Here is a 115,343-nt window from a genome sequence, read left to right as displayed (position 1 = left end):
GATGTTCGAGGAAGGGGCCGGCATGATCATTCGCAAGGATAGGACCTCCCCACTCCACTGAGCTACTCGGCCTCCATCTTGGCGACGAGGAGAAAATTAAGCGGGAACGGGACCGATTTCATCGCGGGCGGTTTCCAGGGCGGGGCCGCTGTATTCCATCCTGCCGGCCCACGCAGACAACGCACTCTCATCGCCCTCAGGCGCCTTTCGGGCGATTTCTTTTGGCATCAATAAATTAGCAACCCGACAAGGAACAAGGTCTGCATCGGTGAGTTGAGACTCCGAGAAGGAGTTTGCTTATGATTTTTATACGACCTGAATTCGATTGCCGGGGCGGCGGAGGGGCTGACGTCTCAGGGCTGATCGCCTCGATCAAATACGCTCTGGCTTCCGAAGCGCCCTTCGATACGCAAAATCTCTGCTTCAGAGTGCTCGGAACATCCGTCGTCATCGAGGGTCAGGTCAGCCATAGCAGTGGTGACGATTTTGTCCGCCGTATCGCCGAGGATATTGCCGGGGCTGACCGGGTCCTCGTGCGCGTCGGTTGTCCTCGAAGCAACGGACTTTCGACGATCGGCGAAAGCATACGCAAGGAGAACGGTGATGCCTAACACAGGCGGTAATAGCGAGAGCCTCGCGAATAGGCTGACAGCACACGGACGCGAACCGACCGATTTCCCCGACGATAGCCCGCTCGGCAAGGGCGATTTGCGCGAACCGCGCGAGCCAGTGCCGGAATTTGACGAACCCGATGACGAAGACGATCTCGACGAGATCGAGGAAATAGAGCTCGAAAGCATCTTTGATCCGGACAGATACGACCCCGACGACGACTTTCCTCCTCCGGGATAGCAATGGTCTGGTCCAACTTTTCGGAAGAGAAGATGGAACCTGTTCGAGGCATCTGCGTTTTCGTTTCGTGGAACCCTGAGCCCCCGATCAGGGTGACGCCTTCACCATCCCTCCGGAAGTGAAGCCCCGATAAGCCAATGGCCTCGTCGCCGCCCGACGGGGCCATTCCTTTTCATGGCCCTTAATTCGGGGGTGCATTTTCGCTCCTGGGGACCACAATGGGGCTCGTCGGAGGCGCACGCACTTCCTGAGGTTGCCCAACTTTGCACCATCAAGGGCAAAACGGGGAGATTGGTTAGCCTGCCTGTCTCGCGCCTGCGTTACGAAACTTTCATTTTATCATCATGCAGATTGTCACGGACTGTCACACGCAACTGTTAGCAAGCGCCCCGGCTTCATCGTGCCACCGATCCTGGTGTCCGCCATCCTGCAAGGAGCGTTTTGCAAATGAGAGTCTCCGTCACTACCTCCGTATTCCTCGGCCTGATGGCTAGCGTCGCGTTTGGCGCGCCAGCCGCAGCCGCCGAAAAGACGAAATTCGAGTTCTGGTACGGCCTTTCGGGCGATCTTGGCGAACGCGTCCAGGATGCCTGCAAGAAGTTCAACGAGAGCCAGTCAGAATTCGAGATCGTCTGCACCTCGCAAAACGGTTACGACACCACCCTGCAAAACACGATTGCCGCCTACCGCGCCAAGAAGCAGCCGGCGATCACCCAGATCTATGATGCCGGCACGCTCGACATGATGCTGTCCGGCGCCTTCGTGCCTGCAAAGAAGCTGATGGCCGACAATGGCTACACCATCGACTGGAACAACTATTTCGGCGGCATCGCCAACTACTACGCAACGGCGAAGGGCGAGCTGAACTCCTTCCCGTTCAACTCCTCGACCGCGATGTTCTACTACAACGTCGACGCCTTCCAGAAGGCCGGCATCGACTTCAAGCCGGACACCTGGGAGCAGGTCGAGGAAGCAGCCCGCAAGCTGAAGACGGCCGGCTTCGAATGCCCGCTCGCATTCAACTTCGACACTTGGCCGCTGATGGAGCAGTTCTCGGCGATCCACAACCAGCCGATCGCAACCAAGGCGAACGGCTATAACGGACTGGACGCCGAGCTTGTCGTCAACAAGACCAAGTTCGTCGACCACGTGAAGTTCTTCAAGAAGATGGCTGACGAGAAGCTCTTCGTGGTCAAAACCAAGCAGCTCGGCATGGACATCGTCCCAGCCTTCACGTCCCAGACCTGCCAGATGATCCAGACCTCGGTCGCCGACCACGGCACGATCGGCAAGACCCTTCCTGAGAATGTGAAATGGGAAGTCGCCATGTTGCCGGTCTGGAAGGGCACCGAGCGTCAGAACTCGCTGGTCGGCGGCGCATCGCTCTGGGTGCTCGCCGGTCGTCCGGAAGCCGAATACAAGGGTGCAGCCGCCTTCCTCAACTATCTTGCAACTCCGGAAATGGCCGAGTGGTGGTCGACGGTGACGGGCTACATCCCGGTGACCAAGACCGGCTTCGACGCCATGAAGGCCAATGGCTTCTACGACAAGGCTCCCTATAAGGGCCGCGAACTCGCCATCCAGAGCCTGTCCTTCACCCCGACCTCGGAAAACACCCGCGGTATTCGGCTAGGCGGCTTCACGCAGATCCGCAAGGAGTTCGAAACCGCCCTTGAAGCAATCTTCATGCAGAACGCAGACGTACAGGGCGAACTCGACAAGACGGTGGAACGCGGCAACGCAGTTCTGCGCCGCTTCGAAAAGACCTACGCCGGACAGACGCTGAACTAAAATCTGATCCGCCCGGAGCCTGCCACAATATCGGTGGGCTCCGATCGCTCTTCTTGCGCATTGGAATTTCGACATATGGACAAGCGCGCGGCCTTTCGCAGCTGGTGGCTGCCCAGCCTATTCGCCCTGCCGCAGATCATTTTGATCCTGCTCTTTTTTTATTGGCCCGCTGTCGCCGTTTTGCGATGGGCCTTCACGTTGGAGCCCCCATTCGGCGGTGCTGCCGAGTTCGTCGGCCTTGCCAACTTCCAGGAAGTCTTTGCCGATCCGCTCTATTGGAACTCCGTTGGCGTCAGCCTGGCATTTGCGCTTTGTGGAACGCTTGCCACCATTTTCATCGGTCTTGTTCTTGCCCTTGCTGTCGACCGGCAATTGCCGGGCTCCGCGCCGTTCCGGTTCCTCTACATTCTGCCCTATGCGATTGCGGGACCGGCGGCCGGTATGGCCTTCCGTTTCATCCTGTCGCCAGAGCGCGGGCTGATGGCCTCGGTCAACGCGACCTTTCCGGACTTCTGGAACCCGGCCAAATACGGCAGCCACGCGCTCATCCTCGTCATCGTCGTCTTTGCCTGGAAGTGGGCGGGCTACACCTTCATCTTCCTGCTCGCCGGCCTGCAGTCGGTCCCGCGCTCCCTGATCGAGGCAGCCGCGATGGACGGCTGCGGCCCTATCCGCCGCGCGGTCGATATCCAGATCCCGTTGCTGGCGCCAACGCTCTTCTTCCTGCTGGTGATCATGATGACCGAGGGTTTCGTCGGCGCCGATACCTATGGCATCGTCGCACGCACGACCGATGGGGGCCCGAACCACGGCACCGACGTGATGGTCTACCGCATCGTCGAGGAGGCGTTCCGAGGCCTGAACTACTCGGGTGCCTCGGCCCAGAGCCTCGTGCTCATCGGCCTCATCATGATTTTCACCTTCATCCAGTTTCGCTTCATCGAGCGCCAGGTCCATTACAAGTGAGGCTTCCATGATCCAGCGGACACCCTTTGCCAACGCGCTGACCTATGGTGTGATGATCTTCGGCTTCCTGCTTTTGATCGGCCCCTTCATCGTCATTTTGTCGGGCGCCAGCCAGACCTTCCAGCAGGTCAACGCCATACCCTTCAGTTTCGTGCCGCAGGATCGCCTCTTCGAGAATATGGGTGCTGCCTGGTCGCGCGCCAGCCTCGGCACGGCGATGCTGAACAGCTTCGTCATGGCGAGCCTGGTCACGGTCGGCAAGGTAGCGCTGTCGGCGCTGACGGCCTTTGCCATCGTGTTCTTCCGAACACCTCTGAAAGGCTTTTTCTTCTGGATGGTGTTCATCACCCTGATGTTGCCGCTCGAAGTGCGCGTGGTGCCAACCTATGCCGTCGCCGCCGACCTGTTCCAGCCGATCCGCTTGCTGATTTCCGCCGTCACCGGCTTCGAGGTCTCCGTCGACTGGAACCTTCTCAATTCCTATGCCGGCCTCACATTGCCGCTGATCGCCACGGCGACTGGGACCTTCCTCTACCGCCAGTTCTATCTGACCCTGCCGGACGAACTGGCGGAGGCTGCGCGCATGGACGGGTCAGGCGCAATCCGCTTCTTCATCGATATGCTGCTGCCGCTGTCGCGTACCAACATGCTCGCACTGACCACGATCATGTTCGTCTACGGTTGGAACCAGTATCTCTGGCCCCTCCTGATGGTGACGGACCCGCAATACAAGACCACGATGATGTCGCTGGTTGCACTCCTGCCAGCTGACAACGGCACGCCGGACTGGAACGTGACGCTTGCCGGATCGCTGATCATCATGCTGCCACCGCTCATCGTCGTCGCCGTGCTGCAGCGGTGGTTCGTGCGCGGCCTCGTGGCCACGGAAAAATGACCCCGCTTTCCCCAAACAGAAGAAACAGAGAGGTCCGCGCTCATGGCTGACATCGCAATCCGCGCCGTGCGTAAATCCTACGGCAAGAACCCCACCCTGCATGGCATCGACCTCGCCTTTGCGTCGGGAGAATTCGTCGTGATCCTCGGCCCGTCCGGCTGCGGGAAATCGACGCTTCTGCGGATGATCGCCGGGCTGGAGGAGATCACCTCAGGCGAGATCGCGATCAACGGGAAAGTCGTGAACCGGCTCGAACCGCGCGAACGCGGCTGCGCCATGGTGTTCCAGAACTACGCTCTCTATCCGCACATGACCGTTGCGGGAAACATTGGCTACGCCTTGAAGGTGGCGGGCGTCGCAAAGGCGGAGCGCCTGCGCCGGGTTGAGGAGACCGCAAAGATCGTGGGGCTTTCCGATTATCTCGATCGCAAACCGGCGGCGCTTTCCGGCGGTCAGCGGCAGCGCGTCGCGATGGCACGCGCGATCATTCGCGAGCCGAACGTGTTCCTGTTCGACGAACCGCTTTCGAACCTGGACGCCAAGCTCCGCGTCACCATGCGGGCCGAGATCCGCAAACTGCATCAGCGCCTCCAGGCAACGTCCATCTTCGTCACGCATGACCAGGTCGAAGCAATGACGCTGGCCGACAAGCTGGTCGTGATGAACGGGGGTGTGGTCGAACAGGTGGACCAGCCGCTCGACATCTATCACCGTCCGGCAAGCATCTTCGTCGCATCCTTCATCGGCTCTCCGGCAATGAACCTTTTCGATGCCGTGGTCGAGGTCGACAACGCCTGCCTCACATTCGGCGGTACGAAGATGCCGATCGAAAGAGGTCTTGCCACCCGACTGGGCGCAAGGCAGATCACGGTCGGCATCCGCCCCGAACAATGTGTCGTTGCGCCTGAAGGCGTCTCGATCAAGGTGGATTTCATCGAGGAGCTCGGCTCCGGCCGCGTCATCCACTCGGAACTGAACGGCTATCCCTTCGCGGCCACAGTCGACGAGCACACGCGCGTGCGGCCGGGCGAGAGGATCACACTGGAACTGCCGCTCGCGCACCTGCATCTCTTCGACAAGGAGACCGGCCGAAGGATCGAGGTCGATCTGGAGCCGCGTGCCATCCGCAATTCCGCTAGCCAACCGACACTCCAAGCAGTCTGATCACTTTCATAAATCAGGAGAACCGTGATGAACGATATCATTTCCGCCGTAGGATTCTGCAACCGGACGGGCAAGGGTGACCTTTCGACCCTTGATGCTTCCCTGCGTGAGATTGCAGAGACGGGCGCTGACGCCTGCGAGATCGGGATCTATGGCGAAGAGATCGTCAGCGGCGGCCGCATCATCGAAGACCGCGTCCAGCGCGTCGCCGAGATCACGAAGGGGTACACTTTCAACAAGCTATCGCTGCACGGCCAGATCGTCTCCAACTTCATGGATCGCCAGCACCATCATCTGCAGAAGAAGGTCGTAAGAGCGATGCTCGAGTTGTGCGACCGGCTTGGCGCGGGGATCCTCGTCCACCACTCCGGTGCAGCACAGCTTGCCGCCGGCGAGAACGCCGCTGACCTCGACAAGATGGAACGTGACGCGCTCGCAGAAATGGCCGAGATTGCCAAAGGCTACGGCGTTCGCATCGCACTTGAGAACATCTTCACGACGGAAAGCGGCCAGTACCGCCAATCCCCGAGCCAGGTTGCCGAAACGGTGCGGGCGATCGGTTCCGACAACGTGGTCGCACTCATCGACTTCTCGCATGCCTATATCGAGGCCACGCATCGCGGGCTCGATTTCCGTGATGAACTCAGGGCCATGGCCCCGGTGACCGGTCACCTTCATGTTCACGACAGTTTCGGCCTGCCCTATACCATGAACCGCTTCTATCATCCGGCGGAAGCAACCGCGCTCGGCATCGGGGACCTGCATCTGCCGATCGGCTGGGGCGACATTGCTTGGGATGACATCTTCTCAGAGCTGACCTTCCTTCCCGATACGACGCTGATCATGGAAATCAGCGCCGAGCGCTTTGCCGATCAGCAGCTGGCGTGCCTGGAGCAAGCCAGGCGACTGGCGGCGGGCGTGGGGCTTCGGCGCGCTGCTTAACGTGCCACCGACGGCCCTGGCGAACAGCTGAATGGTGCTTCCGGCTTGTCGCAAGCAAGGACACCGGCAGGATCAAGTGTTACCGAGGCGCGCCAATCGACGAGAAGTGCGCCTCAACGTGGCAAACCTGCGCGCAAGCGCATCTGGTCTGCACCTCTCAGCTGCCGGGCGTCGCCAGAGACCGGCCATATCGATGACGTCGTCTCCTGGCGATGACGTGAGCGGGGACCGAAGCTTTTTCCTTCGGCTTTGTTTGCACAGCAGTGTTTTCGCGGTCGACCACCGCTAGCACTTTCATGCAACGAACAGAACCGGCGATCAGTGTCCCAATCGCCGGTTCGACCGTCTCACCGGTCGCGCGGTGGACAACAGGGGATACTAGCGGGTCTTCCTGTCATCGAGATCCACACCTTCAAGCCTCGCCATCAGTGTAGCGCGATCCTCGACTGACCTGAGGCGGACGGTCAAAGCGGTACTCTTGACCGGGACCTGCGGAGGCAGGGACAAGGCGATACCTGGGATGTTCTCGGCGGCCCACTGCTTGAATCGGGGCAGCTTGTTTGCGCCGCTGATCGGCAAAGTATGACTGTATCTGAAGCTCATTGCTTATTCTCTCTGTATGCGGATTTGGCCGGACAGGTCGGCATTTGAGGGATCAACCCCGGGAGGCTCCTGGCGCCGCTCTTGCCGTCGCAGGTAGTGGCGCCAGGCATTCATCGTGCGCGACTGACCCTATGGCTGCAGACGGACTTAACTGGCCGCCGATACTTTTCGAGGTGCGGGAACGTCGACACTTGTCTAGCGCCTCAACATGAGGATCTCGTCGAGCGCCGATTTTTTCCCGGTTGCGCCGGTCGGTGGCTCCAAACATTCAGACGCGGCATCCAGGGTGCGCACGAACTCCGAAAGTTCGCGGTCATCAAGCTTGTCCGCCGCCGCGGCGAGCGAAAACCAACGCCGCTGCCTTTGTGCTTTTTCCCGCCAATCAACCAGTGTCCCGCGCACGTTCAGCCCAAACACGGCCACGCGGCAGGCAACGTTTGCACCGTTATCCAGGCGTTTCATGTAGCGATAGGTCGTCACCGGCGCCTTAGAGAGGACGCCAATGACACCGCCCTCCTCCAACGCTTCCCGCGACGCGGTCTGGCGGGGCGCAAAACCCTTCATTGGCCATCCCTTGGGCACGATCCACCGCCCGCGGCTCCGCGACGTAACGAGCAAAATCCTTGCCTCACCATTCTTGGCGATGCGCCAGGGAAGAGCTCCGACCTGCTGCATCTCTTCCGGGGCAGCGTCCTCAGCGGCGCAACAGTTCTTATTGGTGTCCTTCATTTTCCGCTCCCCCTGCCAAACGCGCAGAGAACTGGCGGATGCGCGCTCCGTTCGCGCACGACGCACGAGTTGCGGCAGGTGGCAGCGCAGTGCGTCTTGCACCACGGGCAACGGCGAGCAGAACGGGGAAGGTGCCGGTTGCAAGCGATGCAAACGGGGCGGGCTGGAGACGCGGGCATAGATACACTCCGTCAATAATGAACCGCACTGTTGGTCAGTGGATTCCCGGAGCGGCGGGGGCTATGGCGGCGTTACAGGATCAGGGTAGCCGGCTCCGGGTAAGGGAGCGTGCTTGCTCGATGAGCCGCGATATCCTGATGAAAGTTTCCGTGTGCATACCCCTCACATCGCCCTTTCGTGCGAGCACATCAATGGGCAATTTTGTCGCGCCATGCCCAACACAAGAGCGCCATAGAAATCGCGCGTTCAGGTAAGCGGCGCTAAAGGCTCAGTTTCGGATAACTGGTTTTCAGAACACGGCTCAATCTTTTGACGAAGACGGACATGAGCCCCTTGCCCCAAGATCGCTCGGGCGCCGCTCACCCGGCCGGAATCCGCACCACAGGCTAATCTTCGGCGACGGCTGAATGAATGCATCAGCGGTAGCACAAGGTACCCAGTGCCTTCGGGGTTGGCAAAGGAGCGATGCAACGCAGCTTGACGGAAACCCGCCAAACTCCTGAGACAATTATGGCGTTGCCTGTGAGGCGTCCGACGTTCGCCAGAAGGGGCGCTTGATTTCGACCAGCTGGCGTCGTGGATCGCCGGCTTTGGCTCTGTCGCGAATGAGCGCAACCAAGTCTGTCTTGATGGTGGCGTCGGACAAGAAGTAGCTGTGCCCGATGAAGCCGCCGCCACCCGAAAATTCGACGAAATCGACCAGCCCGCCCATATGCGACCCTTCCCATTTGGACGCCGCCTCATTCCTGCCCCTGGGAAGATTGCCGACGGCAAGCTGTCCAAGCCGCAAGACGCTGCCAGAGATTATCGTTGACGCTTTCAACGCCTCGTCCCTGGGAGACGAATAGACCGTAAGGTGCAGGAAGCCTTGAGAGGGCAAGGTGCTTGGCCTAGATTTGCTCCCGAAGGCAAGGTCCGGGTCCGAGACCCAGGCGAACAATTTGGACGACGCTACATCGAGATCGATATCGGGAGCGAAAAACACAGCGTTCGCGATCTTGTAACGCTGCCAAAGCGAGGATCGACTGACATAGGCTTCGATGGCAAGCTGCTGCATGACGCTTGCGAGCACATCGGTTCCACGGCTATGCGCCAGCAGGTGCAGCCTCTCTACACCCTTCGTTTCGGCAATGGCGCGAACGGCCTTCTTGAAGTCCGCAACCGCAAACTCGCTCGACTCGCGGTCAATGTTGTAGCCAAAGAACGAGCCGCCAGTGCCTCCGGCGGGCCAAGTCAGGATAATGCAGACAAACTGGTTTTGCAGCGATCGGCAAATCTCGTCTGTGGCGAGTGCGGCATCGTCGAAGCTGTTGTTGTACCCGTGAACGAAGACGACGACTTCCTTGCGTCCGGCTGTCGCGAGACGCCGGGCAATTTCAGCCTGCAGCGATGCGACAGCCTGTTCATGTGCCGCAACGGCCTCAGGCGTGCGGCGTAGCCCGCTCGCAGTCGTTACGACGCCGTAAGGCGTTGCCGGAAACCGGCCAGTCTCGGAAACGGCGTCGACACGAAATTCGCTCTTGCCGGCGGAAGAGTTGCGTTTTGGGAGGATCGATACCGAACCGAAGCTCAAGAATATGGCACGCTTGGCACCGTACGACAGCCTGTTGCCGGACGCGACTGTCGGCTCCCGGTTCGTGATGTAGAGGAGATCGGGAGCCCCTAAAGCTTGTGGCGTTCGAGCAGCCTGCGAGCTTTGCGGCGCCGGCGACGTGGTGATGGTCTGCGGTGAGAGCTCGGCACGCTGCGTGGAACAGCCGACAAGGCAGACAAGCATGAGGAGCCCTGCCATTGCCCGACAAAAATCCATCTAGAGACCGGCCTTGTCCAACCCGTAGACCTTGTCGGCGGAACCAGGAACGGTGCGGGCAGCGACACTGATGCGGTTCCAGGCATTGATCGCCATGATCCGGAACGTGAGATCGGAAATCTCCTGCTCGGATAGTTCACCCCGCACGCTGTCGTAGATTGCATCGGGAACACCGCCGTCTGCGAGCTTCGTCAACGCTTCCGTCCAGGCAAGTGCGGCCCGCTCACGTGGCGAGAACAACGTGGACTCACGCCAGGCTGAGATATGGAATAGGCGCAACGGCCGCTCGCCGTGGATAATCGCTTCCTTGGCGTGCATATCGATGCAGAACGCGCACCCGTTCATCTGGGACGCCCGCATGTCGACGAGGATCAGTATGCTCTCTTCAATCGCGCCATTCTTGATCTCGTTGCCGAGCGCCATCATGGCTTTGACCATGCCGGGGGAAAGCTTGGAGTAGTTGAACCGCTGGGTCATCGATGTTCCATCCTCCGCCTGGCACTCTTGACCGAGATGGTCGCCTGTTATCGTGCCGGAAACGCATCGAGTGCGGCAGCTATACATCCGTTTATGCGCCGCTCGACCACGGGCCGCCGGCCAACGGTGGGTCAGATTGAAAACGAAGGCCTTCGGGATATAATGCGGCCATTCTTTCACCAAGGCTGCCGGTCCACCGCCGAGCTTCGGCGTCAGTCATTTTGTTGACCGTCGTCTTCTGCGGAGCGACAGATGTTGAACGACGATGGACTGAGGAAAGATGCCCACTTTCGCGAGCATACTCGCGATATCGCCGAGCTCGCGCTTGATCTTCTCGACAACACACCCGGCCACATGTGGTCGATGGATACTACCGGCCGGTTCATCTATCGCAACCGGAGCATGGACGCCTACTTCGGCAGCAGCCTGAAAGACCACGGCGCATGGCTTGAACGCATTCACAAAGACGATCAACGTTTTGTGGCGACGACTTGGCGGCGGAGCGTGGAAACGGGCGAGCCGCTCGACAGCGCTCACCGTCTGCGTGGCGCGGACGGCGAGTTTCGCTGGTTTCGCGCATCGGGGAGGCCTTCAAGGGACGCCCAGGGCCGTGTCGCCGTCTGGCATGGGCAAACCATCGACATCGAACACCAGAAGAAGGCTGAGGAGAGCCTTCGTGCCCGTTCCGTCGAACTATCCCTGCTGGTCGATATGGTTCCAAGCAATCTATGGCGCCTGACACCCGACGGCACAACGACGCTCGTTAACAGGCGCATGGCCGACTATCTGGGTCTTGACCTGTCAAACGTCAGTGACATTGCATCCGTCATGGACACGATTTTCCATCCGGACGACGCCGACGCCGTTTATGCCGAGCTAACCCGCTGCCTTGCGACCGGGGAGCGATTTTCGATGCGATATCGATTGCTTCGAGCGGACGGCGCCTATCGCTGGATGTCTGGCCGCGCGGAGCCCCTGCGCGACCAGGACGGCAACATCGTCCAGTGGTTCGGCCTTTGCCACGACATAGAGGATCAAGTGCAAACAACGGCTGCCCTGCGCCGTTCGGCCGAAAAGCTTGCGCGCGCGACCCAGGCGGCCAATCTTTCGCAGCTTTCCGCCTCGATTGCGCACGAAGTCAACCAGCCGCTGGCGGCGATCGCCGCGGACGCTGACGCGTGCCTGCGCTGGCTTTCGGCCGATCCTCCGAACGTTAATCGAGGCAAGCGTGCGGCAGAGCGAATTACCCTGGACGTCGCGGCGACCGTCGAGGTCATCAGCCGCATGCGCGCCCTTTTCAAACATCAGCCGCAGGAACGGGCGGTCGAGGATGTAAACCGGCTTGTCCATGAGGTTCTTGATCTGATGTCAGATGAAATCGCGGCAACAACGACGCGCATCGACCTGGCCCTGGACCAGCATCTTCCCAGAGTTTCGCTCGATAGGGTCCAGGTCCAGCAGGTCCTGGTAAACTTGATCCGCAACGGCATGCAGGCCATGGACACGACGAACCCACTGCGTTCGCTGAAGATCATGTCCAGCCACGATCACCCCGACACCGTCAGGATCTCGGTTGAGGACACCGGAAGCGGTTTCAAGGATCCCGAGCGCGTGTTCGAACCGTTTTTTACGACGAAAAGCAACGGCATGGGAATGGGTTTGCCGATCTGCCGATCGATCGTTGAAGCCCACGGCGGCCGCCTGTGGGTCGCCAACAACGAGGCGTTAGGCGCGACGGTGGCATTCACTTTGCCTGTCGCCTCGACCGACTAGGGGTGTCAGCCTAAGTCGCCGAATTTCGGAGCCGGTCGGCCAAGCGGTCTCCGTGAAAAGCGCGTGCGACGATGGAAACGGCAAGGGCCCAGGCGACGATGGTCATGGTGACGCATACGGTTGCCAGGCTTGCGTATCCCGAAGCTGCTATCACTGCGCCGGTAAAGACTGGCCCGGCAGCAAATCCGAGCAGGTAAGCCGACCCCGCTGCTGCCGCCCAGCGCCCGCTCTGGTCCAGTGCTGCGGCCAGGCCAAAAAGATACGGAAGTGAAAAGTAGTAAAGGACAGCGGATAGGATGACGGCGACACTGTAGGCCACCGGGTTCGTCCAGAGGCAAAGGACGAGTGCCACCACGACGTAGCCAAGGCAGAATGCGGAGATCGGGACCGCCCTGCCCCAGCGAACATTCAGTGCCGTGGCCGCGCCGGCGCCGGCAAGCCCGACGACCGTCGACAAGGTGAGAATGTACCCTACCGCGGCCGTGTCCAGACCGATGCGCTCGCCCATCGGTCCGCTGAAGGCAAATAGACCGGCGGAGACCGCGACGTAAAGAACAATGGCAGCAAACAACAGGCTTCCAAGCAGAGGCACAGAAGGTGGCGTCCGGGTGGCGGTCTGCTTCAGAGCTCGAAGATCCGGTATGAGAAGAAGAAACGGAGATAGGCCCAGCGTCAAACCCGCCAACAGCGCAAAAATCCCTCTGTGGCCATAGGCTGCGGTCACCTCGCCGCCTATGCCGAACAGCACCACGCTGCCGATTGCCCAGACGAGCTGGAACAAACCAAAAGTTTTTACCGGATTGCAGCAATGAGACGCGACAAGGCTGAGCGACATGGCATAGAGCGGTCCCTCGCCGATGCCTGCAGCGCCGCGCAACAAGACCAGCGACGTCCATCCATCTGATACGATAGAGGCGGCTTGAGCCGCCACGGTCAATACCAGCGCAGACATCCCGGCACGTCGGTAGGATAGCCGCGGTAGCACTGGCGCAATGAGGATCGCCGATACGGCCAAGGCAAGCAATTCGACCGACGCTACGATACCGGCGTCACGTTCCGACAGTGCAAGACCATCAATCAATCCCGCGACCACGAAGGGCGACATCTGCGGAACGAGGCCACCAATCACCTGACAGGCCGTTGCGCCGATCACAAGTGAAAGCGGATCGCCAGACGCGACAGAGGCTGTTGAAGGATTGGCCATGGCCCGGTTTCCCGACCGATTCCTGTTTGTTGAAAATCACCTTTGCATTTCACAACATGGGCGCCGGCGATTTGCCGACGCCGGTCCCGTATGTCGCACATCAAGTTTGCACGAGCCGTCATTTGCGAGCTTCGGAACGGTCGCCGGCTGCCATTTCTATCATGATCGATGAAGGTGTGGACCGTAAACTTGGCTTATCTCTTCCCTTCAAGCACAAATCCTCGACAGGACGTCAGCCCTGCGATGGGCGGAACATCCGATCGTGCGTGGTCGCACTAGAGACAAGCGCGTCGGGGACGGTGGGCGTTTTGTCGCCGCATCGCCCCCTCCGCAAAGACCTCAAGCGGCGGCCTGAGGATGTTTGGCATTCCAAGTCCTGAAGTCGAGCTTACCCAGCTTGGCGGATCCAAGAGGAACCAGTGCCTGATCATCAACGCGCGTGCCGAAGTACTTGGCGTCCGGGTCGGCAACAACCTTGCGGCTATCGCCGACGGCTGCCAGATACTCGGAAATGAAATCGCTCATGGGCTTCTTTTCAGGGCCAGCGATTTCGATCGTCTGGTTCTCGGGTTTGCCGATCGTCGCTTCTGCAACAAAGGCTGCGACGTCGTCTGCAGCGATTGGCTGGAACGCGCCGGATGAGACACGGACAGTCCTGTCGACCGTTGCCTCGTCGGCTATGCCGCCGAGGAACTCCAGGAACTGCGTCGACCTTACAATGGTGTATGGGACGCCGCCCTTTTTGATCAGGCTCTCCTGCGCGACCTTTGCGCGGAAATAGCCGTTATCGGGCGACCGTTCGATGCCGACGATGGAGAGGGCGACGTGGTGGCTGACACCGGCTGCACGCTCCGCCGCGAGCAGGTTCGAGGTCGATCGTTCGAAGAACGAAAGTACGGCACTCGGTTCGAAGGATGGCGAGTTGCTGACGTCGAGCACCACCTCGGCACCGACCAGCACATCGGCCAACCCTTCGCCCGTCAGCGTATCAACGCCGGTGGACGGCGCCGATTGCACAACGTCATGGCCCTTACTTCTGAGGCGCTCTGCGACCTTAGAGCCGATGCGGCCCGTGCCGCCGATAATAACGATTTTCATGGTTCTGCTCCTTGCAGGCTCGTCGATGGATCACCGCATCCCATTATGAAGAAGGGCTTCACTTTGCGGGCAACACCATCTCAGTTTCGGTGGTATCGAGTACGAAAACGGCCAAGATCTTTGCCGGCTCCCTGTCGCTTGCGTTCGCGCTCACGCGGTGGTGATCACCCGGGACTTCGATCCAGTTCTCGCCGGTCTTGTAGACTTTCACTGCAGCGTCGTTGATCTGGCTCTTGATGCTGCCTTCGATCACCGTCGCATAGATAAAAGCGCTCTTGGGGTGGGTGTGTGACGGGTTGTGCCCGCCGGGGCCGTATTCGACCAGAACGCCGCGCATGCTCTTGCCCGGCACATTCGGAAGCGCGTGGTCGAACACCACTGTGACCTTGGCATTGTAGGGCTCGTCGGAGGCCGCCACCGGTCCGGTGATCAGCGTCGCAAACAGCAAGCCAATCGCTAATCTTCGCATGGATTTCTCCTCCATTCACGTTGTTGGCAACGGGTGGGATCCTATGGCCGGCCTCCGGGGAGAAACAGATATACGTAGGTTTGCCGCAGCGGCGATCTTCTCCCGGCAGATGTCGTGGCCGCGTCCGAACCACCGCGCAACCGCTTCAGCTCTTCGCGCTTTCACGCTGGCTTCGAAAAATGGATCGGATGGCATGAAGCAGGTCCAGCTTGCGTCGCTCGCGCTGGTTTGCAGGCAATTCCGAACTTGCTCCGATCGCCTCGCGTTGCGCCAGGTGAATTGCCAGATCCTCCGCAATTTCCGGACGCTTCGACAAAAGCGGCGCGAACGCTGCCTGATCGACTTCATAGACGGTAAGGCGGGTGACGGCATGGAGGTCGTGCTTCTCCTTCATTCCGGCCAGCAGGCCGTCTTCGCCGAAAAAATCGCCGGGGGCCAGGCGCGCGATTTCCACCCCGCCGCTCTTCATCGCCACTACGCCGTTCTTGATCATCATCAGGCTTTCGAGCGACCTCCCTTCTCTGACAATCTCCGCGCCGGCGGCAAAGCTGCGCGGCGTCGCCGCGGCCGCAAGCGTATCGCGTTCTTCCTGGCTGAGATTGGAGAAAATCGGGATCGCGTCGATCAGGTCCTGCGCCGGTGCGACGGCGTGCTGCGGGTCGGACCTGCCAGGGTTCTGCATGAGCAGGCTCCCGGCAGGCAGAGCCAGTTGCACGCCGTTCGCCCTGCAATGCCGATAGACGAGGTCGATGACTTCGTTGCGCGCCGGGCCGCGCTGCGCCGGACTGGTGACCCTAAACTGGAGTTCGACGGTGATCGCGCTGGCATCAATCCCCACCAGTCCGACAATGGGAGCGGGCTGCTTCACGATCGCATTGCAACTGTCGAGAACAGCTTGCATGACGTCGACGATCATGTGCGGCATGCGCGTCGGAGCCACGCGAACCGAGACAATGATCTGATGGTTCTCGTCCGGCTGGCTGATGTTGGTCAGCCCCACCTTTGCCAGAACACTGTTCGGCAGGACCACGAGATTGTGCGCTGCGGTCAGTAGATGCGTCGAACGCCAGTTGCTTGAGACCACCCGCCCTTCCGTTCCGTCACTGAGGCAGATCCAGTCACCAAGGACATAAGGTCGCCCGAGGGTCAGGGCTATGCCCGAGAACACATCACCCAACGTGCTCTGCAATGCGAGACCGAGAATGATCGCAATGACGCCCGAAGTCGCCAGCAAGCCCCCGATCGGCACGCCGAAGACGAATGCCAGGATCGACAGCAGCACGCCGAGGTAGACGACGGCAACGACCAGATCCTGGATCAATCGTGCTTCTCGCGGTCGGCCATCGAGGACAAGATAAAGCCGGACGAACCCGATCACCGCCCAGGACAGATGAACCCACCAGAGGGTCTTTGCCGCCACGAGCAGTGTCTGCGCACCGTCGAGATCGGTCCGGTCGTAGCGAAACGGATTGAGGTCGCTGTGGGCGAGCGCCGCTGTCATCGACGCGAAGAAGGCGATCTGCACGATCAGCCGCGCCGTGGGGCGCGCCCTGCCCTGCAGATACCAGACGACAATTCCGGCAATGCCCAGAACACAAACGAGGGCGCGGAAAAATTGCATTTTCTGGTCCATTTCCACTCCCCTGGTGAGCCCTACGCGCCCTTCAACCGAGTAGCGAAGAGGCCTATGGAGGAAAACGCCGCCGTTCTACGGACAAAGACAGGATTGCTGCTGACGATGCCGGCTGGACGACAGCTCTCCCTCCGCTACAGCCGGCGGGCGGCAACTTCGTCTGACAAGGACAAGCGCGAGCCTGACGCCCTTGTTGCCATGCAACGCAAAACCATCGGCCATTCTCTGCTCTGGGCCGGAGAGCAAGGCGGACCGATGGTTCCTGCGAGGCTGGCGCTTAGTTGGAAACGTCAGTAGTCCCAGAACACCGGAACCCACCGGAAGCGATCGCCATCGATCGCCACATGCCCAACGGACGGGAAAGGCAGGTGCGTGGCCACCAGCGACGATCCTGTCTCGGCCAGTTCCTTCATGAGACGCACCCGAACGCGAGCCGCCTCCTCGGGGTCGTGTTCAAAGCCGTTGTACCAGTCGGGGTGGTCGAAGGCGACCGCGAACAGGGCGTCGCCGGCAAACATCAGCCTGTCGCCTCCCGAGGCCACGCGGACCACGCAGTGCCCGGGCGTATGGCCGCCGGTGCGCTCAGCAACCACGCCCGGCGCGACCTCGCACTCGTCCTTAAACGGTCGAAGATGATTGCGGTACTCGTTCGCAAAGCGCTTGGCAGTTGCCCTCAACGCATCCGGGAAGCCCTGCGGCATGACCGCATGGGAGAAATCAGGCGCCTCCCAGAATTTGATCTCGGCGGCGGCGACATGGATCCGCAAGTCCGGACGCAATTGCTCCTTCACGCCATCAACGAGCAATCCGCCGATATGGTCCATGTGCATGTGCGTGAGAACCACATCGGTCACGGACCCAAGATCGATGCCTGCAGCCGTCAGCCGCCTGATCAATTGGCCTGCTCGCGGCAGGTTCAGGTCCGGATCCAGGCCAAGCCCGGCGTCGATGAGAATGGTCTGTGCGCCGCTTCGCACCACGACCACGTTCAGCGACCAGTCGAAGGCATCGGTTGGCAGGAACATGCCGTCGAGCCAGGCTGCCCGATCGGCGGCGTCTGCATTATGTCCCAACATCGTGGTTGGCAATGGCAGCACGCCATCACTGACCACCAGCACCTCAATGTCACCGACCCGCACGGCATAGCGCGATGGGACCAGCTCTTCCGGAGCCGATCTGCCGGGCGGGGCAGGCTCCAAGGTCGTGTTCGTAAGAGATCTTGCTTCTAGCGGCGACATGACGCCCTCCTGTTTGCCTGATCGAAGAATGCTTTTTCACAGTTCACGGCCTGGACTCTAGGTTCGAGCGATATCGAGGGTCGAGCTATACCTCGGTTTAGGTCGGCCCGTTTGGTCAACGGTCGGCGAATGTCTGGCGTGCTTTGGCGCGCCGGGCCAATCCGACCTTGATGGCCACGAGCATGGGCGCAGCGATGACGAAGAGCAGTGCCACGGCATTGAACGCCGTGTCGAAGGCGATCACGATGGACTGCCCGGCAACGGTCCGGCCGAGAAGCGCCATCGCGGCCCGGCTGGCGGGAACGGCTTCCATGCCTCGCGCCGCCAGCATGGCGGTCGTTGCGGCCAGTCGTTCGATGACGGCCTGACCTCCCGCATTGACGCTCGCGCCCAGGACCGCGACATTTGCAGCGACGTTGTGGTCGATAAGCGTCTGAAGCCCGGCAACGCCAACAAGGCCGCCGAGCTGGCGACCGGTGTTGAACAGCCCGATCCCGGAGGCGAGGTTTCGTTTGTCGAGATTGGTAAAGGCAATCAGCGTGATCGACAGGAACAGGAAACCGAGGCCAAGGCCGCGAAAGAGGATCGCGGCCATCATGTCGGCGGCACCGCTTTCACTCGTCGAACCGGACAGCATCCACATGGCCAGCATGATCAGCAGGATACCGAAGGGAACGGTTGCGAATGGAGGAAGCCGACGGACCTGCATGAGGAAGGCAGCCAGGATGAGGGCCCCGACGAAGAGAGCGCCGCTTGGCAGGAGCAGCAGGCCGGCATCGGTCGGCGTGAAGGCCAGAACGGATACGGCGAAGGACGGGATCAGCAACGCGCTGCCAAAAAGTGCCGCGCCGGCGACGAAACTGACGATGAAGGCGAAGGCGAAGTCGTCGGATCTGAACAGGGTAAAGTCGAGGAGACCGGTGCCCTTGCGCAGCACCTGCTGCCCGAGAAACAGGAACAGCGAAGCCATCCCTGCAACCGAGAGCCAAAGGATGCGCGGCTCTTCGAACCAGTCCCAGCGGCTTCCCTGGCTGAAGACATAGCTGAAGCAGAAAAGCGCGACCGAAACCAGTGACAGCCCAACCCAGTCAAGGGGACGGTGCCTCGTCGTGGCGGGCGCCGGATCATCGACCATCAAGAGAAGTCCGGCGGCGCCGAGAGACAGAACAACATTGCAGTAGAAGATCCAGGTCCAGGACTGGCTGTCGAGCAGCCACCCCTGAAGCGCGGGGGCGAGCGTAGCGGGTGCGACCACCGCGCCCATGGCAAAAAGCGCCTGAAGGATTGGCTGAAGGGCGCTCCGAAAGGCAAAGAAGATGGTGGTCTGCCCCGCAACGAGAAGGACGCCGCCGGCAAGCCCCTGAATGACCCGCAGCGCAATCAGGAGATTGAGCGACGTCGTCGCGCACGCCATTCCGGATGCGATCCCCATGATGAGCGTCGATCCGATGATGAGACTGAGCGGCCGGATGCGGTTCAGCATCGAAGCGGCGACCATGAAGCCGATGAGCTTGAAGGCGGTGTAGCCGACGTCGAGCCAGGCGAATTCGTCGGGCGTGGCATAGATGTCGCCGATGATGTCGCCGCGGCCGAGCGAAAGAACGGTGCTGGCAATCGCCTCCGTCAACGCCGCGAGCACGATGCCGGCGACAAGCAACATGTCTGATGCAGACGCCTCGCGATTTACCGTGGCGGGCAGGTGCGTGGTCATGACCCTCTCCCGAGATCCACGTCGACCCTTGCGGACAGTCCCGGTACGAGACGTCCAGTCAAGGGGCTGCGGGCAAATCGGATCTTGACCGGCACCCGCTGGACGACGCGAACGAAGTTGCCGGTTGCATTGTCCGACGGCAGCAGGCTGAAGGCTGAACCGCTCCCGGGCGCAAAGCTGTCAACCGTGCCTTCAAGGACTTGCCCCGGATACCCGTCGATCCGGATCCGCACGCGCTGACCCGGCTGGATGTGCTCGAGTTGCGTTTCCTTGAAATTGGCGACAACCCACACGTCGTCGACCGGAACGATGTCGAGCAGGGAAGTGCCGGGGACGACGAAACGGCCGACACGAACCTGACGGTTGCCGATGACCCCACCAACCGGGGCACGCACGACCGTGCTTTCGAGGTCGATCTGGGAAAGGTCGCGCGCAGCTTCGGCCTGGGCCACGGCTGCGACGGCGGCCTCACGCTGTGCCGCAAGGACGGCAATGCGTTGCTTCTGCGCTTCGATCGTTGCTGAGGCCGCAGATACGCCTGCCTGCGTTTTCGACCGCGCCGCATCACTTTCGTCGACATGCGCCTGACTGATGGTATTGCTGCGGATCAGTTCGCGCCGGCGTTCATATGCCTTGGCGGCGAGATTCATCTCTGCGACGGCCGACAGCTTCTGGGCTTCGGCCTGGCGAATAAGGGCGTGCTGAAGCTCTGTCTCGGCATCGACATTGACGAGCCGGGCCTTGGCAGCTTCGACATTGGCTGCAGCCTGCGCGAAACGAGCCCGATAGTCCCTGTCATCGATCCGGAAAAGCACATCGCCCGCCCGAACACTCTGATTGTCCTGAACCTCGACGGCTACGACATAGCCGGCGATCTTCGGCGCCAATGACGTCACGTCCCCACGAACATAAGCGTTGTCCGTCGACACTTGGTCGCCTGGACGGGCCCACGCCCAGCCGCCGGCGATGGCTACCGCAGCGCCCAGGCACAGCAACATGCCAATCTTCTTTCGTTTGCTGGATCGCTTTTCGGCGGCGCCGCTCGAGGCGCTTCCCGTGGCGGTGGCAATCCTGTCCTCGATCGTGTCCATTGTCTTGGTTCCCGTTGATTTTCGTCGGCTGCGGCGCCAGGGCAGGGAGAATGTCAGAGCCTCCGCCACCTTGCGGATATTGATGCTTGCGACTTCAGACCCCGGCCTGTGTGCCGACCCAATCCTCGAAGCGGATTGCGCCGAGCCGCGGGTTATTGCCGGGGGTCAGCGATCGGTCATCGAGCAACGCGCCGAAATAGCGAGCGTGAACGTCGGGAACGACCTTTCGGTCATCCTTCGTTGCCCGCAAAAATTGCCTGACGACCTCATCGAGCGGAATGGCTTCCGGTCCGGCGACTTCGATCGTGCCGTTGACCGGCGCTGCGAGCGCGATATCGGCAAGCGCCGCGGCAACGTCGTCGGAAGCGATGGGCTGGAACAATGCAGGGGAAAGCCGAACCTCGCCGTCGACGGTCGCCGACTGCGCAATACCGCCGACGAACTCAAAAAACTGCGTGGCCCGCAGGATGGTATAGGGAATACCGGATGCCTTGATGAGGCTTTCCTGCGCGATCTTCGCTCGAAAATAGCCGTTGTCGGGCAACCGCTCGCTGCCGACAATCGACAGCGCGATGTGGTGGCGAACGCCGGCTGCAGCTTCCGCTGCCAAAAGATTGCGCCCCGACGTCTCAAAGAATTCGAGAACAGCCTCGTCGTCCCAAACCGGCGCGTTGGCGACATCGACGACGACATCTGCCCGATCCATCGCTGCAGCCAGACCTTCGCGCGTAATCGTGTTGACGCCAGTATTTGGTGCGGCAGCGAGCACGTCGTGTCCGCGCTCGCGCAGGCTCTTCACAAGTTTCGATCCGATAAGGCCGGTGCCTCCGATGACGACGATCTTCATGGGTTCACTCTGCTTTTCTCGACCGCACCATTGCTGTCGATCTGCGCTGAGAGTGCCCCTATGCTCAAGGGAAGTCCTTGGGCCTGTCTTGAATTACCCTTGTGGATAGCTTGATTGTCCGTCCAAGCGATTGTGTGATCGTGGCGGGATGTTCTAACGACGCAATGGCGTGTTGGTTATCCGCGGATGGCAATCGCCAGCCGGGGAAGTCGTCCAGGAGACCTCAAGGTGCAATTCAAGTTCGCAGATTATCTGCTCGATCCGGAACGCCGTGAATTGACGCTCAACGGGCAGGTTGTCGCCGTCGGTCCGCAGGTCTTCGACCTGTTGGTGCATCTCATCGAAAATCGAGAAAGGGTCGTCGGCAAGGATGATCTGCTGCTCGCCGTCTGGGGCGGTCGGATCGTGTCGGAATCGACGATCACCAGCCACATAAACGCAGTTCGCAAGGCGATCGGCGACAACGGCGAAGACCAGCATCTGGTGCGCACCATCCCCCGCAAAGGCTTCCGCTTCGTCGGCGATGTCAACCTTGTCGACGTTGGAAACGAGGCCCCTGCGCGAGGTTTGAGCGTCGCCGATCACAATAATGGAGAGGCACGCGTGCCGGCGCCGGCGCTCCCCTTGCCCGAAAAACCCTCGATAACCGTCTTGCCTTTTCAGAACCTCAGCGGCGATCCGGAGCAGGAGTATTTTACGGACGGGGTGGTGGAGGACATCATCACCGCACTCTCGCGCATTCGGTGGCTGTTCGTCATCGCACGCAATTCGAGCTTCACCTACAAGGACCGGACCGTGGAGGCGGCCGAGGTCGGTCGCGAACTTGGCGTGCGTTACGTACTGGAAGGGAGCGTGCGCAAATCGGGAAACAAGGTCCGCATCACCGGCCAGCTCGTCGACGCGACGACCGGAGCGCATCTCTGGGCCGAGCGCTTCGAAGGCACGTTCGACGACATCTTCGAGCTGCAGGATGGGATAGCCGAAAGCGTCGTCGGCGCGATCGCGCCGCAACTCGAACGGATCGAGATCGAACGCGCCAAGCGCAAGCCGACCGAAAGCCTCGACGCCTACGACTACTATCTTCGCGGCATGGCAAAACTGCACAGCGGCACCCGAGAGGCGCTCGAGGCGGCACTACCTCTCTTTTACAAGTCGATTGCGCTCGACGATGAATTCGCCGCAGCCTATGGCGGCGCCGCCTGGTGCTTCTTCTGGCGCAAGCTCAACGGCTGGATGGTCGACCGCACGGCAGAGATCGCGGAAGGCACACGACTGGCGCGGCTCGCGGTCGAGCTTGGCCGGGACGACGCCGTGGCGCTCACGAGAGGCGGGCATGCGCTCGGCCATCTCGCCGACGATCTCGACGCCGGCATCGCTTTGATCGACAGGGCCCGGCTGCTCAATCCGAATTTCGCACTCGCGTGGTTTTTGGGCGGTGTGCTGCGCGTCTTTCGGGGAGAGACGGAGAGCGCGATCAAGGATCTGACCCATGCCGTTCGCCTGAGCCCACTCGATCCGGAGATGTTCCGAATGCAGACGGGAACGGCGATCGCCCATTTCTTTTCCGGAAATTACGACGATGCGGTGGTCTGGGCCGAGAAGGCACTTGCGAACCTGCCGAGCCTGCTGGCCGCGGTCGCACTTGCCGCAGCCAGCCATGCGCTTGCCGGTCGTCCCGACGAGGCAAGGCGGTACATGGAGCGCCTGCGGCAGCTTGATCCGGCCTTGTGCATATCCAATCTCCGCGATTGGCTGCCGATCCATCGACCAGACGATTTCAAGCGGTTTGCCGAGGGATTGCGGCTTGCAGGCTTGCCGGAGTGACCATGGCCGCTCGCGGCGCGCAATGGACGAGCGCGCGCCGTGCAATTGTCCAGCGCCTGGACCACCACAGGCTCTGGGGCGTGGGTTCGGCACGGCAACTGTGACGAGTCGCTAGCGTGCACGCATTCGCCGCTCTACGATATTCATCTGGAGTTCGTGGCAGGACGCCTGTCGCCCAAGGAGCAAAAGCAGTCTCCGCTCTTCGGCTTCGCAGATGCCCGCGCGCCGGCAGTATTCCGATACGTCCAGCAGTGGCTGCGCACCGGACAGGGCGATCAAGTTAACCTCTTTGGCTGTCATGGAGTGCAATCCGCCTGCGGGTGCGCCAATCATCGCGTTCGCGATGTCTCGGGCCGAGCAACGGCCGCCTGCGCATACCGGACCTAGCCTAGGCAATTGACTGGACCGCTGAAACTATACGCAGGTTTGGGGAGACCCACTCCACCCACCGCTGACCGGGGCAAAGCGCGCGCGTGGCGCGCTGATTGAGGCGCATGGACTCGCTTCACGGGCCCGGGTGCGGGCAGCGGCCCATACTCAGGTGTAGCTCGACCGCCCAGAAACTCGAACCTAGACTTCGCGACGTAACCTTGACCCACATATTTCAACCACGACGACAGGAGCACATCATGTCGAATGCTCAAACGAGTTCCCGAAAGATTATCCTGCAGGAAAGACCCGCACCGGATGAGCTGGTTCCTTCACGCTATGCGGTACGGGTTGGGGACATCGACGTCTTGATCATTAGCGATGGCATCTTGACCCCGCCGGCCGAGTCGATGGCCACCAATGCCGACCCCGAGGTGCGAGGCGCCTGGCTGGACGAGAGGTTTCTTTCAAAGGTTGCCTTCGATTGGGCGCTGAACGCCGTTGTCGTACGCAGCGGCGACCAGACGATCCTCATCGACAGCGGCCTGGGCGAGGAGTATCCCGATTTCCCGCGGGCCGGACAGTTTGTCCATCGATTGGAGGCCGCCGGCGTTGATCTCGCGGCCGTGACCGACGTGGTGCTGACGCACATGCACTTTGATCATGTCGGCGGGCTCCTCGTCGAAGGCGTCAAGGAACGGATGCGCCCGGATCTTCGCGTCCATGTGTGCGCCGCCGAGACCAAGTTCTGGCAGGCGCCCGACTTCTCGCTTACCGCCATGCCACCGGCGCTCGCGGATCTCGCGCGCAAAGCGTCCCTTGAGTTTCTGAATGCGTATCGCAGCCATCTGCGGACTTTTGACCAGCAGGCGCAAGTGGCGCCGGGAGTGGTGGTCACCCGTACCGGTGGTCACACCCCCGGGCACAGCGTGGTGCGCATTTCGTCCGGCGACGAGCGGCTGATGTTCGGCGGCGACGCCCTGTTCCCCGTCTCCTTCGACCACCCCGAGTGGCACAACGGCTTCGAACACGATCCCGACGAAGCGACCCGCGTTCGACTGCGGCTCATGAAAGAACTTGCAGAGACCGGTTCCTGGCTGGTTTCCACACACATGCCGTTCCCATCGGTCGGCCGTGTAGCGACCGCCGGCGACCTTTACCGCTGGGTTCCGGCCTGGTGGGACTACTAACGGAAGGCTTCCGTTGGGAACGAACCGGACGACTGCTCTAATTCGAACAACCGGTCGATTGCTGCTCACGGCGCGCCGTGAGGCATCAATCGGCCGTTGGTTGGATTGCAAGGTCGGCACAAGACCACGGTCCCCCCTGAACGGGCCTTCGCGTCGATGGCTGCAATAGCAGCAAGGAGATCAAACTTGCCGCATAGCGTACTCGATAATCCCGAAAATTGCCGCTTCGAACTCTCCATCGACGCGGATGCGATTGCAGCCGCCTACTATCGCTTGGAGGCAGACGTGCTGGTGCTGATCCACACGGAGGTGCCGTTCGAATTCTCCAGAGCAGGATTTGCCACGAAGCGGGCGAACGGCGTCTTTGCCATCTTGCGCGAGCGGCAACAGAAGGTCGCGCCCCGATGCGTGTTCATGGCCAACTATGCCGTTCATCATCCGGAATACAGTGACCTGATCTGCTGATCGCCAAGCAGATCAGGCCGGACCGCAAACACCGGCGTATTGGGCAAAACATCTCGGGGTTCGCACTCTCACCGAGCCTGCCCCTCCTGGAACGCTCGTATGCCTCTCTCGCGGTCACATCAGAGCGTATGTTGAAGGCCATGGGACTAGAGCTGAAAACTGAAGCGCGCGATCAGATTTTGCACTGGCTCGCGACCGGGATCCGCGACGAGCCCTTGGCAGAGAAGGTTTTTGTCGAGCTCTGCGGTCGGCTCGTGCGCTGCGGCGTCGCGCTGAGCAGAGCAACGCTTCATCTGCGCGTGCACCATCCGCAATGGCTGGGTACGCGCATGACCTGGGTGCGCGGACAATCGACCGCCAACATCCAGACCATCGCTTATGACGTCGAGGCAACCGTCGCCTTCCTTCGCAGCCCCTTTCAACTGGCGATCGTCAGCGGGCTGCGGGTTCGGCAGAATTTGCAGATCGTCGGTCCACATCATTTTGCGGTCTACGAAGAACTGAAGCACGCCGGCCACACGGACTACGCCGCGTGGCCTCTCGATCATACGCAGGGCCGCCGCCACCTCCTCACCTTTGCGACGGACCGGCATGGTGGCTTTTGCGCAGAGGAACTGGAACTGTTCGACGCGCTTTTGCCCTGGCTGTCCCTCGTCACCGAAATCCGCGTCAAGAGCCAGCTGGCTCGCACGTTACTGGACACCTATGTCGGTTCACATGCCTCTGCAGAAGTGTTGCGTGGCGCAACCAGACGAGGGACGGGCGCCACGATCAATGCAGCAATTCTCGTCTGTGATCTGAGGGACTTCACCCATCTCTCCGACCGATTGCCGCGTGACGAGCTGATCGAAATCTTGAACGGCTTCTTCGACGCTCGGAGAGCCGATCGAACAGCATGGCGGAGAAATCCTGAAGTTCATCGGAGACGGTCTGCTTGCCGTTTTTCCCATGGACCGGCCGCAGGCCTGCATGCACCTCATCGCGGCGGTCCAGGAGGGGTATCAGGCGGCATCCCGGCTTTGGCCGCAGGACGACCGAATACGCTTCGGCATGGGCGTCCACCTCGGCAAGGTCAATTATGGCAACATCGGTTCAAGACACCGTCTCGACTTCACCGTGATCGGGTCAGCCGTCAACAGGGCCTTCAAGCTCGAGGCGCTGACCAAACGCCTGCGCCGTCCCGTCCTTCTTTCGGGAGAATTCGTGGACGCGGCAGCCTGCCACGAGCAGACCGAACACCTCGGGCGACACGTGCTCGAGGGCATAGCAACTGCCGTTGAGGTCCATGCCCTGCGACTTTAAAGTCCCGAGACATCGCGTTGACGTTCAGGCCCTTGAACGGCCGCGAATGGTCGCCGAAACCAAGGTATACCTTTCCCGCCATGCGCCAGCTGCTAGCGTCTTCACGTCGCATGCCGGCCGTTACTCCCGGAGAAACAGGGTCCCGCAGGGCGTCGAAACGGTCCTCCGTTAACGACGGCGCCCACCGCAGGACCGCGCTTCGAGAGCTGAGGATCGCGGCCCGAAACCACCATTTGATGCGGCACGACCAGCACAGAAAGGAATGGCCATGACAGCCGAACAACCCGGTCACGGATACGTAACGACAGAAGACTCGACCAGGATTTTTTACAAGGATTGGGGTCCGCGCTACGCGCAGCCGATCGTGTTTCATCACGGCTGGCCATTGAGCGGAGATGACTGGGATAACCAGATGCTCTTCTTCCTCGCAAAAGGCTATCGCGTCATTGCCCATGACCGTCGTGGCCACGGGCGATCGGAGCAGGTGAGCGGTGGCCATGACATGGATCACTACGCCTCCGACGTGGCCTCTCTCGTGCGGCAATTGGATCTGCGCAACGCGATCCATATCGGGCATTCGACGGGCGGAGGCGAAGCGACCCGGTACGTCGCCCGTCACGGCAAGGGGCGTGTGGCCAAGCTCGTCCTGATCGGCGCCGTGCCACCGCTTATGCTGAAGACGCCGAACAATCCCGAGGGGCTTCCGATCGAGGCGCTCGACGGCTATCGCGAGGCCCTTGCGGCCAACAGGGCGCAGCTCTATCACGACATCGCAAACGGCCCTTTTTACGGCTTCAACCGGCCAGGCGCCACGCCGTCCGCAGCGGTCAGCCACAATTGGTGGCGACAGGGGATGATGGGAGCCGCCAACGCCCATTACCTTGGCGTCAAGGCCTTCTCGGAGACCGACTTTACCGAAGACCTGAAGATGATCGATGTGCCGGCGCTGGTGCTGCATGGCGATGACGACCAGGTTGTTCCGCTCGCGATTTCCGCCCCCCGTTCAGCTCAGCTCCTGAAGAACTCCACCCTCAAGATTTACAAGGGCTTCCCTCACGGCATGGCGACCACACACGCGGACGTCATCAACCAGGACATCCTCAGCTTCATCACCAAGTAGCGTGTCAAAGGGCGCCTCAGGCGCCCTTTTTCCACTAGACGGTGGGGGTTCGTCACACTCAGAAGTGCCCGCAAATCCGCCGCCGGCCGCCGGGAGCATTTTTCCGGCGAACTGCTCCTCGATGCCAAGTGCATTTGGATAGCCAAACTTCAGTTACTTTCGGCAAGGCCGGCCCGGCCGTATGGGTAGAGCGACGTCATGAGAGGTCTAACCGACCGGACTTTGAAACGGAAATGAGCTTCGAGCGGTTGAGGCCACCGCCCGCCCGGAAGGAATGGAGGATTTCATGTGTTCCCCGATCAAACGGACCGCAAACTTCGGTGTGCCATGGGAAAAAGCCTACGGCTATTCCCAGGCCGTGCAGGTTAAAGACATCATCTATGTCTCCGGACAGCTAAGCCACGACAGGGCCGGCAACCTCGTGGCCCCGGCAAAGCTGGACCCAGCCGGAAGACCAGTCGATTTTTCGAGCATGGAAGAGCAGATGCGGCAGACCTACGCCAATGCCGTCACTGTCCTTGCCGAATTCGGCGCTTCACTCGACGACGTGGTCGAAGAGACACTCTACGTACTCGATGTGGACGCCGCGTTTGCGGCCGCTGGCAGGGTCCGCAAGGAAATGTATGGAGCGGAGATTCCGGAGTGTGCGAGCAACCTGATTGGTGTTTCCCGCCTGGCATTTCCCGAACAGCTGATCGAGGTCACCTTTCGGGCGATCGCACCGTGTGTTTCGCTTTGTAGCGTCTGACTGCAAACCATCGAGTGCTGACGGAACATACGGAACGGTCTTCGAACCCGCGGGAGGGCAAACCTTCGTTTTATAGCCAGCAAAACCACGGCGGATAAAATGGGCGGATGTTGGTTCTTGACGATCAAGGGAGCTAAGCGATGCCCGAACGTTCAAACCCCATCGAAACCGCCACCGACGTCAACGTGGTCCACATCATCGACGACGATGAGAGAATTCGCTCGGCGCTGCTTGAACTCTTTGGTTCTTCCGGAATACCGGCCGAAGCGTTCGTCGACACTGCGGATTTCGACGAAAGGGGCGATCCAGAGGCCGTAGGATGCCTGTTGCTCGATGTGAAACTGCCAGGCATGAGCGGTATCGAGTATCAAAGGAAACTGTCGGATGCGGGCTTCGACCTTCCGATCGTTTTCATGACCGGCGATGGAGACGTCCCGACGAGCGTCACCGCCATGAAGGCGGGAGCCGTCGATTTCCTGTTGAAACCCTTCGAGGTGGATGATCTGCTTTCTGCAGTGGCCGCGGCTATCGAGGAAGGGAGAAAACAACGCGAAGTGGCTGCAAGGAGAAAACATGCTCGCCAGTGTGCGGACAGCCTCACCCCCCGTGAAAGACAGGTCATGAAGCTCGTCACGGAAGGTCTCATGAACAAGCAGGCGGCATACGAACTGGGAATCAGCGAAATCATGGTCAAGCTTCATCGCGCAAGCGCTATGAAGAAGATGCAGGCCCGGACCTTCAGCGACCTCGTAAGGAAATCGGAACTGCTGCAGTGAGGTCTCGGCGGGGGAGCTAAAAGACGGAAATGATCGACCACGCCTCTTTTCCGGCCGCCCTGGTTAGGATGCATGCATCGCCTGTCCTGAACGACAACCGGCTCCGCGCCGCGAACGGCCCGCTAAACGAATGTATAGTGATGCGGATGTGTGAAAGACCGTAAGCTTTCATCATCATCCTTCGCCGGCACCTTCTTTAGGAGGTGATGATCTAAGTGTCGCAGCCCCCTCCCCGCGGCACGACTGCCAAAGGCCGGCACACCTAGGGGCCGTTTGCCCATGGGCAGGCGGCCTCCCTTTCCCTGGCAAGGGTCGTCACCTGCGGAATTATGTAGAAAATACCACCAACCGAAAACGATGAGGCGTTGTCAGCTTTGCGCCAGGAGCGGTCATCCGGCTTTTAGACAAGGTTATTGACAGATCAGTCAATAACAGCTACTACCCTTTCCCATGGCAAGACCAAGAGAGTTTGACCGCGACACGGCTTTAGACAAGGCCTTACGGCTGTTCTGGGCGAAGGGATTTGCAGCGACGTCAACCGACGATTTGCGCGAGGCGATGGGCATCGGCAGGCAAAGTCTATACGGCGCATTCGGCGACAAGCGTACCCTATATATCGAGGCACTCGACACATATCAGCGGCGAACCAACTCGGGCCACCTCGAGAGGCTCGGCGAGCCGACCTCGCCACTGAAAGGCATCGAGGACCTGCTCACTGGCCTGGTGTCTGATGACGATTGCGAGCGCGCCCTTGGTTGTATGGGCGTCGGTTCCGTTGGCGAGTTCGGCATTACGGATGAAGAACTGAATTTGCGCCGAGAGAAGGCGAGCGCCCTGCTTGGTCGACGTATCGTCGAACGGATCGAGGAAGGCCAACGGTTGGGAGAGGTCGATCCCGGGCTTGACCCGGTAGAGGCGTCGGCATTCGTTCAGATGGTGATGGCGGGACTTCAAGTGGCAGCACGCAGCGGTGCTGCGGCTTCAGACCTCAAGTCGATGGGGCGCTTCGCGATCCACAGACTGAAACCGTGAGTTTGCCTCTTCAAACGAAGAGGCTTTCTTTTGCCCAATAATGGACTAATCAGTCAATAAAGGAGAATGGCATGACGATCAATCAGCGTAAAACCGCACTCGTCTTCGGTGGTTCACGTGGTATCGGCGGGGCAGCCGTCGAACAACTGGTGAAGGACGGCTTCGACACGGCCTTCACCTACGTGTCGCGTCCGGACAGTGCCAATGCACTGGTCGCGAACATTGGGTCCATCGGCGGCCGAGCTATCGCCATCCAAGCCGACAGCGGTGACCCCGAGGCTATTCGCGCGGCCGTGGCAAAGACTGTGGACCTCCTTGGACCAATTGATGCTGTGGTGGTCAATGCAGGCATATTGCGTATCAACACCGTTGATTCTGTAAGCCTGGAAGAACTAGACATGATGCTCAACATCAACGTTCGGGGTGTCTATCTGTCGATACAGGCCGCCGTGCCGTATCTTAAGGATGGCGGCCGCGTCATCACGATTGGCTCCAATGTGGCCATCAGCACTGGCTCGCCCGGAGCGAGTGTCTACCAGCTCACCAAGGCCGCCGTCGCGGCCATGGTCAAAGGCCTTGCGCTCGATCTTGCGCCTCGGCGAATCACGGTTAACAACATCCAGCCAGGCCCAACAGAAACCGACATGAATGCCGGCGCTATCGAAATGCTGTCGGCCCGGAGCCCGTTGAAGCGCGTCGCCGCTCCAGAAGAGATAGCAGGCGTGGTGTCATATCTCGCCAGCCCAGCTTCATCCTACATGACTGGATCAAGCCTGACGATCGACGGTGGAATGACGCTCTAGGTCGGCGCGAACGCATCCATGTGCGGGACCCCGACACTGTTGGCCGCGGTTCCGCACGTTGAACTCCTGTGTTCGTGGAATGCAAGCTCCAGTCTCGAGCGATTGTCGCCGGATGTCCGCTTCGGGCCTAAAAGCGGCCATTGGTGACAGTTGCTACATAACTCCGGATTCCTGCAGGCCTGTGAGTTGCTCAATTCCGTCGTAGCTGTTCAGTCTTTCGCACGAGATCTGCCAGCGAACGGCTCTGCATCTTGCGCATGAGGCTCATTCGATGGAGCTTCACGGTCATTTCGCTGATGCCGAGCTGGTAGGCGACCTGCTTGTTCATCAGGCCACTCACGACTGCAAACATCACTTCCTGCTCGCGAGGAGAAAGAGTATCTGCCAGCGCCCGGATCCGGTCGCGTTCCGCCTCGACCTTGCGGCGCTCGGCGTCGAGCTTAATGGCACGATCCACCGCCTCGAGCAGATCGTGATCGGCGAACGGCTTGGTGATGAAGTCCATGGCGCCAGCCTTCATCGCCTTTACGCTGGTCGGGACATCTGCATGCCCCGTCAGAAAGATCACCGGCAGGCGACTACCAGCAAGAGAAAGATGCTCCTGAAGGTCCAGACCCGTGCCCCCTGGCATGTTGAAATCAAGAACAAGGCAACCGGGCGCCCGGATGTCTGCCGTCTCCAAAAACTCAGGCCCGTTCGAGAACGCAGTCACCCGCTTTTGGGTCACCATGAACAAATCGAGCAGCGCTTCCCTCATGGCCTCGTCGTCGTCGACGACGTAGACGATCGGTTCCGCAGGCTCTTCCGTCTTGGTTTGAGCGTGTTGCATCAGATTGGCCTCTGTTTCGTCCCGCATGCATCGTCGACGATCACGACGGGCGGGCGTTCGCTTTGACAATGTGCCTGCGAAACGACCGTCGGCTCTAGCGGCATCTCAAGTTTCATCGTTTCCCTCCATGTGCCGGTCACCCAATGCGGCGGCCAGCGTCGCTAGCAGAACCTGCGCGTCGAAGGGTTTTCTGAAGCAGCTCGTCCGGTCGCGCGCACTCAACTGATCGGCGATCTCGTGCCGGCCAGTCATCAGGAAAACAGGAAGGCCCGGCTCTTTCGTCTTGACCAGGTCCCTCAGTTCGAACCCGTCCATTCCCGGCATCCCTATATCCGTAATGAGCGCATCCAGACCCGGGAGCCCAGCGGAAAGCAGCGATCGGCCAGACGAGAAGCTGCGAGCCGAGTAACCGGCCGACTCCAACAGATCCTCCAGGGACTCCAGCAATCTCGGATCGTCGTCAACGATCGCGACGACCTGCCGATGCGGCAAAGCCATCGATTTCACGCCTGTCTTGCGGGCATGGGTAACGGGTATCTTCAAACGTTCGGCGATGCGCACGAGGTCGGCAAAGGAGTCTGCCTTCATCTTCTGCATCACATTTCGCCGGTGGATCTGCAGGGTCACCTCGCTGATGCCAAGTTCTGCGGCCGCCTGCTTGTTGAGCAGCCCGCTTATGACCAGCGGCAGCACCTCCCGCTCGCGCGGTGTCAGGTCAAGGTAGCGTCGCCTCAGCTTTCCGAACTCTGCGCGCTCGGCCCGTCTTTTCTCATCCTCGGCTATGGCCGCATGAATGGCGGCCATCAAATCCGCGTCGGTAAACGGTTTGGTCAAGAAATCGACCGCGCCATCCTTTATGGCCCGCACCGACGAACGGATGTCTCCGTGACCGGTTATGAATACGATCGGCGGATGCTCCCCTTTGGCTATTTCGCTTTGAAGGTCGAGACCGTTGATGTCCGGCAATTCGATATCCAGAAGCAGGCAGGCAGGCGCATCCGGTTTTTCCGAATTGACATAGTCTCCGGCCGAACCGAAGGCGATCGCCTGGATACCGTGTGAGGCCAAGAGCTCGCACAGGGCCTCGCGGATCCGATTGTCGTCATCGACGATGAAAACTGTGTATTCCTCGTTCGTCATGCCGCTGCTTCCACTTCGATCGGCAAGGTAAACGTGAAGGTTGCGCCATTTGTTTCATTGTTTTGCACCCACAGCCGCCCCCCGTGCGACTCGATGATCGAACGACAAATTGCCAGGCCCATCCCCATTCCGTTCACTTTCGTCGTAAAGAAGGATTCGAATATTCGTTCCGGAAACTCGACCCCCGTGCCAATGTCGCTGACCTCCGTCGCGACGAAATCCCCCACGCGACGGACCTGGACACGAACGACGCGGTCGCGGGCCACAGCGTCCATCGCATCCATGCCGTTGCGAATGAGGTTCACCAGAACCTGTTGAATATGCACCTGATCCACCGCAACATAGGGAAGGGTTTTCTCGATATCGACGTCGACCCGAACGCGACGGCGCATGGCCTCCTCCGCGATGAGATGAACGGCTTCGGCGATTGCGCTCACGAGATCGCTATCGCTCTGAGGCTCGACACGCTGCTTGAACAGGGCGCGGATGCGGCTGACGACTTCCGCGGCGGAGTTGGCATCACGGATAATGCGTTCGGCAGTTATCTTTGCCCGCTCGAGATTGGGTGGTTCAGCCAGCAACCAACGGTGACAGGCATTGGAATTGGCCACGATCGCTGCCAATGGTTGGTTCACCTCGTGGGCGATTGACGCCGAAAGCTCGGCCAGGCTCGCCGATTGACTGGCTCTGGAAAGTCTCTCTTGCGCAAGTCGCAATTCGTCCTCAGCCTGAACCTCGCCATCAATATCAAGGCAAATTACGTTCCATTGGACGATCGCACCCTCCAGATTGCGCATGGCAGCCGCTCTGGTCTCGACCCACCGATAAACGCCGTCAAACCTCCGTAGGCGATGCTTGCGCGCATAGGGTTCGCCCGTGGCCAAGGAATGCGCATACCTCTCCTTGACGCCTGCGACATCGTCGGGATGCACCCCGGCATCTAGCGTTGCGTCCAGCCGGGACTTCGCCGTTCCGTCCAGGTCCTCAAGATTATACCCGAGAAACTCCCGCAACTGTTGGCTGCGATAGACCGGCTCGCCGTTTGGTGCGGCGCAGTCGATCATCGCCGGCAACGTCTCAACCAGTTGCCACAGTGACCGCTCCCGTTCACGCAGCGCATCTTCGACGCGCAATTGGTCGTGGATATCATGTGACAGCCCGTACCATTGCACGATCTGCCCGCTATCGTCGCGCAAGGGTTCTGCATTGCTTTCAACCCAGCGATAGACGCCATCCGACCGGCGCAGGCGAAACCGTTTTGAGAAGTTCTCGCCGGTCGCGACAGACCGGCCCAGTGCCTCCTCGAGGCCTGAAGCATCGTCCGGGTGCACGGACGCTCTGAAGGCGGACGCCAGACGGCCCGGGTCTGGCTGTTCGGAATTGGCAGCGTCGAGACCGAGAAAGCACATCAGCCGCTTGTTGAAAAACGTTGGCTCGCCCTGACGGTTCAGGCGCCAAAGCAGGCTGGGAACGATGTCGACGAGCTGTAAGAGTTCCCTTTCTCGGTCGCGCAACGCGTTCTGCGCACGCATCTCGTCATCGATGTCGATCGAGATCGCATACCAGTTTACGATCGCCCCTTCCTGGTTGATCAGCGGCACCGCGCGTCCTTCGACCCAACGATAGACGCCGTCCGAGCGGCGCAAACGATACTTCATTCCGTAGGATTCGCCTGTCGCCACGGAATGGCGGACCGCTTCCAGGAGACGCGCGGAGTCGTCCGGATGCACGAGCATTTCCATCGCCGTCGCCAGCCGGCTGCCAGCCGCTGTTTCCAACTGTGCAAGATCTTTCCACCCATAAAAATCAAGCAGGCGCTTGTTGAAAAAGGTCGGTTCGCCGTTGGGCCCCAGTCGGCGGATGTGAACTGGGACCATGTCAACAAGTTGCGAGAGTTCAAGCTCTCGGCCACGCAAAGCTTCAACGGTCTTCTTGTAAACATCGATGTCGAGCGCGATGCCGAACCAACCCAGGATGCGGCCTCGGGCGTCGCGGGCGGCCCGGGCGGCAGTTCTGGCCCAGACATAACTTCCCGATACGCGGCGGAAGCGAAACTCGACATTGAAGTCATCCCCCGTTTCGAGGCAACGGTTCCATACCGCTGCGGTCCGCTCATAGTCGTCCGGATGCAGCAATTGCTTCCAGGCCGTGTGACCTTCGTCAACGGAAATGTTCAGTTGCTCAGGCGTGACGCCGAGCGAGTTCTGCGCAAATGGATGCAGGTAAATCCATCGTCCGCGCGCATCGAAGGCCCAGCCGTTGCCGAATATGCTCTCGACAGCTCTCGCAGACCGCAGTGGTTCTGGTTCGCCAGCGCTATCGGATGCCGCAACCATGCGAGGCTCGCGATCCGTCACCAACTCATCGATATCGACGCTGACGCTGTATCCGGGCTCGGCGCGTGTTTCCGTCCACCGATACTTGCCGTCGGGCTGGCGCTTCCTGTGCCTCGTCACCTGCGGAACGCCCGTCCAGAATGCACGCGCGGCTGCATGCGCCGCTGCGGTTCGGTCGTCGGGGTGAATTGCGCTCAATGAGCTTGGCAATTCCTGTACGGCCGCCTCCGCGGTATCGACAAAACGAGCGGCGGCGGCAGACGTTTCGATGTCGATGATCGCGCCGTACCAGCCAAGGATATCATCCTCACCATCACGCAAGGGCTGAGCAGACGTTCGACTCCAACCGTAAGCGCCGCTTGCGCGCAGAGTTCGGTGTTCGATGTTGAAGTGCTGGCCAGTTTCAAGGCACCAGCGCCAGAGCGCCATAGACCGCTCGTAATCATCCGGATGGATCATTCGCCTCCAGCCCAGCGGACCACCATCCGACTGGTAGCCGAACTCCTCAAGCGTCAAGTCCAGCCGCGACAGTACCGCAGGGCTGACGCAAACGATCTCGCCGGCCGAATTCGCCGCCCAGGCGTTGCCGACCACGCTTTCGATGATCCGCACCGCCTGCATTGCTTTCAGCCCGATTTCGTCAGGTGAATCGAACGCCTTCGTCATTGCCTTCTCCTGCAGGACGAGGAAAGCCACTATCAGCGCTCTGCATAGCAGTTGTTCTCGAGAGTCGGACTGCGCAAACTATCCGCCATCCTATTCTCGCCGCGTCTCGCCTGCATCCTATGGAAATCTATGACAACTGAGCGGTCTATTCTAAGCTGTACTTGAGCATAGGCGAAGAGTAGCATCCGGACTCGCCTGGCAGCACGCCTTCTCATAGACTTCCATAGGCTGCGGTATGGCCGTGATTGCGATAGGGTTAGAGGAATGGTTGGTTCGCCCCGCCAGACTTCGTTTACAGCGCCTTGGTAGACCCCCCACGGTGCCCAGGCTTTCTCTGTCCGATCGGAGCAGCCGATGGAATCAGCTTCTAGAGCAATTAGCGACAGCCATTCAGAAACAGTCGATCATCCGGTGCAAGGGCTCGAGCGAACGTCGCCAGGGCCGGCGGGGAGCGCGTTGCCGTGGGCGCCGACCGAACGACCATCCGTCGAGCGAGCTTCCCACTGGCGGCGGTTCCGATCAAGCCGACCGCAGGTTTTGCATCTCGTTGCGTTTTTCGCCGCCTACGTGCTGGGCTGCGGATTTGCGAATGTCCTTGCTATCGTCCCGGGCATCACCGTCTCGATCTGGCCTCCCGGCGGCGTGTTCATGGCGACACTCATCCTCACGTCTCCTCACAGCTGGCCCTGGTGGATCATCAGCGGCTGCTTTGCCGAGATGTTTGCCCAGCTCGTGTGGTTTCACAGCCCGCTTCCTGCAGGTTTCTTGATCTTCGTCGGCAACGCGCTCTGTGCCTCCGCCGGAGCGATGCTGCTCAGCAGCGCCATTGGCCGTCCCGTGCGGCTGGAAACCCTTCAACAGGTCCTCGCTTTCGTCGTTTTGGGTGCGGGAGTAGCGCCCCTCGCAAGCGCGACCGTCGGGAGTGCAACCCTTGCCTGGTTCGGCGTGAAGTCCCAGACATTCGCATCGGTGTGGCCACTATTCTGGATCGGAGATGCAACGGGCATCCTGCTGGTTGCGCCACTGGTGCTGGTCCTCGTCCGCTCCTGGCGGGGTGAAACCGGCCTGTCCGTGGCACACTGGACGGAGGCCGCCGTTCTCTGTTTCATCTTCCTCGGCGTTGCTGTGCTTTCCTTGAGCGCTCACTTCTTCCCCTCGCCCTACATCATTTTGCCGCTTCTGCTTTGGGCCGCCGCACGTTTCGAATTTCGAGGCGCTGCTGTCGCCTTGACGCTCCTGACACTGATTACCATGGCGCTCACGATATCCGGAGACAGCCAGTTTATCGGTGACGCCGCATCGCAAAGGCAGCAGCAGGTCATGCTGCAGCTCTTCCTCGTGATTTCCGCATTCTCGGCGCTTGTCGTCGCAGCCATTTCCAGGCAACACCAGCTGGCGCTGCTCACCGCCCGGCAAAGTGAACTGCGGCTGCAACGCTTGGCCGACGCCGTTCCGGCTCTCATCTGGAGCGCCACGCCTGACGGAACGCCGAGCTACCTCAACAAGTGGGCCACCGACACGACCGGGTTGGCGTTGACGGATCTGATTGCGGCCAATGGCAAGCGATCCCTGACGGACATTCACCCGGATGACCGCATTGCCACCGACGAAGCGCTGAAACGCGCGTTCGAAGCGGGTACGACCTTTGCAGGAAGGTACCGTCAGCGGCGGGCAAACGGTCCCCATCGATGGGTCGAGAGCCGGGCAACCCCTTTACGTGACGAAGCCGGAACGATTCTGCAGTGGTACGGCGTTTCCGTCGACATCGAAGACGCAGTGAGCGCTCAGGCTGCACTGCGCGAACGGGAGCAGGAGCTGCTGCAGCTTGTCAACATGGTGCCAAGCCACGTCTGGCGCTTGACGCCGGATGGCGAGCCCACCTTCTTCAACAAGCGCATGGTCGACTTTCTCGGCCTGGACATCTGTGACACGGACAAGCCGGGAAAAACCCGGCTGGCAGCCATGGTCGAAGCCTCCGTGCATCCCGCCGAGGCAGGCGCGTTCGTCGATCTGCTTCGCAATTGCCTCGAAACCGGTGAGGCCTTTGCCATGCGATATCGCCTGCGCCGGGCCGACGGCGTCTTTCGCTGGATGTCGAGCCGGGCAGAGCCAATGCGGGATCACTCCGGGAAAATCGTCCAATGGTACGGCATGTGCCATGACATCGATGATCTGACGCACGCCGAGGACGCATTGCGCCGCAGTCAGAGGCAGCTACAACGGATGATCGACGCAGTGCCGGTCCGCATTTGGAGCGCGACGCCATCGACCGGCTCGGTATACTTCAACAAACAGTTCAGGGACCGCTTCCGCTCGGTTGTCGCAAGCTTCGAAGCGCACGGAGAGCAGAGTATCGAAACTCTGCTTCAGAAGCTGATCCATCCCGACGACGCCGCAGCCGTCGGAGACACACTGCAAAGATGTTTCAAGACCGGTAGCAGCGCAACGTTGCGCTTTCGTTGGCTTGAAATTGAAAGCGGATATCGCTGGGTGGAATGCCGAGTCGAACCTCGCCTCAATCAGGAAGGAGAGATCGAGGAGTGGTATGGCGTTTCGCTCGATATCGACGATCAGATGCGCGCTCAAAACGCATTGCACGATCGCGAGCGCGAGTTGTCCCTGCTCGTCGATATGGTACCGGCCTTCATAGCCCGGCAGACCTCCGGCGGTGAACTCAGCTTTCTGAACAAACGGTTGATAGACTTCCTCGGATTCGATGCCATCGACGTGGACAAGCCGGGCATGACCCGCGCGGGCGCGATGATGCGTTCTGTCGTCCATCCGGACGATATCGCATCCGTACGGGAGAACGCCACGCACGGCTTCGCCGCCGGTGAACCCTTCTCCAACAGATATCGCATGCTGCGCGCTGATGGGGCGTACCGCTGGGTCGACGGGCGCTGCGAGCCATTGCGCGATCAAAACGGGACGATCGTGCAGTGGTATGCCGTTGCCATTGATGTCGACGATGAAGTGCGTGTCCAACAACAGCTCTTCGATCGGGAGCGCGAACTCTCGCAACTGGTCGACATGGTACCCAGCCCACTCTGGCGCTTAAACACGGACGGGGAACCGGTCTTCTTCAGCAAGAGCCTGATCGAGTTCCTCGGACATGACGTGAAGGACTATCAGGAATCGGTCAGCGTTCGCGCCGCTGCAATTACAGCCGCGCTTCACCCGGACGACGCAGCGAAGATGGATGCCACGCTGAGAGAGGCCTTCGCCACCGGCGAAAACTTCTCCTTGACCTACCGGCTGCGCCGTTCCGACGGCGTCTATCGCTGGATGTCGGGCCGCGGCGCTCCCTTGCGGGACGCCAACGGTCAGATCCTGCAATGGTTCGGCATTTGTCACGACATCGACGATCAGCTCCGCGTCGAACAGGTCTTGCGCGAGCGTGAGCGTTCGCTTCAACAACTCATTGAAACCTTGCCTGCGATGGTCGAATGCACCGACCCGAACGGCGATCCTGTCTACCGCAGCGAACAGCTTCGCGAGTATCTGGGATACAAGTTGGAAGCGCCCGATGGGTGGGGAGAAGCACGACCGTCGGGCGCGCTTGGTGCTGCCGTCCATCCCGACGATATGCCTCAGGTCCATGAAAACTGCGCCCATGCCCTGGCCACCGGTACGCCCTATGCGCAGAAGCATCGGCTTCGCCGGTCGGACGGAGAGTATCGCTGGGTGGAGACCCGGGCAGCGCCCATGAGGGACGCCGATGGGCTGATCGTCCAGTGGAACGTCATTTGCATCGACATCGACAGCGAAGTTCGAGCCCAGGAGGATTTGCGGGCCGCGCGCGATGGTCTTGCGCGTGCGTCTCAGGCCGCCAGCCTCGCCGAGCTTTCCGCCTCGATCGCCCATGAGGTGAACCAGCCGTTGGCAGCGATCGTGACAAATTCGCATGCGTGTCAACGTTGGCTTTCTGTTGAGCCACCAAACCTTGCGCGAGCGCAAAGGACCGTGGAACGCATTACGCGCGATGCAAACGCCGCCGCAGACGTCGTGAGCCGCATCCGTGCGTTGTTCACGAGGTCGGTAGAACCTGGGATGAGCACAACGGTGGACAGCGTCGTTGCCGAAGTGCGCAGCCTTATGGCCGAAGAGGCTATGCGGCGCCGCGTTCGCATCCAGCTTGACCTCGAAAGCGACCTTCCTCCGGTCGCTATGGATCGCGTGCAACTTCAGCAGATTCTGGTCAACCTGATCCGAAACGGCATAGAAGCGATGACATCCACGGCAGATCGGCGCATCGTCAGCCTGCATGCGACGCGTATCGAAGACGCAATCCGCATCGCCGTGAGCGATTGCGGCACGGGGGTCAAAAACCCCGACAGGATATTCGAACCTTTCTTCACTACGAAAAACGACGGCATGGGCATGGGATTGGCGATCTGCCGTTCGATCGTCGAGTCCCACGGCGGACGCCTGTGGGCACAAAAGAACGAGCTCCAAGGATCGACGTTTGTTTTTACACTGCCGATTGAAGCCAATCTAACGGCGTGACGATTGCCGCATAGGACCACCTGCAAAACGATCTCGGTCGCGTATGGCGCTATGGGTCTTCACCGCCGCCAGCCGATAGCGTTCGCATGCAATTCCGGTAGCGGTAAGGAGTCCGCTGTCCGCACAAGGCCAATAGCTGCCAAGGCGACCGTCGTGTCCTGGTCGACACGCCGCCGTGCGCGATGGGCGCATCAATAACGTCGCTAGTCAAAAAGATGAGGTTGCCCGCAGGCCGATTGCCCATACTCCCCGCTGTCACATCTCCGGTAGGCCAGCCTTTCGGAAGCCGTCTGCAAAGTGGTCCCGTACAGATGCATCGCGCAGCGGCTGGGAGTTGAGCCAATGGCCGATCGTAAAATGAGGGTGGGCGATCAGGAACAATTCTGCTTCTCGCCGCGCCTCCTCAAGGTGGCCCAATTGCGCAAGCGTAGCAGCCAGGAATTTGCGTGAGTTGGTACGATACGTGTCTTTCCTGCGCAGTGTAGCCGTTGCCGCCTCATAGTCACGCGCGGCGTATTGCGCCTGCCCAAGATGACAAAGATACCAGCAGGCTGGATAGGGATTGAGCCGCAGAGCTTTTTCAATCTGTGCCAGTCCGTCGGCAACCCTGCCGTCCAGCACGGACATGTCCGACATGGCGGCCCAGGTGTCGGCGTGGTTGGGGTCTAGATCCAGGGCCTTGGCGAAGGCGGCTTCTGATTCCTCCCATCGCCGTTCATAAGCCAAAATAGTCCCCAGAACGTAACGGCTGCCGGCATCGTTGGGGTCCAGGTCGACGGCCTTCTGCGCGAGCGTCACCGCCATCTGACGGTTAGGATCTTCGGGCTCGCCGAAGTGAGTCCAGGCCAGCCAACGATTATAGGCGAGCAGACCGAGCGCCTCGGCATATGATGGCTCAAGCTCAACCGCGCGCTGAAGCAACACATAAGCCTCACGCGCAGTTTGCGGCGACTCTTCCGTCAGCAGGCGGGCGCGCACACACAGATCGTACGCCTCAAAATTCTTCGGCCGATTGCGCTGCGTCGAGATGGTCAGTCGGCCGATGAGGGCTTCAACAATCTTGGCGTTAACTTCATCCTGTAATTCGAAAACGTCTTCCACCGTCCTGTCAAACCGGTCGGCCCACAAGTGCTGGCCGCCAAGCGCGTCGATCAATTGTGCATTGATGCGGACACGGCCCATTGCGCGTCTGGCGCTCCCCTCGAGGACGTAGCGCACGCCGAGATCCTGGGCGACGAGCCGTACGTCAACCGGCTTGCCCTTGTAGCCGTACACGGAATTGCGCGCGATGACGAACAGGCCAGCTGTACGGGAAAGGTCGGTGATCAGGTCTTCGGTCAAGCCGTCGACCAAAGGCGCGTCCGCTTCATCCTCACTCGTATTCGTGAACGGCAATACAGCGATCGAGGGACATTCGGGCAGCGGCAAAATGCTCTGCAGCGCATCCGGCCAATGCCACACGTGGACCGGGCGAGCCAGGTTCTTTAGGTAGCGTTCGCCTGCATCAAAGAAACGGTCGCCGATCTTGCCGACGATCTCGCCGTGAACTTTGGCTGAAATGCAGATACCTCCCGGTGCGGCCAGCGTCTCTAGGCGCGCCGCGACATTGACACCGTCGCCGAGAACGTCTGAACCGTCGTCTATGACATCTCCCAGATTGACCCCTACACGCAAAAGCAGGCGCCGGTCTCCGGCAGCTTCGACAGCAGTGGTGGCCCGTTGCATTTCCAACGCTGCTGCGACCGCGTCCACCGCGCTACCGAATTCGATTAAAAATCCGTCGCCCATGACCTTGAAGATGCGACCCGTGTAACGCATCACAGCCGGCTCGATAACGCCAGAACGGAGTTTCCTGAGGTCCGCCAGCGTTGCGACTTCATCAGCCTCCATCAGGCGTGAATATCCCACCACATCGGCAACGACGATGGCGGCAAGGCGACGCTGAAGAGATTGATCCGTCATGTTGAGGACAAGCCTAACGACCGAGCTCGCAAGGTATTGTTCAACCGCGAGTGAGTCAACAAGTCGCAAGAGGTAATGCCAGGCGACCTCCGCCTCCATCGAGGATTGAGCGACTTTATCGGCGCCCTTTGTCTTCGGATGGGAGACCTACATCCAGTCGAGCCGCAGGCGCGCGTGTGCGATATCGGCCACGACCGAGACTGCGAGTGAACGTGCATCCCTCGCCTTGTCGAAAAGGCCGATCGGCGCCTTGATGCGAGAAAGCAGACGCTCATCTCCCCCGCAATCACGCAGGAGCTGGCAGCGTTTCGCATGGGTCCGGCGGCTGCCAAGGGCGCCGATGTAGAACGCATTCGACGTCAGCGCCACATCGAGCAGCGGCAACTCGCGATCAACATCGTGGAAGAGGAGCGCGACGGCGGTGTCGCCGTCTAGTTCGTCAGGCGAAGGCACTTGCCCGCGCTCGAGCACAACTGTCTCGTAGCCGGCCGCAACAGCAACGCGGGCAACCGCATCGATCTCGAGCGGAGTGCCGGCGAGAATGATCCGCGGCCTCGGCCGGTAGGCGCGCACAAAACTCTCGCCGTACCAGCCGCTTGCCTCGCTGCCGTGCTGCAGCGAAAGGGCGCGCTTGCCAGGATGATAGCGTAGACCCACCGGCGAGCGACGTTGGAGGGTGGAAAGCGCCTGGCGCAAGACGGCCGCGTCGGCCAATACATGGATCGCAAGGGTAATGCCGCCGCCACAGGGCAGGACAATATCAAAAAACGGGGACCCTTCGCCAAGTCGAAGCGTGCGATCAAGGCCCTTTCCAAGAGCGGTGATGGTTTCGGCGGCCACGGCCGCTTCGGTGCAACCACCGGAGACGAAACCGCAATAGAGACCGTCACTGCGCACGACCATTTGCGCGCCGAGGGCGCGCGCAGCGCCGCCACGAATTTCGACGAGCGTGATGAGGGCCGTTGACTGCCCCTCTTCGAGCGATCGAGCGGCGAAAGACAGTACTTCGATTGCATCGTCCGACAGGAAGGCAGCGCGCGGTTCTGGCGAAAGCGTTTCCGGATCGGCGGCGATGCGGATCGTCATCTCACTCCACTCCCTGCGTTCCCCGCCAGCGGCGCACGATACCCGGATCGAGATCAAAGAGATCGAGCACGCGGCCGACGGTGTGGTCGACCATGTCTTCGATGCACTGAGGTTTCGCGTAAAAGGCTGGGACAGGCGGATAGATGATGCCGCCCATCTCGGTCACATGCGCCATGTTACGGATATGGCCGAGATGAAGCGGCGTTTCTCTGAGCATCAGGACGAGGCGACGACGTTCTTTCAGCACCACGTCGGCCGCACGGGAAATGAGGTTGTCCGTCGTGCCCGTGGCGATCTCGGCCAGCGTCTTGACCGAACAGGGGGCGACGATCATGCCGAGCGTCTTGTAGGAGCCAGAGGAACAGACGGCGCCGATATCCTTGTTGGAATGGGTGGTCGTCGCCAACGCTTCGAGGTCCTGTCTGGAAAACGTCGCCTCGGCCGCAAGCGTGATGCAGGCCGCACGCGATATGATCAGATGTGTCTCGATCTCGAGGTCACGCAGCAGTTCGAGGATGCGCTTGCCGTAGACCACGCCCGACGCGCCCGAAATGCCAACGATCATGCGTCTTGGATGCGTCATCGCCCTATCCCGCGCTTTTCAGGAGTGCTGCGGCGCGCGCGCAGGCCTCGTCGCTGATGCGGGCGCGCACGCCATGGAAATTCGGGCCGCGCGTCGCATCGAGCCCCATCCGCGAGGTCGTGCCGATGCCGCTGGCGGAGGGGTCGAGCGCATTGCCTGGCAGGCCTTCGATGATGACGACGTCCTTGTGCGGCTGGAAATGAGTGGCTAGCGCCCAGAGCACCTCACTGTCGCGGGTAATATCGACATCCGCGTCCACCACGACCACGGTTTTCAGGTACTGGTCCCAGCCGAGAAGTCCGAGCATGACCTGCCGCGCCTCCCCCTCACGCGTCTGGTTCATGGCGATGTAGGCGTGAAAATGCGTGCCCGACGAGGGGTAGTGTACCGCGGTGATCGAGGGAAAGCGCGCCTTCAGCTTCTCCACCACCTCGGCCTCGCGCGGCACGCGGCCGAGATTGAGGTGTTCGGCCGAATTGCCGCCGGCGACGCTGACGAGGATGGCATTGCGCCGGCGCATGACGGTTTCGACGGTGAAAAGGTTGTTGGTCGAGCGGTCGGAGGAATAGCCTGTGAACTCGCCGAACGGCCCCTCCTCCACATGCGCCTCGGGATCCAGCACGCCTTCGAGCACGATCTCGGCATGGGCGGGAACACGAATGCCGTACTTTGGCGTCCGCACCACCTGAAGCGGCTCGCCCATCAGGCCGCCGGCGACATCGCGTTCATCTTCACCGAAGGCAAGTCGGGCAGAGGCTGCGATCATGAAGAGCGGATGGCCGCCGATGACCATCGCGACCGGCATCGGCCTGCCCTTCTCCTTGGCCATGTTCATCAGCCGCCAGAGATGGCCACGCGAATGCAGCGAGGTGGCGAGCGAATTGTTCGAATGGATCATCGCGCGGTGGTAGCTGAGATTGCCGACGCCGGTTTCGGGATGCTCGCCGATGATGATGCCGCTGGTGATGTATTTCGCCCGGTCCGTGTCGAAGTGCTTGAGCATCGGCAACGCGTTGAGATCGACGGCATCACCCGAGACGATCTCCTCGGTGATCGGACCTTCCTTCAGGACTTCCGGCGTGAACGGCCGGTTGGCGCGCGCCTGGTAGGCCTCGTGCAACCTGTCGGCGGTCGAACCGAGCAGACGGGCGATACGATCGCGTGAGGCAAAGATGTTGCAGAGGACCTCGCTGCCGACGCCGCTGACATCCTTCAGGTGCAGCATGGGATGTCGCCCCCGCTCAGCCAGGTTCCAGATCAGCGCTGTCGCATCCTGATCGTCTAAGACCGGCTGGTCGATGGTGATGACATCTTCGGGGTGCTCCGCCCTGTAGTCGGCGAGGAAGCTGCGGACATCTTGCTTGTGGTACTGGGTCATATCTTAGCCTCGACGCGACTGGGGGGTGACGGCGCCCGGAATGGGCGCCGTCGTCTTTACTCAGGCAAATTCCTTGTGCTTGCCCGTGGCCCGGTCGACACCGGCATAGCTATCCTTCAGACGCGCCTGAGCGTCCCTCAGGTCGCGCGGCGGCGGCGACGGATCGATGCCGACGAGCTTGGCGATGTTGTTGCCGAGATAGCCTTCGAGATCGTCCTCGGAGAGGTTGATGCCGTGCGGCGGATCCTTGCAGAGCACTTCCAGTTCGCGCAGCCACATGCCCGGATCGTTCGGCGGGCTGTCCGTGCCGAAGACGATCTTGTTCTTCGGCAACTGCTGGGCGAACTCCACGATGCGCGACTGGAAGCACCAGCCGGACTCGCAATAGACGTTCGGGGTATCCATCGCCATCCAGAAGGACTCGAACGAATAGTTGCCGCCGGTCTGGATGCCGAAGTGACCGATGATGAAGTTCACCATCGGGAACTCGCGAATGATCGGATAAAACATCGTCGGGATGGTGTACGGGCCGTCGCCCGTGTGGATGAGCACGACGACGCCGAGTTCGGCACACTTCTTCATCGCCGGGCGCAGCCAATCAAGCGCGCGGTCGGGGCGATAACCGTGCATGTTGGCGTGCAGCTTCAACATCTTGAAACCGTATTCCTTGACGTGGAATTCCAGCTCCGCAGCGCCGTTTTCAGGTCCCCAGCGCGGGTTGTAGTTGAAGTTGCCGATAAAGCGGTCCGGGTACTTCTGGCAAAGCTCGGCGCAATAGGCCATGTAGTCGCGAATGCCGTCGCGACCCTTGCGGTTGCCGTCGCGGTAGCCGGTGTTGCCCGGCGGCGGCTGGATGAAGCCCATGTCGATCCGGCGCGGCTTGCCGTTGATCATGTAGGGACCGTCCATCAGCTTGAGCATGCGCTCGCCGGTGAAGGGCTCGCCCGTGTGACGCCACGCCTCGTCGACGAGGTTGGTCGGGTGAAGATGGGTATCAATGATCATTGTTCACTCCGTTCAAATTTACGCGGCAAGGGCGACGCCGTGCTGGCGCAGATACGCCTCGGCTTCCTCGACGGTGGCCGGTGGCTTCGTCGCTTCCAGCCCGATCATCCGGGCGACGTTGTTGCCGAGGTAATCTTCGAGCGTATCCTCATCGAGGTTCAGGCCCTGCGGCGGCTCGTGGCAGAGAACCTCCAGGAGGTTGATCCACATGCCCGGTTCGTTCGGCGGCGTATCCGAGCCGAAGAGGATCTTGTGCTTGGGCAGAACCTTGGCGAATTCGACGATGCGCGACTGCAGGCACCAGCCGGATTCCACGTAGACACTCGGTGTGTCGAGTGCCATCTGCATCGGCTCAAACACGTAGACGCCGCCGGTCTGAACGCCGAAATGCGCCAGGATGAAGTTGACCTCCGGAAACTCGCGGATGATCGGATAGAACTCCGTCGGGATCGAGTACGGTCCGTCACCGGTATGCACCTTCACCATCAGGCCGAGATCCGCGCACTTCTTCAGTGCCGGTCGCAGCCAGTCGAGCGCGCGGTCCGGGCGGTAGGCGTGCATGTTCGCCTGCAGCTGCACCATCTTGAAATCGAACTCCTTGGCGTAGCGTTCGATCTCTTCGGCGCCGTTCTGGGTGCCGTAGCGCGGGTTGTAGACGAAGCAGCCGAGGAAGCGGTCGGGGTGCTCGGTCACCATCTTTTCCGTGTAGGCCATGTACTGGCGGATGGCGGCCTTGCCCTCGAGATCCATCACCTCGTGGGTGTAGATGGTGTTGCCTTGCGGCGGCTGAATGAAGGCCTTGTCGATCCGGCGCGGCTTGCCGTTCACATAGTAGGGGCCATCCATCATCTTCAGCAGCTTGTCGCCGGTGAACGGCGGTCCGTCGTGTCGCCAAGCCAGGTCCACCAGATCGGTGGGATAGCAGCTCAGGTCAATAATCATAGGTTTCTCCTGTCGTAGAGGGTCCGGTCGATGCGGGGCCGCGCGATGAACGCCATGCCGGCCAAAGCCAGGCCTGGATCCGCGATCTCAGGAAATGCCGAAGACGGAGGGAACAGGCCGGCGCATAAGCTCCCAGGGCGGGGCAACCGGGTGTTCCTTTGGTGATCAGCATCGACATCGCAGCCTCATCTTCCAACAGACGGTGAGCAATTGTCGGTGCTTCTACTCGCCTTCAAAGGAACCACTTCGCGCGATTCTTGTCAACTCAAAAAATGAGCTAAACAATTGTTTTTAAAACGATTTTTGTCAGTGAAAGCAGCAGCAACCGCCCGCGCTGGAGGGGCGCGGGCGGCTCAGACAGAAAGGCTTACGCAAGCGCCGTCCGGCGTGGAGATTCGCTGCTAAGGCACCAGGCATGCACGCAAGTTTCTGTCGATACTTTCGCGGTCGAGATTGCGGCCGATGAACACGAACTTCGACTTCCGTTTGTCTTCGCCCCAGGCGTGGTCCGGGCGGAAATCGACGAGCTTGTGCACGGCCTGAAGCACGAAGAAGCGGTCGTCTCCGGCAACGGAAACGATGCCCTTTGTGCGGAAAATGTCGTCGCCGTGCTCGCCGAGGTAGCCCTTGAGGAAACCTGCAAGCTTCTCGCCGTCGAAGGCTTCGGGATAGACGAAGGAGTGGGATTTCACCGTCGCGTCATGCTGGTGCGGCCGAAGGGGGGTCGCGTGCGCGCGTCCATGGTCATGATGATGGTGGTGCCCATGGTCGTGATGCGCATGGTCGCAACACGGCTCCTTGCAATCATGGTGATGATGGTGCTCGGCATCGCGATCGTCATCCATGTCGATGTCGAGAATTTCCGCCCGCTCTCGCACATAGGACGGCCGGAAGCCCTTGACACCGAGAATGTTGGAGAGATCCACCTTGCCGTAGCTGGACCTCAGGATGGGTGCTGTCTGGTTCAGCCTGCGCAGAGATGTTTCCAGCGAACCGAGGGCATCCTCCCCGGCAAGGTCTATCTTGTTGACGAGGATGCGGTCGGCCGCGACGATCTGGTTGACCGCCTGGTTGTCGCTGCCGTCGAGCACCGGATCGTAGAGATGCTGGTCGATGTGCATTGCGTCCACCAGCGTGACGACGGCGTCGAGCTCCACCTCGTCGGCCACGCTACGGTCGACGAAGAAGGCGGTGGCGACCGGCGTCGGGTCGGCAAGACCCGAGGTCTCGACGATGATGTGATCGAACTTGTCCTTGTGGCTCAGGAGCTTCTTCATCACGTCGATCAGGTCGTTGCGCACGTCGACGAAGCAGCAGATGCAGCCGTTCTGCATCTGGAAGATTTCCTCGTCTGAGGCGAGCACCAGGTCGCTGTCGACGTCCACTTCGCCGTATTCGTTCTCGATCACCGCGATACGGTGACCGTGACGCTCGGTGAGAATGTAGTTGAGCAGTGTCGTCTTTCCTGATCCGAGGAAACCGGTGAGGATCGTGATCGGGAGTTTCTGCTGGCTCGCAGGTTCGATATGCATGTTCATGCGCCCTTCTCCCTCAAGGCTTTCAGGATGTCTTCCGGTGTGATCGGATAGTGGTGGAAGCGAACGCCGATGGCGTCGTGGATGGCATTGGCGATGGAAGGGCCGATGGCGATGATGGGATCTTCGCCCACACCCTTGGCGCCCCAGGGACCACCCGGGTCGGGCGCTGACTCGAGGATGATCGTCTCGATGTCGGGCATGTCCATCGACAGCGGCATCTTGTAGTCGACCAGGCCCGCATTGAGTGAGCGCCCGGTCTTCTTGTCGATGACGTAGTCCTCGGTCAGCGTGTGGCCGATGCCCTGCTGGATGCCGCCCTCGATCTGGCCTTGCGCCGCGATCGGGTGGATGACGCGTCCAACGTCGTGCACAGGCACGACGCGCTTGACCTCGACGATGCCCGTTTCCGTGTCGACGTCCACCTCGGTGAAATGTGCGGCGAAGGAGTAGGATTTCGTCGGCTCGTAAGTGCCGTTGGCAACGATATTGGCGGCAGGAATGCCACGTGAGGGCCCCATGGCCTCCGACACCGTCATAGAGCGATCTGGCTCGGCAATGAGGAAGACCTTGCCTTCGGAAAGGTCGATCTCGTCGGGCGAGACCTGAAGTTTCATCGCTGCCCTGGCGAGCACGGCGGCGCGGACCTTTCCGGCCGCCATCTTGGCGGCCGTGCCGACCAGATAGGTCGTGTGGCTGGCAAAGGCCCCAATGTCCCATGGAACCACGTCCGTGTCGCCATGGATGACGCCGACGTCCTCGAAGCGGACCCCGAGCTCTTCGGCAACGATCTGCGCCAGCGCCGTATGGGCTCCGGTGCCAAGTCCGGCAGCGCCAGTCAGCAGCGTCACCGTGCCGTCCTCGTTGACCTTCACCGTGGCGTTGCCCTGTTCCTTGATGCCGGGATAGGCAGACGAGCCGTGCATCTCGCAGCCGATGCCCCACCCTTTGCGGATGTGCGGGCGCTTCGGATCTGGAGCCCGGTCGCGGTTCCAAAGCGCCTTCCAGTCGAGCACGTCGATGCCGTGCTTGAGGCAGATTTCAAGCCCGTGGCCGAGGATCGGATGGCCTGATGGCGCGATGTCGCCGGCGCGCACCACGTTCTTCAGCTTCAGTTCGGCCGGATCCATGCCGAGCCGTTCGGCCGCTTCGTCCATCTGGATGTCGAGCGCATAGTAGCTCTGCACCACGCCGTAGCCGCGGAAGGCGCCGTTGATCGGGGTGTTGGTGTAGACGCACCGCCCCTCCAGCCGCACGTTCTCGCAGCGATAGAGCGAGGTAGCGGCGGTGGTTCCAACGATGGTCACGCCCGGGCCATGGGACCCGTAGGCGCCGGAATCGTAGACCAGCTTCATGTCGCGGGCGACGAGCGTGCCGTCGTTCTTGAAGCCCTGCTTCAGCCAGATCCGGCAAGGGTGACGGGAACGACCGGCCACGAATGTCTCATGGCGGGTGAACTCCATCTTCACCGGCCGGCGGGTTTCCTTCGCCAAAAGCGCACAGAGAAACTCGTGCTGGAACAGGTCCTGCTTGGCCCCAAAGCCGCCGCCCATATGGTCGACGAGCACGCGCACCTTGGTGAGCGGCAGGCCGAGCACTTCTGCAAGGATGCCGCGCACCATGAAAGAGGTCTGGGTCGAGGTCCAGAAGGTCAGCTTGTTGGAACCGTCCCAGTCGGCGATGCAGACGTTCGGCTCCATGTAGGCCGGGTGCGGCCGCCCGCCGGCAAATGTGCCCTCGAGAACGAAGTCCGCCTCGGCAAAACCCTTATCGATGTCACCGCGGTTGACGCGCACCGGGTCGAGCACAAGATTGCCGCCCGGCCCAACGTCGTGGATCAGTGGTGCGCCTGGCTGCGCGGCGTCCTCCGGCTCGAAGACGGCCGGCAAAGGTTCGTATTCCACCTCGATCAGGTCGAGCGCCTCGTCGGCGATCTCTTCGCTGATGGCGGCGACGGCGGCTACGCCCTCGCCCCAGAACCGCACCTTGTCGTCGAGAATGTACTGGTCCTTGGTGCAGGAGGCCGAGCGTGGATGCGGCGACCCATAGTGCAGCACGCGTGGCACGGTCTCGTGGGTCAGCACAGCCTTGACGCCCGGATAGGCGAGCGCCTTGCTGACGTCGATCGACTTGATGCGCGCATGGGCGATCGCCGCGCGCTTGATCTTGCCGTGCAGCATTCCGGGCAGCTTGATATCGCCGGTATACTGCGCCTCGCCCGTGACCTTTTCGAGCACGTCGTCGCGCTTGACGCTCTTGCCGACGATCTTGAACTCGCGCTGTTCAATGGGGGTGGTCATGTTCATGGTCTTGCAGCCTCCATCTCGCGCGCGGCCGATTTGATCGCGTCGAATATCTTGGTGTATCCCGTGCAGCGGCAGATGTTGCCGGAGAGCCCGAAGCGGATGTCTTCGTCAGTCGGGTGCGGATTGTCGTCGATGAGCTTCTTCGCCATCATCAGGATGCCGGGCGTGCAGAAGCCGCATTGCGAGGCGCCGTGCCGCATGAAGGCATCCTGCAGCGGATGCAGTCGATCGACACCCGGCTGGAGCCCTTCGACCGTCTCGACCGCACGGCCTTCGGCTTCCACGGCAAGCATCAGGCAGGCGTTGACCGGCTCGCCATCGACGAGCACGGTGCAGGCGCCGCAGTCGCCGACATCGCAGCCCTTCTTGGTGCCAGTGAGGCCGACCTCGTCGCGCAGCGCATCGAGCAGGGAGCAGCAGCCATCGACGGCCATCTCGCGCGCCTCGCCATTCACGGTGAATTCGACCATCCGTTTCATGCGAAAGTCTCCAATGCCTGTTTGATGGCGCGACCGGTCAGGACGCCGACCATGTCGCGGCGGTAGTCTGCGCTGGCGCGCACGTTGCTGATCGGCGTGCATTCCTCCATCGCCCTGTCGGCAGCACTCCTGACCGTCTCAGCATCGAGCCTCGTGCCACGCAGCATGGCTTCGGCTTGCGGCGCGCGCAGCACAGTGGCGCCGACCGCACCGAGCGCGATGCGGATGTCGCTGCAGACGCCATCGTCCATCGCCAGGCTGACGGCGACGCCGACGGTGGACAGCTCCATCGCCTTTCGACGGCCGTGCTTGAGATAGGCCTTGCCGGTATTGTCACCCGCCGGCGGCACGGTGATGCCGGTAACGATTTCGCCCTTGGCGAGAACGGTCCTGCCGGGACCGGTGAAGAACTCGCAGATCGGCACCACACGCATGTTGGTGCGGCTGTAGATGTGCACGAAGGCGCCGTCCGCCACCAAGGGCGGAATGGTATCGGCCGACGGTGAGGCGCGACAGATATTGCCAACGACGGTCGCGCGGTTGCGCACCTGGATGGAGCCGAGCGAGGCGAGTGCTGAACGCAGGTTCGGATATCGCTGGCGCACCAGCGACAGGTTCTCCAGCCGTCCGACGGTCACCAGCGCACCGAAGGTCAGTCCGCGCGTCTCGTCATAGGTGATGTCGGACAAACCAGGGATCTGCTTGATGTCGACGACGTTGCGCACGCGGCGCAGCCGTTCGCGGATCTCGACCAAAAGGTCCGTGCCTCCGTTGAACAGGAATGTGTCGTCGCCGAGCTCGGTGAGAAGACGGGAGGCATGCTCCAGCGTTTCCGCCCGATGATAGTCGAAGCGTCTCATGGAATCCTCTTGGGGTTGGGGCTCCGGCGGCGCGCGGCCGCCGGACTAATGGTGTTGTTCTCTAGGCAGGGTCGGCAGCCGGCGCTCCGTCCACGAGTTCGGCCTCCTCCGGCTCTTTCGCCGGAACGCCGTTGAAGAGAATGTTGAGCAGTGCCGCCGCAAAGGTGCCGACGAGCACGCCGCTGTGCAGGAACTTCTCGATCGCCGCCGGCAGCTGATCGAAGATGTTTTCGGCAACGACCGGCACCATGGCGAGGCCGACGCTGACGGCGACGATGTAGAGATTGCGGCGATTGGCCACGAAATCCACCTTCGACAGGATCTTCACCCCCGTCGCCGACACCATGCCAAACATCACGATTGCCGCACCGCCGACGACATAGCTCGGGATCGATGCGCTGACGAAGGCAACCTTCGGCAGCGAGCCGAGCAGGATCAGGATGGCGCCGCCCGCTGCCACCACGAAGCGGCTGAGCACGCCGGTGATCTGCAGCAGTCCGACGTTCTGCGCATAGGTCGTATAGGTGAAGGTGTTGAGCAGGCCGCCGATAATGTTACCGACACCGTCGGTTCTCAAACCCCGGGTCAGTTCTGCCTCGGTGATCTTGCGTCCGGCCATGTCGCCGACAGCCAGGAACTGGCCGGTCGATTCGATCATCATGACGGTCATGACCGCACAGAGCGACAGGATCGACCAGAACTCGAAGATCGGCCATCCGAAGGCGAGCGGGTGAATGATGCGCACCCAGTCGGCCTCGGCAACGCCGTGGAAATCCACCTTGCCGGCAGCGATCGCGACCACGAAGCCGATCCCGATCCCGATCAGGACCGCAAGATTGGCCATGAAGCCCTTGAGAACGCGGGTGAGAAGCAGGATCGACATGAGCACGATGGCAGCCACGGCGAGCGCGAACGGCGCGCCGTAGGCCGGGTTCGGGATCATGCCGTCCGGACCCTTGATCATCGGCTGGCCGCCTGCCGCCCAGTTTACCCCGACGCGCATCAGCGAAAGGCCGATCACCAGCATCACCGTGCCGGTGACAACAGGCGGGAAGAACCGTACCCAGCGGCCGAAGAACGGCGCGACCAGGATCGTGAACACCCCGGAGCCGATGACCGCGCCGATGACGCCCGGCATGCCGAGATCGGGATTGGTGCCCGTCGCGATAATCGAGGGTACGGCGGTGAACGAAATCCCCATCATGATCGGCAGGCGAATGCCGATGTTCCAGATGCCGAGCGCCTGGATGAGGGTGACGATGCCACAACAGAAGAGATCCGCGCTGACGAGCATCGCAATCTGTTCCTTGGGCAATTGAAGTGCGCTGCCGACAATGAGCGGCACGGCGACCGCTCCGGCATACATGACGAGAACATGCTGTAGGCCAAGGGCCATCAAACTTGGGATCGGGTAGGTTTTTTCGACAGGATCAGTCGTATCGGATTTATGCATTCGCTTTCCTCCCAGCGAACAGCTTCCGGCGCGGTGGGAGGGCAACTTCGGCCTCATGATGTGGTCACCGCACGCCGTACAAAGCGGATCATGCGGCTGGCCAAATCAGCAAACAATCGGCACAATCATATTTATTCATATAGTAATTGAATGAATGGACCGGCATGGACATCACGCTGAAACAGCTTCGAGCCTTCGTCACCGTAGCCAATCTGGGGCAGTTCACCCTCGCCGCCGACAGGCTCGGCTCCTCGCAGTCGGCGGTGAGCACGCTGGTTCGGCAGCTGGAGCAGAATTTGAAGCTGCGTCTCTTCGACAGGCATACGCGTCTTCTACGGCTTACGCAGGCCGGCATGGACATCTTGCCGGTTGCCGCACGTGCCGTCGCCGACATCGATGGCATGGTGGAGAGCTCGCGCGAGTTGAATGCGCTGAGACGTGGCAAGGTCTCGATTGCAGCGGGCACCGTGCAGGCGGCTTTGATGCTGCCGCAGCTCGTCAACGCCTTCACCCGGCTCTACCCCGATATTACCGTCGCTCTCCATGACGTGGCGGAGATCGCCGTCCTGGAACAGGTGACCAACAGCTCGGTCGACCTCGGGATCGGAACCGTGCCGGAGGACGATACCGAATTGATGGGTACCCGGCTGACGACCGACGAATTCCTCATCGTCCTTCACCCGGACGACCCGCTGGTCAGGCTGCGTGAAATTCGTTGGACCGACCTGGTTGACCGCAAGCTGATCGGTCCGCACCGCGGCAATCCGATCAGGGACCGCCTCGAAAACGAGCTGGCACGCAACGGTATCGTGCTGCCCTTCGACAAGGCGATGCAGGAGGTGGCCTTGCCGCTGACGATTATCGGCATGGTCGAAGGCGGGCTCGGCGTCGCGATCATGACATCGGCGGTCACACGGCTTGCGACCTCCATGGGCCTCGTCGTGCGCACGCCGACCGAGCCGCACATCAAGCGCGAAGTCAGCCTGATCCAGAAACGCACGCGCTCCCTCTCTCCGGCCGCCCGGCGGTTTCGCGACTTCCTGCTGAAATCCGTGCACTGACGTTTCCATGGAAAGACGTCTTGTATTCAGACGCGACCTTGCGTTTGACCACGCGCATTTTCCGGCGTTATCTGGGCGCGCTGCTGGACCGCGGAACGGCGGGCAGGCAGGGCGCAGCCTTCGCTGCGCGCGGCGGGCTTTCGGCCGGCCGCCGCTCCCAGCTCAAGCCAAACCAGGAGCAACTCATGGCGCATTCCCTGAAAAGCAGCACCGAAGCGGCACGGTCGAACCGGCCCAACCTTTCCACAGATGCCATCCGCAGCACCAAGGAAGATCTGGCGGCCTGCTTCCGCATGGCGGCGCGCAACGGCTTCGAAGAGGGCATCTGCAACCATTTTTCGGCTGTCGTACCCGGCCATGACGATCTCTTCATCGTCAATCCCTACGGCTATGCCTTTCGCGAGCTGACGGCATCAAAGCTGCTGGTGTGCGATTTCAAGGGCACCGTCATCGACGGTGACGGTGAGCCGGAGGCAACCGCTTTTTACATCCATGCCGAAATCCACCGCCGGCTGCCGCGCGCAAAAGTCGCCTTCCACACGCACATGCCCTATGCGACCGCCTTATCCATGACCGAGGGCGCCCCCTTGATTTGGGCCGGCCAGACTGCGCTGAAATTCTACGGACGCACCGCTGTCGACGAAAACTACAACGGCCTTGCCCTCGACCATCGGGAAGGCGCTCGCATTGCTGCTGCAGCGGGCGACGCCGATATCGTCTTCCTGAAACACCACGGCGTGCTGGTCCTGGCGCCGACAATCGCCGATGCCTGGGACGATCTCTACTATCTGGAACGGGCGGCCGAAGTGCAGGTGCTTGCGATGTCCACCGGACGGGAAGTCCTGCCCGTCGCCCCACAGATCGCTGAGGCCGCTTACCGGCAGATGCGCGAGGGTGACCCGGAGTCGGCACGGGCCCATCTTGCCGCCATCCGCCGGCAACTCGACGCCGAGGAACCGCAATACAGGCACTGAATGCGAACCAGGGCCGATGCCAAAAGCGATCGCATCGGCCCGTTCCAGATTGCCGGTCAACCAGTTGATCAGGCGTCTCTTTCCATGACGTTGGCCATGCTCGAACGGTGCCTGGCGATCGGCAATTAATACGATCCATTTATCAAATAATTGAAATAATGAATTTGTTTGAATTAAAAGCGCGTGCTTAGTTTCCCGCCATAACAACAAGGTGGGGACGACATGGTACGTGAAAATCCAGCTGCGTTGCTCGCAAGACTGATCCCCGGTCAGTCCTTTGCCCTCACGGGCGGTACCGTCATAAACGATGACGGCTCGCAGTCGGCAAGTGACATTATCGTCGGCGCCGACGGGCGCATCACGGTCGTCGAGCCCTTTCTCGACACCGGTTCGTGCGGCGCCTGCATAGACATTTCCGGCATGCTCGTTTCGCCGGGCTTCGTCGACGCGCACCAGCATCTCGACAAGACGGGGGTGCTGCGGTTTACGCCAAATCCCTCCGGCACGCTCCAGGGCGCCCGCGAAGCCTTTGCGAAATACGCCCGCACCGCCGGCCCCGACGACATTCACAAGCGCGCGACGCGCACAATCGGGCGATGTCTTTCGCGCGGCACGACCGCGATCCGCAGCCACATCAACGTCGACAAGGATGCCGGTTTCCATGGCATCGAGACGCTGGCCGCCATTCGCGATGCCGAAAAGCACCGCATCACGCTTCAGCTCGTCGCCTTCATGACGCCGCATCCAGGCCAAGACTTCGAGTGGCTCGGCAACAACATCGACGGCGCCGTTGCGCTCGCCGATGCCGTCGGCGGAACGCCCGCCGTTTCCGAGGACCCGCCGCGCTACCTCGACATCCTGTTTTCGGCCGCTGTGAAATCCGGCAAGCCTATCGACCTGCACCTCGACGAACACCTCAATGCCGGCGTGCATCTCATCGACGCCGCACTCGAACGCGTCGAGCGCTTCGGCATGCAGGGGCGCACCGTCTTCAGCCACGTCTCGGTGTTGAGCGCCTTGCCGCGCCGGGAGTTCCAGCGGATAGCAGAGCGCCTGGACAAACTGAATGTCGGCGTGGTGACACTGCCGGCCGCAAATCTCTATCTACAGGGCCGCGATTACGAGATGCTGCCGCCGCGCGGGTTGACGCGTGTCGCCGAACTCCATCGCGCCGGCATCACCATCGCCACCGCCTCGGACAATATCCAGGATCCGTTCGTTCCGACCGGCTCGGGCGACATGCTGGAAATCGCCCGCTGGACACTGCTTGCAGGCCATCTGCGCGGGGACGAGCTCTCAGCCGCGCACAGCATGATCACGACGGCCCCTGCCCGACTGATGGGGCTTGGCAAGGACTACGGTTTCAGACCCGGCGCGCGCGCCGACTTCGTCATTACCGACTGCATCGATACCGACACGCTGATTGCCGGCGGGCCGGATCGGGCTTTCGTCTTTTCGAACGGGCGCCTGGTCTCGCAGAGCACTACTGAAAACATCCGCCTGAAGGAGAACGCATAAAAGGGAACGGCTGCTCCGGGGGGATTGGGACTGCAATCTAATGGGAGGAATGAAATGATAACTGAAATTTCACGTCGTTTGCTGCTTGCGTCCACTCTCGGAATGGCCCTGACCGGAATACTCTGGCAGGACCTCGCGCACGCCGAAGACTTCAAGATGGGCCTTCTCGTGCCCGGCAGTGTTTCCGAAGAAGGATGGAACCGGATCGGCTACAACGCGCTCAAGGGCGTTGAGCAACAGCTTGGCGCCAAGATCAGCTATGTCGAGCTGCAGCAGAACCCGGCCTCCTTCGAAAAGGCGTTTCGAGATTATGCGAGCCAGGGCTACAAGGTCATCCTTGGCCACGGTTTTGAGTTCCAGGACGCCGCGCGCGATGTCGCGCTCGATTATCCGGACACCTATTTCCTGATCTCGTCGAGCGCGATCCACGAAGGCAACGTTATCGGGCTCAATACCGATACCAGCCAGCCCTTTTACCTGATGGGTGTGATCGCTGCGAAAATGGGCGGTAAGGCCGGCCTTGTCGGCGGCATGGAAATCCCGCCGATCCAGCAGGCATTCGCCGGCTTCAAGAACGGCGCAAAAAGCATCAATCCGGACTTCCCGATCAGCGAAGCCTATATCGGCAACTTCACCGATACGACCGCCGCCAAGGAAGCGGCGCTCAGCATGATCTCGCAAGGCGCTGACTTCGTCGTACCGAACGCTTCCGGCGCCACCGTCGGCGGCTACCAGGCGATTGCCGAATCCGGCCCGGACGTGCGCTCCTTCTCGATCTTCAGCGACTTTACCGAGGTTGCGCCTAACAACATTCTCGGGCTCTACGTCGCCGACTATGCTCAAGGGGTGGTCGAAGTGGTTCGCGCGATCAAGGAAGGCCACCCGCCCACGGAGAACGTGGTTTTCGGCCTGAAGGACCCGAAGGTCATCTCGTTTACCTTCCGCGACGACGGCCCGGTCTCCGTGCCGGAGGATATCCGCGCCGAGGTCAAGGCAATCAGCGCCAAGATCGCCGCCGGCGAGATCAAGACCGGCGCAGAATAGCTGCCTCCATGCTGCGGCGGGATATCCAGCCGCAGCCACTTCCCGCATCACACCAATGGACACACCCATGGCTGAGATAAACCAGGGAGTGCGTGAGACCGTGAATTCTCAAGCAGCCCAAGCTTTCTACAGGACACTCTCGCAGGCTGCGATCAGCGCCCTGACACCCATCGCGGCAGTTCTCGTCGCACTCGCCTTCGGCGCCCTGCTGCTCTGGCTCAACGGCTTCAACGGCAGCGACGTCGTCACCGTCATGGTCTTCGGCTCGTTCCAGGACATACGCTCGGTCGGAGAAATTCTCCTGAAGGCGACGCCGCTGATCCTGATCGGTGCAGGGCTGTGCGTCGCGTTTCGCTGCTCGATCTGGAACATCGGCGCCGAAGGCCAGCTCTATGTCGGAGCGATCGCCGCAACCCTTGTCGGCACCAGCATCGACGGCCTATCCGTCTGGGTGCATGCGCCGCTTGTGATGTTGGCGGGGGCGCTTGCGGGCGCCGCCTGGGCTGGCATAGCCGGCTATCTGAAGGTGCGCTTTCAGGCAAGCGAGATCGTCACCACCATCATGCTCAACTACATCGCCCTCATCCTCACGAGCTATCTCGTCACCGGTCCGATGCGCGATGCGAGTGCCGCCTATCCGCAATCGGCAAGGCTGGTGCGCGAAGCCTGGACGCCACGCCTGGTAACCGACCTTAGGCTTCACATCGGCATCCTCGTTGCGGTGGTTCTGGCGGTTGCGCTGTACATCTTCCTGCGAAGAAGCAGCCGCGGCTTTGCGCTGCGCGTCGTCGGTCTCAACCCGCATGCCGCCCGCTATGCCGGCATGAACGTCGCCAGGAACGTCATGATCGCGATGTGCATCAGCGGCGCGATGGCAGGCCTTGCCGGCGCCTTCGAGGTGGCGGGCGTCACACGTCGGCTCTACCAGAACATTTCGCCGGGTTATGGTTTCGAGGGCATCGCGGTGGCGCTCTTGGCCGGCAACAATCCGTTGGCGGCAATCCTGTCGGGCGGGCTTTTTGCGACGCTTCGCTCCGGCTCGGAAGTCCTCCAGATCACCTCACAGGTCCCGCAGGTCCTGGTGTTGGTCATTCAGGGCATCGTCATCCTCTCGGTCGTCGCCTTCGCAAAGCTGCGCGACATCCTCAGGACTGTGGCTTGAAAGCATGGAAACTCCCGCGTCGCCGTAGACCGCCCGCGGGAAAACAAAACTTTGGCGATATTCCTGGAGGGTCGAACCCATGGACGACATGATTTCTCTCACCTTTCTCGCAGCGCTCGTCGGCGCCGCCTGGAGGCTTGCCACCCCCCTGATCTTCGCCTCGATCGGCGAGGTCTTTTCCGAGCGCGCAGGCGTGCTCAACATCGGGCTCGAAGGCACGATGCTCGTCGGCGCCTTCTGCGGCTTCGCTGCGGCCGCAGCCACCGGCAACATTCCGCTCGGGCTATTGGCCGGCGTTGCCGGCGGCATGCTGTTCGGGCTCGTCTTCGCCGTCTTCACGATCACCATCAAGGCGGACCAGATCGTGGTGGGGGCGGCCCTCAACCTGCTCGGCATGGGCCTGACGGCCTTCCTCTTTCGCACCTATTACGTTTCGACCGGCAAGGGCATCGAGATCGCCCAGCCGGTCCACATACCCTGGCTGAGCGATCTGCCCTTTCTCGGGGAGGCGTTCTTCCGTCAGAACCTGATCGTCTATTCGACCGTGCTGGTCGCCATACTCGCCACCCTGATGCTTTACCGCACCTCCTTCGGCCTGACGCTTCGCGCCGTCGGCGAGCACCCGAAGGCCGTCGACGTCGCCGGTCGCAGTGTCGTCGGCTACCGCTATGCCGCCGTTCTCGTCGGTACAGGGCTTGCAGGGCTCGGTGGCGCGTTCCTCACGCTTGGCCATTCCAACCAGTTCGTCGAAGGCATCACCTCCGGCCGCGGCTTCATCGCCCTTGCCGTCGTGGTCTTTGCCCGCTGGTCGCCGATCGGCGCCTTCTTCGTCTCGCTGCTCTTCGGCCTCTTTTACGCCCTGCAGCTCATGCTCCAGGCGCAGGCATCGATCGTCGTGCCCTACCAAGTGCTGCAGGCGCTTCCCTACATCATGACGATCGTCACGCTCGTCGCCTTCCGCGGCAAGGGTGCCGCACCCAGCAAGCTTGGCCAGCCCTACGAGATGAGGTGATCGACATGTCGGCAAAACCGTTCCTGCGCATCGACAATATCCGCAAACGTTTCGGCCCTATCATCGCCAGCGACGGCGTTTCGCTCGAAATCGAGGAAGGCGAGATCCATTCGCTGCTCGGCGAAAACGGCGCCGGCAAGAGCGTGCTGATGAGCATGATCTGTGGCATGGTACGGCCGGATGAAGGCGAGATCGTCTACAAGGGACAATCGGTGCGCTTTGCAAGCCCACGCGACGCGATCCGCCAGCGGATCGGCATGGTGCACCAGCACTTCATGCTGGTACCGAACCTGACCGTGGCAGAAAACTACATCCTCGGCCAGGGTTCGGCGCTCAGCGTCATATCCGATATCGACAAGGTCCACCGAAAGATCCGCGCGCTTTCCGAGCGCTACGCCCTCGACGTGCGTCCCGACGCAATCGTCGAAGACCTCTCGGTCGGCGAGCAGCAGCGGGTGGAAATCCTGAAGGTGCTATTCCACGGTATCGACCTGCTCATCCTTGACGAACCGACCGCCGTTCTCACCCCGCAAGAGACCGACCGCCTCCTTTCGCTGATGGGTGATCTGGTGAAGGATGGGAAGACCGTCGTCTTCATTTCGCACAAGCTGGACGAGGTGATGCGGGTCAGCAATCGCATCAGCGTCATGCGTGACGGCCGCGTCGTCAATACGGTCAGGGTCGGGGAGACAAATGCGCGTGAGCTCGCGCGCATGATGGTCGGTCGGGAGGTGCGCATGGAGCTCCCGCGTAGCCCCAAACCGCCAGGTCGTATCGTGCTTTCGGTGGAAAACCTCACCTGCCGCGCCGAGACCGGCCTTCCGGCCGTGCGCGGCGTGAGCCTCGATGTACGCGCCGGCGAAATCGTCGGCATAGCAGGCGTTTCCGGCAACGGCCAGACGGAACTATCGCTCGCGCTCTCCGGCCTGCTGCCGGTCGATTCCGGGCGCGTCGTTCTCAACGGAAACGATATAACCGGGCTCGACCCGGCAGAAATCAATGCCAGGCGTTTTTCCCACATTCCGGAAGACCGCCACAAGCACGGCATCGTCTTGCCGCTGTCGCTCAGCGAAAACACCATTCTGCAGCGTTACGACCAAAAACCGTTCGCGACGGGGGGCATGCTCAACCGCAAGGTCATCGGCGAGCACACCCGCGACCTGATCAAGCGGTTTCGCGTGAAGAGCCGGGACGAGAACCAGCCGATCGCAGCACTTTCAGGCGGCAACCAGCAAAAGCTCGTCGTCGCGCGGGAGCTGGCGCGCGATCCCGATTTCATCCTCGTCAATCAGCTCGCGCGCGGCATCGATATCGGCGCGATGGAGTTCGTGATGGAGGAGATGCTGCGCCAGCGCGACAGCGGCCGCGCCATTCTGCTGATCTCCACGGAACTCGAGGAGCTGTTTGCAATCTGCGACCGCATCGTCGTCATGTTCCACGGCGAAATCCTTGGCGAACTGCCGCCCGACCGCGCCCGTCTCGACGAACTCGGCCTGCTCATGGCCGGCAACAAAGAGCAAGCCGCACTTGCGGGGTAGACAAGCCGAGGTCTGGCAGGCTTTGATGGGAGCGATGTAACGGGAGGCCGCGCGTATATGAACATAACCCTGCGGCAACTCAGGGCCTTCATTGCTGTGGCCGAGCTCGGCCAGTTCAACATCGCCGCACGCAACCTCCATCTCACCCAGTCCGCGGTCAGCATCCTCATCCGGGATCTGGAACGGGAGATCGGCGTGCGCCTGTTCGACCGGCACACGCGCATGGTCTCCCTCACCCTGGTCGGCCAGGAATTCCTGCCCCAGGCGCGCAAGATCATGAAGGACCTCGAGCTTGCCGTTGGCGACGTGCGCGACAACGCTTCGCTGAAGCGTGGGCAAGTGACGATCGCCGCGGCGATCGTGCTTGCCGCAACGGTCGTACCGCCGATCATCGCCAGATTCCTGAACAAGTATCCGGAGATCTCCGTCAACATTCGCGACATGCCGGAAGAGCAGATAACCCCGGCGCTCAAGCGCCACGAGGTCGATATCGCCGTCGGGACCCTTTCGGAGGAAGACCCCGAAATCGCCGCCACCCCGCTGCTGCGCGACAAACTGATGCTCGTCTGCCGCGAGGATCACCGGTTTGCCAAGCGCAAATCCGTGCGCTGGGCCGAGCTCAAGGACGAAACGCTAATCACGCTTGCCGCCTCCAACCCTTTGCGCAACATCGTCGAGCACAACCTCATTCGCGTCGTGCCGAACTACCGGCCAAAGTACGAGGTACGCTTTTCGACAACGGCGATCAGCATGATTGCCGCCGGAATGGGCGTTTCGGTGCTACCGGAAAACTCCGGACAGCTCGCCTCGGCCGTCGGTGTAACGACAGTCGATCTCATTGACCCCATCGTCATGCGTGACGTCTCTTTGCTTCAACGGCGCCACCACAGCCTCTCGCCCGCCGCCGAGCATCTGAAAGCGGCCTTCATCGCCAGCGTTGCGAAACAGGTCTGAGGCCTGGGAAACGGCCGGTCGTCTCGCTGCCCAGCGCCGTCCGGGCACTTTTCTCCTACGCGCAAAGGCTTGAACTCACACCAATTGCTGTGCGGGAAACCCCTAGGCAGCGCTCCGTTTCAGACATGCACGTTTGTTCGCTGAACGACGCAATGACGAAAACTGCGCGGGAATTCTGTGGTTCCCGTTCGGGCGCGCGTTTTCCTCAGCGTTATATTTCTTGAAACATAACGCTAATTGGGTTTACCTGTGATGAAAGGCCCGTTCGCGGATGTGCAATGCGGACGGCCGCGTCGCGAAGTGCCAGCAACTGCCCTAGCTCCGGAACGCCCATGCCCACGTTGCCCCGTCTCAAATCCCACGGTGTCCCCCTGCCTGCCGCAGCCTTGTCCTTCGCTGCATCCCCGGATGGCCACACACCCAAGATCAGTGCCCATCGCTTGCGGACCTGGGACATTGCCTCGACATTTCATTGCTCGATCATCGGCACCTGCCTGACGGCGGGAGAATTGCGCCAGGTCCTGATCAGGACCGGACAAGACGATGTGCGCACTGCGACGGACCATACCCTGCACGGTCGAGGCGTGTGGCTTGCTGGTCAACGGGATCAGGCGGCAAAGTTGCTCAACAAGGCGCTCGACAAGCGCCACGAGAGCAACATCAAGCGCATTCCCCGGCAGGCCGATCAAGACGAACTCCGAAACATCTGGCGCAATTCCTTCGAGCGCGGCGACATCGCCGGTCCGTATTGGGCACTGATGAGCCATCCGGGAACATCGCCAGCACTAATGCGCGAGATCTTCGGAGAAGTGCATATGCTGTCGCACCTTGTCGGCAGCGCAAGTCGGCTCGACATCGCACGACTGACAGAGCTGGAAAGGGAACTCGAACAGGAACGCGAACGAACCGCCCGGCAGGAGACGCGTCTGAAGGCGGCCGCCGATGAGCGGATCGCCCTGCAACAGCGCCTCCGGCGATTGGAGGAGCGAGCGATCCACGCCGAAGCAATCGCCGCGTCGGTCGCACCCTTGGCGCGCATTGCAAAAAGCACGAGGGGTCTATCCGCAAGCAACGAAGCGGACGTGACGCGCAACGAGGCCTTCGCCCAGCGCCTTGCCGCGTCTGAGGAGAAATCCGATGCTCTTCAGCGGGAACTGGAGCAGATGCAGGATCTGCGTTATGCGGTCCTACGCGAAAACGAAGCCCTCGAGACGGCAATCACAGCTCAGCTCAGAGACGACGGCAGCGCGCCGCCCGCACAGCTCAGCGGCCCCGTGCTCTATGTCGGCGGCCGACGCAATCTGTTTGATCATCTTCGAGCCTACGCAAGAGTGCGCAACATCGACCTCCTCCTCCACGACGGAGGCATGGAAGACAGCACGACGCTCTTGCCCGCCCTCGTCGGGCAGGCAGCGACGATCCTCTTTCCGGTCGATCACATCAGTCACTCGGCGGTGGGCCTGGTCAAACGCCTTTGCCGCGAGCAGCAAAAACAATACCTGCCGCTTCGCTCTGCCGGACTTGCCAGTTTCCTCACGGCCATCAGCGGCGCCGGCGGCGCCTATGGACGTTTCTAGCTCCGGTGGTCTGCCGACGGCCGGTTAACGAGAGAGCCTCGTTTACCGGACGATAAGGAACAATCCGCTGACGATGGCAAAGCCCAGAACGGCGATCCGAAGACCGCGGCCGCCGATGCGGCCATGCACGTGCTTTGAGACCGCGCTTCCGAGCAGAACCGCCGGCGTCAGGTAGAGGGCGACGAGCAGTTGCTCTGACCCAACGCGCCCGGATATGGCCAGCACGACGAGGGACATGACCTCGCCGACGAAGAAGCAAAGGGCCACCGTTGCCCTTAGCACCGGCGCCTTGGCATGCTGGTAGAGCAGCGCAAGCGGCGGGCCGCCGATACCCGTGGCAGTTTCGGTGACGCCCGTAAACAATCCGACCCCGAGCGCACTCGGCCTGTTCGGCGTGAACGGCGGGGCTATGAGCGCGGTGACGGCTGCGACCACCGTGAACACACCGACGGCAAGATCCAGTTGTTCGATGGAAAGCGCTGCCAGCAGCCAAAGGCCAGCAAACGTTCCCGCGAAGCGTCCGATCGTGATCCAGGTCGCGCCTGACCAGTCGACATGGGCACGCTCTCGCGCCGCCACATGCAGATTGAGCGGCAGCATCAGCAAAAGCAGGGTCACCGGCAGAAGATCGGGCTTCAGCATACCGACGATCGGCGCGACGATCAGGGCGAAGCCAATGCCGAGCGCCCCTTGAATGAAGGCCGAAACTAATGTCACGGCAGCCAGAACGGCAAGAAGACCAAGACTCATCGGTATTGTCCAAGGCGGCGATGTGCTTCGGAGAGCGGATGAATGCGCTGGATCGGCGCTTCGGCAATGGCGGTCGCCGTTTCGCCTCTCACCTCTTCGAGCAGTGCCCGGGCGTCCCAATCAATCGGCCAGCCTTGCCAAAGCCGAAGCTGGCCGCTGGTAAAGACCGCGTCGATCTGATCGCGATTGCCGTAGCGGACAAGCTCCCACGTCAGATCGTGCGAGGGCGTGAACTCGGGTCGATCGAGGTCGACGAGCAGGAAATCGGCGGCAAGACCTTCGGTGATCGAGCCGGTCACATGAGACAGGCCTGCAGCGTCTGCGGCGCCGGATGTTGCCCGGTCGAGCCACAGCCAGCCGCCGCCGCAGGAAGAATCCCCCGTTGCAAGACCAAACCCCGCGCGCTGGAGGCCCTCGGCTGCGTCCATCAGACGGAACGCGTCGGCGCGGGTTCCGTCCGTTCCGAGCCCGAACCGCATGCCGAGCGCTGCCATTTGCAGGGCTGGTGCGACGGCATTCCCCTTCCACAGGGTGGCGACGGGATTGTAAGCGACAGCCGTGCCTGTCTCGCGCAAAAGATTGAGTTCATGCGGCGTGACGAGCGTCGAGTGCGCGAGGAGGACCTGAGGCCCAAGAACGCCCAGATGCGCCAGGTGCTCGATCGGTCGCAATCCTTTCGCTGCCAACGAGCGTTCGACGGCAACAAGGTGTTCGTTGACATGGGTCTGGAACACCACCCCGGACGCGGCTGCCAATTCGGAAACCGCTTTGAGCATTCCGTCAGTTGCGGCCTCCGGGATCGAAATAGCCAGCGAGGGATGGATCAGCGGGTCCTGCCTGTAGGTGGAGACGTGCTCTTCCGCCTGGCGCAGGATGACGCCGGGTTCGGCGATCTGCGCACTTCCCGAAAGATCGTTGCAGATAAAGCCGACGACGCTGCGAAGCCCCACCTCCCCTGCAGCCCGCACCAGAGCGCCGACATGACCCTTTGAGCGGGTGCCGGCATCGACGGCGGTCGTGAACCCCCCACGCAGCGCTTCCAATGCGGCAAGCTTTGCCGAGAGATAGACCATGCGCTCGTTGAGACTGCCTTCCAGCGGCACCCAGATCCGCCGGAAGATTTCCGACGGTTCTCCAAAGACGAGGGCCTTGCCAAGCGACTGGGTCAGGTGCGTATGGGTATCGACGAAACCGGGCATCAGGAGATGGTTGGGCAGGTCGATCGGAACAATCTCGGGGAAGTCCCGGGCGATCGCTTCCACGGTATCGATCCGCTGAAAGACGCCATCGCGCACGACGATGGCTTTTCCGGTGCGCGGGCCATCCGGCAGAAGAACTTGTCCTGGGCGCAGCATGAGGTCGCCGGCGGTCGATAGTTGTTGGCGGATTGCGCTCACTCGCTTGCTCCTTGAGTGGTGGATTGCAGGGGCGCCGCCGCAATTTCGGATCGTCCGGCTTGGCCCCAATGTGAAAAGATGGCGTTGACGACGACGGCGGTGATCGTGCCTGCGGCAAGTCCGTTGCCGAGGATCATCTGCGTCCATTGCGGAAACTGGCTGTAGACACCGGGCACCAGGATCGGCAGCAGACCCATCGAGAGGGCGGCCGCGAGGGTGAACATGGGGCCATGTTCGCGCAGATCGACGCGACGCAGGAGGTCGATCCCGATGACGCCAATAATCGAAAAGACGATGACTGCCGTGCCGCCGACGACGGCCTCAGGCAAAGCCGTGGCCATCCGGCCAATCGGGGCGAAGAGCGCGATGAGAACGAGGATGGCGCCCGCCATCGCGGTCACATAGCGAGACTTGACGCCGGTCGCGCGCACGATACCGACGTTCTCGCCGCTGGTGATGATCAGCGATGTGCCGAACAGGCCACCGACGAGCGACATCAGTGCATCGCCGCGGATGGTCGAAGGCACGATCGCATGGGCATCTCCCCGGCGGCCGACGATTTCAGCCGTCGCGATCGTCTGACCGGTCGCCTCCGCCATGGAAATGATCGAGAACACGATCAGCGGGATGGCTGCGACGAGGTCGAACTTCGGCATGCCGAAGGGAAATAATTGCGGAACGGCGATGACCGGCCCGGTGAACACACCCGACAGATCCATGTGGCCGATGGCGAGCGCGACGAGCGCACCACCGACCAGTCCGAGCATGACGGCGAGCCGCTGGAGCGTTCCAGAAAAGACCCGCGCGGCAGCGACTGTAAGGATCATGGTGATCAGTGCCAGTCCGACCTCGACGGGCGCTGCGAAGCCCTCGCTGCCAGGCTTTCCGGTGATGGTCACGCCATAGATGCGCACAAGATTGACGGAGACCAGCAACAGCATCGTTCCAACGACGATCGGCGGAAAGTAACGCAGCAGCCTGCGGAAGACCGGCAGCGCCAGAAAGTAAAAGAGAGCCGTTACGATGACGGCACCGACGGCTGTCTGGATGTCCGTCTGCTGGGCGATCGCCAGAAAGATGGCAATTGGCGCGCCTCCCGGCACCATCACGAAGGGCAGGCGTGCACCAAACCCCTTTGGCCCGAAACTCTGGAGCATCGAGCCAAGGCCACAGACGAAAAAGGTTGCGCTGATGAGCGAGACTGTCACCGCGTCCGAAAACCCAAGGGCCTTGCTGACAAGAAAGACGGCGGTGATGGGAGACGCGGCCATCACCAGCACGTGTTGAAGGCCAAACAGGAACAGGCTGCGAAGCGGCTGCCCCTCATCGACCGGCTCGACCACTCCATTCAATTCACTCTGCATGTTTTCCTCCTCCCGGCCTCCTCAAGCCGTTATGCAAATCGTTTTGCATGCGCATCCACTAACACACAATCGCGCCTTTGCAAATCGTTTTGCTTCGGTGCGATCGGCGTGATAGAAGACGTTCATCGGAGGGCTGATGGGAAAACCTACTATCGCCGACCTTGCCAAGGCGGCTGGAGTCTCGGTCACAACTGTTTCGCACGCGTTCAGCGGCCGACGTTACGTCGAGCCGGAAACGCGCAAGCGCATCGAAACGCTGGCGCAGGAAATGGGCTATCGTCCCAATCACCGTGCGCAGCGTTTGCGCACCGGCAGAGCCGGATCTATCGCACTGGTTTCATCGATGCCCTTTGCGGTGGCCGCCGGACCGTCGAGGCTGGGCTTCCTCATGGAAATTGCTGCTGCCGCCGCCGTGACGGCTTTTGCCAGGGGTATTTCCCTTTGCCTCGTTCCTCCACTCGGGCCCCGCGACCGCCTCGACGCGCTTGAGGTGGACGGCGCCATCGTCGTGGAGCCGGAACGAGACGACCCGGTGCTGGATTTCTTTTCGTCCCGCGGGACCGAGGTCGTGTGCATCGGGCGTGCGCCCGGCCGAGACGATCTTCCGTTCGTGGATTTGCAGAGCGCCGCAACGGCGCATCTGCTGCTCGATCACCTGCTTGCGGGCGACGGTCAGGTCGGCTTGATAACGGGTGAACAAAGGCGCAATTCCTATATCGAGATGGAGGCTGTGTATGCGCAGCGCATGGCCGGAAGCGGCTTTACGCCACGCGCCATCCGCATCGACGAACAGGGGGGCGAAGAAGCGGCAGCAATCGCTGCTGAAAGCTTGCTGCGCGCCAATCCCTCGATCTCGGCCCTTTGCGTGCCGGTCGACGCCTTTGCGACAGGCGTTCTCAACGCGGCCCGCGCCACCGGTCGCCAGATCCCCCACGACCTTCGGATCGCGACCCGCTATGACGGCATGCGCGCCAAACTCGCCACCCCTCCGCTGACCGCAGTTGATCTGCACCTTGGTGAGGTGGCAGGAGCCGCAGTCAACCTGCTCTTGGCGCGATTGGAGCAGGTGAACGTCGAACCAAGTGATCTCTCGCCACCAGGTCTGATCCTGCGACCCTCTTCGATGATTTCGTGTGATACCATCTGAGGAACGCTCAAGCCGAGAGCGCGATGGCCGGACAGCCGCGCGGCCGCGTTTAACGTCGTGACTGTCGCGCCGTCGCCATTGCCGCCTTTATCCAGGGTCTAAACGGCCCCTGGTATGAAGGAAGAAGGTCCGGCTCAGCAAATTAAGTTTTGCCAACATGCGCGATTGCCGCTAAGGCAGGCGCTGGATATGGTGCTCCGGCAAAACGCAGAGCACTCAGCTGACGAGGATGACTATGGCAACCGGTACCGTAAAGTTTTTCAACCAGGACAAGGGTTTTGGCTTCATCACGCCTGACAATGGCGGACCGGACGTTTTTGTCCATGTGTCGGCGCTTGAGGGCGCAACGTCACTGCGCGACGGTCAAAAGGTCAGCTATGAACTTGGCCAGGACCGCAAGACCGGAAAATCGAAGGCCGAAAACGTCAGGTCAGCCTGAACTTCGGATACCAAGCTTCGGGAATTCGCTTGATTGCATTCCCTCACTTTCCCGGCCGCGCCAGCGGCCGGGAAATATTATGATGTCGTCTCGCGAGGCCGTCGGGTCCTCCTTTTTTGCAGGCGATCCCAACGCACAAAACGGAAACTGAGCGCATAATTCTGGTCCGGCTAACTTCTCTGAAGCTTCCGGCTCACCCTCGACACGCACGCCACGCGCTCTGGCAACGTTCACACCACCGGATATGGCCGGTTTCCGGGTCTCCCCGTCGTCGCCTTGCTGGCGATCGTCGGCCAGTCATTCCGGTCCGGTGGCTTTTGCGATCGAAAGCTGCCGGGAGAAACGCCTGCAACACAGATTTCTCGCCCACCCGCTCATTGTTCAAACAGCATTCGGCAAAAATCGCGGTTTCCCTTGCAATACTTGCCTTGCCGAGGGGTGCCAAGTGGTGTGCCTGGGAAGCCCAGAGCGCATACGCAGCCTCCCGTCCCCCCAAACGAGAGGCAGCCAGAAAGTTACCGGCAGATTTCGAGCCGACGAACAGGGTGCTGCGCTCACCGTAGCTGGTAAGCGGTTTGCCGGCGACCTGCGCGCCGATTGGCCGATTGACGCCAAGGGGACCCTGGCGCTTCCTTTGTGACGCCATGAGAAACGCCATGTCATCTCCGTTTAGAGCGGCGCGCCCCACATATTGTACCCGGACGTACGCTGTCCCGCGGCGCGTCATATCCAGCATCTCTGCTGCCTTGCTGGAAATATCGATCAAACGTCCTTTGTGGAAAGGGCCACGATCATTGACGCGCACAACGACCGACGAGCCGTTTGTGAGATTTGTCACCCGCACGTAGCTGGGCAAGGGAAGTGTCGGATGCGCGGCGGAGAGGCGGCCCGGATCGTAAGTCTCGCCATTTGCGGTCCGCCGCCCTTGAAACCCCCGAGCGTACCAGGAGGCAATGCCGCTTCGATCGTAGCCCGGTTCCTCCTTCGGATAGTAACGCTTGCCTTTGACCACGTAAGGCTTGCCGACAGTATAATGGCCGGCACGCTGCGAGGTTCTTTTGCCGGAAGCATCTGGCATTTTGACATAGACACGGTGCAGCGTGGCGGGAGAATGCGCCTTCAGGCTGGTCATGTCGGGCGTAAATGTCGTGGTGCAGGCTCCACCGAACGCACAGAACATCGTAATTGCCAACCAGCGCATGACTTTAACGGTCGCTGCTATTCCATCTCCCATCCCGTTCACCATCGACTGCAACTCGACACACGCGATCGCAATGCGCAGTGGAGACGCGAGACAGGCGACGCAGCAGTGAGGGGCTGGTCGACACCAGGCGCAATCTGGGGCGTGCCGTTGGTCCGCTCCATCTATGATACCTCGGTAAAATGAGGCTACGAGCGAATGGTTCCGCCCTCCCGACCCAGGGCATATCTGCCCGACCGTTACGATCAGAGGCGGAAATAAAAAGTCGAGTTCGTCGACTGTGTCGCACCGATGAAAGAGCACCGTCTATTTGGGTGTCAGCCGGCGGAAGCGAAACGATGGCTGAAACGCATCGAAGGCGAACTTACCCTCGCAGACGAACAAAGCCGGCGCTTCGCCCCGGCCGCCGATTTGTGCCGTACCCTGCTTACGAACCGCAGACCGGGAGGTCAGGCGAAACTTCTAGCCTTGATAATGGGAAGGAAGTTTTCGCCCGGCGCCTCCGCCGGTCTTTCCCCGGCTCTTTGGCGATCTCCGCTCAAAAGTCGCCAGTGGCTCTTCTTCTCTGTCTTCGAAGCCCAAGGTCGTTACCGCCGGCAGGTCGCACCGAAACCTGTCTGCTCTCTTGAGGAATACGCCATATGTCTGATCGCTGGCCGTTTCCAAAGGCTGCGCGAACCGCGGTTTCTGTTACGCCGCCTTATCCGACGACAGGGCGACCACGGTGGCCGGAAACCTCAGCACCCGCGTCGGACGACAGTGCGAGAAAGCGAAGCGCCGACACGAAGCCTATGGCGGCGATAAAGAGGAAGGCGGCGCGAATATCCGGAAGCATATTATAATCGCCTCCTCCCCCGCCCAGATAGGATGCGAAGCGAATGACGGCTGCGGCAACGGCGATGCCAAGCAGTTGGGAGAGTTGCTGCAGCATCGCCGAAATCGTCGTCGCCGCGCTTCGCTGAGCAGGCGGTACATCCGCGAAGGCGATCGTCGTCAGCGCCGTAAACTGCATCGAGCGGGAAAGGCCGCAGGCAATCAGCAGCACCCACATGACAATGCGCGGCGTTTCTCCGTCGACGAATGCGAAGGCACCGATCGTCGTGGCGGCGATCATGCCATTTACGACAAGAAGGCTGCGGAAGCCGAAAAGACGCAGAGCCGGTGTGGTGACGCTCTTCATCAAAAGGTTGCCGAGAAAGTAGACGAAGACCAGCGAGCCCGTCTCCACCGCATTGAAACCCAAACCAACCTGGAAGAGCAGCGGCAGCAGAAATGGCGTCGCATTGACGGCAAGCCGCCCGGCGGTGCCCGCCGAAAGCGTTGCGAAGGCGAAAGTCGGGATCTTCAGCACTGTCATGTCGAGCAGGGGATGCGCAGCGCGCCGCAGATGGCGGACTGCAAAAAAGCCGGCGAAAAGACCGGCCACCAGAAGGCCAAGTGAAGCGGTCCCACCCGAGGATGAACTGGAAAGCTCCAGACCGCCAAGGGTGAGTGCGAGCGCGCCTCCAGTCAGCAAGACGCCGGTCACATCAAAGGGCCGCGCTCCCTCCGCAGGCACGCGCGGCACGAAAAAGGCAACGAGCACGACACCGAATATGCCGAGAGGCAGATTGATGAAGAAGTTCCACTCCCAGCCGGCGTGGGTTGTAATCCAGGCACCGATCAGAGGCCCGATGACGGGGGCAATCAGAGCCGGCCAGGTGATGGTGGCGATTGCCCGCACCAATTCCGCCTTCGGTGCATCGCGCAGTACGAGCTGACGCCCAACCGGCGTCATCAGCGCTGCGGACGCACCTTGGAAGAGCCGAGCCACGGTGAATTGACCAAGCGACGCCGAGAAGCCGCAAGCAACGGAGGCGAGCGTGAACAGCGCGATAGCGGCAAGAAAGACCTCTCGCGCGCCAAAACGCTCGGCGAGCCATCCGGCCGGCGGAATAAACACGGCCATCGCAAGAAGATAGGAGGTGAAGCCAATGTTGAGCGCCACCACATCCGTCGCGAAGGCCTTGGACATGGCCGGCAGCGAGGTTGCGATGATCGTGCTGTCGAGCATCTGCATGAAAAAGGCCACGGCCACGACGGCCGGGACGATGCGGGTGCGGTGAAACGGAAGTGGAGAAGAGGAAATGGAGGACATCATTCAAGAAGAAGAGAGGGCGGAGACGCAGGTGCGCCGCCGCCCGAACCTACAGGATCAATTGCTGGCAGCAACTCTTTTTAGAGCTGCGTCGTAGAAGGAGCGGTCAATCCAGCTCTCATAATTGACTTTGCCCTTCAGCAGCCCGGCCTCGGCCATGAAGGCCTCCTCCCCCTGAAGCGCTTTCACTGCCGCATCCGTGATTTCCGGGTCCTGGAAGAACTTTCCATCCGGGTAGGTGGCGCGGACTGCCTTGTCACTGCTGCCTGTCTCCTTGACAAAGATCGTAGTCGTCTCTTCCGGGTTGGCGTCGGCCCAGCGGGCAGTCGCAATATCGACAGCCAGCAGACGTGTCACGATTTCAGGATACTTGCGGGCGAATTCACCGTTGACGCTGAGAAGATGTGGAACCGCCCAATCGGGGCTGCCCGACACGCCGGCGTCGAAGATCACCCGCGCTCCGCCCTTTTCAACAAGCGTCTGCACCGGGCCGGTGCTTTCCACGATGGCATCGACGTCACCACGGGCCAGCGCCGGGCCGGAACTGTCGATACCGAGGTTCAGGCTTTCCACGTCCGCGAGGGAAAGACCTGCGGCCTGCAGGGCCTTGGCGAAGGTCGAATGACGCACCGTGCCTGAGAGATAGGCGACCTTCTTGCCCTTCAGGTCCTCAATCTTCTGGATCGCAGACTCCGGCTTGACGACGATCTGCGTCTCGTTCGAACGGTTCCAGCTCGAAAGGCCGATGAGCTTCACGTCGGCCCCGGTCGCCGCCAGACGAAGCGACGGGTTGTTGCCGATATAGGTGAAGTCGATCGCTCCCGAACCGAGCGCAACCGTTGCAGCGGAACCGCCATCGAATGTCGTCAGCTCGATCTTGATGCCGTCCTTGGCGAACTCGTCTTCCAGCAGTTTCTTGTTGCGATAAAGGATGAATTTCAGGTGGCCCGGCGCGGTCGAGCCGATGCGGATGACCTCGGGCTTCGCGTCGTCGGCAAAGGCCGGCGCGCCACCCGCCGCCGGCAGGAACGATAGCGCCAAGGCGAGCTTCAACAATGTGCGGCGGAGTGAATTCGATGTCATGGATGGATCCTTTCGAAATCGCGTGTTCGTTGGAAGAGAGGCTGGGGCTCAGTTCGGGCCGCTTTCGCCGTCGCCGCGCCAGCGGGTGGCGCGTCGTTCCCCAGCGACGAGCAAGTAGTTCAGCAGGAGGCCGATGATCGTCAGCGTCAGGATGCCGGCATACATCCGGTCTGTTTCCAGCATCAGCGACGAATTCTGGATGAGGTAGCCGATGCCGGATTGGGCCGCGAGCATCTCCGCGGCGATGACCGAAAAGAGCGAGGTCTTCACACCAAGCCGAGCGCCCGCGACAATCGAGGGAACGGCCGAGGGCAGAATGACCTTCTTGAAGAGATCCCAGTCAGACGTTCCCATGGAACGCGCTGCCTTCACCAGCAGTGGATCGACCGACTTCACACCGACGATGGTGTTGATCAGCAGGAAGAAGACGGCCGCGTAGAATGTGATGGCGATCTTTGACGCCTCGCCGATGCCGAGCAAAAGGATGAAGACCGGCAGCAGCGCGAACTGCGAGGTATTGCGCAGGGTCTGGACGAGAAAGTCCGAGGCCTTTTCGAAGAGCGGATAGCGCCCCATCAAAAGACCAAGCGGTACGGCGACAACAACGGCAAGCGAAAAGCCGATCGCGGCGCGCTGCAGGCTGATGCCGATGTGGTCGGCAAGCTGACCCGAGGCGATCATCTCCCACAGGACCGAGAGCACCTGGCTGAGTGGCGGGAAGAACAGCGCGTTGATCCAGCCGGCGCGTGGCGCGATCTCCCAGAGAAGCGCGAAGGCGACGAGCGCCGGCAGGCCCAGCGTAATGGTTGAGAAGGCTTCACCGAGAACCGTCGGCGGGTTCTCCGCGGCGCGCTTTCGGCGCGATGAAAATGTCCGGCGGAGCGGCAGGTTACGGTCGGCGATCAGACTCATCGGATCCTCCCTTAGTTGGTATAGTTGGATGCGAGCGCCCAATCGCGCTGGGCCTTGACGACCTCGTCACGCAAGCTTTCCCAGACGCGGCCCCGATAGGCATTGAAGGCCGCGCTGTTGCGGATATCGAGGTCGCGCGGGCGCGGCAGGTCAATCTCGACGATTTCCTTGACGCTCGCCGGGCGCGCTGTCATCACGACCACGCGGTCGGCGAGGTAGATCGCCTCGTCGATCGAATGGGTGACAAATACGACGGTCGTCTTGATCTGTTCCCAAATGCGCAACAGTTCGCTTTGCAGGATGTCGCGCGTCTGGGCGTCAAGAGCCGCGAAGGGCTCGTCCATCAGCAGCACCTGCGGATCGGTGGAGAGCGCCCGGGCGATTGCCACGCGCTGCTGCATGCCGCCGGAAAGCTGCGAGGGGAAGCGGTCTTCGAAGCCCTTGAGGCCGAAGAGATGCAGGAAATGACGTGCCTTCTCGCGACGCGCCGCCGCCGGCACACCACGCACCTCCAGGGCATATTCGATGTTCTGCAGCGCTGTTCGCCAGGGAAAAAGCGCATATTGCTGGAAGACATAGGCGGTGCGGGCATGCGGTTTGGAGACCTCGATGCCGTCGATGCGAGCGACGCCCGAGGTCGCTTCGGTCAATCCGGCAATGACATCGAGCAGCACCGACTTGCCGCTGCCGGACGGCCCGACCAGCGTGATGAATTCGCCGCGTTTGATGGTCAGGTCGACGCCATCCAGCACCGCAATGCGGCTCGAGGCGACACCGTCCACCGTTACGGTCTGGCCCTGTTTGAGCGTAAAGATCTTGCGCAGCGCGCTGACAGCTATGCGTTCCATGGTCGAACTCCCTTCAAACCTGCGCCACGCGGATGTGACGGGTCGGATCATCTTGCGCGCCGCCGGCGCGGCCGCGGTTCCACCCGAGCGAGCGGGCGTAGGCGCCAAAAAGGTCGCGTTCCAGCACCTCGGCCTCCGCGATGCCTGTTGGTCCGTGCGCCGCCTCGGCGACATAGAGCGCATCCGTCGGACAATAGATTTCGCAGAGAAAACAGGTTTGGCAGTCGTCTTGCCGGGCAATGATCGGCAGACCCGTTTCGTCGCGATCGAAGACGAAGGCGGGACAGATCCGTTCGCAGATATCGCAGCGGATGCAGCGGTCGACGGAGATAACCTCGATCATCGCTCAGCCCTCCCGAACCGTCTCGAAAGCGAGGTCTTCACGCACGGCGCTCACCTGATCGAGCCCGGAGACGACGATGCGGCTCGCCTGCCCGTCGTCCTCGGTCGGAAAGTCACTCCGGCGGTGCACGCCCCGGCTTTCCGTGCGCAAGAGCGCAGCCGCGACCGTCCAGCGGGCGCTCGCCGTAACCGACGCCACCTCTCGTGCGCGAAGTCGGTCGATGCCGACCGCTGGCTTTGCCTGGTTGAGGCCGGCCCACACGCCTTCCAGAATGCGGTGACTTGTCTCCAGGGCGCTGGCCTTGCGCCAGTAACTCCTGTCGAGCGGCACGATCTCCTCGTGCACCGCGCGGGCGGCGGCCGCGAGATTGACGTCTTCACGTTCGCCGGCGCCGCGCAAACCCGTCGACCCGAGCGGCCGCAAGCGCGCGGCATCACGGGACTTTCTGCTGCTCGCATGCCGGGCGGCGCCGTGACCGGCCCACCAGCCGCTGGCAATCGCCCAGGAGGCATTGATGGCGCCGCCACCGGAAACCCCACCCGTCACGTTTTCGCGGCTCGCCGCGTCGCCGGCGGCGTAAAGCCCGGTAATGTCGGTGCCACAGTCGGACGAGACGATGCGGATACCGCCGGTGCCGCGCACGGTGCCCTCGTATTTGAGGTCGACCCGGAACAGGTGCTCGAAGGGATTGATCCCCATCCGGTCGTAAGGCTGAAAACAGTTCGGCTGGCCACGACGCAGCCAGTCCTGCATCGCGGGTTCGGCAAGATCGAGCCGGGCATAGACCGGGCCGGACAGCAGGGCCTCGGCCACTTGCCGCTCGCCGCCGCCGATACCGTTCGTCACCGGCTCACCGCGGGCGTCGCGCAGCACCTCGCCGTTCTCTCGGTAGAAGGTCGCCCAGCGAAAAGGCAAACCCTTGTTCAGCGAGGAACCGTGCGGGGCGAGCGTGTATTTGCCGGTGAATTCCATGCCGGAAAGGGACGCGCCGGCCTCTGCGGCGAAGAGATAGCCATCACCGGTGAGCCCCGTGCCACCGAGGATGCGTTCGAAGAAGGCGCAGCCGCCGGTGGCAAGCACGACGGCACCGGCCGATACGGAGAAGCTTGCGCCATTGCGGCGAGAAAGCCCCGCAGCCCCCCCGACATGATGATCGTCGCCAAGCAGTTCCAGGATAGGATGGTGGTCAAGGATCGTGACACCGGCCTTGTGCACACGCTGGCGCATGAAGCGCATGTAGTCAGGACCGCGCAGGTTGGCGATATAGAGGTTGCCATCCTCTTCGCTCGGAAAGGGATAGCCCCATTCGACGAGCTTCAGGAGGTTTTCGTAGGCGCGGTCAGCCGCGCGCAACATCCAGCGACGATCGGCAAGGCCGGCAGTGCGCTTGAAACGTTGCTCGACCGAGGCTGCGCGCCCTTCTCCCGGCGGCACACACCACGTTCCCGTGTTGGACGGAGCCGTGGCACCGCTCGTGCCGTGATAACCCTTGTCAGCCAAGACGACGCGCGCGCCGGTCTCGGCAGCGGAAAGCGCCGCCCAGGCGGCGGCGGGGCCCCCACCGACAACCAGCACGTCCGTTTCGATGTGGCGCCCGTCTTCGGTGGGCTGTTCCTTGCGACGCGATGCCATGATGTCCCGGTGTAGAAAAGGAAGCGTTGGCCGGCTGTACGGCCGGCCGTTTCACGATTGCGGATCAGGCTGCGGTGGAGAACCAGGACGGTTCGTTGCCAGCCGACCACTTGATGTTGCAGCCGATCGAGGGCACCTGGCCGGCGCCGACAGCTTCGCCCTTCAGGACCGCGTCGACCGCAGCGCGCAGATCCGCGCCCGTCACATCCTTGCCGTTGCCGGGCCGGGCTTCGTCGAACTGGCCGTGATAGGCAAGCTTGCGATCTCGGTCATAGAGAAAGAAGTCCGGAGTGCAGGCCGCACCAAAGGCCTTGGCGACACTTTGCGACGCGTCCTTCAGATAGGGGAAGCCATAGCCGTGAGTCTTTGCCTCTACACCAATCCGCTCCAGCGTTTCTTCCGGATGCGTCTTGGCGTCGTTGCTGTTGATCGCGACGACGGCAAGCCCCTGCGTGGCATAGTCGCGCGCAAATTTCGCCAGTTCCTCGCGGATCAACACCACGAAGGGGCAGCGGTTGGAGATGAAGGCGACGAGCAGCGCCGGGCTGTCCTTGAACTCGGCCAACGTGAACAGGTTGCCATCGGCATCGGGCAACGTGAAGTCCGCCGCGCGGGTTCCAAGTGTAATGGGATTGGATTCGGTTTTGGGCATGGTATCCTCCTGGCAAGCCAATAGAAATATTACCTCATAAAACACATAGATTTTATAGATATCAATTTTCTCCGGATTGCAGGCCGCGGAGATAATCTTGCTGCGCAAGGACACAAGGCTCGGATTCTCGTTTCGGAGCGGCGGTCTTTTGGCAGCGCGCGCGTCGGTCGATCTCGCGAAGTTCTACGGCGCATGAGCGGACAACAATCGCTCCAGGCGCGAACCACGCCCCCGGCCAGGCTCATCTCGCAAAACGAGCAGACGCGTGGCGACTTTCACAGGGGGGAGCGTGCGGCGCCCCAGGAAGGCCTCCTGACTCTGGCGCTTCAAACATCGATTCGACGAAAATCTTCCAAGTCCAGTTCCGAAACCGCGATTATTTTTCTTCTTAATTGGTAGATTTTCTATAATTTAAAAGCGATCTACGCTGTGGAAGGAGAGCGATGTGAGCCTCGACGTCCGCGTGACCGCCAATCAGGACGCACGCCCCAAACACACCCCCTCGGTTGATCTGCCGGCCCCGGCCATTCTTCCCGGTGATCAGGCCCTTTTCTTGAGTGAAACGATCGGCGGGCTCGACGAAGGAGCGCATTTTCTCGATGCCCTTGCCCCCGACGAATGGACGAGGCTGAGAGCGCAGGGCCGCCAGCTTGCGTTTCGAACGGGTGAAGCAATCTTCAACCAGGGCGACGGGCACGGCGGTATTTTCATCATCGAAGCCGGCGACGTCAGGGTCTTTTACACCGCACCGTCAGGGCGCGAGATCACATTGGCCTACTGGACGAAGGGCCATTTTATCGGCGGCCCGGAAATGACGGGCGGCGGGGTGCACATCTGGTCGGGAGAAGCTCTTAGCGACTGTCGTATCCTCTTCCTTCCCGCGCCAGCGTTGAAGAAGCTGGTCGTCGAGATGCCAAATTTCGCGCTCTGTCTCCTGCAGGGGCTGGCCGCCAAGGGACGGTGCTATTCGGCCATGGCGCAGATGCTGGGCACCCGCTCCGTCATCGAACGCCTTGCCCAGTTCCTGATCAATCTCGGCGATCTGCACGGGGTGCGGGACGGGCGAGCCATCATCATCAACGCGAAGGTCACCCATGACCAGATCGCAGCCATGGTCGGTTCGACCCGCCAATGGGTGACGATGATGATGAAGCGGTTCCAGAAGGACGGACTTGTATCCGTGTCGCCGCGCCACATTCGCATCGAGCGCCCGTATGCCTTGATGGAGATGGTGTCGAAGCGCGGCGCGTGAGATTGCGCTTCGATCGCAAATCAAGCAATCCGGGTCAGCGCCCAGCGCACCGTTTTTCGCACATCCGGATCCGTGTCGGAGGCATGGGCCACCAGCGGCTCGCGCGCCGATGGATCGGCAATCTCGCCGAGCGCTGCCGCGGCCTCCTTGCGGAGCGACGGCAGGTCGCTCGCAAGCTGCGCCGCTATATCGGCCACGGCCGATTGCGCCTTCAGGCTCCCGAGCGCGCCAAGACACTTCTGGCGGACCTGCCAGTAGTCGTCCGCTAATCCCGCAACGAGACCGCCGACGGCAAATGCCTGGCCGATCCTCCCGAGCGATTGCGCCGCGGCCGCCCTCACCTGCCAGACATCGTCCCGTAGCGCCGCAGCAACTGCGGTGGCCGCTGCGACCTGTTTTGTGAACGACAAGGCGTTGACCGCCTCCGCACGGACAGAAGCGTCGGCGTCGCGCGTGGCTGCGATCAATGATGGCAGCGTTTCTTCGAGCTTGAGATAGGCGATCACTCCCAGCGCCTCGGCCCGCACCTGAGCGCTTTCGTCCGACATTGCTTTAAGTGCGGGACCGAGCGCTGCGCGTGAGCGCAGTCCCTTCATTCCGCGAAAACCGGATGCGCGCACAAAAGGGTCCGGATGTGTAGGCAACGAAAGGAGCGCGGGAACCGCAGACGGATCCTTCAACTCGGCAAGGCTGTCCGCCGCAGCAGAAGCCACCGGTCTATCCAGATCAATCAGGAGTTTCGCCAGCCCGCTGGCGGCATCGATCGTGTCGAAATCGCCGAGTGCCATCGCCACCTGAAGGCGCACGGTCGCATCGTTGTCTCCAACCATCGCCAGCAGATGCAGGAGACTGTCCGGCATCGCCGTCTCGGCAAGATCGATGACGGCGAGGCGGCGAACGGCGGGATCCGCATCAGCGAGACGGCCGACAATTTCATCGGCATTGCCGAAATCCTCGAATGGATCGAACGTCGCCATGTCAGCGCAAAAGGTAGGGGATGTTGACAGTAACGGCGCCCGTCGGGCAATCCGTCTCACACGGCATGCAATACCAGCATTCGTCGAACTTCATGTAGGCCTTGCCGGTGAGGTCGCTGATACGCAAGACATCGAGCGGGCAAACCTCGACGCAGACGGTGCAGCCCTTGTCGGCGATGCATTTCGCTTCGTCGACGACGACGGGAACTGTGGTGGGGGAAAGTGCAAGCGGCATGGCTCTCCTCGATCAGGCTTGGTTGGAAACGCGCAGACGCTCGTAGGCCGCCCGCTCTTCGGTCTCGATAGGAACGATGTAGGGCTCAATGGCGCGCTTCTCGGAGCTCATGCGGCCATTCATCTTGCGAAGCAGCGTGTGGCAGAACCAGTTCTCGTCGTCCTTTTCGGGATAATCGATCCGGTTGTGATAAAGGCCCCAGCGGCTTTCGGTCCGATAGAGCGATGCATGGGCGGCCATGTCCGCGCAATCGAGGATGGACGACACCTCCAATGACCGCATCAGCTCATGCGCGTTGCGCGCGACGAGGGCTGTCTCAAGGTCGTCCCTGGCCTCGGCCAATCGTTGCTGGCCGATCTGCATCCGAACCGTCACCTTGGGCGGCTGCAGGTAGTCGTTGACGAGGCGCCGCACCTTGTATTCGAGCTGGTTGGGGGGAATTCCGTCGTCACGACGCGTCGGCGCCAGAACGCGCTCGCGCTCGAGCCGCACGAAGTCGGGATCGTAGTCCGGAAGGTCGGTTTCCAATGCCACCTCTGCCGCATGCTCTCCAGCCACCGCCCCGTTTGTGAAGGCTCCGAGCATGTAGTTGTGCGGCACGCTTGCCATGTCACCGGCAGCATAAAGGCCAGGCACGGTCGTGCGCGCATATTCGTCGACGAAGACGCCTGATGCGCTGTGGCCGGAGCAGAAACCGATCTCGGAAATGTGCATCTCGATCATCTTGTCGCGATAGTCGGTGCCACGCGCCGCATGAAACCGCCCACGGGAGGGGCGCTCGACCCGATGCAGGATGTCTTCGATCTCGCCGACCGTGTCGGGATGGAGATGGTTGAGCTTCAGGAAGACAGGGCCTTTTCCCGATTGCAGCTCATTGTAAAACTCCTGCATCATCTGCCCGGACCAATAGTCACTTTCGATGAACCGCTTGCCCTCGCTGTTGGCGGTGTAGGCGCCGAACGGACCGGCGACGTAAGCGCAGGCGGGACCGTTATAGTCCTTGATCAGCGGATTGATCTGGTAGCATTCGAGGTTCGCGAGCGCCGCCCCGGCATGATAGGCCATGGCATAGCCATCCCCGGAGTTCGTGGGATTCTCGTAGGTGCCGAACAGATAGCCCGAATGCGGCAGGCCGAGCCTGCCGGCCGCTCCCATGCACAGGATCACCGCCTTGGCCCGAAGCACGAGAAATTCCGCCGTGCGGGTGTTGACGGCAACGGCACCGGCGATGCGACCATCCTTCGCCGTCAGCAACCGCGTGGCCATGAAGCGGTTGGAAATCAGGATGCGCTCGCGTTTCAGCTGGCGATAGAGCGCCTTCTTGACCGTTTCGCCATTCGGCATCGGCAACACATAAGTGCCGAGGTGATGGACCTTCTTCAGGTCGTAGTCGCCGTTGGCATTCCTCTGGAAGCGGATGCCGAAGCGATCCAGTTCCTGGATGATGTCGTAGCAGCGTGATGCGTAGTTGAAGACCGGCGCCTGATCGACGATGCCATCGTTGGCGATCGTGATTTCCTTCGTGTACTGCTCCGGTGTCGCATAGCCCGGCACGACGGCGTTGTTCAGCCCGTCCATGCCCATCGAGATTGCGCCGGATCGTTTCACGTTGGCTTTTTCCAGCAACACGACGTTCAGCGCAGGGTTCTTCTGCTTCGCCTTCAAGGCCGCCATCGGACCGGCGGTTCCGCCGCCGATCACCAGGACATCGCAGGCAACTTCCGACAGGCCATCAATAAAATCGTCCATGCTTCTTCCTCAAAACGTAGAGTCGGCGATCGCGCGCAGGTAGGGCCAGGGGTAGATGCCGCGATCATGGCCATCGGAAAAAACCAGCCGGATCGCGTAGGTGCCGATTGGCTCTGCACCGCTGAGGGTGACGGCATCATAGGAACCAGCGCGCCCTTCGATATCCGCGCGCACCTGGCTGGCAGCGCGGCTGCGCGCCCGCAGCACGGTCGCCGGGATATGAGAAACCGCCCCATCGTCCCACGTGACAGCGAGACTGCTGCGTGCAGCATTGACCTTGAGACTGATAGCGATCATGGGCGCTCCTTGATGGTTCGACCATTTTAGGAAGGTGGGGGCCCCGCACACGCAATAAATTGCCTTGGCATTTCGATAGGGACCCTGTCGCAGCCGAACGAGGTCCCCACGAACGCGCGCCAACGCCCGTAAGGCCGGGCGACGAAGCGCACGTCCGCACCCGGCGCCCACGATCGTGGCCGCAAACCCCAACGCTCTCGCCGGCAGTCAAATCGAACGCTACACGGCCTCAAGTATCTGACGCTGCAAATCGACCGCACGGGGGTCAGCCAGCTCCCGCCGCGGACGCTCGAGATCGATGTCGATATCGAGCGCGATTGCCCCTTCCCGCAGCACCACCACACGGTCGGCAAGCGCCACCGCCTCCGCGACGTCGTGGGTGATCAGCACGGTGGTAAAACCTCGACCCGTCCAGATCCCCTCGAGCAGGCGATGCATTTCAATGCGCGTCAGCGCATCGAGCGCGCCGAAAGGTTCGTCGAGCAACAGGATCTGCGGCGCACTGACGAGGGCGCGGGCGAGAGCCACGCGCTGACGCTGGCCGCCGGAAAGTACACTCGGCCAATCGTTTTCACGTCCCCCCAACCCCACGTCCGCGAGCGCTCGACGGGCAGTTTCTTGCCAGTTCTGGCCGCGGGCGATGCCGACGTTCTCGATGACCCGCTGCCAGGGAACAAGGCGCGCCTCCTGGAAAAGCAGGCGCACGGACGCAAGGGTGCGGTCAACCTTTTGTCCGGCGATACTGACGCGGCCCGCTGTTGCCGCATCAAGACCGGCGATCAGCCGCAACAAGGTTGATTTGCCGCCACCCGACCTTCCGACGACGGCAAGAAACTGGCCCGCGGGAACTTCCAGGTTGAAACTGTCGAGGACGTTGAGCTGGCCGAAAGACTTTTCGACCCGCGACAGCGAAATCGGGAGACCGCCGTCGCTTTCCCTCACATGGGCCTGCAGGGCACTCATTGTCGGCCCCCCTGCTTCAACTGATAGGCCGGATGCCATACGAGAACGCGCTTCTCAATCGAACGGGTCACAACATCAGCGAATTTTCCGAGAAGCGCATAGACGATAATGCCGAGCAGGACGACGTCCGTCTGCAGGAACTCCCGCGCGTTCATCGTCATGTATCCAATGCCGTTCGTCGATGAAATCGTTTCAGCGACGATCAGCGTCAGCCACATGAAACCGAGAGCATAGCGCAGGCCGACCAGGATGGAGGGCAGCGCGCCGGGAAGAATGATGCGGCGGATCAGCGCCCTGCGGTCGAGCCCGTAGACGGACGCCATTTCAACGATCTGAGGGTCGATGGTTCGCACGCCATAGAAGGTGTTGATGTAGATCGGGAAAAAGACGCCGATCGAAACCAGAAAGATCTTGGCGGTTTCATCGATACCGAACCAGAGGATCACGAGCGGGATCAAGGCAAGATGCGGGATGTTGCGCACCATCTGGACGGTGCTGTCGAGGAGGGTTTCGGCCGGTTTCCACAGACCGGTAACGACGCCGGCGACGAAGCCGAGCCCGCCGCCGATCGCAAGGCCTATGAAGGCCCGACGGGTGGAGGCGAGCGTATGGAAAAGAAGCGAGCCATCAAGCAACGACCGCCAGAAGGCCGCAGCAATCGTCGTCGGCGCCGGCATGAGGCGGGCGGTGACGAGACCCGTGCGCGCCGCAATTTCCCAAACGACGAGAAGCGCAAGCGGAAGAGCCCATGGAGCGAGCCCGCTCCACAGGTTCTTCAGATTGGGCCTGCGGGCTTCGCCGGTAGCAATACCGGCTACCGACACGTCCACCATCAGGCACCGCCTTTGCGCACGACGTCCGCGATCGAGATCTTGTTCGGGATCAGGCCGAGTTCGAAGAAGGTATCGGCGATCGTCTGTTGCTGTTTGACGATGCCCTCATCGAGAGCCTTCACGCCGTACGATTGTCGCTGCAGCGCGACGGCCAGCACGTCCGCGGGAATGCCAACGGAAGGCGAAAGTTCGGCGGCCGCGGCGGCCGGATTGGCCTTCGCCCATTCGTCGATCTCTGCAACGGCCTCGATCACCGTATCGACGGCCTCGGGATGGCCGTCCACGAATGGCTTTGCGCCCAGGTAGAACTGGTGGTTGGGTACGATCCCTTCGCCGTTTCGAAGTTCGCGTGCCTCGATCGCGAGCTCGGCTGCAGCCTGGAACGGGTCCCAGATCACCCAGGCATCGACGGCGCCCTGTTCAAAGGCAGCGCGGGCGTCGGCGGGCGGAAGGAAGGAGGTCTTGATGTCGCTATAGTTGAGACCAGCCTCCTCCAGCGCCTTCACCAGGAGGAAGTGCACGTTCGAACCCTTGTTAAGGGCGACGGTCTTACCCTTGAGATCCGAAACCTTCTGGATGGGGCTACCCTTCGGCACGAGGATCGCCTCGCCGCGCGGCGCCGGCGGTTCATGGGCGATATAGACCAGCGGCGCGCCGGCCGCCTGCGCGAAGATCGGCGGCGTTTCTCCCGTCGTACCGAAATCGACTGCGCCGACATTCAAGGCTTCGAGAAGTTGCGGGCCCGCCGGGAATTCTGCCCATGTGACCGTGTAGCCGATCTTCTCCAGCTTCTTCTCCAGAAGACCCTTTCCCTTGAGCAGCACAAGCGTGCCGTATTTCTGGTAGCCAATGCGGATCACTTTGTCGGAGGCTGCTGCGGGAGCGACCTCAAGAAGCGGCACCGTAAACAGGGCCGCAAGCGCTATCGAGAAAAGGCGTCTGGAAATCATAATGACGTTCTCCTGTGCGAAAGGTATATATTAGCACATATAATCGATAGATTTCACCTTCATTCTAGAGCGCCCTTTCCAAGCTTACCGCCGCGCGTAGTTTTTTCTCCTCACGCCTGGGAGTTTGCGACGATAGAGCTTCCAACCATCGGCTCAGTTGAGCGCCGAAGCGACCGTCAGCAAGCCGACCAGACCGCAGGCGCTGCCAGACAGGTGTGTGCAGTCAAAACACCCTTCCTTCCCTCAGATGCGTGGTCGTGCCGTTCAGCAGGTAGTCGCCCAGCACACGCGACTTATGCAGGAGCGGGTTGTGGTTGAGAACGGTGCGGATGTTGCGCCAGTGCCGATCGAAGTTGTTGCCGCGCGAAGTCGCCGAGCCACCGCCGAGCTCGAACATGCGCTCAGCGCTTCGCAATCCGAGCTGGCCAAGAACAAGCTGCGCTCGCGCTGTCGTCAGCGCGCTCTCGATCAAGGCGTCCTCGATCTCGGCATCGTTGCTACTGCCCAAGGCGGCAACCGTCCGGTCGAGCGCAACCGCGGCGGCGGCAACCGCCGTGTCGATCGCGAAGGAATTGGCGGCGATTTCGCCGATCACCTGCTGCACGAACGGATCCTGATTGGCCGTTTCGGCGCTGCTGTGGGCGGCAGATCGCGCTTGGCTGCGAACATAGGCAAGGCCGTCCGAAAGGACGTTGCGCACCGCGCCGGCAGCACTTGCCGCCAGATGCAACTGGCGCAGCGTCGAGCAGTGGCGACCGACGAGATTGTCGAGGGCGCGCCGGGCCAATTCGTGCGGAAACACCTCGACATTGTCGAGGATGACGCCGCCGCTGGCGGTCAGGCGCTGCCCCATGCCATCCCAATCGTCAAGAATGGTAATGCCCTGCCGGTCGACCGGCAGGAGAACACCAACGGCCTGCCCCTCCTCGTCCAGCGCGCTGAACGAAGCGAAGTCGGCAAAGGCTGTTCCCGTGGCATACCATTTGCGGCCGTTGAGCCTGTAGGTGTCGCCCTTTCTGGCGATCGTCGTCGTCACCTGGCCGGGGCGAGCCGTGCCTTGCTCTGTATGGGCGCCGCCAAAAAGCTTGCCGCTCAGAATAAGCTCGACCGCACCGGCATCCCGCTCACGAGGCTCGCTGAGGATAACGTTTTCGACATAGTTGAAATGGGACCGGAGCGCGTGGGCGACGTTGGAATCGGCAGCACCGATCGCCGCGATCATCTCGATGTAATCTGCAACAGAACCGCCCGGCCCGCCGAGCGCCGCCGGGATGCGCAGGGTTCCAAGTTCCAGCTCGCGGAAAAGCTTGAAGGCTTCGAAGGGAAGTTGACGCTGCAGGTCTCGTTCGGACGCGCCCTTGGCGACTTCGGCCACGAAGCCGGGAATGCGCGCGAGAAGCTGCGCGCGTGTTGGGCGGGAAACAGTCAGCACCTTGGTTATCGTCACACGTCAACTCCGACACTGAAGAAAAAGAGAGTGCAGCCAGGGTCCGCTCCGGCTACACTCGCGCCTTCGACGACTACGTCGTCGAGATCATTTACGATTGCCCGTCGAGATAGATGCCTGCCCCATTGCTCCAGAGATGCTCGACGCCGAGCTTCAGGTTCTTTACCCGCTTGTCGTAGACGGTGATGACAGCCGGGGTGACGATGTCGAGCGTCGGCAGATCCTGAACCACCAGTTTCTGGAACTCGTTGAAGAGCTGCAGGCGCTTCTTCGGATCGATCTCGACGGCGGCCGTTTCGAGCAGTCGATCGACGTCCGGGTTCGAATACTTGGAGCCGTTGGTGAAGGGCACGCCCGGCTTGAAGTTCTTCGACCAGTAGAGCCGCTGAACACCGACGGTCGGGTCGTAGAGGTTACTCATGCCTTCAATGGCGATATCGAAGTCGCGATCGGTGAAGACGCGCTTGACGAAAGTCGCAAAGTCCTGGGTTCGCAGCTCTACCTTGATGCCCACTTTGGCAAGGGCCTGGGCGATGTATTCCGCGGTCTGCTTGGGAGGACCGGAAGGCTGGGTCGGATCGATGAACAGCTTGAAGCGGAAACCGTCGGCGCCCCGCGCATAACCTGCCTCGTCGAGGAGCTTTTCGGCCTTGGCCGGGTCGAACTCGTATTTGGGAAGGTCCGGAGTGTAGAACTTCGCGAGATCCGGGCTGACAGGCCCGTCGAGCCGCGTTGCATAGCCGAGGTAGACGGTATTGACGATAAAGTCCTTGTCGACCGCGTGCGCGATCGCATGGCGCACCTTGATGTCGGCAAGATACTTGTTTTCGAGATTGAACTCGGCGCGGGCGATGCTCGGCGAATAGGGCGCCGGATCGGTATCGACGACGAGGTTCGGGTTGGCCTTCAGCCGGTCGATGTCGGTGAGCGGCAGGTTGGCGGTCGAGACCTGCACCTCGCCGGTCTCGATCGCAGCGACGGCTGCCGCCGGATCGATGATGAAGCGGAAGATGATCTGATCAAGGTAGGGCTTGGGCGAACCCCAATAGTCCTCGTTGCGCACGAAAAGCGCATGGCTTCCGCGCACCCATTCGACGAACTTGTAGGGGCCGGTGCCGACAGGCGCGACGTTGTGCGGGTTTTCCGCAATCTTTGTGCCTTCATAGAGGTGCTTCGGGACGATTGGCGCCTCGAAGCTTGCAAAGGCGGTCAAAAGGTAAGGAGCCGGCTTGGCAAGGATCAATTCGACCTCATGCGAATTGAGAATATTGGCCTCCTTCACATGGGCAAAGGTCGCCCGACCACGTGGGTGGTTTTCCTTAAGCGCCAGGATCGAAAAGGCGACGTCTTCGGCCGTGAAATCCTTGCCGTCGTGCCAACGGACACCCTGGCGCAGCTTGAACCAGTAGCGCAGGCCATCTTCGCTGACCGTCCACTCGGTGGCGAGCAGCGGCTGAGGATTGAAGTCCTTGTCATAGGTGAGCAGGCTCTCGGTCGCCTTGCCGCTGATGTAGTAGGCAGCGCCGGCGCTATGGGCGATAAGGACAAGAACTGGCGGTTCGGTGCCGATGTTGATCGATACGCTGCCGCCGCGCGGCGGCTCGTCTGCCGCGAGCGAGGGCACCGGCAGCATTGGAACGGCAATCGCGCTCGCCAGCGCAACGGAGGAAAGGAGGAACGCGCGCCGCGTCGGCTTGAAAGTCCCGTTGTGTCTTGCTGTCATCTGAGTATCCCCTAGCAGGCGAAGCACAGGCAACGCCGATTTCTCCAGCACCCCTGTCAGGGTGTTAGCCAGACTTTATAAAATCTACTATATTTATCGAGATAGTGTAATTCTAAAGTCCAGGGCTTTTCTGAAAAAAGCTACTCACGCCGAAGCCTTTGCCGGACCGGCGATGTGCACGCAGACAGGATGAGTGTCTGTAAAAGCCGCCTTGGTGGAGAAAAGTTCCCGAAGGGCCCATCGCACGACAATCCATCCCAAGATCGGCGGGCAAAAAGCAATCGACAAAATACATATGATAAATAGATTATTGCGATCTGCGCGCCCAGCATTCTGAAGGAGTTCTCCATGCGTCCCGAATTCATCGGCCATACGTCCAACAGGGAAGGGTCCGACATCGTGCCGGCCTCCGGTCCGGTCATCGACAAGACCTATATTCGCAATCACGTGCAGGCCGCGGAGGCCGCCGGCATCGATCGTCTGCTGATCGGCCAGTTCGCGCAATGGCCCGACAACAACCAGATCGCCGCCTATGTCTTCAGCCAGACCGACCGGATCGGGGCGCTGCTTGCCCACCGGCCCGGCCTGATGGCCCCGACACTCGGCGCGCGCCAGCTTGCCACCCTCGATCAGTTCTCCGAAGGCCGCTTGTGGGTGCATATCATCACCGGCGGATCCGACACGGACCAGGCTCGCGACGGCGACTTCGAGGATCACGACACCCGCTATGCCCGCACCGACGAGTATCTGCAGGTGCTGAGGAAAGTCTGGGAGAGCGATCAGCCCTTCGATCACGAGGGGCGCTTCTACAGGTTCAAGGGCGCCTATAGCCAGGTAAAGCCGTTCCAGAAGCCCCGTATCCCGATTTCCTTCGGCGGTTCGTCCGATGCGGCGATCGCCGTTGCCGGTAAGCACGCCGATATTTATGCGCTCTGGGGCGAACCGCTCGACGGCGCACGGGAAACCATAGGCAAGGTACGCACAGCGGCGATTGCCAATGGTCGCGCGGCAGACGATATCCGCTTCACCCTCGCCTTTCGCACCGTCGTGGCTGAGACCGAAGACGCCGCCTGGGCAAAGGCGGCCGATATCCTCGAGAAGGTCAAGTCACAGGTCGCGCGCTCGGCCGGCGGCAACGGCGAGAAGCTGCCATCTAACGTCGGTTCTGTTCGCCTGCGGCAGGCCGCCAGCCGCGGCAAGGTGCTGGACAAGCGGCTCTGGACCGAAGTCGCAGAAGCGAGTGGCGCCGGCGGAAATTCGACAGCTCTTGTCGGGACACCCGAACAGGTCGCCGACGCCATCCTCGACTATTACGACGCGGGCGTTTCCAACTTCCTCGTTCGTGGCTTCTACCCGACAGAAGATACCGTCACCTATGGGCGTGATGTCGTGCCGCTGGTCAAAGCTGGCATTGCTGAACGCCAAGCGAGAAAGGTTGCCGCCGAATGACCGCTCCGCTCGATATCGTCGACATCCATGCCCATCTCTGGCCGCCAGCCTGGCGTCCCGGAGGCAAATACGAAAAGCCCGCTGGCGCATTTTCGCCGGAGATACATCGAAAGATCACGACGCCTCAGGCGCTGGTCGACGAACTTGAACAAGGCGGCGTGTCGCTCGCTGTGGTCACGGCGACGATCGAAAGCCTCTTCGGATTGGAGGCAAGCATACCGCTTGAAGCCGTCCGGGAGGCCAACGACTGGCTGGCGACGCTTTCGCGCGAGCATTCTACCCTCACCGGATTTGCCGTCGTCGATGCCTTTGCCGGCGACGAAGCGGCCCGCGAAGCCGAGCGGGCAATCGTCGAGCTCGGTCTTTCAGGACTGGTGATTGACAGTTCACGCGCCAGCAAGTTCATCGCCGATCCCGCCGTCCGCCCCACGCTCGAAGTTGCGGCGCGCCACAGGGTTCCGGTTTTCGTGCATCCCGTCGCCCACCCGGACGCCGGCGTTCTGATCGACGGCGCCGGCAATCTCGGCAACTCGCTCGGGCGTGGATTGATGAACGGCGTCGCCTTCCTGTCGGTCATCCAGTCTCCGCTTCTTGACGAACTGCCAGACCTGCATCTGGTCTTTGCAACGCTCGGTCTGGGCGCGATTGTCCAGGCGGCACGCGGCGGCATCTATGCTCGCTCTGCCAGGGAAGCGGGGCGACGGCCCAATATCTACTTCGACACGATGGGGCATGATCCGGACATCGTACGCACGCTGACAGGCTTTTTCGGCGCAGACCGCGTGCTTGCCGGCACGGACTGGCCAATTCTTCCTGCGCTCGATGCGGACGCGTTGCGGCAGAGCTTGGAGCAAGCGGGACTAAGCGATCAGGAGGCACGTCTCGTTGCTGGCGGCAACGCCCGGCGCCTTCTCGGCCTCAGGCACCAGCAGGCCGTAGCTGCGGAATAGTCACGCGCAAAACGAAGCCCCGGATCGATGATCCGGGGCTCTTTGCAACAGGATGGTACTGGTCGGGAGGTACCCAGCCAGGACCCTCTCAAGCGACGCGCTGCGAGCGGGCGAGCGGGATGATCTCGGCTTCGCCCGCGCCGGACCGCGGCTCACGGCCTTCGAGCGGGTGGCCCGGATCCGTGAAGCCCGGTGTCGACGGATGACCGGGCGCGACCAGGCGATCAACCAGCGCCTCGTCTTCCGCATCGAGCTTGACGTCCAGCGCGCGGATATAGCCATCCCAATGCTCTTCCGTGCGGGGCCCTGCGATGGTCGAGGTGATCAGCCGGTTGTTCAGCACCCAGGCGAGCGCGAAATCGGCGGCAGCAATTCCCTTGGCCTTCGCGTGTGCGGCAATCTCCTTGGCGATCGCCACCGATTCTTCGCGAAACTCCACGTCATGCATGCGCTTGTCGCCGCGTCCGGCGCGGGTATCGGCAGCTGGCGCTTCGCCGGGATTGTACTTGCCCGTCAGAACGCCGCGGGCGAGCGGGCTGTAGGACACAGCACCCAGTCCATAGGCTGCAGCCGCCGGCAGCTGCTCGGCCTCGGCGGTGCGGTTGACGATGTTATAGAGTGGCTGGCTTGCGATCGGCCGATCGATGCCGAGCTGGTCGGCGAGATGGGCGACTTCCGCAATGCGCCATCCCCGGAAGTTTGAGACCCCGAAATAGCGCAGCTTGCCGGCCTTGATCAGGTCGGCGATCGCCCGCACCGGCTCTTCGAGCGGCGCATCGAAGACGGCGCGATGAAAGTAGAGGATGTCGATGTAGTCCGTGCCGAGATTGCGCAGCGAGTTTTCGACAGTCTGATAGACCCATTTGCGCGAATAGCCCCCGAGGTTCGGCCCCTTCGCACGCGAATTGACGAACTTCGTTGCCACCACCCAATGGTCGCGGTTGGCCTTGATGCCGCGCCCGACCACCTCTTCCGACTTCCCGTCGTGGTAGACGTCGGCCGTGTCGATGAAGTTGATGCCCTGCTCGCGCGCCTTGTCGATGATGCGGAAGGCAACGTCGTCAGGCGTCTGGTTGCCGAACATCATGGATCCGAGCGTCAGCGGCGACACTTTGAGGGCGCTGCGCCCAAGATAGCGATACTCAACCATTCAAGTTCTCCATTTCAGTTGATCTGGTCCGCGACATGACAGGCCACCTGATGGCCCGGTTTGATGGCGCGGAATTCGGGTTCGGTGACGCGGCAGAGGTCCGTCGCCAGCGGGCAGCGGGTGTGGAACCGACAGCCCGACGGAATGTCGCTCGGGCTCGGCAGATCGCCGCCAAGGGGAGCCGCCTGCCGCGGCCGCGAGGGATCGGGAACCGCAGCCATCAAAGCGCGCGTGTAGGGATGGCGCGGGTCCGACCAGAGCGTCTCATTGTCGGCGCTTTCCACGATCCGGCCGAGATACATGACCAAAACCCGGTCGCAGAAATAACGCACCACAGACAGGTCATGGCTGATGAAAAGATAGGAAAGACCGAACTCCTTCTTCATCTCCACCAAAAGGTTCAGGATCTGCGCCTGGATCGACAGGTCGAGCGCCGATACGGGCTCGTCGCAAACGATCAGGTCCGGGTTGAGCAGCAGCGCGCGGGCAATGCCGATCCTTTGCCGCTGGCCGCCCGAGAATTCGTGCGGATAGCGATTGATGGCATCGGCGGGCAGCCCGACCTTGGAGATGATGCCGGCAACGGTGTCACGCCGCTGCGCTCGGCTGCCGGCCCTGTGCACGATCAGAGGCGCCTCCAGGATTTCACCGATCGTGTGGCGCGGATTGAGCGACGCGAAGGGATCCTGAAAGATCATCTGGATCGACTTGCGCACGTTCCTGAGCCGACCCTGGTCAAGTCTCGTGATGTCTTCGCCCTTGAATTCGATCCGCCCCTCGGTCGGATCGACCAGGCGCAAAAGCGTCTTGCCAAGCGTCGACTTGCCACAGCCGCTTTCGCCGACAAGCCCGACGGTTTCACCGCGCTCGACCACGAGATCGACGCCATCGACGGAGCGCAAGAGGCCGTCGCGCGTCTTGTAGTGTGTCTTCAGATCAGAGGCTGAGATGAGCGGCATCGGGCACGGCCTTGAGGGACGAAGTGAACGGGCAGGCAACGAGCCTCTCCGGCGTCTGAGCAATCAGCGGCGGCACCTGATGGCCGCAGCTCGCACGCGCCTGGCGACAGCGCGGCCTGAAGGGACAGCCGGCCTCGCCGGCCGCCGAGACGATCGACCCGGGGATCTCCGTCAAGCGGCCGCTCAGATAGTGAAGGTCGTTCTTTAGCCGTGGCGAGGCCGAAAGCAGCCCGCGCGTATAGGGATGCAGCGGATCGTTGAAGAGATCTCCGGGCAAGGCCTGCTCGACCTTGCGGCCGGCATACATGACGACGACCTTGTCGGCCCATTGCGCGACGACGCCGAGGTCGTGGGTGATCAACACCACAGCCATCTGAAGCTCGCGCCTGAGCGTGTCGAGCAGGTCGAGCACCTGCGCCTGGATCGTCACGTCGAGCGCCGTCGTCGGTTCGTCGGCGATCAGCAACTTTGGCCGGCACGCAACCGCCATGGCAATCATCACCCGCTGGCGCATGCCGCCCGACAGCTGATGCGGATAATCGTCGACCCGCTTTTCGGCGGCAGGAATACGCACGAGCTTCAAAAGTTCGATCGCGCGTTCCCGCGCCGCTCGACCTGAAAGCTTCTCGTGCACCTTCAGCACTTCGCCGATCTGCCGGCCGATCGACATGACCGGATTGAGGCTCGTCATCGGCTCCTGAAAGATCATGGCGATGTCGCGCCCACGCAGCTGCCGCATCTCGCGCGCATCGAGCCCCAGAAGATCGCGGTCGTCAAAGACGATGCGGCCGCTGGTCACCCGTGCTGCGCGCGGCAGCAACTGCATCAGCGCGAGCGCGGTCAACGATTTGCCCGAACCGGACTCGCCGACGATCGCCAGCGTCTCCCCCGCCCCCACCTCGAACGAGAGATTTCTGACTGGCTCGGCACGCGGAAAGCCGATGGTGAGGTCTCCGACCTGGAGCAGCGGCGCCATCGTCAACGATCCTGCGTGAAGCGGGGGTTAAGGGCATCGTTCAGCCCGTCGCCGATGAGATTGAGCGCAAGCACCGTAAAGACGATGGCGAGGCCCGGAAGGGCCGTCAGGTACCAGGCGGTCCGGACCAGTTCGCGACCGGTACCGATCATCGAGCCCCAGCTCACGACATTGGGGTCGCCGAGACCCATGAAGGAAAGTGCGGATTCCATCAGGATTGCGGTGGCGACCATGACCGATGACGTCACGATGATCGGTGGCAGCGCGTTGGGCAGGATCTCGCGGAAGATGATCCGTCCATGGCCAAAGCCGAGACTGCGGGCGGCCATGACGAAATCCTTCTCTCGGATCGCACGAAACTCGGCCCTGGTCAGCCTTGCCACCGTCGGCCAGGAAATGACGGCGATCGCAAGCGTCACCGTTGATGCCGAGGGTTGGACGATCGCGACCAGAACGACGAGCAGCACGAAGCTCGGCAAGGTCTGGAAGATCTCGATCAGCCGCACCAGGAGATCGTCGATCCAGCCGCCGAAGTAACCGGCGATCGCGCCGACGATCACGCCGAAGGTGAGACCGAGCGCTGTTGCCATCAGCCCCACGAACAGGGAAATGCGCGAGCCATGCAGGATGCCAGCGAGCACGTCGCGGCCGAGCGCGTCCGTGCCGAGCGGGAAAGCCGGATCCTGGCCCGGCCACAGGAACGGTTTTCCGACCATCGACAGCGGGTCGTCGGGATAAAGCACTGGAGCCAGCAGCGCGACGGCGATCACAAGCGCAAGGAAGGCCGTTCCGAACAGGGCATTGGGGTTGGCCAGAAAGACCTTGAGGGCCCTTCGCCCATTGGTAATGGCGACCGCAGTGCTCTGCTGGGAGCGCGCATCGGGCGCCTTTACGTTGGACCAGGACGGGCGCTCCGGCGCGGTAGCCTGCTCGCTCGTGGCAGGAGCGGCATAGGCGCCGCCCGTAACCGCTGGGAAAGCTCCGAAGTCGGTGGCGGACATCAGCGCGCTCCAATTCGAGGGTCGAGCCAGGCGTGGACAAGGTCCACCGTGGCATTGGCAATGATGACGAGAAGTGAGGACAGAAGCAGGATGCCGAGGAGCACGGTGAAATCCCGGCCCATGACCGCCTCGAAGGCGAGCCTGCCAAGGCCCGGCCAGCTGTAGACGGTTTCCACCACCACGGCGCCGCCGAGCATGCCGCCGATGTGCATGCCGGCCATGGTCGTGATCGGGATCAACGCGTTTCGCAAGATATGCCTCGCGGTGACGCCATAAGGCGTCAGCCCCTTGGCATAGGCAGTGCGGACAAAGTCCTGGTTTTTGACTTCGAGCATGGCGGCGCGCGTCAGCCGCGCATAGATCGCGACGTAGAAAAGCGCGAGCGACGTTGCCGGGAGCACCATGTAGCGGGCCTTGTCGAAGAGCGCCGGGAACCCTTTCAGCTGGGATCCGATCGTGCCTGCACCCCCGGTCGGCAACCAGCCGAGCTTGACCGAGAAGAGCACGATCAGCATCAGGCCGATCCAGAAACTCGGGATCGAATAGAAGAGCAGCGAGAAGATCGACAAAAGCCGATCGGGGATCCGCCCCGCAAACGTCGCCATCAGCGATCCGAGGATGACACCGAGGACGATCGCGATGACGAGTGCCACCGCCATCAGCGTCAATGTTCCGGGCAGGCGCTGCGCAATCAGGTCGGCGACCGGCATGCCGTAGCGCGGGGAAAATCCAAGGCTGAATTGCGCGAGGTTGCCGAGATAGGTGGCCAATTGCTCGAGCACCGGACTATCCAGGCCGAAGCGGGCTCTCAGTGCCGCAACGCTTTCTTCGGTCGCCGAACCCGCCTCGCCGGCAAGCACATCGGCCGCGTCGCCGGGAGCCAGCTGCAAAAGGAAAAAGTTCAGGATCACAATTCCAAGGATCGTTGGAACTGCCTGCAGAAGCGTTCGTCGAAGCGTTCGCGCAATTCTGATCAGCACCGGCATCGATGTCGCCTCTCCGTTTGGCTGTCCGCCAACAGCGAACCTTCACCTCGGCCTGACCTTGTCGCCGCGGATGATTTTTATAGTTGACTAATTACATAGGCTTTGTCAAATCTGTTTTAGTAATTTCACCCTGAGAGTGACCATTAGCAGGAACGTCATTCCTACAATATGTCGTGAACGGCGCCAGTCTGGGAAATCTAATCCGAAATCAGTACAGCTAATAGCAATGACCGACTAGGAAGAGCCACTCCAACGAAAAACGCTTCCCGGCACACCCCATCGAAGACAGCGGAGAACCTCGTGACAAAAAATGCCATCTCGCAAATCTGGTACACGCGCTGCCCTGTCCCGACACCCGTGGGGCTCGCCACCCAGCTCGGCCTGCTCGACAAGGCGTTTGCCACGGAGGGCATTACGCTCAACTCGATCATCGACAGCAAGGACCGCTCCGTCCGATCCAGCCACTTCGATCACCATCTCGATTATTCGTTTCGCCATGGCGGCAACGTCCCGCCGATCCGCGCCCGCTCGGAAGGCAACCCGACGCGGCTCGTCGGCATCACCTGGACCGACGAATTCCAGGCCATCATCACGTTGCCCGAGACCGGGATCAAAACGACGCGCGATCTTGTCGGCCGGCGCTTCGGCATTGCGCGCCGACCACCCGGTATCGTCGACTTCATGGCAGCTACGGCGCTGAAGGGCCTGGTTTCCGCTCTGTCTCTCGAAGGGCTCACGCCCTCCGATGTCGAGATCGTCGATATCCCGCTTTCCGAAAGCGTTCTTGATGGCAGGGAGGGCCCGCAGCTCTACGGCCTCAGAAACCGGCAGGCCTACGGGCCGGAAGCGGCCGCACTGCTGCGCGGTGAGGTGGACGCGATTTATGTCAAAGGCACGCCCGGTATTGCCGTCGCCAATCTCTTTGCGGCTCACACGGTCGCGGAATTCGGTTTCCACCCGGACCCGAAGATCCGCATCAATTCCGGCTCCCCTCGGGTGCTGACCGTCGACGAAAGGCTCGCTGAAGATCGGCCCGATCTCGTCGCCAAGCTGATCTCGACCTTGAAACAGGCCGGCTCATGGGCCGAAGAGCACCCCGACGAGGTGCGTCGCTTTGTTGCCCGCGAAGTCGGCGCCTCAGAAGAGGTCGTGGCTGCGGCTAACGGTCCGGATCTCCACAAACATCTCGGCATCGGCCTCGAACCGGAACTCGTCGCGGCGATCGGACACTACAAGGACTTCCTGCATGAATGGGGGTTCCTCGCGAGCAACTTCGACATCGACCAATGGGTCGACCAGCGCCCCTGGGCGGAACTCGACGCCCGCGCTGTCGCCTGAACGAGTAAAGCAGATGACCGACCCCACACGTTTCGAACCGGTGATTGCCACGGCCGAAGAACTCGGAAAACGCTTCGCCCTGACAGCACGCCACTATGATGAAACTGGCGAATTCCCCTTCGCCAATTTCGACGCGCTGCACGAGGCGGGGCTGCTTGGCCTGGTCACAGCGCTCGAACACGGGGGCCTCGGCGGTGGACTGACGGAAGCGCTGGCGGTCGTCTCGGCAATCGCGCGTGGAGAGCCATCGACTGCTCTCGTTCTTTCGATGCACTACAATCAGCACTTTTCGGTGCGAACCTCAGGCAAGTGGCCGCCCCACCTTGTCGAGCGTGTCACCCGGGCCAATCGCGAGGGTGTCGCGCTCATCAATGCGGCACAGGTGGAGCCGCGCGTCGGTTCGCCATCGCATGGTTCCTTGCCCGAAACGATTGCCCGCCGCGTTGGCGATCAGTGGCGCATTACGGGCCACAAGACCTACGCCACCGGCATCCCGCTCTTGCGCTGGGTGGCTGTGCTTGCGGTTACTGACGAGCCTGAGCCGAGGCTGGGCTCATTCCTCGTTCCGACATCGGCCGATGGCATCCGCGTCGAAAAAACCTGGAACGCAACGGGCATGCGAGCAACCAACAGCGACGACCTGATCCTCGACGACGTCGCGATCCCGCTCGCCGATGTTCTCGACATCGCGCCGGCGAGCGAAGGCCTGAAACGTGACGAGCGCATGGGCGCCTGGTATTTCTCACTGGTCCCCGCGATCTACGACGGTGCTGCCCGCGGGGCACGCGACTGGCTGATCGAATTTACGACCTCGCGCGCACCGGCAAGCCTCGGCGCACCGCTCTCCACCGTTCCCCGCATCCAGGATGGCCTTGGCGAAATCGAGGTCTTGCTGACGGTCAACCGCCGGCTCCTGCGCTCGATCGCCGAGGATTTCGATGCGGGGCGCCCCTTCGGCGCCGATGCCGCCGCGGTCAAACACACGGTCATCGCCAACGCGATCACCGTGACGACCCTTGCGCTCGAACTGGGCGGTAACCCCGGCATCAGTCGCGACAATCCGTTGGAACGCCATCATCGCGATGCGCTTTCCGGCAAGGCGCACGCGCCGCAAAACAACCTGATCCGGACGATGCTTGCCAAGGCTGCGTTCAGCCGGCATGCCGCAACACCTGCGGTTGCGCTCGAGCCGGTCCCCGTTCGACCTCCCCAGCAACCTCGTCTTGCCGTCGTCGGCGGCCGCTAGGAGTTCCCTGATGTCTTCCCTCTCTTCCGTCTGGTACACGCGCTGCCCCGCCCCGACACCATTGTCGATCGCCCATCAGCTCGGCTGGATCGACAGACAGTTTGAGAACGCCGGCGTTGCCGTCCGCTCGATCCGCGACAGCAAGGATCCGTCGGTCCGCCAGAGCCATTTTACCCATGCGCTCGATTACTCGTTCCGACAGGGCGGCAACATTCCGCCGATCTGGGCGCGGTCCGGCGGCCGCGCCACACGCGTTGTCGGCATCACCACGACAGACGAGTTCCAGGCGATTATCGCGCTTCCAGGTTCCGGGATCGCTGTCGCGAAGGACTTGAAAGGCCGCCGCATCGGTGTACCACGCAAGCCCAGTTCCGACGTCGTCGACTTCCAGCGGGCCACCGCCTTGAAAGGCATCGTCTCGGCGCTTTCGCTCGACGGCCTTGATCACGGTGATGTCGAACTCGTCTATCTCGACACCAACGAGGGCAACCTCATCGAACGGGGCAACGCCGCCTTCCTGGGCCTGAAGCGCCGATATCCCTATGGCGAGGAACTCTTGGCCCTGGCCTCGGGCAAGATCGACGCTTTCTTCGTCAAAGGTGCAGAAGGCATCGTGCTCGCCAATCAGATTGGTGCAGTTGTGGTGGCGGAATTCGGTTTCCATCCGGATCCAAAGATCCGCATCAACAATGGCACGCCAAGGCCGCTGACAGTCGACGCCCGCTTTCTTGACCAGCATTTCGACCTCGTCGTCGATCTTGTGTCGACCGTCGCCAGTGTTGGTGATTGGGCGGCCTCGAACCCGGACACAGCAGTTCGGTTCATCGCCAACGAGATCGGCGTCGGGGAGGACGCCGTCTGGGCGGCGAACGGCGCGGACGTCCACCGTCATCTCGGTCTGGCGTTGGACGAAAACCAGATCGCCGCGTTCGACCACTTCAAGCGCTTCCTTCTCGATTGGCAGTTCATTCCGGCCGATTTCGACGTCTTCAGTTGGATTGATCGCCGACCGCTAGAGGCCGCCTTGCAGCGGGCCGCCGCATGAGTGAGAGGCCGATCCTCGTTACTGGCGCCACCGGCAAGCTTGGGCGCCTCGTTGTCGAACGACTTCTCGCACGCGGACAACCGGTTCGCGTCTTTACCCGACGCCCGGAGACGGCACGTGCCCTGTTCGGTGAAACTCTGCAGATTGCCGCAGGTGATTTTGGCGACCGCGCCGCGCTCGACACGGCCGTTCGAGGCGTCGGACGCCTTCTTCTGTTATCCCCCATCAGCACGAGGCTCGTCACGGACCAGGTCGCCGTCGCCGATGCTGCCGTCGCCGCAAATGTTGCCCGCATCGTCAAGATCTCGGGCTCCGACTGGACGATCGAGCCGCCAGGGAATTCTATCTCCGGTGAAGCGCACGCTGCCGTGGAACGGCACTTGAATGGCCTTCCGACCGAGGCTGTTTCGCTTCGTCCCAATGCCTGGATGCAGGTCTCGCTCGCCAACACCATCCGGAACGCGATCACGAACAGTCAGGTCGTCGCAGCCAACCTCGACGCCGGCATCGGCTACATCGACGCGCGCGACATCGCCGATGTCGCCGTGCACCAACTTCTGGCCGATCGCATTCGGGGGCGCACGCTCAACCTCACCGGCCCGGACGTGGTGTCGTTCCGGCAGGTCGCCGCTCTGCTGACGGCTGCATTGAAACGGCCGGTTGCTGCCCTCGAGAAGCCGCCCCGGACGGTTCCAAAAGAGGGTGACTTCGAACACCGCGCCGTTGCGCAATTCGTAAGATTGATCGCTGCCGGTCGCGCCGCGACGACGACCGACGTCGTTCCAACGCTGCTTGGCCGTTCGCCCCGTACCGTCGCCGACTTCATCCTCGAACAAGTGACCGCCGAAACCGCGGTCCCCGAGTACCAGCCATGACCATACCCTTCATCGACGTCGCCATCATCGGTGGGGGACCGGGTGGGCTCGCCCTGGCGCAAGGCCTCAAGAAGAATGGCATCGACACCGCCGTCTTCGAGCGCGACGAGGTCCGGTCGGACTATGTGCAGGGTTTCCGCATGCGGATCCGGCAACGGGGCATCGACGCGCTTCAGGCGCACCTCTTTCAAGCCTTCCTTGATACGCTCGGGCTTGCGCCGACGGAAAACCTTGTTCTCGATGAGACATTCCAAAGGCTCGAGAACACGAGCCAGGGATCAGGCGAACCCGAAGATACGCATATCGAGAAATCGGTCAGCCGCATCACGCTACGCCAGATCCTCCTGTCCGGGCTCGACGGCCTTTTTCACACAGGCAAACGGTTCGAGCGCTATGAGCAGCTTGCCGACGGAACCGTGCTTGCGCATTTTTCCGACGGCTCGGCCGTACACGCCAATCTTCTGGTCGGGGCCGACGGGGCGGGATCGGCGGTGCGTCGCCAACTCCTGCCTGACCTCAAGAGCATCGACACTGGGGTACGCCGGTTGGCCGGCAAGATCACGATCGATGAAGCGGAACGACAGGGCATTTCACCGCTGCTGACCGAGTTCAATACCAACATCCGCCCGCGCGACGGTCGTGGTCTGATGATCACCAGCCATCGGGTGGATCCGTCTGCCTATGCGCGTCACGATTTCATAGGCAGGGAAGATCCCGGCCATGCCGATATCCCTGGCTTCCACTTCAACAACTCCACCAGCTACACCTGGTGGAACACGGCCTATGATACGGATGAACTCGGGCCGGACGAACTGCTCGAACGGCTCAACGGCGCGGCCCTCATCGAAACGCTGCTTCACCGTATCCGTCACTGGGATGAGCGCATCCTGGACCTCATTCGCCACAGCGACACGTCGACGGTCGCCTTCCTCAAGGTCAAGAGCTCCACACCCGGCGCGGTATGGCAAAGCGGTCCGGTGACGCTACTCGGCGACGCGATCCACGCGATGACCTATTTCCGCGCGCTTGGCGGCAACACCGCCCTCTACGATTCCGGATTGCTCGTACGCGAACTCGTCGCCGCAAGGCGCCAAGGCAAGCCACTGCTTGCGGCCTTAAACGACTACGAAAACGCCATGCGCGAACACGGCTACGAGGCCGTACGGTCGTCGCTTTCCGCCATGCAGCGCAATGTCGGCGCCAATCAACCGCTCAAGGCGATACCTGCCCTTTAGCCCTTAAGGAAAATCGATCATGTCCATTGTCGTCTTCGGCGCCTCAGGAAACATCGGCAGCAACATCCGCAAGGAAGCTCTTTCGCGAAATCACCGCGTGACAGCCGTGACGCGCTCTTCAAACCTGGAACCTGCCGAGCGTCTCACGGCACTGAAGGCGGACATTGCCGATCCGGAGGAAGTGGCAAAGATCTCCGCCGGCCACGATGCGGTCATCAGTGCCTATAGTCCCGGTCTGCGCCGCCATTCGGCGGAAGATGCCGCGGTTCTCATCGAGAATGCACATGCTTCCCTGTTTGAAGGCGTCAAGCGCGCCGGCGTCCGCCGCATCATCATCGTCGGCGGCGTCGGAAGCCTCCAGGCAAGCCCCGGCGTCGACGTGGTCGACAGTGATTTCTACCCGGCGGACCACAAGGCTCACACGCTGCGAAACCGAGAGATCCTGCGCAGTCTGAAACGCGGCGAGCACGATCTCGACTGGACCTATGTATCCCCGCCTCTTTCGATCAAGGCCGGCGAAAGAACCGGCCGTTTCAGGCTCGGCGAGGATGCGCTTCTGCGAGACGATACGGGCGAAAGCCGGATTTCCGAAGCCGATTTCGCCGTCGCCATTCTCGATGAACTCGACAAGGGACAGTTCATCCGCCGCCGCTTCACCGCGGCCTATTGAAGGACCTCAATTCGCATGCCCCGCACGCTCAATCTCAATGTCGGCATCAACACGACAGGCTATCTGCCGGCCGCCTGGAAATATCGCAGCGGGAGCCGCCACGACATCTATGACCCTCAATACTACAGACGCCTGACGGAACTCGCCCACAAAGGTCTGTTCGACGCCGTGTTCTTGTCCGATCATCCAGCCTTGATGACCGACCCGAACAGCCGACCATTCCATACCATCGACCCGCTCATCCTCTGTACGGCGCTTGCGGCACAGGTGCCCGACATCGGCTTCGTCGCAACCATGTCGTCCACATACAATTCGCCCTATAATCTCGCCCGCCGCACCCAGTCGACGGATATCGTGGCCGGTGGCCGGCTGATCATCAACATCGTCTCGTCCTTCAATCCGAATGTGGCTGCCAACTTCGGCTCGGCGCCGCTGCCCCCACGAGCCGAGCGCTACGCTAAAGCTTCCGAATTTCTCGATGTTGCCAAGAAACTCTGGGCAAGCTGGGATCCCGCCCGCGACGGCCATGTGCCCGACGAACGGTTCTGGGATGCGGCGAGTGCGCATGCGATCGACCACGAAGGCGATCATTTCGCAGTGAAGGGACCGCTGAACGTGCCGCGTGGCCCTCAAGGCCATCCGGTGATCGCGCAGGCAGGCGCATCCGAAGGCGGTATCGAGCTCGCCGCCCGCCATGGCGAGATCATTTATTGCAACATCCTCTCCCGCCCTGCTGGCCAGGCCTTCGGCAAGAAGGTCAGGGATCGCGCTGCAGCCATCGGTCGCGACCCGAAGGGCATTAAGATCGTGCCCGGGGTGGTGGTGATCCTTGGCGAGACGAAAGAGGAGGCGTTGCGAAAACACGAACTCTTCAGCGGCGCGGGCTCGGAGGACGGCCTGATCGCACGCTTCGTCAGGGAGAACGGTATTGATCCCAACGGTTTCGATCCGGATGCCATTCTGGATGCCGAGCGTTTCGTTCCGGATCCCAACCGTCTTCAGGCGGTCGGAATGGGCCTTGGTCTCTCCGATCTGCTGACACATGAGAAGTTGACGGCCAGGCAGGCTGTGCGCCGCTCGGAAGGGCACCACCGCCTGCTGCTCGGGACGCCGGAACAGGTCGCCGATGCGCTTATCGACCTTTGGGCGGACGGCACCGTCGACGGCTACACGCTTCAGCCGCCCCGGGCACCTGATGACATCGAAGAATTCGTGAAGAAGGTCGTCCCGATCCTCCAGGACCGCGGTGTTTATCGTAACCGTTACGAGGAACAAACCATTCGCGAGCGCTATGCATTGCCATTCCCGTACTAGTACAGACAGGCCCTGGCGCGCCTCAGGCTCAATTCATCGGTCCGCCCCCAGCAACCGATCAACATTCCGGCGCAAAGTCGATGCCAAGGCCGGCGGAGATCGAACCAGCGAAATATGGTTTGTGTTTGCCATCACAGCTAGTGTCAATCGTTAACGTGCGGGCCCGACGTCAGCCTCAGCCACTCTGCACAGCCGTAAAGCGCCGTCCCGTCATTGGAAAGGTTTCCATGAAGTCGGCCATGCGGCCTTTAGTGGCAGGACCTTGCGCGCCGTGTTGAGGGAGCTGCTGTTCCCAGCGCTACGGCCAATACGCGCCGATGCCGACGGCTTTCCGCCCGCCAAAGTAACCCGGACCGCGGGCCCTGACTCGTTCCAGAATAACCCGCCCGGCACCCGGAAATTGACATCCCGCTGGTGAAGTCGTCGAGGCAATCGGTGTCGAGGGATGAAGAAGCCGGCAGCTAGAACAGACTTTGGGTGGGTTGCCGAACGGCGGCTTTCCGACGAATTTGCCCTGTAGCAGGCTTCCCCTACCGGCCCCGAACCCGTCGTTGGACAATTCGATTTTAGTAAAAGCCGCTCCTGGCGCACACTTGCCGTGCCTTGGATCGCTCATTGTGCTTTTCTTCTCCTATCCCTCACTTTTGAGCGGAAACGGACTGGCGGCCCGCCACTCCGCTCGAGATATCAGCGACGATGCCAATTAAGTGTGATGTCTCCCGCATCCGACATGATACCTTATACTCGAACGTCAGCACGAAGTCCCGTGTCGCGGCGTTCCTGCCGAGTGATGGCTCGTGCCCCGCGAGTTTTCGGCCCCTGAGGGCCATTTCATGTCGAACGAACCGATAGTCCATTTCGAAGCGGCGAGTACCCTTGCCGTGGTGGTTTCATCGAACGAGCCGCTGCTTTTCCTGTCTAGAGACCAGAAGGTTATTGCAGCGAGCACATCGTTCTGCCGCACTTTCGAAATCGATCCGGCGACCGTTCCCGGCCGACCGCTCGGTTCGCTTGGAAATGGCGAATGGGCAATGCCCAAGCTCGCCTCGCTCCTAAACGCTACCGCTTCCGGAAGCGCCCGGATCGAGGCCTACGAAATCGACTTCCAGCGCCCCAACCGGAGCACACGACAGTTGATCGTCAATGCGCAGATCCTCGACGATGGCGACAAGGCGCATATCCGGCTGCTGCTGGCCATCACTGATGTGACGGATGCGCGCGCTGAAGCGAAACTGAAAGATGACCTTATCCGCGAGAAGGCCATCCTGGTGCAGGAGGTCCAGCACCGGGTCGCAAATAGCCTTCAGATCATTGCCAGCGTTCTCATGCAGAGCGCACGCCGGGTTCAGTCGGACGAAGCGCGCGGCCACCTTCACAACGCCCATCACCGGGTCATGTCGATTGCGGCCGTGCAACGGCAGCTTTGTACGTCCGGCGCCGGCAGCGTCGAACTGCGCACCTACTTCACCCAGCTTTGCGAAAGCCTTGGCGCGTCGATGCTCGCCGACGACCGGGTTTCGATATCGGTGACAGTTGATGAGAGCGCTGTTGAAGCCGATGTTTCTGTCAGGCTCGGGCTTATTGTGACCGAATTGGTGATCAACGCGCTCAAGCACGCCTTCCCGGGGCAGGAATGCGGCACAATTGCCATCGACTATAGTTCGACCGGCAACGAGTGGACGCTTCGTGTCACCGACGACGGCATCGGCATGCCGAGCGGCAAACTTGTCCCCGGGCTGGGTACCGGCATCGTCGACGCGCTTGCCAGGACCCTGGAGAGCGAAATCCAGTTGAGCGTTGCAAATCCCGGCACTGCCGTGACCATCAGGCATCGGGGAGACGTCGCTCGCGAAAAGAACCCCCCAGCGGCCGCGTAGGCACAGATCTCCCGTTGGAACGCTGTGTCGGGGGCGCAGGTTCCGCTTCAAAAGGGTCAGATGTTCAACGCCAAGAGCGGAACATATCTGCTTTGCTTTGTTGCTATCACACCAGGGGCATGTGCCTTAAGCGGGCGATCGGAAGCCCGCCCGTTCATTTCGCTATCTGGCCAGGTGCCAAACACCTCCAACGCCATCGCCGTTAGTGTCACCGGCCTTTTTGTCCTCGGCATATGTGTACAGCGGCTTGTCTTCATACGCCCACATTTCCCCGCCGTCTGCCGCCTTGACCAGAGACCACTTTCCTTCCGCCTTAGCGTTCGCGGCGGCGTGGAATGCCGGCCATTTCTTTAGACAATCCTTGTCGCAGTTGGATTTTTCTTTGGCATCCTTGTCGAAAGTGTAGAGGGTCATCCCCGTCATCAGCCAACGCCTTGCCCATCTTGGTGTCGACGATCTTGGCCGGTTCGGCTGCGAACCCAGTCCCACCCATAACAGACACCAGTGCGATCGCGATTAACAACGTTCTCATGACAGTCTCCCGTTTCGGGAATGCCGGCGGAATGTCGGTAACGCCCGATCCAATGGAAAAACACGCGGACGTAGAGGAGGTACGAGTTTTTTAGCGGACCCGGACGCATCTGAGCGGGAAATGCGTATGGTTGCTGTCGAGCAATGCTTCGTTGAAGCGTCGATCGAGCCACGCGCGCCATTTGCCGTGAAGCGTAGTCGAGAAGAAGTGGCGGACAGCTGTGAAAAACACGTCCCTCATGATCGCGAATGCGGCAAGCGTTGCCGCTGTAGTCAACAATGCCATGGGCGTGGTGGGTGTGGCTGGATGGTGGAAGTAGGCGATCCGATTTATCAACTCGCCCGAGGTGACCGCAAACCAGACGCTGGCCCGCGCGGTCAATGGCGTCAGCACAAGAATGGCAAATGTTAGTCCCCAAGCCTCGCGCCAGCGTTCGCCTGCCTCGCGGCCGAGCAACCGTTTGACAAACTGCCAAGCGTGACTTCGCATGGCGGCTACAAGTCTCCATAACCCATGAAAGCAGAGTTTGGAGCACGTGTCGGCGCTGTCAACTCAACTCAGCTCAGGCGAAAGCTGGGCCAGCAGTCGCTGACTGATAGCCTGCGTCAACCTAAACTAGAGTCGCTTCACGGCCCGTCACACTGTCCATACTGATTGCGAAAAAAACAGGAAGGTACCCCGGTGGCTTGGCATCCGAGCCCAAGTTGAGGGCACCTGGATCCCACCAATCATTGTAAACCTTCAGTATGTTCCAAGCGTGTTTCTTGTCCGTCTCTTTGTGGAATTCGTGGTACCTGCCCTCAATGATGACGCACTTCCAGCAGTGCTGATCAGTGCAATGCTCAATCTCAACGCAAACGAGCGGATTGCTGCGCATGAATTCAATCTTCCGTCCCGGCATCGAAAACCCGAAAACTTGGCCCTCTGCGCGGACATAATAAATTGGCACAACATAAGGCTGATTGTCGCGACAACACCCAAGCCGGGCGACGCGCTGCTCGGCGATGAGCATGCTGCATTCGCTGGGTAGCATCTCGCGCAATCTCACTGGCGTTGCTCCCTGTAATTCTCAGTGTCGCTAGACGAACTCGACGCTTGTGTGGATGCTTGCAATCTGGTTTTCATGATAACATGAAAGCGGACGATAAGCGCGGGTACCACGTCGCATTGGCGCATGCCGCCATGCATATGGTAGCAACGGAATTACATCCAATCAGATCGCCGCAGATATTGGATCTACAGGGATCCCTGGACATAAAGATCCCGACAGCGGCCTGTTTGCGTTTCGTCCCTCGCGTTGACTTGCCGCAACAACTAGCAAGTTTCCACAGGCGATATCTGACTCTGACATACAGTCGAAAAAGCCGCTCCTTGAAGTTGTTCATCGCAATCAGCATCCTAGTCACGGGCCTTGTCATTACCCTGATGCTGTGGTTCGTTCAAAAACTTCCAATCGACGCGGCAATGAAGCAGATGGCACACATCGTTGTTGTCGTCGTCGGCGTTATCGCGTTGCTCCACTATCTGGATTTAATCTGAAGCAAGTGCCACTACTCGGCGCAGCCGAGGCCGCCATCCACGTGAAGCGGACCCTATCGGATCGCGCTTTTGCGTGGGCCCCACTGGGCCGGTCCCCAGGACCGTCCTAGAGCAACTCATTACCTTCCTTGGTTGCTCTTGCCTGCCACCTTCTATCATCCCTGTCATTACCGCCCATGCCTTGATTTTCGGCATTAGGTAGCAAAAACCACGGTCTTTGCTACCTAATGCCGTTGATTTTCGGTCCGCGGTGCGCCGCCTTCACTATCCCATTCCCCGGAAGCAGTATTCGGAGTATCCACGTCAAAACCAGCCACGAATGCTTCGCTGGTGATTGCATCCATGAGATCCGTGTCGGAAATATCCAGATCAGGGAATATACGCCGGACTGCCCCTAGGGCCTCAGACGTGGCAAAGGGCCGGGCTTCTTTCTGGCACGCGCTCAGAAACGCGGCAATTGCCGCGCGCACCTCAGGCGACATGGGAAGGGAGCGCTTCGTCATCATTACCTCCCAGTGGATGAATCTAAACGCTTGCTGGGTCTCTATGTTCCGGATTCCCGGCGAAAGGCCACCTCCGACGGGTAAGCAGCAAACGCCCCGGCGTAACGAGGTGAATTGTATGACGTTGATACCTCTCCTTAGAGGAGCCGAATTGCTAGGAGCCGATGTAGGCAATGGAATTGGGCGGGTCATGCGATCACAGCGAGTGGCCCAACCTTTTGTTCGCTATGCCCCCGGAATATCGCAGGTGGGGAACACATTCGAGCCGCCGTGGAAAGCGAAAACTTCGATCCGCCTACCTACGGCTTTCGCAAGCTCAGCGATCTTGTGCAGGACAAACGCCTTCGATATCCAGCATATCGAAGGCAAACCTCTACGGAGCCGTGTCAAACAACAGGCATCCAAAAAGAGGGCCTGATGCGACACACGATTATGAGGTTAACCTGAAGGCGGAAATTGAGATCATGGCGCTGCATGGACAAGCTGGATCAAATGCGCGACGTCGAGCTGAAATCGCTGATTGACAAGCAACAACAACATATCGAGTTGCTGGCGGGGCTTCTCAGCAATCGCGACAAATAGTACTTTGCTCCCCGTTGACTTGTCGATTGTCATTGCCGAACTCTACCGGCGCAAGCCCCAGGCCGAGCTCAATGCCGAACTCCGGGCCGGCGCCCGATGATTGACTAAAAGGGTGTGCGACAGGCAAGCACATTGCCGTTAAACATGACCGCGCGCTGTCGGATTTCACGTTTATGTATTCGGGGCCGACTGCCCGTCAAAATGCAAGTCGAAGCTGATGTCGTCGAAGTCCGCTACAAGCTCCCCAGCTGCAACACATCGCAATTTCAGCCCGATGGGAGGCCTAAAGAAACTTCCGCTGTACAAATATCAATTGTATGCTAAGCCTCTGAAATAGGGCCTAATCTGACCAGGTTCGAGGAAAACGCAGTTGGCAGAATTAGTGCATTCGACTGCGATCCATCATCTGCCCGCATTCATCACGGCGCCAGGACAGACCGACGTCCTGTTCAACGTCGTCGTCGCTTTCATGATCCTGGCGATCTTCGCGATCGGCACTTTCTATCTCCGGCTGCACTCACTGCCAGAGACGCTCGCCCACAAGACCCACAAGGTCCAGTACGAGCTAGTGGCCGTGCTGGGGCTGATCTCGCTGCTCACCCACAACAACATCTTCTGGATCGCCGCCCTCATCCTGGCGCTGATCGACCTGCCTGACTTCTCCTCGCCGCTTGGTTCGATCGCCCGCTCGCTGGAGAGGATTGCCGGCAAGGCGGAGAAGCCATCGGCACCTGAGCCCGAAGCCTTAGCGAGTGGTTCTGCCGCCGCATCCAGTCAGCCGAGGGCGGAAGTGAGGATCTGAGCCATGTTCGAGTTTCTTCTCTGTTCGCTTTTGACGATCTTTCCCGATTACCTCTTCCGCCGCTATGTCCAGGGCAAAAGGTTCGGGCGGGAGATTACGCTCTATTCGGTCTGGTTCGAACTGCGCTGGGGGATCACCGCCTGCATCGTCTTGACGATTTCGCTGATCACACTGATCTTCTACTTCCATCCGTCGACGTCCCATGTGAACGCGGCGTTCCGCACTGTCGCGGTGCTGCCCGAGACTAGCGGACGGGTCTCCGAGATCTATGTTACCGCCTTTCAAAAGGTGGAGGCCGGCCAGCCGCTTTTCAAGCTTGACAGTTCGGAAGAGGAAGCCGCCGCCGAGGTAGCGCGCCGCCAGATCGCCGAAGTCGATGCCGAGATGACCGTCTCGCGCACCGAGCTGGTCGCTGCCGATGGCGCGATTGTGCAGGCACAGGCGGCGGTGCAGCAGGCCCAAGACGAGTACGACACCCAGGTCGAACTGAACAAGCTGAACCCAAATGTCGTCGCACGGCGCGAGATCGAGCGTCGACAAGTCGCACTGGAAGGTAGCAAGGGTGCGCTTACCGCCGCCCAATCCAACAGGCAGACGCTGGAGACCAAGCTCCAGTCGCTACTGCCCTCGCAGAAGGCCAGCGCCGAAGCGGCCTTGAAGCAGGCGGAAGTCGACATCGCCAAGACCACCGTGCGCGCCGGCGTGTCTGGCACGCTGCAGCAGTTCACCCTCCGGGTGGGCGAAGTGGTCAATCCAATGTTGCGGCCGGCGGGCGTTCTGGTGCCTGAAGGTAACGGTGGCAAGCCGTGGCTGGTTGCCGGCTTCGGCCAGATCGAGACGCAAGTGATCAAGGTCGGCATGATCGGCGAGGCGACCTGCGTCGGCAAGCCTTTCACCATCATCCCGCTCGTCGTCACCGAGGTGCAGGAGGTGATTGCCTCTGGCCAGGTTCGCGCCAGCGATCAGCTGATCGATGTTGCGAATATTTCGCAGCCTGGCACGCTCACTGTTTTCATGGAGCCACTCTATCCCGGCGGGCTCGATGACGTGCCTCCGGGCAGCACCTGCATCGCCAATGCCTATACCAACAGCCATGAGGAACTGGAGTCATCCGACATCAGCACTGGCCGCTGGATCTACCTGCACGTGGTCGATACCCTCGGCCTCGTGCACGCGATGATCCTGCGCTTGCAGGCACTGGTGCTGCCGGTGCAGACGCTGGTGCTTGGGGGGCATTGAGGCATAGTGAAACGTGGTCCGTGAAAGGGTGCAGACATGAGACAAAGGCTGCTTAACAGGGGGCTCCTTGCTGTTCTGGCAGCGTAAGTAAGCTGCTAACGAACTAACGGATTGGCAGGAGCGGGCGCTTGAGCCAGTCGAATAACGCAAAGCGGTCAAGGTCGCACGTTGGCAACCGCCGAAGAGGGTACAGATGAACCCCGCTTCCTATCGTCGAAGTCGTTCAATGTGTGACCCTCCAGGCGGCTTCAAACATCCCCAGACTGGCCGCGCGGTGCCAAGTCGTCGTTTCCCATCCACACCGTGCTATAATCCGGGAAATTCCTGCCCTCCGAGGATTTGTTTGAGGTTGTGGCCACTAGCCCGTCGGCAGGCTTGGAATCGCGTCAAGCTCGGTCTGGGGCCTGCAATGCGCATCAACGGCAGCTCGATTCTCCTGCCACGGAACGTCACCACCATTGCCATGAGAGGATCGGACATGGGTGAAGGAACCTTGGCCCACAGCTCGTCTAAATCCGGCTCGCGGTTCTTGGTGCGACACTTGTTGTTCATTGGAATGTGATTGTCTCAATCACGGCAGTTCGCCCCATCGCCTGATATCGTCCGGCTGATGGCGGCGCGCATCTCCGACGGGCATACACTAACGGATAGCCGCGTCGGTCTTGGAGATAAGATCCTCGCAGCCACACGGTCGCAGCCGCAGGAAACGCCGCCGGATGGGGACCGTCCAAGATGGCTGGAAGATCACAGACTAAGCCAGCGTGTCAGCCTTCTGCCACAGACTGCAGAAATTAACCGGAACACCCGGGAAGCGAGAACCCAAGATGCAAACGTTGTCTATGAATCGAATGTGTACATTCATCCGCTTGGCGCTTGCCGGGCTCGCGTTTGTGGCCGCACTGGCCGTCTTATCTTCGCCGGGCTCCGCACAGGAAAAGGCTCCAGATCCGGTCCAGGCAGAGAAAGTTCAGCGTTTCCTCGAACTTGTGGATGACCCACAGGTGCGATCTTGGCTACTGAGCGCGAAACCCGCCACTGGTGCAGCGGCGCCGGCCGCCGTTGCAACTGTTTCTTATGCCGGCTTTGCTTCGATCTTTCGTGCGCGAGCAGCCCAGCTTCTCGGAGGCTTGCGCGCGTTCCCGGCCGAAACCGCCCGCGCGGCGTCCGTCCTGCAGAGCGAGCTCGATACCAGCCGCAGTGCACGCCCCATCGTCTTTGTGCTCGCTTTCATCGCAGCAGGGTTGGCCGCACAATGGTGCTTCTGGTGGCTCAGCCGAGGCTGGCGTGCTTGGATCGCTTCGCTGCGATTTCTGACCGTACGCGACAAGCTGGCGGCGATTTCGGCGAGACTGCTATGGGGCACGAGTTACGTGCTCGCATTTGCGCTGGGGAGCCTTGGTTTCTTCCTTGCCTTCGACTGGTCGCCGCTCGTCCGCGAAATCGTTGTCGGTTACCTGTTCGCGGTGGTGATCTTCCGGCTCGCACTCGTCGCTTTCGATTTCCTCCTTGCACCGTCTGGATCCGATGGCTTCGCAAATGCCGAACGGTTTCGGGTCATACCGGTCTCCGATCAGGCGGCTGCGCATTGGACGAAGCGGCTGGGCTACTTGGTGGGTTGGTATGCTTTCGGCTCCGTCACCGTTCATCTTCTCACCACGCTTGGCTTTGCCGACCCGTCGCGACAGGTGGTGGCCTATACGCTGGGGATCGTCCTTCTCCTTCTTGGCATCGAAGCCGTGTGGAACCGTCCAATGGTCCATCGCCCGACTGAGCACACAAGCCGCTTCAGCAGGATAGGTGTCCGCGCCCGAAACTGGGTCTGGACTGGCTATTTTGTTGCGCTTTGGCTTCTCTGGGTGGCAGGTGCCATGAAGCCATTCTGGATCGCAGTCGTTGCCGCCGCACTTCCCGGCGCGATCGCCCTCACGCGCGCTTCCGTCGACAATCTTCTGACGAGCAGTCTGGCCGATGCCGAAAGTCCAACCAGACCGGGGGTAATCTCGGTGATGGTCGAGCGTGGGATTCGCGCAGCGCTTCTCGTCGGTGCAATTGTCGTTTTGGCGGAGGTGCTTGATATCGAGTTGACAGGGATTGCCGCTCAGGATTCGGCTGCATTGAGGCTGATGCGCGGAGCGTTGAGTGCCGGGATCATCCTGCTTGCAATCGACCTTGTCTGGAACATCGTTAAGGTGCTGATCGATCGGAAGCTTGGCGAGACGGAAACGGCCCACGAAACCGGGAGTGAACGCGAACGCAAGCGTGCCCGGATCAGGACGCTTCTACCAATCCTCAAGAACGTCCTAATGATCCTGTTCGTGGCGGTCGCCATTATGATGGCCCTGTCGTCGCTCGGCGTTGAGATTGCTCCATTGATCGCAGGCGCCGGTGTCGTCGGTGTAGCGATCGGCTTCGGTGCACAGACGGTGGTCAAGGACGTAATCAGCGGCATGTTCTATCTGCTCGACGACGCGTTCCGGGTCGGGGAGTACATCCAAAGCGGCAGCTACAAGGGCACCGTCGAGTCGTTCAGCCTCAGGTCGGTGAAGCTGCGTCACCACCGGGGCGCGATCTATATCGTTCCCTTCAGCGAGCTTGGCGCGGTCCAGAATATGAGCCGGGACTGGGTCGTCGAGAAGCTCACGGTTACCGTCGGCTACGACACCGACGTGGACAAAGCACGCAAGATCATCAAAAAGATTGGGCAGGAATTGCTGGTCGATCCTGAGTTTGCGGCGATCACCATTCAACCCCTGAAGATGAAGGGTATTGATAGCCTCGGGGATTCAGGATTGATCCTGCGAATGAAGTTCACCACCGTGCCCGGAGAACAGTTCATGCTCAAGCGCCGCGCGCTGATGATGATCAACAAGGCGTTTCACGACAACGACATCAAACCGGCGTTCCCGACAGTTCAAGTCGCGGGAGATAGGAGTTCGGACGTCGCTGCGGCAGCCCAGCAAGCTCTGGCGAAACACAATGAGGCGGTTGTTGCTGCGGCCGCATCCGAGTGAAGAGCGGACCTCGTTCCGGCGCGCTCATCGAGTGTGCCGGAAGCGACCTCTCGCGGGGAAGAAGGATCACGGCTAGCGGCAGCGCAACTATGACCTGAGCGGCGCGCGATACCTGAACACCAGGGAATCGACAGTGCAAAAGTGGCAAACCGGCGCGAAGGGGCCGAGCGGCCCCGCATTGAAGCTGCTTTAGATCGTCCGGAAACACGGTCTCGAGATGCTGTCCTAGGACAACAATGCCGTCGAAGGATCCACGCGCGCAGTTCACCGCAGGGAGAACCTGATGGGCTATGACTGGAATGGCGCTCGCAGGCGCCGCTGGAGTGACCACCCGCCACATATTCTGATCGGAGCCGAAGCGGTGGGCGAAGATCATTGCGCGGTCGACCTGCACGCTGTTTCGACCGACGACGGACATAGGAACGTCGGGTACCCTGTCTGGCACATCCTCTAAGGCCCCTGGCATCGTGAACTTAATCCCAACCGGGTTTTGTCAATCATTTAAAACAGCGCTGCGACCGGACCGCTGAGAAATCCCGGTCTGCCTGCTGTCCCTGATGAACGTTTCTCGGGTTGATGTGTAGCTTGGTAAAGAGTTCACCCGGCCAGTGTCGTCTGTCCCGGCCGTCCGCCGGAACCTGGGCATCTCCTCAGTTCTAAACGGGGTTTTGCGGTCCCATGACCGGAAACCAACTCGGCATCGACACAGATATGAGGAGGGAACC

97 protein-coding genes and 7 pseudogenes (1 of these 104 running past the window's edge) are annotated in these 115,343 nt (G+C 61.2%); 48 read left to right on the top strand and 56 right to left on the bottom strand.

What is annotated here, in order from left to right:
• From ASD01_RS12625 to ASD01_RS12595, 8 genes are all read left to right on the top strand, one after another.
• A protein-coding gene (locus tag ASD01_RS12625) for a hypothetical protein (RefSeq protein ID WP_156623648.1) crosses the window boundary here: on the top strand, positions 1–61 show its 3' portion. It extends 203 nt beyond the left edge of the window; the window shows 61 of its 264 coding nt (coding positions 204–264); its start codon lies off the left edge, out of view; it ends in the stop codon at positions 59–61.
• Positions 62–299: 238 nt separating this feature from the next.
• Entirely contained in the window at positions 300–611 is a 312-nt protein-coding gene (locus ASD01_RS12620) for a hypothetical protein (RefSeq protein WP_051659234.1), read from the top strand.
• Positions 604–852: a hypothetical protein gene (locus tag ASD01_RS35565; protein WP_060521197.1), complete on the top strand. Its 249-nt coding sequence runs from the start codon at positions 604–606 to the stop codon at positions 850–852. The genes ASD01_RS12620 and ASD01_RS35565 overlap by 8 nt, the downstream gene beginning before the upstream one ends.
• A 447-nt stretch (positions 853–1,299) precedes the next feature.
• Entirely contained in the window at positions 1,300–2,643 is a 1,344-nt protein-coding gene (locus ASD01_RS12615; RefSeq protein WP_060644076.1) for an extracellular solute-binding protein, read from the top strand.
• A 75-nt stretch (positions 2,644–2,718) separates the two neighbouring features.
• Positions 2,719–3,609, top strand: a complete 891-nt coding sequence (locus ASD01_RS12610) for a carbohydrate ABC transporter permease (protein WP_060604814.1) — start codon at positions 2,719–2,721, stop codon at positions 3,607–3,609.
• Between the two features lie 7 nt (positions 3,610–3,616).
• Complete coding sequence (locus tag ASD01_RS12605; RefSeq protein WP_034791826.1) at positions 3,617–4,504, top strand: ABC transporter permease subunit; 888 nt, start codon at positions 3,617–3,619, stop codon at positions 4,502–4,504.
• Positions 4,505–4,546: 42 nt separating this feature from the next.
• Positions 4,547–5,668: a sn-glycerol-3-phosphate import ATP-binding protein UgpC gene (locus ASD01_RS12600; RefSeq protein ID WP_060644075.1), complete on the top strand. Its 1,122-nt coding sequence runs from the start codon at positions 4,547–4,549 to the stop codon at positions 5,666–5,668.
• Positions 5,669–5,695: 27 nt separating this feature from the next.
• The gene (locus ASD01_RS12595; RefSeq protein WP_060604822.1) at positions 5,696–6,610 is read left to right on the top strand and encodes a sugar phosphate isomerase/epimerase family protein; all 915 of its coding nucleotides are present in this window, start codon (positions 5,696–5,698) and stop codon (positions 6,608–6,610) included.
• 798 nt (positions 6,611–7,408) lie between these two features.
• Here ASD01_RS12595 and ASD01_RS12585 read toward each other — a convergent pair.
• The 3 genes from ASD01_RS12585 to ASD01_RS12575 form a co-directional block, all read right to left on the bottom strand.
• Complete coding sequence (locus tag ASD01_RS12585) at positions 7,409–7,942, bottom strand: NUDIX hydrolase (protein WP_082584626.1); 534 nt, start codon at positions 7,940–7,942, stop codon at positions 7,409–7,411.
• Positions 7,943–8,630: 688 nt separating this feature from the next.
• The gene (locus ASD01_RS12580; protein WP_244495236.1) at positions 8,631–9,914 is read right to left on the bottom strand and encodes an alpha/beta hydrolase; all 1,284 of its coding nucleotides are present in this window, start codon (positions 9,912–9,914) and stop codon (positions 8,631–8,633) included.
• 18 nt (positions 9,915–9,932) lie between these two features.
• Positions 9,933–10,409, bottom strand: coding sequence for a carboxymuconolactone decarboxylase family protein (locus ASD01_RS12575; protein WP_060644073.1), 477 nt, complete (start codon positions 10,407–10,409; stop codon positions 9,933–9,935).
• A 252-nt stretch (positions 10,410–10,661) separates the two neighbouring features.
• Between ASD01_RS12575 and ASD01_RS12570 the strand changes: the two genes are divergently transcribed.
• Positions 10,662–12,182 carry a PAS domain-containing sensor histidine kinase gene (locus tag ASD01_RS12570; RefSeq protein WP_060644072.1) on the top strand — a complete coding sequence of 507 codons (1,521 nt, stop codon included), beginning with the start codon at positions 10,662–10,664 and terminating at the stop codon, positions 12,180–12,182.
• 10 nt (positions 12,183–12,192) lie between these two features.
• On the opposite strand, the gene ASD01_RS12565 is transcribed toward ASD01_RS12570, so the two are convergent.
• The 8 genes from ASD01_RS12565 to ASD01_RS12525 form a co-directional block, all read right to left on the bottom strand.
• A complete protein-coding gene (locus ASD01_RS12565; protein ID WP_060529454.1) occupies positions 12,193–13,386 on the bottom strand; it encodes an MFS transporter in 1,194 nt (397 codons plus the stop codon).
• Positions 13,387–13,725: 339 nt separating this feature from the next.
• Positions 13,726–14,484: an SDR family oxidoreductase gene (locus tag ASD01_RS12560; RefSeq protein WP_034791816.1), complete on the bottom strand. Its 759-nt coding sequence runs from the start codon at positions 14,482–14,484 to the stop codon at positions 13,726–13,728.
• Between the two features lie 58 nt (positions 14,485–14,542).
• On the bottom strand, positions 14,543–14,953 hold the full coding sequence (locus ASD01_RS12555) for a cupin domain-containing protein (protein ID WP_060529455.1): 411 nt from the start codon (positions 14,951–14,953) through the stop codon (positions 14,543–14,545).
• Positions 14,954–15,098: 145 nt separating this feature from the next.
• Entirely contained in the window at positions 15,099–16,586 is a 1,488-nt protein-coding gene (locus tag ASD01_RS12550) for a mechanosensitive ion channel family protein (protein WP_060529456.1), read from the bottom strand.
• Between the two features lie 290 nt (positions 16,587–16,876).
• Positions 16,877–17,824 (bottom strand): MBL fold metallo-hydrolase, encoded by a 948-nt coding sequence (locus ASD01_RS12540; RefSeq protein WP_034791808.1) that lies wholly within the window; start codon positions 17,822–17,824, stop codon positions 16,877–16,879.
• 115 nt (positions 17,825–17,939) lie between these two features.
• The gene (locus tag ASD01_RS12535; protein ID WP_060529459.1) at positions 17,940–19,535 is read right to left on the bottom strand and encodes an MFS transporter; all 1,596 of its coding nucleotides are present in this window, start codon (positions 19,533–19,535) and stop codon (positions 17,940–17,942) included.
• Positions 19,532–20,626, bottom strand: coding sequence for an HlyD family secretion protein (locus ASD01_RS12530; RefSeq protein ID WP_060529460.1), 1,095 nt, complete (start codon positions 20,624–20,626; stop codon positions 19,532–19,534). Before ASD01_RS12530 ends, ASD01_RS12535 begins: the two co-directional genes overlap by 4 nt.
• 94 nt (positions 20,627–20,720) lie before the next feature.
• Positions 20,721–21,473, bottom strand: a complete 753-nt coding sequence (locus tag ASD01_RS12525) for an SDR family oxidoreductase (RefSeq protein ID WP_060529461.1) — start codon at positions 21,471–21,473, stop codon at positions 20,721–20,723.
• A 228-nt stretch (positions 21,474–21,701) separates the two neighbouring features.
• Here ASD01_RS12525 and ASD01_RS12520 point away from each other — a divergent pair, with 228 nt between their 5' ends.
• The 3 genes from ASD01_RS12520 (at position 21,702) to ASD01_RS12505 (ending at position 25,321) form a co-directional block, all read left to right on the top strand.
• Positions 21,702–23,297 carry a winged helix-turn-helix domain-containing tetratricopeptide repeat protein gene (locus tag ASD01_RS12520; protein WP_060529462.1) on the top strand — a complete coding sequence of 532 codons (1,596 nt, stop codon included), beginning with the start codon at positions 21,702–21,704 and terminating at the stop codon, positions 23,295–23,297.
• Between the two features lie 629 nt (positions 23,298–23,926).
• Positions 23,927–24,856 carry an MBL fold metallo-hydrolase gene (locus ASD01_RS12510; RefSeq protein WP_051659230.1) on the top strand — a complete coding sequence of 310 codons (930 nt, stop codon included), beginning with the start codon at positions 23,927–23,929 and terminating at the stop codon, positions 24,854–24,856.
• A gap of 186 nt (positions 24,857–25,042) precedes the next feature.
• On the top strand, positions 25,043–25,321 hold the full coding sequence (locus ASD01_RS12505) for a GNAT family N-acetyltransferase (RefSeq protein ID WP_200954152.1): 279 nt from the start codon (positions 25,043–25,045) through the stop codon (positions 25,319–25,321).
• Positions 25,322–25,467: 146 nt separating this feature from the next.
• On the opposite strand, the gene ASD01_RS36720 is transcribed toward ASD01_RS12505, so the two are convergent.
• Positions 25,468–25,914, bottom strand: a complete 447-nt coding sequence (locus tag ASD01_RS36720; protein WP_244495235.1) for a hypothetical protein — start codon at positions 25,912–25,914, stop codon at positions 25,468–25,470.
• A gap of 292 nt (positions 25,915–26,206) precedes the next feature.
• On the opposite strand from ASD01_RS36720, the gene ASD01_RS36715 reads away from it, so the two are divergent.
• The 6 genes from ASD01_RS36715 to ASD01_RS12475 all read left to right on the top strand — a co-directional run bounded on the left by ASD01_RS36715 (position 26,207) and on the right by ASD01_RS12475 (position 31,102).
• Positions 26,207–26,623: an adenylate/guanylate cyclase domain-containing protein gene (locus ASD01_RS36715; RefSeq protein ID WP_348272344.1), complete on the top strand. Its 417-nt coding sequence runs from the start codon at positions 26,207–26,209 to the stop codon at positions 26,621–26,623.
• A 268-nt stretch (positions 26,624–26,891) separates the two neighbouring features.
• Positions 26,892–27,743, top strand: coding sequence for an alpha/beta fold hydrolase (locus ASD01_RS12495; RefSeq protein ID WP_060644085.1), 852 nt, complete (start codon positions 26,892–26,894; stop codon positions 27,741–27,743).
• A 274-nt stretch (positions 27,744–28,017) separates the two neighbouring features.
• Positions 28,018–28,491: a RidA family protein gene (locus ASD01_RS12490; protein WP_060644069.1), complete on the top strand. Its 474-nt coding sequence runs from the start codon at positions 28,018–28,020 to the stop codon at positions 28,489–28,491.
• A 140-nt stretch (positions 28,492–28,631) separates the two neighbouring features.
• Positions 28,632–29,267, top strand: a complete 636-nt coding sequence (locus ASD01_RS12485; RefSeq protein ID WP_060644068.1) for a response regulator transcription factor — start codon at positions 28,632–28,634, stop codon at positions 29,265–29,267.
• 450 nt (positions 29,268–29,717) lie between these two features.
• A complete protein-coding gene (locus tag ASD01_RS12480) occupies positions 29,718–30,299 on the top strand; it encodes a TetR/AcrR family transcriptional regulator (RefSeq protein ID WP_060644067.1) in 582 nt (193 codons plus the stop codon).
• Between the two features lie 71 nt (positions 30,300–30,370).
• Positions 30,371–31,102: an SDR family NAD(P)-dependent oxidoreductase gene (locus tag ASD01_RS12475; protein WP_060521221.1), complete on the top strand. Its 732-nt coding sequence runs from the start codon at positions 30,371–30,373 to the stop codon at positions 31,100–31,102.
• Positions 31,103–31,292: 190 nt separating this feature from the next.
• On the opposite strand, the gene ASD01_RS12470 is transcribed toward ASD01_RS12475, so the two are convergent.
• The 4 genes and pseudogenes from ASD01_RS12470 to ASD01_RS12460 form a co-directional block, all read right to left on the bottom strand.
• Positions 31,293–31,931: a response regulator transcription factor gene (locus ASD01_RS12470; protein WP_060521331.1), complete on the bottom strand. Its 639-nt coding sequence runs from the start codon at positions 31,929–31,931 to the stop codon at positions 31,293–31,295.
• A 105-nt stretch (positions 31,932–32,036) separates the two neighbouring features.
• Positions 32,037–32,393: pseudogene (locus tag ASD01_RS36710) on the bottom strand (response regulator); the annotation flags it as partial.
• Between the two features lie 45 nt (positions 32,394–32,438).
• A pseudogene (locus ASD01_RS36705) lies at positions 32,439–33,071 on the bottom strand (response regulator transcription factor); the annotation flags it as partial.
• Complete coding sequence (locus ASD01_RS12460; RefSeq protein WP_060644066.1) at positions 33,068–36,073, bottom strand: PAS domain-containing protein; 3,006 nt, start codon at positions 36,071–36,073, stop codon at positions 33,068–33,070. The pseudogene ASD01_RS36705 and the gene ASD01_RS12460, both read right to left, overlap by 4 nt.
• Positions 36,074–36,427: 354 nt before the next feature.
• On the opposite strand from ASD01_RS12460, the gene ASD01_RS12455 reads away from it, so the two are divergent.
• Positions 36,428–40,579 carry a PAS domain-containing protein gene (locus ASD01_RS12455; RefSeq protein WP_082584625.1) on the top strand — a complete coding sequence of 1,384 codons (4,152 nt, stop codon included), beginning with the start codon at positions 36,428–36,430 and terminating at the stop codon, positions 40,577–40,579.
• Positions 40,580–40,834: 255 nt separating this feature from the next.
• Here the strand turns inward: ASD01_RS12455 and ASD01_RS12450 are convergent, their stop codons facing one another.
• From ASD01_RS12450 to ASD01_RS12400, 11 genes are all read right to left on the bottom strand, one after another.
• A complete protein-coding gene (locus tag ASD01_RS12450; RefSeq protein WP_060644084.1) occupies positions 40,835–42,541 on the bottom strand; it encodes an adenylate/guanylate cyclase domain-containing protein in 1,707 nt (568 codons plus the stop codon).
• A 147-nt stretch (positions 42,542–42,688) separates the two neighbouring features.
• Positions 42,689–43,627 carry an XdhC family protein gene (locus ASD01_RS12445; RefSeq protein WP_060644064.1) on the bottom strand — a complete coding sequence of 313 codons (939 nt, stop codon included), beginning with the start codon at positions 43,625–43,627 and terminating at the stop codon, positions 42,689–42,691.
• Between the two features lies 1 nt (position 43,628).
• A complete protein-coding gene (locus ASD01_RS12440; protein ID WP_060644063.1) occupies positions 43,629–44,210 on the bottom strand; it encodes a UbiX family flavin prenyltransferase in 582 nt (193 codons plus the stop codon).
• 4 nt (positions 44,211–44,214) lie between these two features.
• Positions 44,215–45,588 (bottom strand): UbiD family decarboxylase, encoded by a 1,374-nt coding sequence (locus ASD01_RS12435; protein WP_060644062.1) that lies wholly within the window; start codon positions 45,586–45,588, stop codon positions 44,215–44,217.
• A gap of 60 nt (positions 45,589–45,648) precedes the next feature.
• Positions 45,649–46,593: an amidohydrolase family protein gene (locus ASD01_RS12430; protein WP_034791749.1), complete on the bottom strand. Its 945-nt coding sequence runs from the start codon at positions 46,591–46,593 to the stop codon at positions 45,649–45,651.
• Between the two features lie 18 nt (positions 46,594–46,611).
• Complete coding sequence (locus tag ASD01_RS12425; protein ID WP_034791747.1) at positions 46,612–47,535, bottom strand: amidohydrolase family protein; 924 nt, start codon at positions 47,533–47,535, stop codon at positions 46,612–46,614.
• Between the two features lie 401 nt (positions 47,536–47,936).
• Entirely contained in the window at positions 47,937–49,067 is a 1,131-nt protein-coding gene (locus ASD01_RS12420; protein ID WP_060604847.1) for a CobW family GTP-binding protein, read from the bottom strand.
• A gap of 2 nt (positions 49,068–49,069) precedes the next feature.
• Complete coding sequence (locus ASD01_RS12415) at positions 49,070–51,376, bottom strand: xanthine dehydrogenase family protein molybdopterin-binding subunit (protein ID WP_060644061.1); 2,307 nt, start codon at positions 51,374–51,376, stop codon at positions 49,070–49,072.
• Positions 51,373–51,855, bottom strand: coding sequence for a (2Fe-2S)-binding protein (locus ASD01_RS12410; protein WP_034791743.1), 483 nt, complete (start codon positions 51,853–51,855; stop codon positions 51,373–51,375). The genes ASD01_RS12415 and ASD01_RS12410 overlap by 4 nt, the downstream gene beginning before the upstream one ends.
• Entirely contained in the window at positions 51,852–52,715 is an 864-nt protein-coding gene (locus tag ASD01_RS12405) for an FAD binding domain-containing protein (RefSeq protein ID WP_034791741.1), read from the bottom strand. The genes ASD01_RS12410 and ASD01_RS12405 overlap by 4 nt, the downstream gene beginning before the upstream one ends.
• 61 nt (positions 52,716–52,776) lie before the next feature.
• A complete protein-coding gene (locus ASD01_RS12400; protein WP_034791739.1) occupies positions 52,777–54,168 on the bottom strand; it encodes a nucleobase:cation symporter-2 family protein in 1,392 nt (463 codons plus the stop codon).
• 164 nt (positions 54,169–54,332) lie between these two features.
• On the opposite strand from ASD01_RS12400, the gene ASD01_RS12395 reads away from it, so the two are divergent.
• The 9 genes from ASD01_RS12395 to ASD01_RS12355 all read left to right on the top strand — a co-directional run bounded on the left by ASD01_RS12395 (position 54,333) and on the right by ASD01_RS12355 (position 65,008).
• Positions 54,333–55,229 (top strand): LysR family transcriptional regulator, encoded by an 897-nt coding sequence (locus ASD01_RS12395; RefSeq protein WP_034791737.1) that lies wholly within the window; start codon positions 54,333–54,335, stop codon positions 55,227–55,229.
• Between the two features lie 185 nt (positions 55,230–55,414).
• Positions 55,415–56,203, top strand: a complete 789-nt coding sequence (locus tag ASD01_RS12390) for an aldolase (protein ID WP_034791888.1) — start codon at positions 55,415–55,417, stop codon at positions 56,201–56,203.
• A 222-nt stretch (positions 56,204–56,425) separates the two neighbouring features.
• Positions 56,426–57,721, top strand: coding sequence for an amidohydrolase family protein (locus ASD01_RS12385; RefSeq protein WP_034791735.1), 1,296 nt, complete (start codon positions 56,426–56,428; stop codon positions 57,719–57,721).
• 54 nt (positions 57,722–57,775) lie between these two features.
• Positions 57,776–58,765: a BMP family protein gene (locus ASD01_RS12380; protein ID WP_162250988.1), complete on the top strand. Its 990-nt coding sequence runs from the start codon at positions 57,776–57,778 to the stop codon at positions 58,763–58,765.
• Between the two features lie 67 nt (positions 58,766–58,832).
• Positions 58,833–59,927, top strand: a complete 1,095-nt coding sequence (locus tag ASD01_RS12375) for an ABC transporter permease (protein WP_051659225.1) — start codon at positions 58,833–58,835, stop codon at positions 59,925–59,927.
• Between the two features lie 79 nt (positions 59,928–60,006).
• Complete coding sequence (locus tag ASD01_RS12370; protein ID WP_034791733.1) at positions 60,007–60,939, top strand: ABC transporter permease; 933 nt, start codon at positions 60,007–60,009, stop codon at positions 60,937–60,939.
• A gap of 5 nt (positions 60,940–60,944) precedes the next feature.
• Positions 60,945–62,477: an ABC transporter ATP-binding protein gene (locus ASD01_RS12365; protein WP_034791879.1), complete on the top strand. Its 1,533-nt coding sequence runs from the start codon at positions 60,945–60,947 to the stop codon at positions 62,475–62,477.
• A gap of 57 nt (positions 62,478–62,534) precedes the next feature.
• Entirely contained in the window at positions 62,535–63,431 is an 897-nt protein-coding gene (locus ASD01_RS12360; RefSeq protein ID WP_034791732.1) for a LysR family transcriptional regulator, read from the top strand.
• Positions 63,432–63,709: 278 nt separating this feature from the next.
• Positions 63,710–65,008, top strand: coding sequence for a DUF2325 domain-containing protein (locus ASD01_RS12355; RefSeq protein ID WP_082584623.1), 1,299 nt, complete (start codon positions 63,710–63,712; stop codon positions 65,006–65,008).
• 42 nt (positions 65,009–65,050) lie between these two features.
• On the opposite strand, the gene ASD01_RS12350 is transcribed toward ASD01_RS12355, so the two are convergent.
• The 3 genes from ASD01_RS12350 to ASD01_RS12340 are packed head-to-tail and all read right to left on the bottom strand — an operon-like array spanning position 65,051 to position 68,519.
• Positions 65,051–65,758 (bottom strand): sulfite exporter TauE/SafE family protein, encoded by a 708-nt coding sequence (locus ASD01_RS12350; RefSeq protein WP_034791730.1) that lies wholly within the window; start codon positions 65,756–65,758, stop codon positions 65,051–65,053.
• The gene (locus ASD01_RS12345; protein ID WP_034791728.1) at positions 65,755–67,155 is read right to left on the bottom strand and encodes an amidohydrolase; all 1,401 of its coding nucleotides are present in this window, start codon (positions 67,153–67,155) and stop codon (positions 65,755–65,757) included. The genes ASD01_RS12350 and ASD01_RS12345 overlap by 4 nt, the downstream gene beginning before the upstream one ends.
• A complete protein-coding gene (locus ASD01_RS12340) occupies positions 67,152–68,519 on the bottom strand; it encodes a uracil-xanthine permease family protein (protein ID WP_034791726.1) in 1,368 nt (455 codons plus the stop codon). Before ASD01_RS12340 ends, ASD01_RS12345 begins: the two co-directional genes overlap by 4 nt.
• 136 nt (positions 68,520–68,655) lie before the next feature.
• On the opposite strand from ASD01_RS12340, the gene ASD01_RS12335 reads away from it, so the two are divergent.
• Together ASD01_RS12335 and ASD01_RS12330 are read left to right on the top strand one after the other, a co-directional pair.
• Positions 68,656–69,666 (top strand): substrate-binding domain-containing protein, encoded by a 1,011-nt coding sequence (locus tag ASD01_RS12335; protein WP_034791724.1) that lies wholly within the window; start codon positions 68,656–68,658, stop codon positions 69,664–69,666.
• Positions 69,667–69,901: 235 nt separating this feature from the next.
• Positions 69,902–70,105, top strand: a complete 204-nt coding sequence (locus ASD01_RS12330; protein ID WP_034791723.1) for a cold-shock protein — start codon at positions 69,902–69,904, stop codon at positions 70,103–70,105.
• A gap of 193 nt (positions 70,106–70,298) precedes the next feature.
• On the opposite strand, the gene ASD01_RS12325 is transcribed toward ASD01_RS12330, so the two are convergent.
• The 8 genes from ASD01_RS12325 to ASD01_RS12290 all read right to left on the bottom strand — a co-directional run bounded on the left by ASD01_RS12325 (position 70,299) and on the right by ASD01_RS12290 (position 78,913).
• A complete protein-coding gene (locus tag ASD01_RS12325; protein ID WP_060644060.1) occupies positions 70,299–71,351 on the bottom strand; it encodes a septal ring lytic transglycosylase RlpA family protein in 1,053 nt (350 codons plus the stop codon).
• Between the two features lie 655 nt (positions 71,352–72,006).
• Positions 72,007–73,446: an MFS transporter gene (locus ASD01_RS12320; protein WP_034791677.1), complete on the bottom strand. Its 1,440-nt coding sequence runs from the start codon at positions 73,444–73,446 to the stop codon at positions 72,007–72,009.
• A gap of 54 nt (positions 73,447–73,500) precedes the next feature.
• Entirely contained in the window at positions 73,501–74,526 is a 1,026-nt protein-coding gene (locus ASD01_RS12315) for an aliphatic sulfonate ABC transporter substrate-binding protein (RefSeq protein WP_034791668.1), read from the bottom strand.
• A gap of 48 nt (positions 74,527–74,574) precedes the next feature.
• Positions 74,575–75,438, bottom strand: coding sequence for an ABC transporter permease (locus tag ASD01_RS12310; protein ID WP_034791665.1), 864 nt, complete (start codon positions 75,436–75,438; stop codon positions 74,575–74,577).
• Between the two features lie 11 nt (positions 75,439–75,449).
• On the bottom strand, positions 75,450–76,286 hold the full coding sequence (locus ASD01_RS12305) for an ABC transporter ATP-binding protein (protein WP_034791663.1): 837 nt from the start codon (positions 76,284–76,286) through the stop codon (positions 75,450–75,452).
• 13 nt (positions 76,287–76,299) lie between these two features.
• Positions 76,300–76,629, bottom strand: a complete 330-nt coding sequence (locus tag ASD01_RS12300; protein ID WP_034791661.1) for a 4Fe-4S dicluster domain-containing protein — start codon at positions 76,627–76,629, stop codon at positions 76,300–76,302.
• 3 nt (positions 76,630–76,632) lie between these two features.
• The gene (locus tag ASD01_RS12295) at positions 76,633–78,261 is read right to left on the bottom strand and encodes an FAD-binding protein (RefSeq protein WP_060644059.1); all 1,629 of its coding nucleotides are present in this window, start codon (positions 78,259–78,261) and stop codon (positions 76,633–76,635) included.
• Positions 78,262–78,325: 64 nt separating this feature from the next.
• On the bottom strand, positions 78,326–78,913 hold the full coding sequence (locus ASD01_RS12290) for a thioredoxin family protein (protein WP_034791617.1): 588 nt from the start codon (positions 78,911–78,913) through the stop codon (positions 78,326–78,328).
• A 511-nt stretch (positions 78,914–79,424) separates the two neighbouring features.
• Here ASD01_RS12290 and ASD01_RS12285 point away from each other — a divergent pair.
• Entirely contained in the window at positions 79,425–80,165 is a 741-nt protein-coding gene (locus ASD01_RS12285; RefSeq protein ID WP_200954153.1) for a Crp/Fnr family transcriptional regulator, read from the top strand.
• Positions 80,166–80,185: 20 nt separating this feature from the next.
• Here the strand turns inward: ASD01_RS12285 and ASD01_RS12280 are convergent, their stop codons facing one another.
• The 9 genes from ASD01_RS12280 to ASD01_RS12240 all read right to left on the bottom strand — a co-directional run bounded on the left by ASD01_RS12280 (position 80,186) and on the right by ASD01_RS12240 (position 89,339).
• The gene (locus tag ASD01_RS12280; RefSeq protein WP_060644058.1) at positions 80,186–81,142 is read right to left on the bottom strand and encodes a HEAT repeat domain-containing protein; all 957 of its coding nucleotides are present in this window, start codon (positions 81,140–81,142) and stop codon (positions 80,186–80,188) included.
• A 1-nt stretch (position 81,143) separates the two neighbouring features.
• Positions 81,144–81,377 carry a 4Fe-4S dicluster domain-containing protein gene (locus ASD01_RS12275; RefSeq protein ID WP_034791614.1) on the bottom strand — a complete coding sequence of 78 codons (234 nt, stop codon included), beginning with the start codon at positions 81,375–81,377 and terminating at the stop codon, positions 81,144–81,146.
• A 12-nt stretch (positions 81,378–81,389) separates the two neighbouring features.
• Positions 81,390–83,126: a fumarate reductase/succinate dehydrogenase flavoprotein subunit gene (locus ASD01_RS12270; RefSeq protein ID WP_060644057.1), complete on the bottom strand. Its 1,737-nt coding sequence runs from the start codon at positions 83,124–83,126 to the stop codon at positions 81,390–81,392.
• Between the two features lie 9 nt (positions 83,127–83,135).
• On the bottom strand, positions 83,136–83,423 hold the full coding sequence (locus ASD01_RS12265) for a DUF971 domain-containing protein (RefSeq protein ID WP_034791608.1): 288 nt from the start codon (positions 83,421–83,423) through the stop codon (positions 83,136–83,138).
• Between the two features lie 219 nt (positions 83,424–83,642).
• Positions 83,643–84,425 carry an ATP-binding cassette domain-containing protein gene (locus tag ASD01_RS12260; protein ID WP_090299375.1) on the bottom strand — a complete coding sequence of 261 codons (783 nt, stop codon included), beginning with the start codon at positions 84,423–84,425 and terminating at the stop codon, positions 83,643–83,645.
• Positions 84,383–85,219, bottom strand: coding sequence for an ABC transporter permease subunit (locus ASD01_RS12255; RefSeq protein ID WP_051659223.1), 837 nt, complete (start codon positions 85,217–85,219; stop codon positions 84,383–84,385). Before ASD01_RS12255 ends, ASD01_RS12260 begins: the two co-directional genes overlap by 43 nt.
• Positions 85,219–86,172, bottom strand: coding sequence for a sulfonate ABC transporter substrate-binding protein (locus tag ASD01_RS12250; protein ID WP_060521249.1), 954 nt, complete (start codon positions 86,170–86,172; stop codon positions 85,219–85,221). Before ASD01_RS12250 ends, ASD01_RS12255 begins: the two co-directional genes overlap by 1 nt.
• 220 nt (positions 86,173–86,392) lie before the next feature.
• The gene (locus tag ASD01_RS12245) at positions 86,393–87,616 is read right to left on the bottom strand and encodes an acyl-CoA dehydrogenase family protein (RefSeq protein WP_051659222.1); all 1,224 of its coding nucleotides are present in this window, start codon (positions 87,614–87,616) and stop codon (positions 86,393–86,395) included.
• Between the two features lie 91 nt (positions 87,617–87,707).
• Positions 87,708–89,339 carry an ABC transporter substrate-binding protein gene (locus tag ASD01_RS12240; RefSeq protein WP_034791602.1) on the bottom strand — a complete coding sequence of 544 codons (1,632 nt, stop codon included), beginning with the start codon at positions 89,337–89,339 and terminating at the stop codon, positions 87,708–87,710.
• Positions 89,340–89,687: 348 nt separating this feature from the next.
• Between ASD01_RS12240 and ASD01_RS12235 the strand changes: the two genes are divergently transcribed.
• Positions 89,688–90,788: an LLM class flavin-dependent oxidoreductase gene (locus ASD01_RS12235; protein WP_034791588.1), complete on the top strand. Its 1,101-nt coding sequence runs from the start codon at positions 89,688–89,690 to the stop codon at positions 90,786–90,788.
• A complete protein-coding gene (locus ASD01_RS12230; RefSeq protein WP_060644055.1) occupies positions 90,785–91,738 on the top strand; it encodes an amidohydrolase family protein in 954 nt (317 codons plus the stop codon). The genes ASD01_RS12235 and ASD01_RS12230 overlap by 4 nt, the downstream gene beginning before the upstream one ends.
• A gap of 88 nt (positions 91,739–91,826) precedes the next feature.
• On the opposite strand, the gene ASD01_RS12225 is transcribed toward ASD01_RS12230, so the two are convergent.
• The 5 genes from ASD01_RS12225 to ASD01_RS12205 are packed head-to-tail and all read right to left on the bottom strand — an operon-like array spanning position 91,827 to position 96,810.
• Positions 91,827–92,888, bottom strand: a complete 1,062-nt coding sequence (locus tag ASD01_RS12225) for an aldo/keto reductase (protein WP_034791585.1) — start codon at positions 92,886–92,888, stop codon at positions 91,827–91,829.
• A 14-nt stretch (positions 92,889–92,902) separates the two neighbouring features.
• A complete protein-coding gene (locus ASD01_RS12220) occupies positions 92,903–93,847 on the bottom strand; it encodes an ABC transporter ATP-binding protein (RefSeq protein WP_034791583.1) in 945 nt (314 codons plus the stop codon).
• Positions 93,825–94,823, bottom strand: a complete 999-nt coding sequence (locus ASD01_RS12215; protein ID WP_034791581.1) for an ABC transporter ATP-binding protein — start codon at positions 94,821–94,823, stop codon at positions 93,825–93,827. The genes ASD01_RS12220 and ASD01_RS12215 overlap by 23 nt, the downstream gene beginning before the upstream one ends.
• A 2-nt stretch (positions 94,824–94,825) precedes the next feature.
• Positions 94,826–95,824, bottom strand: a complete 999-nt coding sequence (locus tag ASD01_RS12210) for an ABC transporter permease (RefSeq protein WP_034791579.1) — start codon at positions 95,822–95,824, stop codon at positions 94,826–94,828.
• Entirely contained in the window at positions 95,824–96,810 is a 987-nt protein-coding gene (locus tag ASD01_RS12205) for an ABC transporter permease (protein WP_034791577.1), read from the bottom strand. Before ASD01_RS12205 ends, ASD01_RS12210 begins: the two co-directional genes overlap by 1 nt.
• 300 nt (positions 96,811–97,110) lie before the next feature.
• Here ASD01_RS12205 and ASD01_RS12200 point away from each other — a divergent pair, with 300 nt between their 5' ends.
• The 8 genes from ASD01_RS12200 to ASD01_RS12165 all read left to right on the top strand — a co-directional run bounded on the left by ASD01_RS12200 (position 97,111) and on the right by ASD01_RS12165 (position 106,410).
• A complete protein-coding gene (locus tag ASD01_RS12200; protein WP_034791576.1) occupies positions 97,111–98,148 on the top strand; it encodes an ABC transporter substrate-binding protein in 1,038 nt (345 codons plus the stop codon).
• 13 nt (positions 98,149–98,161) lie between these two features.
• Entirely contained in the window at positions 98,162–99,394 is a 1,233-nt protein-coding gene (locus tag ASD01_RS12195) for an acyl-CoA dehydrogenase family protein (protein ID WP_034791574.1), read from the top strand.
• A 10-nt stretch (positions 99,395–99,404) separates the two neighbouring features.
• Positions 99,405–100,439, top strand: coding sequence for an ABC transporter substrate-binding protein (locus ASD01_RS12190; RefSeq protein WP_034791572.1), 1,035 nt, complete (start codon positions 99,405–99,407; stop codon positions 100,437–100,439).
• Positions 100,436–101,314 carry an NAD(P)H-binding protein gene (locus tag ASD01_RS12185; protein WP_034791569.1) on the top strand — a complete coding sequence of 293 codons (879 nt, stop codon included), beginning with the start codon at positions 100,436–100,438 and terminating at the stop codon, positions 101,312–101,314. Before ASD01_RS12190 ends, ASD01_RS12185 begins: the two co-directional genes overlap by 4 nt.
• Positions 101,311–102,549: an FAD-dependent oxidoreductase gene (locus tag ASD01_RS12180; RefSeq protein ID WP_060644054.1), complete on the top strand. Its 1,239-nt coding sequence runs from the start codon at positions 101,311–101,313 to the stop codon at positions 102,547–102,549. The genes ASD01_RS12185 and ASD01_RS12180 overlap by 4 nt, the downstream gene beginning before the upstream one ends.
• A 19-nt stretch (positions 102,550–102,568) precedes the next feature.
• Positions 102,569–103,219: an NAD(P)-dependent oxidoreductase gene (locus tag ASD01_RS12175; protein WP_034791565.1), complete on the top strand. Its 651-nt coding sequence runs from the start codon at positions 102,569–102,571 to the stop codon at positions 103,217–103,219.
• A gap of 15 nt (positions 103,220–103,234) precedes the next feature.
• Positions 103,235–104,533: an NtaA/DmoA family FMN-dependent monooxygenase gene (locus tag ASD01_RS12170; protein ID WP_034791563.1), complete on the top strand. Its 1,299-nt coding sequence runs from the start codon at positions 103,235–103,237 to the stop codon at positions 104,531–104,533.
• A gap of 833 nt (positions 104,534–105,366) precedes the next feature.
• Positions 105,367–106,410 carry a sensor histidine kinase gene (locus ASD01_RS12165; protein ID WP_034791560.1) on the top strand — a complete coding sequence of 348 codons (1,044 nt, stop codon included), beginning with the start codon at positions 105,367–105,369 and terminating at the stop codon, positions 106,408–106,410.
• A 162-nt stretch (positions 106,411–106,572) separates the two neighbouring features.
• Here the strand turns inward: ASD01_RS12165 and ASD01_RS12160 are convergent.
• The 3 genes and pseudogenes from ASD01_RS12160 to ASD01_RS12150 all read right to left on the bottom strand — a co-directional run bounded on the left by ASD01_RS12160 (position 106,573) and on the right by ASD01_RS12150 (position 107,954).
• Positions 106,573–106,942 (bottom strand): annotated as a pseudogene (locus ASD01_RS12160) (COG4315 family predicted lipoprotein).
• Positions 106,943–107,032: 90 nt separating this feature from the next.
• On the bottom strand, positions 107,033–107,431 hold the full coding sequence (locus ASD01_RS12155) for a hypothetical protein (RefSeq protein ID WP_034791558.1): 399 nt from the start codon (positions 107,429–107,431) through the stop codon (positions 107,033–107,035).
• 121 nt (positions 107,432–107,552) lie between these two features.
• Entirely contained in the window at positions 107,553–107,954 is a 402-nt protein-coding gene (locus ASD01_RS12150) for a pyridoxamine 5'-phosphate oxidase family protein (RefSeq protein ID WP_060644053.1), read from the bottom strand.
• Positions 107,955–108,313: 359 nt separating this feature from the next.
• Here ASD01_RS12150 and ASD01_RS37385 point away from each other — a divergent pair, with 359 nt between their 5' ends.
• Complete coding sequence (locus ASD01_RS37385) at positions 108,314–108,481, top strand: Thivi_2564 family membrane protein (protein ID WP_371273867.1); 168 nt, start codon at positions 108,314–108,316, stop codon at positions 108,479–108,481.
• A gap of 106 nt (positions 108,482–108,587) precedes the next feature.
• Here the strand turns inward: ASD01_RS37385 and ASD01_RS12140 are convergent.
• Positions 108,588–108,984 (bottom strand): annotated as a pseudogene (locus ASD01_RS12140) (hypothetical protein).
• 383 nt (positions 108,985–109,367) lie between these two features.
• Between ASD01_RS12140 and ASD01_RS37570 the strand changes: the two are divergent.
• The 6 genes and pseudogenes from ASD01_RS37570 to ASD01_RS34685 all read left to right on the top strand — a co-directional run.
• Positions 109,368–109,566 (top strand): annotated as a pseudogene (locus ASD01_RS37570) (DUF1003 domain-containing protein); the annotation flags it as partial.
• A gap of 370 nt (positions 109,567–109,936) precedes the next feature.
• Positions 109,937–110,368: a hypothetical protein gene (locus tag ASD01_RS12135; protein ID WP_034791552.1), complete on the top strand. Its 432-nt coding sequence runs from the start codon at positions 109,937–109,939 to the stop codon at positions 110,366–110,368.
• A 3-nt stretch (positions 110,369–110,371) separates the two neighbouring features.
• Positions 110,372–111,607: an HlyD family secretion protein gene (locus ASD01_RS12130; RefSeq protein ID WP_034791526.1), complete on the top strand. Its 1,236-nt coding sequence runs from the start codon at positions 110,372–110,374 to the stop codon at positions 111,605–111,607.
• Positions 111,608–112,167: 560 nt separating this feature from the next.
• Positions 112,168–112,301: pseudogene (locus tag ASD01_RS36695) on the top strand (esterase); the annotation flags it as partial.
• A gap of 145 nt (positions 112,302–112,446) precedes the next feature.
• Positions 112,447–114,618, top strand: a complete 2,172-nt coding sequence (locus ASD01_RS12120) for a mechanosensitive ion channel family protein (protein WP_082584621.1) — start codon at positions 112,447–112,449, stop codon at positions 114,616–114,618.
• 103 nt (positions 114,619–114,721) lie between these two features.
• Positions 114,722–114,811 (top strand): annotated as a pseudogene (locus ASD01_RS34685) (helix-turn-helix domain-containing protein); the annotation flags it as partial.
• Positions 114,812–115,343: the final 532 nt, after the last annotated feature.

It is taken from the genome of Ensifer sp. Root423 (assembly GCF_001426275.1).
Classification (GTDB): domain Bacteria; phylum Pseudomonadota; class Alphaproteobacteria; order Rhizobiales; family Rhizobiaceae; genus Ensifer; species Ensifer adhaerens.
Note: the sequence above shows the minus strand (reverse complement) of the source record. Positions and strands in the feature narration are given on the sequence as shown.

Excerpts from the sequence above, each read along its gene's own strand:
- ASD01_RS12620 (WP_051659234.1), top strand. The coding sequence starts at position 300 with ATGATTTTTATACGACCTGAATTCGATTGCCGGGGCGGCGGAGGGGCT.
- ASD01_RS35565 (WP_060521197.1), top strand. The coding sequence starts at position 604 with ATGCCTAACACAGGCGGTAATAGCGAGAGCCTCGCGAATAGGCTGACA.
- ASD01_RS12615 (WP_060644076.1), top strand. The coding sequence starts at position 1,300 with ATGAGAGTCTCCGTCACTACCTCCGTATTCCTCGGCCTGATGGCTAGC.
- ASD01_RS12610 (WP_060604814.1), top strand. The coding sequence starts at position 2,719 with ATGGACAAGCGCGCGGCCTTTCGCAGCTGGTGGCTGCCCAGCCTATTC.
- ASD01_RS12605 (WP_034791826.1), top strand. The coding sequence starts at position 3,617 with ATGATCCAGCGGACACCCTTTGCCAACGCGCTGACCTATGGTGTGATG.
- ASD01_RS12600 (WP_060644075.1), top strand. The coding sequence starts at position 4,547 with ATGGCTGACATCGCAATCCGCGCCGTGCGTAAATCCTACGGCAAGAAC.
- ASD01_RS12595 (WP_060604822.1), top strand. The coding sequence starts at position 5,696 with ATGAACGATATCATTTCCGCCGTAGGATTCTGCAACCGGACGGGCAAG.
- ASD01_RS12585 (WP_082584626.1), bottom strand. The coding sequence starts at position 7,942 with ATGAAGGACACCAATAAGAACTGTTGCGCCGCTGAGGACGCTGCCCCG.
- ASD01_RS12580 (WP_244495236.1), bottom strand. The coding sequence starts at position 9,914 with ATGGCAGGGCTCCTCATGCTTGTCTGCCTTGTCGGCTGTTCCACGCAG.
- ASD01_RS12575 (WP_060644073.1), bottom strand. The coding sequence starts at position 10,409 with ATGACCCAGCGGTTCAACTACTCCAAGCTTTCCCCCGGCATGGTCAAA.
- ASD01_RS12570 (WP_060644072.1), top strand. The coding sequence starts at position 10,662 with ATGTTGAACGACGATGGACTGAGGAAAGATGCCCACTTTCGCGAGCAT.
- ASD01_RS12565 (WP_060529454.1), bottom strand. The coding sequence starts at position 13,386 with ATGGCCAATCCTTCAACAGCCTCTGTCGCGTCTGGCGATCCGCTTTCA.
- ASD01_RS12560 (WP_034791816.1), bottom strand. The coding sequence starts at position 14,484 with ATGAAAATCGTTATTATCGGCGGCACGGGCCGCATCGGCTCTAAGGTC.
- ASD01_RS12555 (WP_060529455.1), bottom strand. The coding sequence starts at position 14,953 with ATGCGAAGATTAGCGATTGGCTTGCTGTTTGCGACGCTGATCACCGGA.
- ASD01_RS12550 (WP_060529456.1), bottom strand. The coding sequence starts at position 16,586 with ATGGACCAGAAAATGCAATTTTTCCGCGCCCTCGTTTGTGTTCTGGGC.
- ASD01_RS12540 (WP_034791808.1), bottom strand. The coding sequence starts at position 17,824 with ATGTCGCCGCTAGAAGCAAGATCTCTTACGAACACGACCTTGGAGCCT.
- ASD01_RS12535 (WP_060529459.1), bottom strand. The coding sequence starts at position 19,535 with ATGACCACGCACCTGCCCGCCACGGTAAATCGCGAGGCGTCTGCATCA.
- ASD01_RS12530 (WP_060529460.1), bottom strand. The coding sequence starts at position 20,626 with ATGGACACGATCGAGGACAGGATTGCCACCGCCACGGGAAGCGCCTCG.
- ASD01_RS12525 (WP_060529461.1), bottom strand. The coding sequence starts at position 21,473 with ATGAAGATCGTCGTCATCGGAGGCACCGGCCTTATCGGATCGAAACTT.
- ASD01_RS12510 (WP_051659230.1), top strand. The coding sequence starts at position 23,927 with ATGTCGAATGCTCAAACGAGTTCCCGAAAGATTATCCTGCAGGAAAGA.
- ASD01_RS36720 (WP_244495235.1), bottom strand. The coding sequence starts at position 25,914 with ATGCCGGTCCGTCGCAAAGGTGAGGAGGTGGCGGCGGCCCTGCGTATG.
- ASD01_RS12495 (WP_060644085.1), top strand. The coding sequence starts at position 26,892 with ATGACAGCCGAACAACCCGGTCACGGATACGTAACGACAGAAGACTCG.
- ASD01_RS12490 (WP_060644069.1), top strand. The coding sequence starts at position 28,018 with ATGGAGGATTTCATGTGTTCCCCGATCAAACGGACCGCAAACTTCGGT.
- ASD01_RS12485 (WP_060644068.1), top strand. The coding sequence starts at position 28,632 with ATGCCCGAACGTTCAAACCCCATCGAAACCGCCACCGACGTCAACGTG.
- ASD01_RS12480 (WP_060644067.1), top strand. The coding sequence starts at position 29,718 with ATGGCAAGACCAAGAGAGTTTGACCGCGACACGGCTTTAGACAAGGCC.
- ASD01_RS12475 (WP_060521221.1), top strand. The coding sequence starts at position 30,371 with ATGACGATCAATCAGCGTAAAACCGCACTCGTCTTCGGTGGTTCACGT.
- ASD01_RS12470 (WP_060521331.1), bottom strand. The coding sequence starts at position 31,931 with ATGCAACACGCTCAAACCAAGACGGAAGAGCCTGCGGAACCGATCGTC.
- ASD01_RS12460 (WP_060644066.1), bottom strand. The coding sequence starts at position 36,073 with ATGACGAAGGCGTTCGATTCACCTGACGAAATCGGGCTGAAAGCAATG.
- ASD01_RS12455 (WP_082584625.1), top strand. The coding sequence starts at position 36,428 with ATGGAATCAGCTTCTAGAGCAATTAGCGACAGCCATTCAGAAACAGTC.
- ASD01_RS12450 (WP_060644084.1), bottom strand. The coding sequence starts at position 42,541 with ATGACGGATCAATCTCTTCAGCGTCGCCTTGCCGCCATCGTCGTTGCC.
- ASD01_RS12445 (WP_060644064.1), bottom strand. The coding sequence starts at position 43,627 with ATGACGATCCGCATCGCCGCCGATCCGGAAACGCTTTCGCCAGAACCG.
- ASD01_RS12440 (WP_060644063.1), bottom strand. The coding sequence starts at position 44,210 with ATGACGCATCCAAGACGCATGATCGTTGGCATTTCGGGCGCGTCGGGC.
- ASD01_RS12435 (WP_060644062.1), bottom strand. The coding sequence starts at position 45,588 with ATGACCCAGTACCACAAGCAAGATGTCCGCAGCTTCCTCGCCGACTAC.
- ASD01_RS12430 (WP_034791749.1), bottom strand. The coding sequence starts at position 46,593 with ATGATCATTGATACCCATCTTCACCCGACCAACCTCGTCGACGAGGCG.
- ASD01_RS12425 (WP_034791747.1), bottom strand. The coding sequence starts at position 47,535 with ATGATTATTGACCTGAGCTGCTATCCCACCGATCTGGTGGACCTGGCT.
- ASD01_RS12420 (WP_060604847.1), bottom strand. The coding sequence starts at position 49,067 with ATGCATATCGAACCTGCGAGCCAGCAGAAACTCCCGATCACGATCCTC.
- ASD01_RS12415 (WP_060644061.1), bottom strand. The coding sequence starts at position 51,376 with ATGAACATGACCACCCCCATTGAACAGCGCGAGTTCAAGATCGTCGGC.
- ASD01_RS12410 (WP_034791743.1), bottom strand. The coding sequence starts at position 51,855 with ATGAAACGGATGGTCGAATTCACCGTGAATGGCGAGGCGCGCGAGATG.
- ASD01_RS12405 (WP_034791741.1), bottom strand. The coding sequence starts at position 52,715 with ATGAGACGCTTCGACTATCATCGGGCGGAAACGCTGGAGCATGCCTCC.
- ASD01_RS12400 (WP_034791739.1), bottom strand. The coding sequence starts at position 54,168 with ATGCATAAATCCGATACGACTGATCCTGTCGAAAAAACCTACCCGATC.
- ASD01_RS12395 (WP_034791737.1), top strand. The coding sequence starts at position 54,333 with ATGGACATCACGCTGAAACAGCTTCGAGCCTTCGTCACCGTAGCCAAT.
- ASD01_RS12390 (WP_034791888.1), top strand. The coding sequence starts at position 55,415 with ATGGCGCATTCCCTGAAAAGCAGCACCGAAGCGGCACGGTCGAACCGG.
- ASD01_RS12385 (WP_034791735.1), top strand. The coding sequence starts at position 56,426 with ATGGTACGTGAAAATCCAGCTGCGTTGCTCGCAAGACTGATCCCCGGT.
- ASD01_RS12380 (WP_162250988.1), top strand. The coding sequence starts at position 57,776 with ATGATAACTGAAATTTCACGTCGTTTGCTGCTTGCGTCCACTCTCGGA.
- ASD01_RS12375 (WP_051659225.1), top strand. The coding sequence starts at position 58,833 with ATGGCTGAGATAAACCAGGGAGTGCGTGAGACCGTGAATTCTCAAGCA.
- ASD01_RS12370 (WP_034791733.1), top strand. The coding sequence starts at position 60,007 with ATGGACGACATGATTTCTCTCACCTTTCTCGCAGCGCTCGTCGGCGCC.
- ASD01_RS12365 (WP_034791879.1), top strand. The coding sequence starts at position 60,945 with ATGTCGGCAAAACCGTTCCTGCGCATCGACAATATCCGCAAACGTTTC.
- ASD01_RS12360 (WP_034791732.1), top strand. The coding sequence starts at position 62,535 with ATGAACATAACCCTGCGGCAACTCAGGGCCTTCATTGCTGTGGCCGAG.
- ASD01_RS12355 (WP_082584623.1), top strand. The coding sequence starts at position 63,710 with ATGCGGACGGCCGCGTCGCGAAGTGCCAGCAACTGCCCTAGCTCCGGA.
- ASD01_RS12350 (WP_034791730.1), bottom strand. The coding sequence starts at position 65,758 with ATGAGTCTTGGTCTTCTTGCCGTTCTGGCTGCCGTGACATTAGTTTCG.
- ASD01_RS12340 (WP_034791726.1), bottom strand. The coding sequence starts at position 68,519 with ATGCAGAGTGAATTGAATGGAGTGGTCGAGCCGGTCGATGAGGGGCAG.
- ASD01_RS12335 (WP_034791724.1), top strand. The coding sequence starts at position 68,656 with ATGGGAAAACCTACTATCGCCGACCTTGCCAAGGCGGCTGGAGTCTCG.
- ASD01_RS12330 (WP_034791723.1), top strand. The coding sequence starts at position 69,902 with ATGGCAACCGGTACCGTAAAGTTTTTCAACCAGGACAAGGGTTTTGGC.
- ASD01_RS12325 (WP_060644060.1), bottom strand. The coding sequence starts at position 71,351 with ATGGTGAACGGGATGGGAGATGGAATAGCAGCGACCGTTAAAGTCATG.
- ASD01_RS12320 (WP_034791677.1), bottom strand. The coding sequence starts at position 73,446 with ATGATGTCCTCCATTTCCTCTTCTCCACTTCCGTTTCACCGCACCCGC.
- ASD01_RS12315 (WP_034791668.1), bottom strand. The coding sequence starts at position 74,526 with ATGACATCGAATTCACTCCGCCGCACATTGTTGAAGCTCGCCTTGGCG.
- ASD01_RS12310 (WP_034791665.1), bottom strand. The coding sequence starts at position 75,438 with ATGAGTCTGATCGCCGACCGTAACCTGCCGCTCCGCCGGACATTTTCA.
- ASD01_RS12305 (WP_034791663.1), bottom strand. The coding sequence starts at position 76,286 with ATGGAACGCATAGCTGTCAGCGCGCTGCGCAAGATCTTTACGCTCAAA.
- ASD01_RS12300 (WP_034791661.1), bottom strand. The coding sequence starts at position 76,629 with ATGATCGAGGTTATCTCCGTCGACCGCTGCATCCGCTGCGATATCTGC.
- ASD01_RS12295 (WP_060644059.1), bottom strand. The coding sequence starts at position 78,261 with ATGGCATCGCGTCGCAAGGAACAGCCCACCGAAGACGGGCGCCACATC.
- ASD01_RS12290 (WP_034791617.1), bottom strand. The coding sequence starts at position 78,913 with ATGCCCAAAACCGAATCCAATCCCATTACACTTGGAACCCGCGCGGCG.
- ASD01_RS12280 (WP_060644058.1), bottom strand. The coding sequence starts at position 81,142 with ATGGCGACGTTCGATCCATTCGAGGATTTCGGCAATGCCGATGAAATT.
- ASD01_RS12275 (WP_034791614.1), bottom strand. The coding sequence starts at position 81,377 with ATGCCGCTTGCACTTTCCCCCACCACAGTTCCCGTCGTCGTCGACGAA.
- ASD01_RS12270 (WP_060644057.1), bottom strand. The coding sequence starts at position 83,126 with ATGGACGATTTTATTGATGGCCTGTCGGAAGTTGCCTGCGATGTCCTG.
- ASD01_RS12265 (WP_034791608.1), bottom strand. The coding sequence starts at position 83,423 with ATGATCGCTATCAGTCTCAAGGTCAATGCTGCACGCAGCAGTCTCGCT.
- ASD01_RS12260 (WP_090299375.1), bottom strand. The coding sequence starts at position 84,425 with ATGGCATCCGGCCTATCAGTTGAAGCAGGGGGGCCGACAATGAGTGCC.
- ASD01_RS12255 (WP_051659223.1), bottom strand. The coding sequence starts at position 85,219 with ATGGTGGACGTGTCGGTAGCCGGTATTGCTACCGGCGAAGCCCGCAGG.
- ASD01_RS12240 (WP_034791602.1), bottom strand. The coding sequence starts at position 89,339 with ATGACAGCAAGACACAACGGGACTTTCAAGCCGACGCGGCGCGCGTTC.
- ASD01_RS12235 (WP_034791588.1), top strand. The coding sequence starts at position 89,688 with ATGCGTCCCGAATTCATCGGCCATACGTCCAACAGGGAAGGGTCCGAC.
- ASD01_RS12230 (WP_060644055.1), top strand. The coding sequence starts at position 90,785 with ATGACCGCTCCGCTCGATATCGTCGACATCCATGCCCATCTCTGGCCG.
- ASD01_RS12225 (WP_034791585.1), bottom strand. The coding sequence starts at position 92,888 with ATGGTTGAGTATCGCTATCTTGGGCGCAGCGCCCTCAAAGTGTCGCCG.
- ASD01_RS12220 (WP_034791583.1), bottom strand. The coding sequence starts at position 93,847 with ATGCCGCTCATCTCAGCCTCTGATCTGAAGACACACTACAAGACGCGC.
- ASD01_RS12215 (WP_034791581.1), bottom strand. The coding sequence starts at position 94,823 with ATGGCGCCGCTGCTCCAGGTCGGAGACCTCACCATCGGCTTTCCGCGT.
- ASD01_RS12210 (WP_034791579.1), bottom strand. The coding sequence starts at position 95,824 with ATGTCCGCCACCGACTTCGGAGCTTTCCCAGCGGTTACGGGCGGCGCC.
- ASD01_RS12205 (WP_034791577.1), bottom strand. The coding sequence starts at position 96,810 with ATGCCGGTGCTGATCAGAATTGCGCGAACGCTTCGACGAACGCTTCTG.
- ASD01_RS12195 (WP_034791574.1), top strand. The coding sequence starts at position 98,162 with ATGACCGACCCCACACGTTTCGAACCGGTGATTGCCACGGCCGAAGAA.
- ASD01_RS12190 (WP_034791572.1), top strand. The coding sequence starts at position 99,405 with ATGTCTTCCCTCTCTTCCGTCTGGTACACGCGCTGCCCCGCCCCGACA.
- ASD01_RS12185 (WP_034791569.1), top strand. The coding sequence starts at position 100,436 with ATGAGTGAGAGGCCGATCCTCGTTACTGGCGCCACCGGCAAGCTTGGG.
- ASD01_RS12180 (WP_060644054.1), top strand. The coding sequence starts at position 101,311 with ATGACCATACCCTTCATCGACGTCGCCATCATCGGTGGGGGACCGGGT.
- ASD01_RS12175 (WP_034791565.1), top strand. The coding sequence starts at position 102,569 with ATGTCCATTGTCGTCTTCGGCGCCTCAGGAAACATCGGCAGCAACATC.
- ASD01_RS12170 (WP_034791563.1), top strand. The coding sequence starts at position 103,235 with ATGCCCCGCACGCTCAATCTCAATGTCGGCATCAACACGACAGGCTAT.
- ASD01_RS12165 (WP_034791560.1), top strand. The coding sequence starts at position 105,367 with ATGTCGAACGAACCGATAGTCCATTTCGAAGCGGCGAGTACCCTTGCC.
- ASD01_RS12155 (WP_034791558.1), bottom strand. The coding sequence starts at position 107,431 with ATGCGAAGTCACGCTTGGCAGTTTGTCAAACGGTTGCTCGGCCGCGAG.
- ASD01_RS12150 (WP_060644053.1), bottom strand. The coding sequence starts at position 107,954 with ATGCTCATCGCCGAGCAGCGCGTCGCCCGGCTTGGGTGTTGTCGCGAC.
- ASD01_RS12130 (WP_034791526.1), top strand. The coding sequence starts at position 110,372 with ATGTTCGAGTTTCTTCTCTGTTCGCTTTTGACGATCTTTCCCGATTAC.
- ASD01_RS12120 (WP_082584621.1), top strand. The coding sequence starts at position 112,447 with ATGAATCGAATGTGTACATTCATCCGCTTGGCGCTTGCCGGGCTCGCG.